The 115,343-nt window shown below is 52.3% G+C and carries 108 protein-coding genes, 5 tRNA genes and 1 pseudogene (2 of these 114 running past the window's edge); 61 read left to right on the top strand and 53 right to left on the bottom strand.

Annotated elements, in window-relative coordinates; genetic code table 11:
• Nucleotides 1-1,732, bottom strand: the 5' portion of a protein-coding gene (locus BB497_11875; GenBank protein AVI63343.1) for a thiol:disulfide interchange protein. It extends 122 nt beyond the left edge of the window; only the first 1,732 of its 1,854 coding nucleotides appear in the window; its start codon is at nt 1,730-1,732; its stop codon lies off the left edge, out of view.
• A 199-nt stretch (nt 1,733-1,931) separates the two neighbouring features.
• Nucleotides 1,932-2,462 (bottom strand): inorganic pyrophosphatase, encoded by a 531-nt coding sequence (locus BB497_11880; protein ID AVI63344.1) that lies wholly within the window; start codon nt 2,460-2,462, stop codon nt 1,932-1,934.
• A 260-nt stretch (nt 2,463-2,722) separates the two neighbouring features.
• On the opposite strand from BB497_11880, the gene BB497_11885 reads away from it, so the two are divergent.
• Nucleotides 2,723-4,438 carry a serine/threonine protein kinase gene (locus tag BB497_11885; protein AVI63345.1) on the top strand — a complete coding sequence of 572 codons (1,716 nt, stop codon included), beginning with the start codon at nt 2,723-2,725 and terminating at the stop codon, nt 4,436-4,438.
• A gap of 113 nt (nt 4,439-4,551) precedes the next feature.
• Here the strand turns inward: BB497_11885 and BB497_11890 are convergent, their stop codons facing one another.
• The gene (locus BB497_11890) at nt 4,552-5,811 is read right to left on the bottom strand and encodes a 6-phosphofructokinase (GenBank protein AVI63346.1); all 1,260 of its coding nucleotides are present in this window, start codon (nt 5,809-5,811) and stop codon (nt 4,552-4,554) included.
• A gap of 166 nt (nt 5,812-5,977) precedes the next feature.
• On the bottom strand, nt 5,978-6,646 hold the full coding sequence (locus BB497_11895) for a ribonuclease T (protein ID AVI63347.1): 669 nt from the start codon (nt 6,644-6,646) through the stop codon (nt 5,978-5,980).
• Between the two features lie 221 nt (nt 6,647-6,867).
• Here BB497_11895 and BB497_11900 point away from each other — a divergent pair, with 221 nt between their 5' ends.
• The 3 genes from BB497_11900 to BB497_11910 all read left to right on the top strand — a co-directional run bounded on the left by BB497_11900 (nt 6,868) and on the right by BB497_11910 (nt 9,672).
• Nucleotides 6,868-8,088 carry an argininosuccinate synthase gene (locus tag BB497_11900; protein AVI63348.1) on the top strand — a complete coding sequence of 407 codons (1,221 nt, stop codon included), beginning with the start codon at nt 6,868-6,870 and terminating at the stop codon, nt 8,086-8,088.
• 56 nt (nt 8,089-8,144) lie between these two features.
• A complete protein-coding gene (locus BB497_11905; GenBank protein AVI63349.1) occupies nt 8,145-8,471 on the top strand; it encodes a hypothetical protein in 327 nt (108 codons plus the stop codon).
• Nucleotides 8,472-8,535: 64 nt separating this feature from the next.
• Nucleotides 8,536-9,672, top strand: coding sequence for a signal transduction protein (locus BB497_11910; GenBank protein ID AVI63350.1), 1,137 nt, complete (start codon nt 8,536-8,538; stop codon nt 9,670-9,672).
• A 26-nt stretch (nt 9,673-9,698) separates the two neighbouring features.
• On the opposite strand, the gene BB497_11915 is transcribed toward BB497_11910, so the two are convergent.
• The 6 genes from BB497_11915 to BB497_11940 form a co-directional block, all read right to left on the bottom strand.
• Nucleotides 9,699-10,913, bottom strand: a complete 1,215-nt coding sequence (locus tag BB497_11915; GenBank protein ID AVI63351.1) for a diguanylate phosphodiesterase — start codon at nt 10,911-10,913, stop codon at nt 9,699-9,701.
• Nucleotides 10,914-11,022: 109 nt separating this feature from the next.
• On the bottom strand, nt 11,023-13,758 hold the full coding sequence (locus BB497_11920) for a histidine kinase (GenBank protein ID AVI63352.1): 2,736 nt from the start codon (nt 13,756-13,758) through the stop codon (nt 11,023-11,025).
• Between the two features lie 2 nt (nt 13,759-13,760).
• Nucleotides 13,761-13,970 (bottom strand): hypothetical protein, encoded by a 210-nt coding sequence (locus BB497_11925; protein ID AVI63353.1) that lies wholly within the window; start codon nt 13,968-13,970, stop codon nt 13,761-13,763.
• Nucleotides 13,967-16,030 carry a DNA polymerase III subunit epsilon gene (locus BB497_11930; GenBank protein ID AVI63354.1) on the bottom strand — a complete coding sequence of 688 codons (2,064 nt, stop codon included), beginning with the start codon at nt 16,028-16,030 and terminating at the stop codon, nt 13,967-13,969. Before BB497_11930 ends, BB497_11925 begins: the two co-directional genes overlap by 4 nt.
• Complete coding sequence (locus BB497_11935) at nt 16,027-16,401, bottom strand: two-component system response regulator (protein AVI63355.1); 375 nt, start codon at nt 16,399-16,401, stop codon at nt 16,027-16,029. The genes BB497_11930 and BB497_11935 overlap by 4 nt, the downstream gene beginning before the upstream one ends.
• Nucleotides 16,402-16,513: 112 nt before the next feature.
• Entirely contained in the window at nt 16,514-16,777 is a 264-nt protein-coding gene (locus BB497_11940; protein ID AVI63356.1) for a hypothetical protein, read from the bottom strand.
• Between the two features lie 248 nt (nt 16,778-17,025).
• On the opposite strand from BB497_11940, the gene BB497_11945 reads away from it, so the two are divergent.
• From BB497_11945 to BB497_11960, 4 genes are read left to right on the top strand one after another with little or no spacing between them, the layout of a single operon-like run.
• On the top strand, nt 17,026-18,702 hold the full coding sequence (locus BB497_11945) for a carbon starvation protein CstA (GenBank protein ID AVI63357.1): 1,677 nt from the start codon (nt 17,026-17,028) through the stop codon (nt 18,700-18,702).
• 44 nt (nt 18,703-18,746) lie between these two features.
• Nucleotides 18,747-19,049, top strand: coding sequence for a DNA helicase (locus BB497_11950; GenBank protein AVI63358.1), 303 nt, complete (start codon nt 18,747-18,749; stop codon nt 19,047-19,049).
• 52 nt (nt 19,050-19,101) lie between these two features.
• Nucleotides 19,102-20,109: an arsenic-transporting ATPase gene (locus BB497_11955; GenBank protein AVI63359.1), complete on the top strand. Its 1,008-nt coding sequence runs from the start codon at nt 19,102-19,104 to the stop codon at nt 20,107-20,109.
• The gene (locus BB497_11960; protein ID AVI63360.1) at nt 20,109-21,173 is read left to right on the top strand and encodes a glycosyl transferase family 1; all 1,065 of its coding nucleotides are present in this window, start codon (nt 20,109-20,111) and stop codon (nt 21,171-21,173) included. Before BB497_11955 ends, BB497_11960 begins: the two co-directional genes overlap by 1 nt.
• An 18-nt stretch (nt 21,174-21,191) precedes the next feature.
• Here the strand turns inward: BB497_11960 and BB497_11965 are convergent, their stop codons facing one another.
• The 13 genes from BB497_11965 to BB497_12025 form a co-directional block, all read right to left on the bottom strand.
• Entirely contained in the window at nt 21,192-22,262 is a 1,071-nt protein-coding gene (locus BB497_11965) for a hypothetical protein (protein AVI63361.1), read from the bottom strand.
• A 28-nt stretch (nt 22,263-22,290) separates the two neighbouring features.
• Entirely contained in the window at nt 22,291-22,929 is a 639-nt protein-coding gene (locus tag BB497_11970; GenBank protein ID AVI63362.1) for an endonuclease III, read from the bottom strand.
• 30 nt (nt 22,930-22,959) lie between these two features.
• Complete coding sequence (locus tag BB497_11975) at nt 22,960-23,661, bottom strand: electron transport complex subunit RsxE (protein ID AVI63363.1); 702 nt, start codon at nt 23,659-23,661, stop codon at nt 22,960-22,962.
• Entirely contained in the window at nt 23,658-24,293 is a 636-nt protein-coding gene (locus tag BB497_11980) for an electron transporter RnfG (protein AVI63364.1), read from the bottom strand. The genes BB497_11975 and BB497_11980 overlap by 4 nt, the downstream gene beginning before the upstream one ends.
• Complete coding sequence (locus BB497_11985) at nt 24,290-25,339, bottom strand: electron transport complex subunit RsxD (protein AVI63365.1); 1,050 nt, start codon at nt 25,337-25,339, stop codon at nt 24,290-24,292. The genes BB497_11980 and BB497_11985 overlap by 4 nt, the downstream gene beginning before the upstream one ends.
• The gene (locus BB497_11990) at nt 25,336-26,997 is read right to left on the bottom strand and encodes an electron transporter RnfC (protein ID AVI63366.1); all 1,662 of its coding nucleotides are present in this window, start codon (nt 26,995-26,997) and stop codon (nt 25,336-25,338) included. The genes BB497_11985 and BB497_11990 overlap by 4 nt, the downstream gene beginning before the upstream one ends.
• A complete protein-coding gene (locus tag BB497_11995; protein AVI63367.1) occupies nt 26,984-27,586 on the bottom strand; it encodes an electron transport complex subunit RsxB in 603 nt (200 codons plus the stop codon). Before BB497_11995 ends, BB497_11990 begins: the two co-directional genes overlap by 14 nt.
• Before the next feature lie 3 nt (nt 27,587-27,589).
• The gene (locus tag BB497_12000) at nt 27,590-28,171 is read right to left on the bottom strand and encodes an electron transport complex subunit RsxA (protein ID AVI63368.1); all 582 of its coding nucleotides are present in this window, start codon (nt 28,169-28,171) and stop codon (nt 27,590-27,592) included.
• The gene (locus BB497_12005; protein AVI63369.1) at nt 28,168-29,766 is read right to left on the bottom strand and encodes a response regulator; all 1,599 of its coding nucleotides are present in this window, start codon (nt 29,764-29,766) and stop codon (nt 28,168-28,170) included. Before BB497_12005 ends, BB497_12000 begins: the two co-directional genes overlap by 4 nt.
• Before the next feature lie 89 nt (nt 29,767-29,855).
• Nucleotides 29,856-31,892 carry a methionine--tRNA ligase gene (gene metG, locus BB497_12010; GenBank protein ID AVI63370.1) on the bottom strand — a complete coding sequence of 679 codons (2,037 nt, stop codon included), beginning with the start codon at nt 31,890-31,892 and terminating at the stop codon, nt 29,856-29,858.
• 138 nt (nt 31,893-32,030) lie between these two features.
• Nucleotides 32,031-32,312: a hypothetical protein gene (locus BB497_12015; protein AVI63371.1), complete on the bottom strand. Its 282-nt coding sequence runs from the start codon at nt 32,310-32,312 to the stop codon at nt 32,031-32,033.
• A gap of 127 nt (nt 32,313-32,439) precedes the next feature.
• The gene (locus BB497_12020; protein AVI63372.1) at nt 32,440-33,621 is read right to left on the bottom strand and encodes a glycerol acyltransferase; all 1,182 of its coding nucleotides are present in this window, start codon (nt 33,619-33,621) and stop codon (nt 32,440-32,442) included.
• Nucleotides 33,622-33,680: 59 nt separating this feature from the next.
• Complete coding sequence (locus BB497_12025; protein AVI63373.1) at nt 33,681-34,619, bottom strand: recombination-associated protein RdgC; 939 nt, start codon at nt 34,617-34,619, stop codon at nt 33,681-33,683.
• A 180-nt stretch (nt 34,620-34,799) separates the two neighbouring features.
• Between BB497_12025 and BB497_12030 the strand changes: the two genes are divergently transcribed.
• The 8 genes from BB497_12030 (at nt 34,800) to BB497_12065 (ending at nt 45,830) form a co-directional block, all read left to right on the top strand.
• Complete coding sequence (locus tag BB497_12030; protein ID AVI63374.1) at nt 34,800-35,237, top strand: thioesterase; 438 nt, start codon at nt 34,800-34,802, stop codon at nt 35,235-35,237.
• A gap of 165 nt (nt 35,238-35,402) precedes the next feature.
• On the top strand, nt 35,403-38,108 hold the full coding sequence (locus BB497_12035; protein ID AVI63375.1) for a DNA gyrase subunit A: 2,706 nt from the start codon (nt 35,403-35,405) through the stop codon (nt 38,106-38,108).
• Entirely contained in the window at nt 38,092-39,195 is a 1,104-nt protein-coding gene (locus BB497_12040; GenBank protein ID AVI63376.1) for a phosphoserine transaminase, read from the top strand. The genes BB497_12035 and BB497_12040 overlap by 17 nt, the downstream gene beginning before the upstream one ends.
• A gap of 5 nt (nt 39,196-39,200) precedes the next feature.
• Nucleotides 39,201-40,292 carry a chorismate mutase gene (locus BB497_12045; protein AVI63377.1) on the top strand — a complete coding sequence of 364 codons (1,092 nt, stop codon included), beginning with the start codon at nt 39,201-39,203 and terminating at the stop codon, nt 40,290-40,292.
• Between the two features lie 32 nt (nt 40,293-40,324).
• Nucleotides 40,325-42,580 carry a bifunctional prephenate dehydrogenase/3-phosphoshikimate 1-carboxyvinyltransferase gene (locus tag BB497_12050; GenBank protein ID AVI63378.1) on the top strand — a complete coding sequence of 752 codons (2,256 nt, stop codon included), beginning with the start codon at nt 40,325-40,327 and terminating at the stop codon, nt 42,578-42,580.
• Entirely contained in the window at nt 42,570-43,259 is a 690-nt protein-coding gene (locus BB497_12055) for a cytidylate kinase (protein ID AVI63379.1), read from the top strand. Before BB497_12050 ends, BB497_12055 begins: the two co-directional genes overlap by 11 nt.
• A gap of 195 nt (nt 43,260-43,454) precedes the next feature.
• Nucleotides 43,455-45,134: a 30S ribosomal protein S1 gene (locus BB497_12060; GenBank protein AVI63380.1), complete on the top strand. Its 1,680-nt coding sequence runs from the start codon at nt 43,455-43,457 to the stop codon at nt 45,132-45,134.
• A 324-nt stretch (nt 45,135-45,458) separates the two neighbouring features.
• Nucleotides 45,459-45,830, top strand: a complete 372-nt coding sequence (locus tag BB497_12065; GenBank protein AVI63381.1) for an H-NS histone — start codon at nt 45,459-45,461, stop codon at nt 45,828-45,830.
• Between the two features lie 91 nt (nt 45,831-45,921).
• On the opposite strand, the gene BB497_12070 is transcribed toward BB497_12065, so the two are convergent.
• On the bottom strand, nt 45,922-46,755 hold the full coding sequence (locus BB497_12070; protein ID AVI63382.1) for an AraC family transcriptional regulator: 834 nt from the start codon (nt 46,753-46,755) through the stop codon (nt 45,922-45,924).
• 304 nt (nt 46,756-47,059) lie between these two features.
• Here BB497_12070 and BB497_12075 point away from each other — a divergent pair, with 304 nt between their 5' ends.
• Nucleotides 47,060-47,395 (top strand): hypothetical protein, encoded by a 336-nt coding sequence (locus BB497_12075; protein AVI63383.1) that lies wholly within the window; start codon nt 47,060-47,062, stop codon nt 47,393-47,395.
• Here the strand turns inward: BB497_12075 and BB497_12080 are convergent.
• The 6 genes from BB497_12080 to BB497_12105 all read right to left on the bottom strand — a co-directional run bounded on the left by BB497_12080 (nt 47,392) and on the right by BB497_12105 (nt 53,169).
• Nucleotides 47,392-48,264 (bottom strand): DNA replication terminus site-binding protein, encoded by an 873-nt coding sequence (locus BB497_12080; GenBank protein AVI63384.1) that lies wholly within the window; start codon nt 48,262-48,264, stop codon nt 47,392-47,394. The genes BB497_12075 and BB497_12080 overlap by 4 nt on opposite strands.
• 16 nt (nt 48,265-48,280) lie before the next feature.
• A complete protein-coding gene (locus BB497_12085) occupies nt 48,281-48,514 on the bottom strand; it encodes a hypothetical protein (GenBank protein AVI63385.1) in 234 nt (77 codons plus the stop codon).
• 15 nt (nt 48,515-48,529) lie between these two features.
• Nucleotides 48,530-49,126 carry a dephospho-CoA kinase gene (locus BB497_12090; GenBank protein AVI63386.1) on the bottom strand — a complete coding sequence of 199 codons (597 nt, stop codon included), beginning with the start codon at nt 49,124-49,126 and terminating at the stop codon, nt 48,530-48,532.
• A 149-nt stretch (nt 49,127-49,275) separates the two neighbouring features.
• Complete coding sequence (locus BB497_12095; GenBank protein ID AVI63387.1) at nt 49,276-50,121, bottom strand: methyltransferase; 846 nt, start codon at nt 50,119-50,121, stop codon at nt 49,276-49,278.
• A gap of 52 nt (nt 50,122-50,173) precedes the next feature.
• Nucleotides 50,174-51,403 carry a type II secretion system protein F gene (locus tag BB497_12100; protein AVI63388.1) on the bottom strand — a complete coding sequence of 410 codons (1,230 nt, stop codon included), beginning with the start codon at nt 51,401-51,403 and terminating at the stop codon, nt 50,174-50,176.
• Nucleotides 51,404-51,411: 8 nt separating this feature from the next.
• Nucleotides 51,412-53,169, bottom strand: coding sequence for a type IV-A pilus assembly ATPase PilB (locus BB497_12105; protein AVI63389.1), 1,758 nt, complete (start codon nt 53,167-53,169; stop codon nt 51,412-51,414).
• Nucleotides 53,170-53,431: 262 nt separating this feature from the next.
• Between BB497_12105 and BB497_12110 the strand changes: the two genes are divergently transcribed.
• The 5 genes from BB497_12110 to BB497_12130 all read left to right on the top strand — a co-directional run bounded on the left by BB497_12110 (nt 53,432) and on the right by BB497_12130 (nt 55,977).
• Complete coding sequence (locus BB497_12110; GenBank protein AVI63390.1) at nt 53,432-53,875, top strand: hypothetical protein; 444 nt, start codon at nt 53,432-53,434, stop codon at nt 53,873-53,875.
• 61 nt (nt 53,876-53,936) lie between these two features.
• On the top strand, nt 53,937-54,326 hold the full coding sequence (locus BB497_12115; protein AVI63391.1) for a pilus assembly protein PilA: 390 nt from the start codon (nt 53,937-53,939) through the stop codon (nt 54,324-54,326).
• A 93-nt stretch (nt 54,327-54,419) separates the two neighbouring features.
• The gene (locus BB497_12120; protein ID AVI63392.1) at nt 54,420-54,881 is read left to right on the top strand and encodes a hypothetical protein; all 462 of its coding nucleotides are present in this window, start codon (nt 54,420-54,422) and stop codon (nt 54,879-54,881) included.
• Between the two features lie 86 nt (nt 54,882-54,967).
• Entirely contained in the window at nt 54,968-55,783 is an 816-nt protein-coding gene (locus BB497_12125; GenBank protein AVI63393.1) for an inositol monophosphatase, read from the top strand.
• A 117-nt stretch (nt 55,784-55,900) separates the two neighbouring features.
• A tRNA-Pro gene (locus BB497_12130) sits at nt 55,901-55,977 on the top strand.
• Between the two features lie 138 nt (nt 55,978-56,115).
• On the opposite strand, the gene BB497_12135 is transcribed toward BB497_12130, so the two are convergent.
• From BB497_12135 to BB497_12150, 4 genes are all read right to left on the bottom strand, one after another.
• Complete coding sequence (locus BB497_12135) at nt 56,116-57,513, bottom strand: hypothetical protein (protein ID AVI63394.1); 1,398 nt, start codon at nt 57,511-57,513, stop codon at nt 56,116-56,118.
• A gap of 342 nt (nt 57,514-57,855) precedes the next feature.
• Nucleotides 57,856-58,059, bottom strand: a complete 204-nt coding sequence (locus BB497_12140; protein AVI63395.1) for a hypothetical protein — start codon at nt 58,057-58,059, stop codon at nt 57,856-57,858.
• A gap of 116 nt (nt 58,060-58,175) precedes the next feature.
• A complete protein-coding gene (locus BB497_12145; GenBank protein AVI63396.1) occupies nt 58,176-58,901 on the bottom strand; it encodes a hypothetical protein in 726 nt (241 codons plus the stop codon).
• Nucleotides 58,902-58,989: 88 nt separating this feature from the next.
• Nucleotides 58,990-60,372 (bottom strand): LOG family protein, encoded by a 1,383-nt coding sequence (locus BB497_12150; protein ID AVI63397.1) that lies wholly within the window; start codon nt 60,370-60,372, stop codon nt 58,990-58,992.
• 160 nt (nt 60,373-60,532) lie between these two features.
• Between BB497_12150 and BB497_12155 the strand changes: the two genes are divergently transcribed.
• The gene (locus BB497_12155) at nt 60,533-61,435 is read left to right on the top strand and encodes a LysR family transcriptional regulator (protein ID AVI63398.1); all 903 of its coding nucleotides are present in this window, start codon (nt 60,533-60,535) and stop codon (nt 61,433-61,435) included.
• Between the two features lie 72 nt (nt 61,436-61,507).
• On the opposite strand, the gene BB497_12160 is transcribed toward BB497_12155, so the two are convergent.
• Entirely contained in the window at nt 61,508-64,402 is a 2,895-nt protein-coding gene (locus BB497_12160) for a glycine dehydrogenase (aminomethyl-transferring) (GenBank protein AVI63399.1), read from the bottom strand.
• A 101-nt stretch (nt 64,403-64,503) separates the two neighbouring features.
• A complete protein-coding gene (locus BB497_12165) occupies nt 64,504-64,893 on the bottom strand; it encodes a glycine cleavage system protein H (protein ID AVI63400.1) in 390 nt (129 codons plus the stop codon).
• A gap of 421 nt (nt 64,894-65,314) precedes the next feature.
• On the opposite strand from BB497_12165, the gene BB497_12170 reads away from it, so the two are divergent.
• The gene (locus BB497_12170; protein AVI63401.1) at nt 65,315-66,733 is read left to right on the top strand and encodes a sodium:alanine symporter; all 1,419 of its coding nucleotides are present in this window, start codon (nt 65,315-65,317) and stop codon (nt 66,731-66,733) included.
• A 109-nt stretch (nt 66,734-66,842) separates the two neighbouring features.
• On the top strand, nt 66,843-67,955 hold the full coding sequence (gene gcvT, locus BB497_12175; GenBank protein ID AVI63402.1) for a glycine cleavage system protein T: 1,113 nt from the start codon (nt 66,843-66,845) through the stop codon (nt 67,953-67,955).
• Nucleotides 67,956-68,035: 80 nt separating this feature from the next.
• Here the strand turns inward: gcvT and BB497_12180 are convergent, their stop codons facing one another.
• The 3 genes from BB497_12180 to BB497_12190 all read right to left on the bottom strand — a co-directional run bounded on the left by BB497_12180 (nt 68,036) and on the right by BB497_12190 (nt 70,858).
• A complete protein-coding gene (locus tag BB497_12180) occupies nt 68,036-68,803 on the bottom strand; it encodes a peptidase M23 (protein ID AVI64349.1) in 768 nt (255 codons plus the stop codon).
• Between the two features lie 116 nt (nt 68,804-68,919).
• Nucleotides 68,920-69,801: an acyltransferase gene (locus BB497_12185; protein AVI63403.1), complete on the bottom strand. Its 882-nt coding sequence runs from the start codon at nt 69,799-69,801 to the stop codon at nt 68,920-68,922.
• A 160-nt stretch (nt 69,802-69,961) separates the two neighbouring features.
• A complete protein-coding gene (locus tag BB497_12190; protein ID AVI63404.1) occupies nt 69,962-70,858 on the bottom strand; it encodes a LysR family transcriptional regulator in 897 nt (298 codons plus the stop codon).
• Between the two features lie 147 nt (nt 70,859-71,005).
• Between BB497_12190 and BB497_12195 the strand changes: the two genes are divergently transcribed.
• Nucleotides 71,006-71,704 (top strand): succinyl-CoA--3-ketoacid-CoA transferase, encoded by a 699-nt coding sequence (locus tag BB497_12195; GenBank protein ID AVI63405.1) that lies wholly within the window; start codon nt 71,006-71,008, stop codon nt 71,702-71,704.
• 86 nt (nt 71,705-71,790) lie between these two features.
• Nucleotides 71,791-72,453 carry a succinyl-CoA--3-ketoacid-CoA transferase gene (locus BB497_12200; GenBank protein AVI63406.1) on the top strand — a complete coding sequence of 221 codons (663 nt, stop codon included), beginning with the start codon at nt 71,791-71,793 and terminating at the stop codon, nt 72,451-72,453.
• A gap of 48 nt (nt 72,454-72,501) precedes the next feature.
• Here BB497_12200 and BB497_12205 read toward each other — a convergent pair whose 3' ends face one another.
• Nucleotides 72,502-73,269, bottom strand: a complete 768-nt coding sequence (locus BB497_12205; protein AVI63407.1) for a DUF1338 domain-containing protein — start codon at nt 73,267-73,269, stop codon at nt 72,502-72,504.
• A gap of 116 nt (nt 73,270-73,385) precedes the next feature.
• On the bottom strand, nt 73,386-73,649 hold the full coding sequence (locus BB497_12210) for a glutaredoxin (protein AVI64350.1): 264 nt from the start codon (nt 73,647-73,649) through the stop codon (nt 73,386-73,388).
• 140 nt (nt 73,650-73,789) lie between these two features.
• Between BB497_12210 and BB497_12215 the strand changes: the two genes are divergently transcribed.
• Both BB497_12215 and BB497_12220 read left to right on the top strand, forming a co-directional pair.
• On the top strand, nt 73,790-74,215 hold the full coding sequence (locus BB497_12215; protein AVI63408.1) for a hypothetical protein: 426 nt from the start codon (nt 73,790-73,792) through the stop codon (nt 74,213-74,215).
• 262 nt (nt 74,216-74,477) lie between these two features.
• A complete protein-coding gene (locus BB497_12220) occupies nt 74,478-75,251 on the top strand; it encodes a D-beta-hydroxybutyrate dehydrogenase (GenBank protein AVI63409.1) in 774 nt (257 codons plus the stop codon).
• A 113-nt stretch (nt 75,252-75,364) separates the two neighbouring features.
• On the opposite strand, the gene BB497_12225 is transcribed toward BB497_12220, so the two are convergent.
• From BB497_12225 to BB497_12235, 3 genes are read right to left on the bottom strand one after another with little or no spacing between them, the layout of a single operon-like run.
• Nucleotides 75,365-75,904 carry a two-component system response regulator gene (locus BB497_12225; protein ID AVI63410.1) on the bottom strand — a complete coding sequence of 180 codons (540 nt, stop codon included), beginning with the start codon at nt 75,902-75,904 and terminating at the stop codon, nt 75,365-75,367.
• 36 nt (nt 75,905-75,940) lie between these two features.
• Nucleotides 75,941-77,215: a two-component sensor histidine kinase gene (locus BB497_12230; protein AVI63411.1), complete on the bottom strand. Its 1,275-nt coding sequence runs from the start codon at nt 77,213-77,215 to the stop codon at nt 75,941-75,943.
• Nucleotides 77,216-77,222: 7 nt separating this feature from the next.
• Nucleotides 77,223-77,639, bottom strand: a complete 417-nt coding sequence (locus BB497_12235) for a hypothetical protein (protein ID AVI63412.1) — start codon at nt 77,637-77,639, stop codon at nt 77,223-77,225.
• A gap of 162 nt (nt 77,640-77,801) precedes the next feature.
• On the opposite strand from BB497_12235, the gene BB497_12240 reads away from it, so the two are divergent.
• Nucleotides 77,802-78,842 (top strand): dihydroorotase, encoded by a 1,041-nt coding sequence (locus BB497_12240; protein AVI63413.1) that lies wholly within the window; start codon nt 77,802-77,804, stop codon nt 78,840-78,842.
• 115 nt (nt 78,843-78,957) lie between these two features.
• Here BB497_12240 and BB497_12245 read toward each other — a convergent pair whose 3' ends face one another.
• The gene (locus BB497_12245) at nt 78,958-79,665 is read right to left on the bottom strand and encodes a 5'-methylthioadenosine/S-adenosylhomocysteine nucleosidase (GenBank protein AVI63414.1); all 708 of its coding nucleotides are present in this window, start codon (nt 79,663-79,665) and stop codon (nt 78,958-78,960) included.
• 56 nt (nt 79,666-79,721) lie between these two features.
• Nucleotides 79,722-80,582: a bifunctional methylenetetrahydrofolate dehydrogenase/methenyltetrahydrofolate cyclohydrolase gene (locus BB497_12250; protein ID AVI63415.1), complete on the bottom strand. Its 861-nt coding sequence runs from the start codon at nt 80,580-80,582 to the stop codon at nt 79,722-79,724.
• 212 nt (nt 80,583-80,794) lie between these two features.
• Here BB497_12250 and BB497_12255 point away from each other — a divergent pair.
• The 4 genes from BB497_12255 (at nt 80,795) to BB497_12270 (ending at nt 81,327) form a co-directional block, all read left to right on the top strand.
• A tRNA-Pro gene (locus BB497_12255) sits at nt 80,795-80,871 on the top strand.
• A gap of 92 nt (nt 80,872-80,963) precedes the next feature.
• Nucleotides 80,964-81,040, top strand: a tRNA-Arg gene (locus BB497_12260).
• 104 nt (nt 81,041-81,144) lie between these two features.
• Nucleotides 81,145-81,219: transfer RNA gene (locus tag BB497_12265), tRNA-His, on the top strand.
• A 33-nt stretch (nt 81,220-81,252) separates the two neighbouring features.
• Nucleotides 81,253-81,327: transfer RNA gene (locus BB497_12270), tRNA-His, on the top strand.
• Between the two features lie 132 nt (nt 81,328-81,459).
• On the opposite strand, the pseudogene BB497_12275 reads toward BB497_12270, so the two are convergent.
• Nucleotides 81,460-84,834 (bottom strand): annotated as a pseudogene (locus tag BB497_12275) (ammonia permease).
• A gap of 334 nt (nt 84,835-85,168) precedes the next feature.
• Between BB497_12275 and BB497_12280 the strand changes: the two are divergent.
• Together BB497_12280 and BB497_12285 are read left to right on the top strand one after the other, a co-directional pair.
• On the top strand, nt 85,169-86,410 hold the full coding sequence (locus BB497_12280) for an amino acid dehydrogenase (GenBank protein AVI63416.1): 1,242 nt from the start codon (nt 85,169-85,171) through the stop codon (nt 86,408-86,410).
• A 141-nt stretch (nt 86,411-86,551) separates the two neighbouring features.
• Nucleotides 86,552-86,761: a hypothetical protein gene (locus BB497_12285; GenBank protein ID AVI63417.1), complete on the top strand. Its 210-nt coding sequence runs from the start codon at nt 86,552-86,554 to the stop codon at nt 86,759-86,761.
• Between the two features lie 28 nt (nt 86,762-86,789).
• On the opposite strand, the gene BB497_12290 is transcribed toward BB497_12285, so the two are convergent.
• Complete coding sequence (locus BB497_12290) at nt 86,790-86,975, bottom strand: hypothetical protein (GenBank protein AVI63418.1); 186 nt, start codon at nt 86,973-86,975, stop codon at nt 86,790-86,792.
• 71 nt (nt 86,976-87,046) lie between these two features.
• Between BB497_12290 and BB497_12295 the strand changes: the two genes are divergently transcribed.
• Nucleotides 87,047-88,636: a peptide chain release factor 3 gene (locus BB497_12295; protein ID AVI63419.1), complete on the top strand. Its 1,590-nt coding sequence runs from the start codon at nt 87,047-87,049 to the stop codon at nt 88,634-88,636.
• 11 nt (nt 88,637-88,647) lie between these two features.
• Entirely contained in the window at nt 88,648-89,415 is a 768-nt protein-coding gene (locus tag BB497_12300) for a hydrolase TatD (protein AVI63420.1), read from the top strand.
• Between the two features lie 22 nt (nt 89,416-89,437).
• Here the strand turns inward: BB497_12300 and BB497_12305 are convergent, their stop codons facing one another.
• Nucleotides 89,438-90,397, bottom strand: coding sequence for an aminomethyltransferase (locus BB497_12305; protein ID AVI63421.1), 960 nt, complete (start codon nt 90,395-90,397; stop codon nt 89,438-89,440).
• Between the two features lie 295 nt (nt 90,398-90,692).
• On the opposite strand from BB497_12305, the gene BB497_12310 reads away from it, so the two are divergent.
• From BB497_12310 to BB497_12340, 7 genes are all read left to right on the top strand, one after another.
• Nucleotides 90,693-90,890, top strand: a complete 198-nt coding sequence (locus BB497_12310; protein ID AVI63422.1) for a hypothetical protein — start codon at nt 90,693-90,695, stop codon at nt 90,888-90,890.
• Nucleotides 90,890-91,297 carry a peroxiredoxin gene (locus BB497_12315; GenBank protein ID AVI63423.1) on the top strand — a complete coding sequence of 136 codons (408 nt, stop codon included), beginning with the start codon at nt 90,890-90,892 and terminating at the stop codon, nt 91,295-91,297. The genes BB497_12310 and BB497_12315 overlap by 1 nt, the downstream gene beginning before the upstream one ends.
• Nucleotides 91,298-91,338: 41 nt before the next feature.
• On the top strand, nt 91,339-93,363 hold the full coding sequence (locus BB497_12320) for an excinuclease ABC subunit B (protein AVI63424.1): 2,025 nt from the start codon (nt 91,339-91,341) through the stop codon (nt 93,361-93,363).
• A gap of 3 nt (nt 93,364-93,366) precedes the next feature.
• Nucleotides 93,367-94,194: a hypothetical protein gene (locus tag BB497_12325; GenBank protein AVI63425.1), complete on the top strand. Its 828-nt coding sequence runs from the start codon at nt 93,367-93,369 to the stop codon at nt 94,192-94,194.
• Nucleotides 94,195-94,405: 211 nt separating this feature from the next.
• Entirely contained in the window at nt 94,406-95,911 is a 1,506-nt protein-coding gene (locus BB497_12330; protein ID AVI63426.1) for a fumarate hydratase, read from the top strand.
• Between the two features lie 121 nt (nt 95,912-96,032).
• Nucleotides 96,033-97,451 carry a cardiolipin synthase gene (locus BB497_12335; protein ID AVI63427.1) on the top strand — a complete coding sequence of 473 codons (1,419 nt, stop codon included), beginning with the start codon at nt 96,033-96,035 and terminating at the stop codon, nt 97,449-97,451.
• Nucleotides 97,452-97,502: 51 nt separating this feature from the next.
• A complete protein-coding gene (locus tag BB497_12340; GenBank protein AVI63428.1) occupies nt 97,503-98,420 on the top strand; it encodes a LysR family transcriptional regulator in 918 nt (305 codons plus the stop codon).
• 35 nt (nt 98,421-98,455) lie between these two features.
• Here the strand turns inward: BB497_12340 and BB497_12345 are convergent, their stop codons facing one another.
• Nucleotides 98,456-99,550, bottom strand: coding sequence for an ADP-ribose pyrophosphatase (locus BB497_12345; protein AVI63429.1), 1,095 nt, complete (start codon nt 99,548-99,550; stop codon nt 98,456-98,458).
• A 166-nt stretch (nt 99,551-99,716) separates the two neighbouring features.
• Here BB497_12345 and BB497_12350 point away from each other — a divergent pair, with 166 nt between their 5' ends.
• Both BB497_12350 and BB497_12355 read left to right on the top strand, forming a co-directional pair.
• Nucleotides 99,717-100,616: a ribonuclease BN gene (locus BB497_12350; GenBank protein ID AVI63430.1), complete on the top strand. Its 900-nt coding sequence runs from the start codon at nt 99,717-99,719 to the stop codon at nt 100,614-100,616.
• Nucleotides 100,617-100,630: 14 nt separating this feature from the next.
• Nucleotides 100,631-100,906 carry an acylphosphatase gene (locus BB497_12355; protein AVI63431.1) on the top strand — a complete coding sequence of 92 codons (276 nt, stop codon included), beginning with the start codon at nt 100,631-100,633 and terminating at the stop codon, nt 100,904-100,906.
• A 7-nt stretch (nt 100,907-100,913) separates the two neighbouring features.
• On the opposite strand, the gene BB497_12360 is transcribed toward BB497_12355, so the two are convergent.
• Nucleotides 100,914-101,864 (bottom strand): glycerate dehydrogenase, encoded by a 951-nt coding sequence (locus tag BB497_12360; protein AVI63432.1) that lies wholly within the window; start codon nt 101,862-101,864, stop codon nt 100,914-100,916.
• 205 nt (nt 101,865-102,069) lie between these two features.
• Here BB497_12360 and BB497_12365 point away from each other — a divergent pair, with 205 nt between their 5' ends.
• The 13 genes from BB497_12365 to BB497_12425 all read left to right on the top strand — a co-directional run bounded on the left by BB497_12365 (nt 102,070) and on the right by BB497_12425 (nt 112,925).
• Entirely contained in the window at nt 102,070-102,354 is a 285-nt protein-coding gene (locus BB497_12365) for an FmdB family transcriptional regulator (GenBank protein ID AVI63433.1), read from the top strand.
• A 66-nt stretch (nt 102,355-102,420) separates the two neighbouring features.
• Nucleotides 102,421-104,199 (top strand): aspartate--tRNA ligase, encoded by a 1,779-nt coding sequence (locus tag BB497_12370; GenBank protein ID AVI63434.1) that lies wholly within the window; start codon nt 102,421-102,423, stop codon nt 104,197-104,199.
• A 108-nt stretch (nt 104,200-104,307) separates the two neighbouring features.
• Complete coding sequence (locus tag BB497_12375) at nt 104,308-104,862, top strand: crossover junction endodeoxyribonuclease RuvC (protein ID AVI63435.1); 555 nt, start codon at nt 104,308-104,310, stop codon at nt 104,860-104,862.
• Nucleotides 104,863-104,930: 68 nt separating this feature from the next.
• Nucleotides 104,931-105,539: a Holliday junction DNA helicase RuvA gene (locus BB497_12380; GenBank protein AVI63436.1), complete on the top strand. Its 609-nt coding sequence runs from the start codon at nt 104,931-104,933 to the stop codon at nt 105,537-105,539.
• A gap of 68 nt (nt 105,540-105,607) precedes the next feature.
• Nucleotides 105,608-106,645 (top strand): Holliday junction DNA helicase RuvB, encoded by a 1,038-nt coding sequence (locus tag BB497_12385; protein AVI63437.1) that lies wholly within the window; start codon nt 105,608-105,610, stop codon nt 106,643-106,645.
• Nucleotides 106,642-107,040, top strand: a complete 399-nt coding sequence (locus BB497_12390; GenBank protein AVI63438.1) for a tol-pal system-associated acyl-CoA thioesterase — start codon at nt 106,642-106,644, stop codon at nt 107,038-107,040. Before BB497_12385 ends, BB497_12390 begins: the two co-directional genes overlap by 4 nt.
• A 126-nt stretch (nt 107,041-107,166) precedes the next feature.
• Nucleotides 107,167-107,862, top strand: a complete 696-nt coding sequence (locus BB497_12395) for a protein TolQ (protein AVI63439.1) — start codon at nt 107,167-107,169, stop codon at nt 107,860-107,862.
• 11 nt (nt 107,863-107,873) lie between these two features.
• The gene (locus BB497_12400; GenBank protein AVI63440.1) at nt 107,874-108,311 is read left to right on the top strand and encodes a protein TolR; all 438 of its coding nucleotides are present in this window, start codon (nt 107,874-107,876) and stop codon (nt 108,309-108,311) included.
• A complete protein-coding gene (locus BB497_12405) occupies nt 108,304-109,407 on the top strand; it encodes a protein TolA (GenBank protein AVI63441.1) in 1,104 nt (367 codons plus the stop codon). The genes BB497_12400 and BB497_12405 overlap by 8 nt, the downstream gene beginning before the upstream one ends.
• A complete protein-coding gene (locus BB497_12410; GenBank protein ID AVI63442.1) occupies nt 109,407-110,693 on the top strand; it encodes a Tol-Pal system beta propeller repeat protein TolB in 1,287 nt (428 codons plus the stop codon). Before BB497_12405 ends, BB497_12410 begins: the two co-directional genes overlap by 1 nt.
• Before the next feature lie 46 nt (nt 110,694-110,739).
• A complete protein-coding gene (locus BB497_12415) occupies nt 110,740-111,282 on the top strand; it encodes a peptidoglycan-associated lipoprotein (GenBank protein ID AVI63443.1) in 543 nt (180 codons plus the stop codon).
• A 52-nt stretch (nt 111,283-111,334) separates the two neighbouring features.
• Nucleotides 111,335-112,129 carry a tol-pal system protein YbgF gene (locus BB497_12420; GenBank protein AVI63444.1) on the top strand — a complete coding sequence of 265 codons (795 nt, stop codon included), beginning with the start codon at nt 111,335-111,337 and terminating at the stop codon, nt 112,127-112,129.
• A gap of 34 nt (nt 112,130-112,163) precedes the next feature.
• A complete protein-coding gene (locus tag BB497_12425; GenBank protein ID AVI63445.1) occupies nt 112,164-112,925 on the top strand; it encodes a YciK family oxidoreductase in 762 nt (253 codons plus the stop codon).
• Between the two features lie 48 nt (nt 112,926-112,973).
• Here BB497_12425 and BB497_12430 read toward each other — a convergent pair whose 3' ends face one another.
• Both BB497_12430 and BB497_12435 read right to left on the bottom strand, forming a co-directional pair.
• Nucleotides 112,974-113,666 (bottom strand): phosphoglycolate phosphatase, encoded by a 693-nt coding sequence (locus tag BB497_12430; GenBank protein ID AVI63446.1) that lies wholly within the window; start codon nt 113,664-113,666, stop codon nt 112,974-112,976.
• A complete protein-coding gene (locus tag BB497_12435; protein AVI63447.1) occupies nt 113,667-114,410 on the bottom strand; it encodes a bifunctional 3-demethylubiquinol 3-O-methyltransferase/2-polyprenyl-6-hydroxyphenol methylase in 744 nt (247 codons plus the stop codon).
• 219 nt (nt 114,411-114,629) lie between these two features.
• Between BB497_12435 and BB497_12440 the strand changes: the two genes are divergently transcribed.
• Nucleotides 114,630-115,343: the 5' portion of a UDP-glucose 6-dehydrogenase gene (locus tag BB497_12440; GenBank protein AVI63448.1), read on the top strand. Its footprint extends 585 nt past the window's final position; only the first 714 of its 1,299 coding nucleotides appear in the window; the start codon lies at nt 114,630-114,632; its stop codon lies beyond the right edge, outside the window.

The raw sequence follows: 115,343 nt of genomic DNA on the forward strand, positions 1-115,343 counted from the left end.
GGCCAAAAAGGTTGAAGCTGTTAAGCAACTCTCGGCTTTGAGCATCCGTGTTGGTCACATCGACCGCTACAAGTTGAAAATCGTTCAATGCGGCGCTTACGTCTGGGTGGGGGTAAACCTCGCGCTCCATCAGTTTGCAGGATATACACCAGTCTGCAGTGAAGTGGACAAAGGCCGGGCGCTGGTTACGCTCTGCTTGGGCAACGGCCATCTCTAGGTCGCTCAGGGAGTCGACTGTTTGAAATGAGTGTGCCTGAGACGTGGCCTCAGATTGTCCGCCTGAAACCGTCAGTGGGCGAAGCGGGTTGCTGCCACCTTGGGCCGCGCCAAACACCAGCGCAACGCCCCAAGCAAGCAGCATAAGGCCTAAGGTTTGGCGTGCCCGAGACCAGCCAAGGGGTTGGTTAATGTTGAGTGCGCCCAGCGCTAGTGCGCTGCCAATGGCCAGCCCTGCCCAGAGTAGCAGTGCAACAGAGGGTGCCACTAACCGCTCAATCATCCAGATAGCGACACCCAGCATCAGCAGCCCAAAGGCGATTTTTACGCCGTTCATCCAGGCGCCGGTGCGGGGCAGCAAGGTGGTGCCAAAGGTGCCTACCAGCAGGAGAGGAACCCCCATGCCCATGCCAAGCGCAAATAAAACGGCGCCCCCCATCAGCGCATCGCCGGTAGTAGAAATAAACACCAGTGCGCCCGCTAAAGGTGCGGTTACACAGGGAGAAACCACCAGCACCGATAGTGCACCTGCCAACGCTAATCCCGCAGGCCCACTCTGTTGTGCGCGGGCTTGCCAAGCATCTACCCGGCTGGCTAAGCGGGGGGAAACGCGTAAATTAAAGGCACCAAACATAGCCAGTGCAAATAGCGTAAACAGCAGTGCGAACGTGATCAGTACGGGCGCGGACTGCAAGTGGGCTTGAAGATTAAGCCCCGCGCCGAATAACCCCATCAAGATGCCTACCACGGCATAGGTAGACGCCATGCCCAGTACATAGCTGGCGGACAGGGCGAAGGCACGGGGTTTAGTGGGATTTTGGCCCACCACAATGGATGACAAAATAGGGATCATTGGCAGGACGCAGGGAGTAAAGGTAAGCCCAATGCCGGCGAGGAAAAAGAGGCCAAGCGCAAGTGGTAGGCTAGCCTCGCTAATCAGAGCGCTAAAACGACTGTCCTGACTCTGTGGAGCACTGAAGCTGGTGTTGTCGTTAGCAGTGCGCTGCTCCCCGGAGGGGGTTGTTTGTGACGTGGGGTCTGTCTCCCAGTCAGCAAACCTAGGAGGTGGCGACGTTTCGTTCGCTCCAAGGGTTATGCGTTCAGGCGGGTAGCATAGGCCTGCGTCTGCACAGCCTTGAAAGGTAAGCTCAATATCAATGGGGCCGCTATAGGGCGCTGAAAACGGAGCCTCAAATACCAAGTTGTCGCGAAAGATATACACGTCACCCATGAACTCATCATTGGTAAAGGTGCCGTCGGGTATTAGGGGCTCTTCTAAGTCAACGCTACTATTTAGGCTGGTAACTGCCAGTTGGTGGCGATAGAGGTAGTACTCATCAGCAATATCTACGCCAATAAAAAGCGACTCACCGTCATGCCAGGCAGTGGGTTGAAATGCCTCTAAGACAGGTAAAAAGTCACTCTGGTTGCTGGAAGAGGAAAACCACTGCGCCTGAGCCAGCACAGGGAGCCAGCAGAGCAAAAAAAACAGGCTAAAACGTTTGATGGGTAACACGATATATCCTTGCGCAGTCTTTACGGGGTATCTGAGACGCAGCATATCGCACCTCTCAGCGCCAGCGTAGCCGCTGCGGTGTCGTGACGCGGTACTTCACACTGAGTTAATCCACGAATGCATTGTTTTAAATACAAAAAAGACCTAAACGCAAAAAGGCTGCCCCGAGGGCAGCCTTTTTGCGTAACTAACCCAACCGTTAGGCTTTGTGGTAGGCCGCTGCGGCTTTTTCAATCGCTTTGCGTGCAGCCTCAACGCCTTCCCAAGACTCAACTTTAACCCACTTGCCTTTTTCGAGGTCTTTGTAGTTCTCGAAGAAGTGTGCAATCTGCTGGCGCAGCAGCTCAGGAAGGTCTGTGACCTCTTGAACGTCATCGTACAGCGTGCTGAGTTTCGGGTGCGGTACACAGACGAGCTTGGCGTCTTCACCCGCTTCATCGGTCATGTTCAAGATGCCGATGGGGCGCGCACGAATAATGCTGCCAGGCGCAACTGGGTGAGGAGTGACGACCAGTGCATCCAGCGCGTCGCCATCGTCAGCCAAGGTGTGGGGAATAAAGCCGTAGTTGGCCGGGTAGAACATAGGGGTGGCCATGAAACGGTCAACGAGAAGGGCGCCCATGTCTTTATCAATTTCATATTTAATCGGCGCATGGTTGGCAGGAATTTCAATTGCCACGTAAATGTCGTTGGGCAGATCTTTTCCGGCGGGGATATTATCGAAGTTCATCGTTGGTTCCTTGGCTTATGTAGAGCAGTGACTAAGCAGTAAGTGCGTTGGTGCATTGCATTAATTGCGAAGAATTATACGAAGATGACTGCTGGATTACCAATGCGACATAGGTGTGTGCAATCGACTAATTTTATAAGCACCCTAAATGTGCCTGTTTTTATAGGGATAGCGACGTTTGGTGGGCATCGTTTCACGCCGCCAGCGTGTATCATAGGCCCTGGGTGTTTCCCATCAAGAGGCAAGCCTAGGAGGACGAGTTGGCGCACGCCCAGTTGCTAATCAGTTATGGACAAGCCTTTGTCGCTCCGGATGGGCGACAGCACCGCAGCTCTATGTCGGTACGTTTGCCTGAACAACCCCTCCTGAACGTTAAAGGCGGCTGCGCGGTGATTAGTGACTCAATCTCGCGTAACACCATGGCAAAGCAAGCCGGGGATCTCAGTGTACGTGGCTTTCTAGCCGACTATTACTCCACCCCAGACCATTGGGATACCAAAACCTCTGCTACGCGTGTGCTACGAGCGTTAAATGGCTGGTTCTACAGCCAAAGCCAGCATGTAAAAGAGGGCAGTTTTGTTTCTTCGCTATCTGCTATCGTGTTTCGAGGGCGCGAAGCGGAGCTATTTCACATGGGCGATACGCTGGTGTTCCGGCTGCGTGGCGCTGAGTTTGAGCAACTGACCCGTGACCACGTAACGGATATAGGCGGTTATCGCTACCCTTCACGGGCGCTGGGGATGGATGGCAGTGTAGATATTGATTACACCCAGCTGGCACTGAAGCAGGGGGACCTGTTTGTATTTACCACTCAAGGCGTTAGGGGGACGCTGCTGCCTTCTGACTATGTCCGCCTAATTCGCCAGGATGCGAGTGATTTAGACGCTGCCTGCGAACGTCTCGCCAGCGAAGCGAAACAGCGTGCTCAGGAGCGAGGGTATGGTGGAGATCAATTCTGCTTTCAGCTGCTACGGATTGATGAGTTGCCAGAGGAGGCTGATGATCACCCTAGCTTAATTTACGGTGATTTACCCATACCGCCGGAGCTATCGGTAGGCGAGCGGCTTGATGGTTTTGAAGTGCAAGCCGTGCTCTCGCGTAACGCCCAATCTAGAGTGTATCGTGTGCGTGATATTCAATCAGAGCGCGACATGGTGATGAAAGCGCCAAGTCCAGAGCTTTCCTTGCGCAATGCCTATCTGGAGCATTTTTTACTTCAACAATGGGTGGTTGAACGGGTCAAGTCACCCTTCGTGGTGAAGGTGGTTGAACCCTCTCGCCCACGCCGCTATCTCTACTATCTAATGCAGTATGTAGAAAGCGAAACGCTGCGCCAGTGGTCTGAGCGTCATCCTCAGGCGAGCCTAATACAGCGGTTAGATATCGCCAATCAGCTGGGGAAAGCAGTGCAGGCACTGCACCATCGGGACATTATTCATCAGCAAATCACCCCTGATAATATTTTGATCGATACCCACGGCAAACTGGTGTTGGCTGATTTTAGTGCTTGCCACATGCGCGAAGTCGATGGGCATCGCAATTCAGGTGAGCTACTGCGCCAAATTGGCTTTAATGAACACACGGCCCCGGAGTATGCTCTGGGTGATAGCGTAGGGCGGCGCAGCGACCAATATTCGTTGGCCTCCACCGTTTACTGGCTGTTAACTGGCGCGTTGCCTTATGTTTTGACACCCAACCGTCTGCGTAGCCATACGGATCTTGAAGAGCTGAGCTACCGTAGCGCGCGCACGACGAACCCTGAGATAACCCACGACCTTGACGAAGCCCTGCGCAGGGCATTGGATCCACAGCGATCACTGCGGTTTAGGCGAATGTCAGAGTTTCTTCATGCGTTACGCGTGCCGTTAGGGCGGCAACCAGCGAAACAGGAAGCGCGCCAAGAACCGCGGCGGTTTTGGCAAGGCGTGGCGGGTATTCTGCTGCTACTGCTCGTGCTGTCTTGGTTGCTAAGGTAAGTTACTTTAAAAAAGCGCTAAGCATACATAAGTATAAAAAAGGGGCGATGCTTTTACGGCACCGCCCCTTTTATATTGCTCGTCACAAATTGCTCGTCACAAACCAAAAGCGCTTAAAGAGTGAAAGGAGGCAGTTTTTGCTCGACCTTCGCAAGCTTCAACTTAGCGACTTTTGGTAGGCCATTTTCAAAGGGTGGGAAGTCTTCCCCTTGAATCAGTGGTGATAGGTAGTCGCGGCACGCTTTAGTGATCTCAAAGCCATTTTCGCTGATGTAGTCTCGCGGCATGAATTTCTCTTGATTGGCGATTTGCGCCAAGGGAGCAGAGATCACATCCCACTGGTAAGGCTCTTGGGAGATGCGACGAATGGCCGGCATCATAGAGTTTTTACCTGCTAGCGCCAGGGTGACGGCTTCGCGGCCCACCGCATACGCCTGCTCGACATCAGTCTTAGAGGCTAGGTGGCGCGCCGCACGCTGCAGGTAGTCGGCAACCGCCCAGTGGTATTTATAGCCCAAGTCCTGCTTGATCATACCGGCTAACGTTGGTGCAACACCGCCAAGTTGACGGTGGCCAAAGGCATCGGTATTGCCGGCATCGGCAAGGAAAGTGCCGTCTTCGTAACGAGCGCCTTCCGATACCACAATCACGCAGTAACCATACTTGGTGACACTCTCTTCTACCCGCGCCATAACAGCACTTCGGTTGAACGCAATCTCCGGGAAGATAATCAGGTGGGGCGGCTCGCCTTCACCTTCTCCCGCCAAGCCGCCAGCGGCAGCAATCCAGCCTGCGTGCCGCCCCATGACTTCCAGTACAAAAATTTTGGTGGACGTTGCACACATAGAAGCGACATCCAGTGATGCTTCCTGTGTAGAGGTGGCGATGTACTTAGCAACGCTACCAAAACCCGGGCTGTTATCAGTAATGGGCAGGTCGTTATCCACTGTTTTAGGAACGTGAATAGCGGTGAGGGGGTAACCCAGCTTTTCAGACAGCTGCGAAACTTTTAAGCACGTATCCGCGCTATCGCCACCGCCATTATAAAAAAAGTAACGAATATCGTGGGCTTTAAAGACTTCAATTAAGCGTTCGTACTGGGCGCGGTGTGTATCAATGTCTTTGAGTTTGTAGCGGCATGAACCAAAAGCACCGCCCGGCGTGTGGCGCAGAGCAGCAATAGCTTCATCGCTCTCCTGGGACACGTCGATGAGATCTTCCGTCAAGGCACCGATAATGCCGTTATGACCGGCGTACACCTTACCAATTTGCTCGGGGGCTTGCCGACATGCTTGGATAACGCCGCAGGCGCTGGCATTGATGACGGCGGTAACGCCACCGGATTGGGCGTAAAAGGCATTATGCTGAGCCATGGAAACGTCTCATCTCCTAAAAACAGATAGTTGGAACACGCTCTAGAACGTGCTTGATGACTAAAATAATTAAATATGCCCAGGAAAAATGCCGTGGCATTCCCTGGGAAATTTATAGCAAACGGCGAAAGTTTAGCGTAAAGCGGCAGGGGCTGCATTAGGCTGGCTACTCGCCGATGTCCAGCTCTTGCTCCTGTTGGGCGAGCTGCCAACCGCCTAAATCTTTATAGCGGTTAACCATCGCGCAAAAGAGCTCCGCGGTGCGTTCAGTATCGTAACGAGCAGAGTGAGCCGCTTTATTATCGAAATCGATACCCGCAGCGCGACATGCCCGGGCAAGCACGGTTTGGCCGTACACGAAGCCAGCGAGCGTTGCCGTATCAAAGCTTGAGAACGGATGAAACGGGTTTCGCTTTACATCACAGCGATTAGCCGCCGCATTTAAAAAGCTATGATCAAATGCCGCGTTATGCCCCACCAAGATGGCACGTGAACAGCCGTGGGCTTTAATGGCTTTGCGAATAGGGCGAAAAAGCTCCCCTAGCGCCTCTGACTCCGTGAGCGCCACTTGGCGTCGCAGTGGGTCGTCCAGGTTGATGCCGGTAAAATCTAACGCAGACTGTTCAACGTTCGCCCCTTCGAAAGGGTGAATATGATAAGCGTAGGTGGCATCGGGTAATAAGTTACCCTCTGGGTCCATGGTGAGCGTAACGGCTGCAATCTCAAGTACGGCGTCGTTTTGGGCATTAAAACCACCCGTTTCTAAATCAATGACAACCGGCAGGTAACTGCGAAAACGTTGGGCCATTAATTCGCGGGCAATTGCCTCGCTCATGCAGCTCTCCTTAGTAAAGCGAGTAATCGGTCAGGGTGTGCAGCAAGCCACCGCAATGAATGGTGTGATTCTAGCAGCTTTATCCCCAAGGCGTCGTTGACGGTATTCGCTGAGCATTGAGAGCGCTATACTAATAGAGTGTGGTAACAGGTTTTTGTTAGCACATGGCGTGCCGCGCTATATATTTTGGTGAACTGCTTTCCCTACACAAGGAGTAAAGAATGTCCGATGTCAAAAAGGTTGTGCTGGCGTATTCAGGCGGCCTGGACACATCCGTAATCGTTAAGTGGTTGCAAGAGACCTACAACTGCGAAGTAGTGACCTTTACAGCCGACATCGGTCAGGGCGAAGAAGTTGAACCCGCCCGTGCGAAAGCGGAAGCGCTGGGCGTTAAAGAGATCTACATAGAAGACCTTCGTGAAGAGTTCGTGCGGGACTATGTCTTCCCTATGTTCCGCGCTAATACTATTTATGAAGGTGAGTACCTGCTGGGTACCTCCATCGCCCGCCCGCTGATTGCCAAGCGCTTAATCGAAATTGCCAATGAAACCGGTGCCGATGCTATTTCCCATGGCGCGACGGGCAAAGGCAACGACCAAGTGCGTTTTGAGCTGGGCGGTTACGCGCTGAAACCGGGTGTTAAAGTTATTGCACCGTGGCGCGAGTGGGATCTCACTTCTCGCGAGAAGCTGATGGCCTACTGCGAAGAACGCAACATTCCGGTCGATTTTTCTAATAAAAAGAAAAAATCGCCGTACTCCATGGATGCCAACCTGCTGCACATCTCCTACGAGGGCGGCATTTTGGAAGATCCGTGGGCAGAAGCAGAAGAAGATATGTGGCGCTGGAGCGTTTCTCCAGAAGCCGCGCCGGAGCAGCCCACCTATGTGGAGCTTACCTTCGAGAAAGGTGACATTGTTGCCATCGATGGTGAGCCATTGAAAGCGCATGAAGTGCTCGAAAAACTTAACAAGCTTGGCGGTGACAACGGAATTGGCCGTTTAGACATTGTTGAAAACCGCTATGTGGGCATGAAGTCTCGCGGCTGCTACGAAACGCCAGGGGGCACGATTATGCTGCGCGCCCACCGTGCGATTGAGTCGCTGACTCTCGATCGCGAAGAAGCGCATCTGAAAGATCAACTGATGCCTAAATACGCAGAAGTCATCTACAACGGTTACTGGTGGAGCCCAGAGCGTCGCATGCTGCAAGCGGCTATCGACGAGACTCAGAAGAACGTTTGTGGCGTTGTGCGTATGAAGCTCTACAAAGGCAACGCCATTGTGGTGGGCCGTAAGTCCGAGCAGTCGCTGTTTGATGAGTCTATCGCGACGTTTGAAGATGATGCGGGTGCTTACAATCAAAAAGACGCGGAAGGCTTTATCAAGCTGAATGCGCTGCGTTTACGTATTGCCGCTGGTAAAGGGCGTCAGCAGAGTTAACAATGCGTTAAGCGGCCAGCGCCAAGCTGGCCGTTTTTATTGCAGGGGAACTACCTATGCTTAAAAAACTACTTTCAGGCCTTTTTGGGGGCGGTGGCCAAGGCGCTGAAGAGAGCAGCGCAAACGCTGCCGAGCCAGTAGAGTACAAAGAGTATTTAATTGTCTCCCAGCCTGATAACCAAAGCGGGCAATACCGGGTTAGTGGCTGGATTCGCAGGCTAGATAGCGCGGGCGTTACTCAAGAGCATCGATTTGAGCGTTCAGATATGCTTCCCGGTCGTGAAGCCTGCGACGCGATGATGATCACTAAAGCGCAGCGCTATATTGATGAAGTAGGCGAGGCAATGTTTGCCCCCGATCCTCGGCAAAAAGAGCAAAACTGATTAGCCAAGCCATACCCTCGCTTAAATAACCCATAGAGCCACTCATTAAACCAAGGAGCGGCGAATGCGTGTTGTATATCAAGCCTCGCCATGGCGCTCCTTAATAGATAAAGATGGCCAGCTAAACAGGTCGGCTATCACGGCGCCGTTAGACGACATTTTTTCCAGACTCTTTGCGCCACACCTTACGTTGGCGGATTCCCATGCCTGTCAACTGCCACTCGTTGAGGCGCTGGTGCGCTATGACATTCCCGCATGGCGCATTAGTCAGATTATTGGCGACCATAATGCGTGGCTTTACCGTCAGGCAATAGCGCTATCGCTCAATGAAATGCATGCCCAGGGGTGGGGAGAGCCTCCCGTTGATTACTGCGTGGTAATGTTAGGGTCAGCTGCCCGGTATGAAAGCCTCCTCAGCCCAGACCAGGATAATGCGTTAATCATTGATGACTATCCGGATGCCCGCCATGTGGAAATCGATGGCTACTTTCAAGCCCTGGGTGAGCGCTTCACCCAGCGTCTTGATGAGGCGGGGATACCTCTGTGTCGAGGGCATATAATGGCTCGCTGGCCGATGTGGCGAAAACGGATCAGCGAGTGGCGCTTGCAACTGGAGATATGGAGCGCTGATCGGCGTGTTAAACGCGTTCAGCAAACCAATATTTTGCTTGATTTTACGCCAGTGGCAGGCAACTCAGCCCTTGCTGAGCAGTTGGCGGAGAGTGTTGCTAAAACGCTTCCCCAAGCATCGCTGTTTATGGATGAAATGTCGGTATTGCTTGATGAGCTGCCGGTTGCTTTAGACCGTTTCGGACGCGTTGCGGCTAGCCCAAGCTCGGAGGCACCCCACCGTCATGCCATTAATCTTAAACGGCAGGGATTACTTCCATTGATCAGCGCTGTGCGCTTGCTCAGCGTAAGGCATCGGCGGCAGGAAATAGGCACCCGGGAGCGCTTGGTCGCGCTTAGCCATGCAACTGATACCTTGAGTTTAGAGCAATCAGACTTGCTGATAGCAGCTTTTGAGCGTTTTCAACAGTGCCTGCTGGATCAGCAGCGTTATGACATATCACGCGGCCAGGCTGCAGATGGCTGGGTTGATCTTCGCCGCTTACGTGAGGATGAGAAGTTGCTGTTGAAGTTTGATCTCCAGCAGGTCAAACGACTTGTTGCCTTAGCCAAAAATACTTCTTTTAGCTGATGGTGCGTTTCTTTATCGAGCCTGACCTAGCCAGTATGGCAATCTACTAACGCGCGTGCTTTTGCTGCTGCTTGAATCATGATGTTGTCTGGAAAGTCTAGCGGTGAGAGTTGTTTTTCTGCGGACTCTACATCATCAAGTAACTGACCCAATGAGCCAGAGCGCTTATTTATCGCTTCTTCTATAGTCTTACCTAGCTTTATTTCTCTTGAAACCACTTCTTCGCTTACGTCGAGAATAGTAGGCATCAGCGAAAACAGCCCGGTGATAAAGCCTTCTTGATCATCAATATTTCGGTGGTCGGCCATGATTTCACAAGCAAAAGCACGAGTTAGCCCCTTTATAAGATTTAACTTACTAGCAGGACTGTTAGCAGCAAGCATAACGATGGCAACGAGGGTGCGTAATTCTCGAAGCCCAATAATTTGTAGACAGTCAATTAGTTTTGTTTGAATCTGTCGCGTACCCTTAGCTGCCGAGTTAGCGCGCTTGAAAATTGCGTGTAGAAGATAAGGGTCTCTCGCTATTAAAGAGCTAATATCGGAGAGTTTTACATTGTCACGATATAAAATAGCCAGAAGTTGCAGCTGATTCGCCTGAGAAGCAGAACGTCGCGCCAAACTAGAGACTTGACTCTTTGGTCGTTCGTAAAAATAGCCTTGGAAGAGAGAAAAACCTAACAGCTTACAATAGTCAAAATCTTCCTGTGTTTCTACTCTCTCTGCCAGCAGTGTAAACCCATCCTCAATTAGCTTTTTAACCAGTTTCTCAGGAATTTTGTTGGAAATATCGAATTTGATAATATCGCAAAAGGGTAAAAAGGCTTGATTCTGGCTATCCAGGACAAAGTCATCTAAGGCAAGCTTGTAGCCCAGCTGTTTAAGATTTTTTAAAGCATATAGTACTTCTTTAGTGGCCGGTGTATTTTCCAAAATTTCAATTACGACACGCTGGCTAGGTAGGCCTGTAAGGTCTGGATTTATTAACCAGCCTTCTGAAGCGTTGATAAATAAGCTTCTTGGGCCGCATAAATCATCTAGTCCAATTTCGTAAACGGCTACAGCGCAGGCTCGAGCGGTAGCTTGTACATCGTCAATGACGGTGGCAGACTCAATGGAATTATTAGCACGGTAAAGGAGCTCATCGGCTATGTGATGGAGCTGTGCATCCACGATAGGCTGGATGGCGATCGTATATTTTGAAAGTGAGTCTGAATGGTTAGAAGTAAGATTTTTGCTCATTCACGGATCCATGGAATGCGTCTTTAGGCTACTGCGTAAGTCCAGAGCAAAGAATAACTTAATTTAAGTAAGTAAAGCCAGCAGAGATTAGTAATTTACTAGGCTATAGCTAGTCATTAACTGGGGCGGCGGGTAATTCCAGTGTTAAACAAGCACCGCCTAGCTGTTTAGCGTCCTCAACCCAGAGCCGCCCGCCAAGATGAGCGATAATACCTCGGCTAATGGGTAAGCCTAAGCCACTACCTTTGGGCCTACCTTTCGGGAGTTCGCCATCTCGTTGTATTTGGTGGAATTTCTCAAATACTCGCTCTCGCTCCTCGATGCCAATACCCGGGCCATTATCCTCAACGCTTAAGCGGAAATGTCGGCGGTGGTGGTAGAGTGCCAAGCGTACCTTGGGATGTTGGCGGTCGGCGAATTTACCCGCATTATCTAACAGGTTAATAATCACCTGTTCTAACCGGTCGTGGTCGCCAATCACTATTGCGGGGTCGGCCTCAATCGAAACGTCTAAAACGATGCCGTGCTCTTCATGCAGATGGGCAATTGCATTAATGCTGTGGCGGGCCAGCGCCGCTAAATCAAGAGGCTCTGGGTTCAGTGTTAAGCGACCGCTCTCAAGGCGAGCCAAGTCTAATATCTCTTCAATCAAGCGGGATAACCGCTGGCTCTCGTGAACGATAACACCAAGAAAATGCTTGCGCTTCTCGTCGGGCAGTTGGTCACTATCGCGTAAGATTTCAGCAAAAGCGCGGATAGACGTTAACGGTGTTCGCAGCTCGTGGCTGACCATGGCTACAAATTCATCTTTTAACCGGTCCAGTTCGCGCAGCCGCTCGTTAGCGCTGCGCAGCTCTTCGCCAATTTGCGCTAACTCTTGGGATTTCTGTTCCAGTCGCCGGTTGTACTCAATGGTTTGAGAAGTGGTGTCGAGAATCCTCAGAACAGATTCGATATCCAACGCTTCACCGCGTACCACTGAGTTGATCAAAACCCGTGCTGATGCACTGCCAAGAGCCCCTGCAAGGGCCTGCTCTGCCCGGGTAATTAACTCGGGCGGGGCAGTCTCATCAGGCGCAAAGAGGAGTTTGTTGCCGCTGTGGCGGAATACTCGCTGGGTGGTTTGCTCGCCTAAATAGCGAACCAGTAACTCTTTTAACGCCCCTTGAGTGGTTTGCCCACGCCACAGCGAGGTGGTTTGTAAATTGGGGTGCATCGCCTCAGTGAATAGCGCTGCTTGGGTCTGTTCTAAGGGGGAGGGGCGGGTAAATAGAGAAACACCCACCAGAAGCCCCACGTTGGCGAGCATGCTCCACAGCAACGAGTGGCTGTAAATATCCCAGTTTTCCAGCCCAAACAGGCTGTAAGGTATAAGCCAGGCAATGCCCCATGGCCCTTCGGTTAATAGCGTAGCGCTTAGCCAGCCTGACTGAGCAAAGCCTGGCAGCAAAAGGGTGTAACACCACACGAGAAAACCGGCGATTAAACCAAGAGTAGCCCCTTGGCGCGTGGCGCCACGCCAGTAAAGGCCTATCAATAACGCAGGGGCAAACTGAGCCGCACCTGCAAATGACACTAGACCAATAGTGACTAAGCTGTAGGAGTCGCCGATCAGTGCATGGTAGAGATACCCAAGCAGCAGAATAAGCACGATGGCGATACGTCGAATACCCAGTAGCCAGCCGGCAAGTTCCCCTTTGGTGCTCAAATGAAGTCGCTTGGAGCGCAAGAGCAACGGCATAACCAGCTGGTTGCTCACCATGGTTGAGAGCGCAATGGTTTCGACAATTACCATGCCTGTGGCTGCAGAAAGTCCGCCGATAAAAACAAGCAGTGGCAAGCCTTCTAACCCTGCTGAAAGGGGCAGGGTGAGTACAAAACTGTCAGGGTCCCCTGCGCTTACGCCCAGCAGAAGACCTGCGAGGGCGATGGGGATCACGAATAGGTTAATTAGCAGCATATAAAGCGGGAATAGCCAGCTTGCCCGGGCCAAGTGTTGCTCATCGACATTCTCTACTACCAATACCTGGAACTGGCGCGGCAGTGTTAAGAAAGCTAGAAAGGCGAGAGCTAGCATGCCGACCCAGCCGGTTGCTCCCCCCGGCACGCTATCTAAACTCATGCTGTTCATCAGGGCAGGGGTGGCAGCCACTTCAGCAAATAGTGCCGCCGGTCCTTCAAACATGACGAAAACCACAAATATCCCAACGGCCATAAACGCCACCAGTTTCACCAGGGACTCTAAAGCGATAGCGGCCACCATGCCTTCATGGCGCTCGCTGGCATCCAAGTGGCGGGTGCCGAATAGAATAATAAAAACGGCCAATACCAACGCGACCCAAAGAGATTTATCCATCCAAAACCGTTCATCGACCAGGGTGGTGTCGGCGGTGTGAGGATAGTTGATCAATACCGCATGGCTAACGGTGATGGCTTTTAACTGCAAGGCAATGTAAGGCGTAATGCTAATTAGCGCCATTAGCGCTACCAGGGCGCCGAGCGTGGTGTTTTTACCGTAGCGGGCGCTGATAAAGTCGGCAATGGAGGTGATTCGCTGCCGTGCCGCTATGCGAACCATTTTGCGAATGACCGAGGGGGCCAACAGCATTGCCAGGGTAGGGCCAAGGTAGATCAGTAAAAAGCTGGGGCCATGTTCCGCCGCTCGGCCTACGCTGCCGTAGAACGTCCAGGCCGTACAGTACACAGCAATAGAGAGCGCATAAACCGTGGGCGAGCCAATCAGTGAGCGGCCCTGTTCGGCGCGCCGATCGCCCCAGGCGGCTACCACAAACAGTAGCGCCAAATAGCCAAACGCGGTGCCGAGAATAATAGGGTCTGTACGCATGGTTAGCGTCCCGCGCGATGTTCCATTAGCCAAGCGGTTAAACCGATGACCACCGCCCAGGCGATAAACAGATAAAGCGGTAGCCAGCCCACGTTAAACGAGGGCAAGCGGTCCACTATGATGATGAGTGGTGGGCAGAACAGCAGCAGGGTAACGGCAACTAAAGCCATTAAACGCTCTACTTTACGCGAGTGGGCACCGGTAGGTTTCATGAGGCACTAGCATCCTGTCGGTCAAACGCATTGGCTTGCAGCGTTAGCAGCTGCTCCAGCGTATCAATGCCGCGGGCTTCCAAGCGTGGTAGCAGCGCTAGCCATAGCTCGGCGGTGACCCTGGCATCACCTAATGCAGTGTGGCGGGTACCGGGTGGGAAAGCTAGGTCGTAACGCTTGGCAAGGCTATCCAGGTCGTGCCCGTCTAGCGCTTCGTCTAGCGCCCGAGAGATGAGTAAAGTGTCGATCACCGGGTTATCAAACGCGACTCCTTTATGGCTAATGGCTAAAAGGTCAAAGGCAGCGTTATGGGCCAGTAGCACAGCCTCCCCGATGTAGTCGCGAAAATGGGTAAGTACAATATCCAGCGGCGGCGCGCCGGCGACATCGGCATCTGTGAGGCCGTGAATAGCGGTACTCGCTGGAGGAATAGGCCGTTTGGGATCCACCTTTTGGTCAAACACATCGCTGGCTAGCAGACGTGCGTTGACCACTCGGCAGGCCCCAAGGCTGATTACCGTATCGCCACGGCGTAGTTCAAGCCCGGTAGTTTCAGTATCAAAGGCAACCACGTCTAAGCTGCGAAGCGAGCGGTTGGCCAATGCTTCATCGGGAGGGGGCAGATCAGCGATACCAAAGTCGTGAAACTCAGGTCGCGGTGGGGCAGGCTCTCGTGGGGCACCTACCCGCTCAATGGCGGGGAGAGGCATCCGCAGCCGAGCATGTAAGCCATCATCATCGGCTAGGCTCCAGATATCGCTCGCGTGTTGGCGCAGTACATCGGCCACTTTGGGTGTTAGCGGTAGGCTGGCGATAGGTTGATGTTGCCATGCGGCGAGTTCATGTTCGGGTAACGCTTTGCCTTGCCAAATAAGGTCTAGATAGACCCGCTTATTGCCCAAGCATATTTCACCCTCAAAGCCGCTGTCGGGGAGGTGAGCACTTAGCTGCTTTACCAGTGAATCAAACAGGGCGATGAGTGCCGGGGCATCCCCTTTAAACCAGGCGGGCATGCCTACTGGCGTGATTAGTCGATGCTCTGGGTCTAAGCGTTCATCTAAGGCTTGCCAGAAGTCGTTCGACCACATCGGGGTTAATCGCTCGCCCTGATGCTGTAAATCATCCAGCAGTTGGCCAATTTTGGCCACGTTGTCACCTAGCGTAGTGCCCTCTTCGTGAATAACCCGCTCGAAGCGCTGGCGCAGCAGTGACGTATCTGTATCGTTTTGATGGCGTAGTTGAGTCAGGGCATCAGCGGCACTGGTGAGGCTGGCGGTGTGCTGGCGTAGCGGCGTTAGCATGCTGGCTAGCTCTGCGCGTACGCCCATTTCGCTGGACCACGACGCCGTGGCATCGCTAAAGGTCAGCAGAGTTTCACCGTCGCTACCGGGTACGCGTCGCAGAATTACTTTTAGCCAGCGATTATCACAGGGGGTGAGCAATTCTCTAGGCGAGCCATCGCTGGGCAACTGGCTAAGTGCATTCTGTAGGCTGCCTACGGGCAGCAGGGCTTCCAGCCGTTTGCCTAAGCCTAGTCCTGTGTTGCCTTCAAAAAAGTCTTCGGCTGCTTGGTTAAATAGCATCAGTCGACGATGGTGGTCACACAGTAGCAGCGGCGTTTCAAGAACCTGTAGAAGAGTTTCAAGTTCCTGGCGAATGCGCGCCGCGCTTCTTGCACCTTCAGCATGGGCAGTGGCAAGGCGGCTGCGGTCAATACGCCAACTTTCACGCACGCGGCGTAGGTCGGGGGCTAGCGCTTTAAGCCAACCTTCTGGCGGGTGCTCATCCCGGGCGTCGGGGTTGGCGACTAAGCGGGCCAGCTGCACTTGAAGGTGACGAAGTGGGGTAAATAGCATGCGTTCCAGGAGTAAACCCACCAGAAAAATCGTGGCGCCGCCGGAAAAGCTGCCCAGCCACAACGCCAGCCGTGTTAAGCCCGTCGGTGCAAGTTGAGCATCTAGCCAAGCGGCAAAAATAGCGCCGCCAAGCAGGCTAATGCCGCTGAGAATAAGCCATAAGCCAATCAGGCGTTGGCGTTTAGGCAGCCCGCCTTTTGTCATGGCTGCTCCTCAGTTAACAGGGCTTTAACTTTTTCAACTAAAGATTGAGTTGAGAAGGGTTTGGTAATGTAGTCGTCGGCGCCCAGGGCCATGCCCTTTTCGCGTTCTACATCACGCCCGTGGGCGGTAAGCATAATAATCGGCAATTGGGCAGTGGCTTCTTGACCACGCAGACGCTCCAGTACATCAAAGCCGCTCATGCCCGGCAGGCTAATGTCTAGTAGCAAGAGATCAGGTGAGGCGCTGTTTACCTGCTCCAACGCCTGTTCACCATCTTCGGCGGTGACGACTTCAAAACCTGCTTGCTCCATTAGAAACTCTAACGACAGCAAAATGTTGGGTTCGTCATCGACCACAAGCACTTTGGCCATGTATCTCTCCCTGATCATATTGTAGTGGGTTATCCAAGGAGTTTAGGTAGGCTCAGCGGCGGGGCCAAGACGACCTTCGACGTGTGCGCCCCAAAATGGGGCTAATCATGCTTTATCCAGCTTGACGCTTAGGGCCAAATGGACCAAGCCAAAGCCATACTTGAGAAACAACCAGCAGCGGTAAAAGCCATAGCGGTGCTCCTGTTGTTTTAACGAGTAGCTGAAAAATAATAAAACCAGTAACACCCCCTATAATACCGATATAAGCAAGCCCTGATGGGCGTGAAGTGGTGCCGCGTTTAGTAAAGCGAAACAGGTAGCCTGTGGCCGCCCCAAGGAGCAATGCGCACAATAACAACAGAAGTAGGGTCGGCATGTGATTCTCATGGGCTAGGTATTTTATCGTTTAGATTAGCCTTTATGAGCTGCTGGCGGCTCTACAACTTTGTATTTACAAAACGTTGTATTTACACAACTTTGTATTTGTACAACTTTGGGATTAATTAAAAGAAGAGATGGGCTTCTTCATAGACTTACACGTTTGATGATACCACTATAGTCAGGTGGCAATGAGCTAACGAATATTGTCAACAATAACGAGAAACTACCAAAGGAGCTGCGCCCATGAGTGCTATTGTCCTGCTGGTGGTAGGCCTTGCGGCAATGGCCTTAGGGTATTTTGTATACTCTAAGTTCATTGCAGAAAAGATCTACCAGTTAGATCCTGACTTTAAAACCCCTGCCCATGAGTTTGAAGATGGCGTTGATTACGTACCCACCAATCGGTTTGTGCTGTGGGGCCACCACTTTACATCGGTAGCCGGTGCGGCGCCTATTGTTGGGCCTGCTATTGCGGTTATCTGGGGCTGGGCACCCGCTTTTTTATGGGTGGTACTGGGTACCATTTTCTTTGCTGGGATACATGATTTTGGTGCCATTTGGGCCAGTGTTCGCAATAAAGCCAAGTCGGTGGGTGCGCTAACCGGCGACGTTGTAGGTAAGCGGGCACGAAGCATCTTTATGATCGTGATTTTCCTAGTACTGCTGATGGTCAACGCTGTGTTTGCCGTGGTCATCGCTGGATTAATGATGAACTTCTCTAGCGCAGTGGTGCCGGTGTGGGGAGCTATTATTGTTGCCCTGATTATTGGCCAATTGATTTATCGCCGCATTCTTAGCCTACCGGTGGTTTCCATTATTGGTGTGGCGGCGCTTTATCTATTAATCGGCATTGGGCCCTCGGTTCCTGTTCAGATGCCTGCAGAAGTTGCCGGCATGTCAGGTAATGCGGTGTGGATTCTGATTCTATTTGGCTACGCGGCTATTGCGTCGCTGCTGCCCGTGTGGATGCTTCTTCAGCCGCGAGATTACATCAATGGTCTGCAGCTGTTTATTGGCTTGATTATCCTTTACGGTGCGTTGGTACTGTTGAACCCAACGCTAGTAGCTCCCGCCTTTAACAGCGATGTTCCGGCAGGTACGCCATCGTTGATTCCCTTGCTATTCGTGACCATTGCCTGCGGCGCTATCTCTGGGTTCCATGGATTGGTTTCCTCGGGAACAACGTCTAAACAGCTTAATAGAGAGACCGATGCTCGCTTTGTCGGCTACTTCGGGGCGGTTGGTGAAGGCATGTTAGCGCTGGCGGCTATTCTTGCAGCCACGGCAGGTTTCGCCACATTAGGTGATTGGCAGGCGATGTACAGTGCCTTCGGCCAGGGCGGTGTAAATGCCTTTGTTGAAGGGGGTGCCTTTATCATTCATAACGGTATTGGCCTGCCTGAAGCAACGGCGGCGACGCTGTTAACCGTCATGGCTGCGCTGTTCGCAGGTACTACCATGGATACTGGCCTGCGCTTGCAGCGCTATATTTTCCAAGAGTGGGGCGATATTTATAATCAGCAGTGGATGAAAAAACCTGCCATTGCCACCGGTCTAGCAGTAGGTAGCTGTTTACTGCTAGCGTTTGGTGCTGGTGGCGCCGACGGCTCTGGCGGCCTGATCATTTGGCCTCTGTTTGGTACCACTAACCAGCTATTGGCGGGACTAACGCTGTTGGTTATCACCGTGATGCTGGTGCGTATGAGACGCCCAATGTGGTACACGCTGGCGCCGCTCTGCTTCCTGCTGGTAATGACCATTCTGGCACTGCTTATCCAGCTGCGTACCTTCTGGAATCAGGGCAATATGTTCCTACTGGTGCTGGATGTCGTGGTATTGATTGCAGCCATTATGGTGGCAATGGAGTGTGCGTCTGCACTGAAACGCTCGCGTGCGGACATGGCGGCGCAGAGTGACTAACCAAGTCGTAAATTGAGCTAATCAGTTAACAGAGAGGTAACGTTATGCACGATGACCCATCATCTGGGTCGTCGTCGCGTCGCGATAAATTACGGGCTTGGCTAGACCAAGCCCGTTTTTTTACCGAAGAGGTTTATAGCGCTCGCTATCGGGGTGCTATTGCTCGGGCACGGCGTGACGAAGATGACCTATTCATGCTGCTGGTATTCTCTGAAATGATGGGGCTTGAAAACCCCGCTGGCTACTACACCCTTGAGCTACAGCCGCTGCTGCTGGAACGCTTCCACGACTGGCACAAACGGATGGGGATGGAGCACTCGCCCTTGGATCATTTCCGCTGTTGTTGAGAGCGACCAGCTAAGCAACCAGTATACTGAGCTACCTATTTTGGGGATTACTATGCAAGCAGTACTGAACCGTCGCCTGCTCTGGGTAGGTGGCAAAGGCGGCGTGGGTAAAACCACCGTCGCCGCTTCCTTAGCAGTGCTTGCTGCTAGACGTGGAAAACGGGTACTAGTGGTATCCACCGATCCAGCGCATAGCCTGGGCGATGTGTTTGATCGCGCACTGTCGGATATACCGCGCCGTTTATTGCCCAATTTGGATGCCATGGAGATCGATCCTGACATCGAAGTAGAGGCGCATCTGGCCCGTGTGGTTAAACAAATGCGCCGTTATGCTGCGCCCGAAATGATGCAGGAGCTAGAGCGCCAAATGCGCCTTACCCGACAGTCGCCAGGCACCCAGGAGGCTGCTTTGCTTGAGCGGTTAGCGCGGCTGATGGTGGATGATAGTGCGCCTTATGACCTAATTATTTTCGATACCGCCCCCACTGGGCATACCCTTCGCCTGTTAACGCTGCCGGAGGCGATGGCAGCCTGGACAGACGGGCTGTTGGCGCATAACCGCAAGTCGGCAGAGCTGGGTAAGGTGCTTGAGCATTTAACGCCCAAGCGGGGCCGCGATGTTGCAACACCCTTTGACGACCCAACGGTAGACCCGTTAGACGATCTGGACGAGCGCACCCGGGATGTCGCCAAAACGCTAATTGATCGGCGGCGCCTATTCCATCAAGCCAGAAGGCGTATTGAAGATTCTAAGGCGTGTAGCTTTTTATTTGTGATGACACCTGAGCGGCTGCCGATTTTAGAAACTGATCGTGCCGTGAAAGCCCTTGAAGAGGTGCACATACCGGTTGCTGGCGTACTGATCAATCGCCTGATACCTATAGAAGCAGACGGTGACTTCCTTCAGGCGCGCCGGGAGCAGGAAGCCACCTACCTTACGCGTATTGATGAACTATTTGAGCGTTTACCACGCCCGACGTTGCCTTGGTTGCCTACCGATGTGCAAGGAATTGAAGTGTTAGAGATGTTGGCGCAAAAGCTTGAGCAACAGGGATTTTAATGCGGGTACTTTTATTATCGGCCTACGAGGCGGTGAGTCACCGCTATTGGGCACAAAGTTTAATGACTGCGCTTGATGAGTTTTCTTGGACGTTACTAACCCTGCCTCCCCGTCACTTTTCGTGGCGGATTCGCGGCAATCCGCTGAGCTGGTGGCTGAAGGAGCATGAAACCCTGAGCCAGTCCTATGATGTCGTGCTGGCAACCTCGATGGTGGACTTTGCTACGCTCGTAGGGTTGTTTCCCCAGTTAGGGCAGGCTAGAAAAATTGTGTATTTTCACGAAAACCAGTTTGCCTACCCAGTGTCCAGTGAGCAGATGCCTCAGGTAGAGGCCAAAATGGTCAACCTCTATGCGGCGCTGGCAGCGGATACGATAGTCTTTAACACAGCCTATAATCGGGATTCATTTTTTGATGGTGCGCGCCAGTTTCTAAAAAAGATGCCGGAGAATCTGCCTGCTGCCAAGCCATTGGAGCAGATGCGTCAGCGGTCAAAGGTGCTGCCGGTACCCATAGCCTCGGTAGATAATGCCCCCCAAGTGAATGCGAACCCGCGGCGTGTCATGTGGAATCATCGCTGGGAGTACGATAAAAATCCTGAGGATTTTTTTGGCGTTCTGTTCACGCTAAGCGAGCAGCAGGTGCCGTTTGAGCTAGCGGTGCTTGGTCAACGCTTCCGAGATGTGCCGCCCATTTTTGCAGAGGCTGAACAGCGCCTTGCCAAGCAAACGATTTGTTGGGGGCCGCAGCCAGAGCCAGAATACCGTGCACTCCTTAATGGCGGCGGCATCGTGGTCTCAACCACTTGGCATGAGTTCCAAGGATTGGCGATTATGGAAGCCGCCCAGCGAGGAGCGCTGCCCCTGGTGCCAAATAGGCTCTGCTTTCCCGCGCTTTACCCCGAAAAGTACCGCTATGACGGGACGACCGAAGGGCTCTATCACCGGCTATACGCTTGGCTAATGGAACCCGATAGCCAGCCGCCGTTGCTGGATACTTACCCGTGGCAATGGCCGCAGTGGCGGGGGGCTTATCGCAACCTCCTTATAGGTGAAAGCGAATAGCCAAAAGTGCTTAGTCGATTAATCCAGAGAGGCTAGTCGGCGGGTTGGCCAGTGTACCACCGCTGTATGGCGGCGCATTTTTTGGGCAAGTTTTGGGTGTTCCCGCTGTATCACACGTTCTGCGAAGTCTGACAGAAAGCGGGACTTCATTTCTGCTCGTGCGCGATCTACACCGCTGTGCTGGTAAGGGGTTGAGGCGAGCAGCATGAAACCGTCGTCGGGAATTCGTCCGGCGCGCATGTTAGCCTCAATGATCGCGGCGGCGATACCTATCGGTTCGGCTAGATCAGGCCCATAGGGGCCGATAATCAGTGCGGTGTTCGGTAGGTGAAGAAAGTCAAAGCCACGGCCTACACAAATCACCCATTCACGGTGCTCAATATCTAAATCTCGCTCTACGCCCTGTAGCTCGCTAACGTGGGCCACGTTGCCTGCTAGTAGGGGCAGTAAGTCTCGCTGTATCTCCCAGGGCATATCGGGACAGAGACTGGCAAGTTGAGTACTTAAGGCCTCTGGCGCTAGGCCGATCAAGTCACGACTGTCCAATACCTCGCCATGCTGGCCGTGGAGGATCAAAGCGTCGCTGTCGGTTTCAAACCCGCATACCAGTGGGTACACCTGCTGGTGATCATCACCAAATAACTGCCCGGCCTGCTTGGCTATGGCATAGGCATGTGCTTTGGCTGCTTCAGTGTCACAGTCAAATCCGGCGCAGCCACGTTCTTGATGCCCGCTGGAAAAGTGATAGGTAATCAACATCAATGTGGCATGCCCGGCTTTAGCAGCATCGAGTACTGAGTCGGTTAATAGCTCCCCTAAATACGGCCAGCCTAAATCAAAAATACCGCCTAAGTTTCTGAACGGGGTAATAATGCCCAGCGGTGTGCGGGTTGCATGGGGAATATGAATGCGTCCATCCATACACTTCATAACCACAATAGACGTGGGGTGCTGTGCCATATAGCGCTGCCGCGACAGCCAGGCGCCAGGGCTGCAGTAGTGCTCGGCATGCTGTTTGGAAAGGTTTAACAGCGCATCAATACGCTCAGCGATAGGCTGGTTATGGAGCAGTGTGGCAGGCGTGGGCATCAGCATCCTCATGTTGTTAGCCTGGTGTTTAACCAAGCTCGGTTTTTTCTTTATAGTCGCACAGATCTTCGATAATGCAGCTACCACAGCGCGGCTTACGCGCAATGCAGGTATAGCGGCCGTGGAGAATCAGCCAGTGATGGGCATCCTGTTTAAATGCCTTGGGTATGTGCCTTAGCAGTTTCTGCTCAACCTCTACGACATCTTTACCCTTGGCAATGCCCGTACGGTTGGATACTCGAAAAATATGCGTATCCACGGCAATGGTGGGCTGCCCAAAAGCCGTATTAAGAATCACGTTCGCCGTTTTTCGCCCAACGCCGGGTAAGGCCTCCAGTTCTTTGCGTGTTTTCGGTACCTCGCTACCGTGCTGATTAACCAGCAAGTGGCAGGTTTTCATCAGATTTTCGGCTTTGGTGTTAAAAAGCCCAATGGTTTTAATGTGGCGCTTTAGCTCATCAATGCCAAGGTCAATGATGGCTTGCGGGGTGTTGGCCACTGGGTAAAGTTTAGCGGTAGCTTTGTTCACCCCAACGTCTGTAGCCTGTGCGGAGAGCAGCACGGCGGCCAGCAGTTCAAAAGGCGTGCTCCAGTTTAGCTCGGTCGTGGGGTGTGGGTTTTCCGCCTGTAGGCGTGCAAAAATTTCATGACGCTTTTGGGCATTCATGGAGTCTTCTCTTGGTTATTAAAGGCTACTTTATTTGATTGTGCCGGTCACCCTTACCCGACGATCGCTACGTGGCGTAACCGTGGCTGGGCGTGCTCGCGTGGCGCTACGTTGATCGAGCGCATTTTTTAGCGCTATCAATAGGCCCGCAACAAAAAAAGCACCTGGCGGCAGGATGAAAAACAAAAACTGATAATTATCCACCAAGGTTAGCTGCCAATTAGTGGCAGCAGGGCCAAACAGTAACGCCATGCCGCTGAATAGCGTTCCTTGGCCAAGCAGTTCACGTATCGCCCCGAGCACGATCAGTACCGCGCCAAAGCCTAGCCCCATCATAAAGCCATCGACGAAGGCAGGCAGCACTGGCTGGCGCGAGGCGAAGGCGTCTGCGCGACCTAATATGGCGCAGTTGGTAACAATCAGCGGAATGAAAATCCCCAGCACTTGGTAAAGCGGGTACGCATAGGCGGCCATCAATAGCTCTGCACAGGTAACGAAAGCGGCAATAATCATAACAAACGCCGGTAGCCGTACCGCACTGGGTACCTGATGGCGGAGGAGTGAAATTGTCGTGCTAGCGCCGACCATCACCAGCAGCGTCGCAATGGCTAACCCGAGGGCATTGACCACGCTGCCGCTAACAGCCAGCAACGGGCAAAGCCCCAGCAGCTGAACCAGTGCAGGGTTATTAGACCACAGCCCTTCACGGGTGAGTTGGCGCCATTGGCTCATGGCGTTGGCTCCTCAAAGGTGATGGGGAGATTGGACTCTGTTGTATATAAAAGCGCCTGATGTACCGCATTAATCACGGCGCGGGGGGTAATGGTTGCACCGGTAAAAGCATCAAACTGTCCGCCATCTTTGTGTACCGCCCAGCTTCCCGGCGGCAGGCTGGTTAAGCTCAGCCCGTCAAAGTGAGTTATCCAGTCGCTGCGCTGGCGCTCGATATCATCGCCGAGCCCTGGCGTCTCCTGGTGCTGGGTAACCCGTACACCGGTTATTTTGCGCTGTTGGTCAATGCCGACTAGCAGCCTGATTTCACCGTTATAGCCTTGGCGCGTCACCACCGGCAGAATAAGTGCGCTTCCATCGCCGCTATGAATTTGCCAGCCTTGCGTCTCACTGCGATGCCCAAGCTGCGAAGGGTTGGGTAGCTCAAATACGCCATTTAAAACATCTTGAATAGGCGTGTCAGCCAGCGCAGGGGGCAGTACTTGCTGCAGCTGGCGGTGTTGATGGGCGAGCTGGTGGGTGGCAATTCTCTCGGCGGTTAGCGCGCGGGTAAGTGCGACACTGCCCGCGGTGACTAGTGCAAAGGCCCCTAGGGCAAAGGCGCCGCGTAGCATCGCTTGGCGAGGCGTCATAGTGGCTCCTTGGGCGCTGAGTGAGTTGCTGTATTGGCATGGCCGCTTGGACGCGGCACGGTGTAGATATCTAATAGCGGTACACAGAGATTCATTAGTAGTACCGCAAACGCCACTGCGTCGGGGTAGCCGCCGAAGGTGCGAATAATCATCACGAGGGCACCAATGCCCGCTCCATAAATCAGTTTGCCACGTTGGCTGGTGGCCGCTGAGACCGGGTCAGTGGCGATAAAAAACGCCCCAAATAGCGTGGCGCCCGTTAATAGGTGAAACAGCGGCGAGGCAAAGTGGCTTGGGTCGCTGGCATAAAACAGCGTCGCTAGCAGCATCATGCTACCCAGCATGGCGATGGGGATATGCCAGCTGATAATACGCTTGGCAATTAGCACTAGCCCGCCGATTAACCAAGCAAACGCCACGTTGCGCCAAGCGCTAAGCGTGCCTTCGGGAAGCGGCTGGCTGGCCCAGAACTCGCTGGCAAGCACCGCCTCACCTTTGTGCTTGAAGGCGTCAAGCGGCGTGGCTCCGCTCAACGCATCAAGCGTTGCTGGTGGCAGGGAGCCAATAATTTGCGCCCATAGCGTTTGGTTGAATAGCGACTCGGCCGTGAGTGCTTGGGGCGGCGACCACAGCGTCATGTAAGTAGGCAACGACACTAGTAGTAAGGCATAGCCCACCATGGCCGGATTGAATGGGTTGTGGCCCAAACCGCCATACAGCTGCTTAGCGACCACAACTGCGGCCATTACGCCCACCGCGATGAGCCACCAGGGGCTAGCGGGCGGTAGAGAAGCGCCTAACAGTACGCCGGTAAGCAGCGCACTGGAATCCCGCAGCGCTGGCCTTACTGGGCGCTGGCGTAGGGCTACTATCAGTGCTTCAGCACCAAGGGCAAATAACCCGGCTAGTAGCACGTTACTGATCACGCCCAGTCCGAAGTAGAACGTCATGGCCGCTATGCCCGGCAGGGTTGCCACGATGACCCACCGCATAAGGTGGGCGGTTGATGGGGCAGCGCCTACCTGGGCGGCGTGCATCATGCTCATGGGGTGTCCTTTTGGATGGCGTTCTCGCGCGCGCTGGCGAGGCGCGCTTCCGCCGCCTTGAGGTTTTCTTGGGCGGTTGCAAGCTGGGTTTCTAAATCATCAAAGCGCTGCTTAGGATCTTGTTCGGCGGCCCTGGCTAGCACTTTTTCAGCTTTTTTAACCGCAGCTTTGGCAGCGGTTTGGGCAATTCGCAGGCTACGTAGATCTACCTCTGGCGTGGCGTGATCACCTGCAGTGCTCGTCGAAGGCTTTTGCGTTTGAGCCAGCCTTGCCTGGCGGCGGGCCTGTTTTTCAGCATCTTCCCGGGCTAGGCGTGCTTGACGGAATTCAAAGCGATGCTTGGCGTGGTCGGACTTGGCTGTTTCTATCTGTTTCATGCGGATGCGCTGCTTTGCTAAACGATAATCCTTAACCAACGGAATAAAACTTGGGCACACAAAGCTGCAGGCGCCGCACTCAATACAGTCAAACAGGTTAAGTGTTTCCAGCGTGCTATCGTTTTCGGCCCGGGCATACCAGTGCAACTGCTGGGGGAGTAGTTGGGCGGGGCACACACTTTCGCAGGCACTGCAGCGAATGCAGGGCGACTCAATAGGCGCTGGTGGTAGCTCTGCCAGGGTAGCGGCAATCAGGCAGTTGGTGGTTTTCGTCACCGGCGTGTCTAACGTGGCAAGGGGGGTGCCCATCATAGGACCGCCAACAATAACCTGATGGAGTTGCCCGGGCATTAAACCAACGCCGTCGAGCAAACTGGCCACCGATGTACCTAGCCGTACCCAGTAATTCCCTGGGGTACTAACCGCTTCGCCGGTCAGGGTAACAATACGCTCAACCAATGGTTTGCCGTCGCGCACGGCGTGAAGTGCTGCCAGCAGGGTGCCAGGATTATGGCATAGCGTGCCCACATCGGCAGGTAAACCACCGCTGGGCACGTCACGATTAAGCACTTTTTTGATTAACTGGCGTTCACCTCCGCTGGGGTAGCGGGTCTCGATGACCTTCAGCACGATGGCTGCCGGATGCTGTGCCTGGGGGAGCGCGTGCTCTAAGGCACTAATGGCCTCGGGTTTGTTATCTTCAATCCCGATAACGATGGTTTGCACACCACAGAGTCTGGCAATTAGCTGGGCGCCTTCCAGTACATCCGCGGGGTAGCTGCGCAGGGTAAGGTCGTCAGCGGTGATATAGGGTTCGCACTCGGCGGCGTTAACCACCAGTGTGTCTATCGCGTGATGCTCTGCGACCTGGGCTTTAATGTAAGTGGGAAAGCCCGCCCCCCCTAGGCCGGTTAGCCCGCTGCTATCTAGCCTCTCGAGTAGTGTGGCCGGTGAGGCTGCCCGCCAATCAAGCGGTGGTAGCCTTTGCCAGTTGTCTAACCCATCCGACTCAATGGTAATCGCGGTGTTGCTAATCTGGGTGACGGTGCCGCTTACGCTGGCGTGAAGAGGGGCGGAAATCATACCATCGCGCTGGGCGATCAAGCTGCCCACCTTCACGCTGTCTCCCATCGCAACGCAGGGCGTCGCAGCGTTCCCTGCATGCTGTTTTAAAGGCAGCGTTACCTGGGCCGGCAGCGCTGCAACCTGCAACTTAGATTGATTCGAGCGGGCTTTACGCTCGGGCGGGTAAATGCCGCCTGGAAACTCAAAGGCGGGCATGCTCACTCCTGGCGTGGGGGCGGTCACTGGCAATGATTCCAGAAGCGCTTACTAACGGCTGCCACTGGGTGAGCGGTTTACTTCTGGGCAGCATATCAATGCAATCCACGGGGCAGGGGGCTACACATAAGTCGCAGCCGGTGCACTCATCTTCAATCACGGTATGCATCTGCTTGGCGGCCCCAATAATGGCATCAACCGGGCATGCCTGAATGCACTTAGTACAGCCAATGCACTCCGCTTCGCGTATAAACGCGACGGTATCGTCGGTGGCAGCGTCACCATCTAAAGGCGCTGGCTCTCGGCCCAATAGGTCAGCCAATGCGTGAATAGTGGCGTCGCCGCCGGGTGGGCACTTGTTGAGGGCATCGCCTTGGTTAATGGCTTCAGCGTAGGGGCGGCAGCCAGGGTAGCCGCACTGGCCGCATTGGGTTTGCGGAAGCAGCGCATTAATTTGCTCAACCAGCGGGTTCGCTTCGCTTTTAAAACGTTCGCTGGCCATGCCCAGCAGTGCTCCAAAGATAATACCTAGCCCTGTCAGCACGCCTATGGCGCTGACAATGCCCCACCATGAAAATGTATCGCCCATGGGTTACCCCTGCACCAAGCCAGAAAAACCAAGAAACGCTAGCGACATAAGGCTTGCGGTAATCATCGCGATGGCTGCCCCCTTAAAGGGCATGGGTACATCGGCGCTGGCCAAGCGCTCGCGCATCGCGGCAAACAGTACCAGGATCAGCGAGAACCCTAGCGCTGCGCCTAGGCCATAGAGTGTCGTGTGGAAAAAGCTCAGCTCGCGGTTAAGTGATAGTAGCGCTACCCCGAGTACGGCACAGTTGGTGGTAATTAGCGGCAGAAAAATCCCCAACACCTGATGCAACAGGGGGCTAAGCTGGCGCACCATTATTTCGGTGAACTGTACGACGGCAGCAATCACTACAATAAAGCTAATGGTACGCAGATAGGTAATATCAAAGGGCACCAGTAAACCGTGATACACCACGTAGCTGGCCGCGGAGGCAAGCGTAAGTACAAAGGTTGTGGCCAGAGACATGCCCATGGCTGATTCCAGCTTATTGGAAACGCCCATGAAAGGGCACAGCCCTAAAAACTGTACCAGTACGAAATTATTGACCAGCGCGGTGCTGACCAAAATGATAAAGAGTTCACTCATGGCGGGGTATTGTGCGTAGAAATAGTCTCTTTGACTAGCGGTGGTGCATAAAGTCGCACCTGATGTCGGCCCGCTTTTTTCGCCTCATAAAGGGCTTGGTCGGCGGTGCTCATAAGTGCCGTAGGTGTAAAGTGCTCATTGATCTCCAGCGCACTGATACCAATACTAAAGGTAAGGTGAGGGGCAACCGGTGAAAAGTTATGCGGGTAATTAAGCGCATCAATTTCCGCATTAATAGCGTTGGCTAACCGGTGCGCCTGGTCGGCGGGCATCTCTGCGAGAACAGAGAACTCTTCGCCGCCGGTTCGGGCAATCAAAACGTCATTATTCTCGGCAAACGCTTGAAGTGTTGCGCCCACGGTGGCAAGGCAGTGGTCGCCCTTGGGATGGCCGTAATGGTCGTTAAATAATTTAAAATGGTCAATATCGAGCATCATCACCGCAACCGGGGTGTGATGGGCTATTGCTTGCTCTACAGCGCGCTGTAACTCTTGATCAAAAAGGCGACGGTTAGGTAATCCCGTTAAAGGGTCGTGGGTGGAGAGAATACTTAATTTTTCATTGAGCTGCCGTTGGCGGGTGAACTGTTGCTCAAACGTACGTGCAAGTAGGCCTATTTCGTCATTGCGATTGGTAAGCTTATCGTGATTTATTTCTTGTGTTCCTACTTGCTGAGTGAATTGGGTTAATAACCTCAGTGGTTTAAGAACGATTTTCTCAAGCAGTAAAAGTACTATGACAATGACAGCTATCATCAAGCCTGCTGTCCATAGCAGTACGTAACGAAAGGTGGCTAAACTGGTTAAATAGCTAGTTCGGTCAAGCTCTACTCCAACAGCTAAGGAGGCGGGAGCAGTTGAGCCTGAAATGGGGAGGTAGCGTTCGGCAACTACAGTGTTACCTGAGAAGCTAAAAGTGTCATTTAGAGGCGCTGCCTGGTTACTGACGCTAAGATTGATTGATAACCCAGTATAATCCTCCAAAAATCTCAGCCATTCATTATTTAGCGTACGTGTCTTAAACAGCCATCCTGGCGATATGCCACTTTTATCGGTAAGCAAAATGGGGCTAGAGGCTACGGCGGCGAGAGGATTATCAGGATATATATTAGTTTGATCAGTTCTGTTTTCTTTGATGGCAGCTTGCATGCTGTTAACCCACGGAGCCATCCAGCTACAGATATCTGCGGGAGTATGGCATGTTTGATAGCTGCCTGTTGCCGGGTTTATTCCTGCAAGAAAATGAACATCGCCATTGCGAGTGAAAAACGCCATTAGCTGATAGCGCATATTCTCAAACATTTCTTGGCTAAAGTTGACGTCTGCGTAGCGCGGGTAATTGCCCTGGACAAACTGATAGGTATCATCCCAATGAGCCCAGTCTCGCACTTGGGCGTGTAGCTGCTGTTGATCCAGTTGAAAGCTACGCTCAACGCGATCAAGCTCCCTTTTTATCGTTGCACGCTCTTCTTCCTGCAGGGCTGGAAATATAAGCCATATGCTAATTGCTGCTAGCGCAGTGATTGCGCCGATCAATAATCCGCTAAGTGCAGCAAAGAAACGAAAACGCAATGAGCGCGGAGTACGCGGATTCATGAAGCAAACTCACTAAGGTTGATATATTAGTACGACAGCATAAAAAAGGGCTAAGATTATGAACTTAGCCCTTCTGTCTGGGTATCTAATTACGTTACACGTTGACCAGGCTCTGCGCCAGAGTCGGGAGAGAGCAGATAAATACCCTCGTTGTTAGCAGAAGCCAGTACCATGCCTTCTGAAACGCCAAAGCGCATTTTACGCGGCGCCAAGTTAGCCACCATCACCGTTAAGCGGCCCTCTAGCGCTTCTGGCGAGTAAGCTGATCGAATGCCTGAAAAGACATTGCGGGTTTCGCCGCCCAAATCCAGGGTTAGCTGCAAGAGTTTATCTGCACCTTCAACGTATTGCGCTTTAGCGATACGAGCAATGCGTAGGTCTACTTTCGCAAAGTCCTCAAAGCTGATTTCTGCAGCAATAGGGTCTTCTGCCAAGGGCCCTTTGGGGGTGTTCTTCAGCTTCTGCTCTTCCACTAAATCCTCCTTAGAGGCCTCAATCATGGCGTCGATTTTGTCACGCTCAACCCGCGTCATTAGGGGCTTGAACTTATTGATCGGATGATTAATCAACACATCACCACGGCTTTCCCAATCCAGGGAGTCAAGCTTGAGGAACTCGCGGGCTTGTTCAGCCATTACAGGTACTACCGGAGCGAGGTAGACCATTAACTGGCGGAACAGGTTGATGCCCACGGAGCAGATCTCTAGCACCTCGCTATCGCGGCCATCCTGTTTTGCCAGTGCCCAGGGTTCTTTTTCAGCAATATAGGTATTGGCCTCATCTGCCAATTCCATGATTTTGCGCATGGCTCGGCTAAATTCTCGGGCTTCGAAATCGCCCGCAATGTCTTCGCCGGCGGCAATAAAGCGCGCCACCATCTGGGGCTCGGCACAGTGTTCTGCTAGGGTACCGTTCCCAATTTTTTTCACAAAGCCTGCGCAGCGGCTGGCGATGTTAACGACCTTACCAACGAGATCAGAATTCACCCGTGCGGCGAAATCTTCCAGATTGAGGTCTAAATCGTCGACTTTGGAGGTTAGCTTCGCTGCAAAATAGTAGCGCAAGTATTCTGGGTTAAGGTGCTCGGCATAAGTAGCGGCTTTAATAAAAGTGCCGCGTGACTTGGACATCTTGGCGCCATCGACGGTTAAAAAGCCGTGGCAATTAACCGCCGTAGGGGTGCGCAGGTCGGCGCCATGGAGCATGGCGGGCCAGAACAGGGCATGGAAGTAGACAATGTCTTTACCAATAAAGTGATAGATCTCGGCGCTGGAGTCTTTTTGCCAGAAACTATCGAAATCAATTCCTTCGCGGTCGCAAAGGTTTTTAAAGCTAGCCAGGTAACCAATAGGGGCATCAAGCCACACGTAGAAGTATTTGCCTGGCGCGTCGGGGATTTCAAAGCCGAAATAAGGTGCATCTCGGGAGATATCCCACTCGTTAAACCCGGATTCGAACCACTCCATAAGCTTATTGCGAATTTGTGATTGAACGTGACCGTCGTTAATCCACGCCTGAAGAAACTCAGCAAAGTCAGGTAGCTTAAAAAAGTAGTGGGTAGAGCTGCGTACCTCTGGAGTCGCCCCTGAGATAGCTGAAACCGGGTTAATCAAGTCGGCGGGCGTGTAGGTTGCACCACACTTTTCGCAGTTATCTCCGTACTGGTCGTCGGCGCCGCACTTTGGGCAGGTGCCTTTAATAAAGCGGTCCGCTAGGAACAAGCCTTTTTGAGGGTCAAACATCTGCTCAATATCGCGAGTGGCAATATGGCCTTTATCGCGCAGGCGTGTGTAAATCAGTTCACTAAAATAACGGTTTTCGTTGGAATGGGTGGAGTGGTAGTTATCAAACCCAACACCAAAGCGGGAAAAGTCTTCTTGGTGATCTTGGGAGACGCGGGCGATCAATGCCTCTGGCGTGATGCCTTCCTGCTCAGCGCGCAGCATAATGGCGGTGCCATGGGCATCATCGGCGCAAACGTAGTAGCACTGCTGGCCACGACTTTTTTGAAAACGCACCCAAATATCCGTCTGGATGTACTCAAGCAGGTGACCGAGGTGAATCGCTCCATTCGCATAGGGGAGCGCGCTGGTCACCAGAATGTTGCGCGGGGCAGTGTTGGACATGGTGAATGATGCTTCCGGTTAGGCCATAACAAATAAAGACGGCGAAGGATAAATGCGCTTCGCCGGTAACGTAACTTCGTGCGTTAGAACTGTTGATCGTTAATAGCTGTTGCTAAAAACTAACAAGGTTTCTTAACGCTAATACAGCGCTTGCTCTTCTTGCACCACTTCGCGCAGCACGTTCAAAAACAGCTTGTCGGCGTCTGAGTGCTCTGCGGGGTCTTCAGGAATGTGTACGCTGGTGGTGTCGGATATCTCGTTAGCAATGCGAGCCATCGCTGAAGCGCTATTGCCTTCTGCCAGCTCCTTGCGAGCAATGGTCAGCGACTGTTCAAGAATTTTTGGGTCTTGTAGCAGTTTGCGTATAAAGCCATGCAGCTCGTTGATGATGCGTGTTTTTTGAATTTCTGATGCGGACATTAGGACTCTCCTTAAGACCGCGCTTGGTGAAACTGCCAAGCGGAACAATTATTGCCTTGACCATAGCACTTTTTCGGCGGCCGAGCATGTTCTGCTCGGCGCCAGCGTGGGAAAAATTCAACAGCGTTTAAAGGGTTAAACGGCCCGCTTTATGTTTAACAGGGTTGGCGTACTGTTCGAGCCAGTAGGGGCGTAGCGCTTCAGGTACACTGGCTAAACGCTCCTTAAAACGTTCTCTGTCCTGCCGTGAAATGGCTTTGCGGGCGACCAGTTCTGGCGCCTCACCCAGTGCTTCTAAGGCAAGGTAATGGCTTGGGAATAAGCGGTAGCCGCCAATCACCTGGCGGTCGATTTCTGCCGCCACTTCCCCAGGCGTGGCCATATCGGCGCTGACTGGACTGCCAAATTTGAGTTGGACACGCCCCTTGGAGCCGGTAATTCCCGCCACAATTGAGCGAATATCTTCAAATTCACTTTTAGCGTAGCTGCCCTGGGTGGCCACGTCATGTAGCTCTTGGGCTTTTTGCAGGTCGCAAGGGTCGTACTCATAGCTTATGGAGACCGGGACCAGCTTTAATTCCGCAATGGCTTCGCCAAATTCCATATCACGCTCGGCGTGGCGTCTGGCCATAATGAGCATTTTGATAATAGCGGCGTCGGTATGATCTATGCCGTTTTTGGCACGCCCTTCACGCTGAGCCATCCATATGGAGTGCTGGTCGACCGTAATGGAGTGGCGTATGTAGGCAGAAAGCTGCTGATAGGCCGCCAGCATGGCGCGCTTGCCACGGGCACTGCGCGGCACAATAAAGCTCTTATTTAGACGCATAAGGTCCGTGACATAAGGCTTTTTCAGCAGGTTGTCACCAATCGCGATACGCACGGTATCGCGATTGGCCTGATAGAGCGCGTAATTGACAAATGCAGGGTCCAGCGAAATATCACGGTGGTTGCCGATAAATAAATAGGCGCTGTGATCGTCGAGTTTATCAAGCCCAGCGACGTCAAACGCATCCGTGGTGGTGCGAATCATGCGCTCCATATAATGGGCAATACGCATTTGGAAGCCGCGCACGGTGGTAACGCCTTTCACCTCGCGGCGCACGGCATAGCTTGCCAGGCCGCGTGCGAGAGGAGGTGCCCATTTGGCTAGGCGCGGCAGCCGGAATTGCGTTAGCGCATCGAGTAGCTCGCTGTCGTGGGAGAGGCGCGCAAGAACGTCTTTCACCTCATGATCCATGTAGGGCCGAATGTCGGCCCAAGGGTCATTGGCGGGGTCAGCATTGGGTGCGTTATTGTGTTGAGTCATGCGATCCGTTGGGTGTTAAGCAGAAGTAAGTCGATGTTCAGCGCCAGCAAAAGTAGCCATTAGGCTTCTTGCTGCGCGGCAGGTTCCCGCTGTGTTTCACCTCCGAGCCACTCCAATAAACGGGTGACGTCGTCGGATAGCGCCTGTGCCATTAAAATAAAGTCGGTTTCCAGGCGTGCCAGGGCGTCGTCGCCATCATCGGCATGGTCAGCCTCCTCGATTAGCGCGTCGCCAAAACGCAGCGATTTAAGTGCTAAATCGTCGTGGAGTACAAAGCTTAAGCGACCCTCCAGGCTAATAGCGAGTTTACTTGCTTGGCGACCACTTTCGAGCAGTTGTTGAATCTCGTCGCTGTCTAAGTCTACTTGCCTTGCCCGCAAAACGCCGTCATCGCCTTTGGCTTTCAGCTCCACTTGATCGCCCAGCTTAAGATCCGATGGGCGGCTGGCAGGGTCGCCAAGCCATGTGGTCATGGCACGGATGGGCAGCGTTTGGGAGGAGATTGGCGTGGCCTTTAAACTGCCAAGGGTTTCACGGAGTAGGTCTAAGATATCTTCTGCGCGGGTACGTGAGCTGGCATTAATACCGATCAGGTGGCGGCGGGTATCCCACCACACGTCGACTTTCTGGCTGCGTACAAAAGCACGCGGCAGTAATGCTTCTGTAACTTGCTCTTTTAACGCGGTTTTTTCTTTGCGCGTGACTTTGCGACCTTCGCTGGCCTCAATATCCGCGACTTTTTCGTCGACTTCTTCTTTAACCACTGAAGCCGGCAGTAAACGCTCCTGACGCAGCGCTGAGATCAGCCGATGCCCCTGGATTTCATGCAGTAATTGTCCTCCGCTTAAGCGGCCTGCGGGCGCTGTCCAGCCAAGGCGCCGTGCATCGGCATTTCCAAGAGGCTTGGCTGCATGGGTATCGAGTGCGCTTGCTAATGCTGAACTGTCTAGCTCAGGGGCGCCATGAAGGCGATATAAATGCAGGTGCTTAAACCACATGTCACCAATCCTATTAAAAAGGTGGCACATTATGTCGAAAGCAGACCTTTCCTGCTAGCACCTCGGGGGAATGTCGTGTTGTTGCGTACGTTTTAAACTTGTGTTTGATTGATGATTGTTTTTACCAACTCGCTCAACCACACACAGTTATTGAAAAACAGTTATCGAAAAGGAGGCTCTATGTCAGGGGCAATTACACAGGTAGGTATGCGGGTCCGCGGCTATCACTTAGACGGCTATGGCCACGTAAATAACGCGCGCTACCTTGAGTTCATGGAAGAGGGGCGCTGGGCCTTTTTTGATGAGCACCCGCGACTGATCAAGCAACTTCACCAATCAGGATATGCATTTGTGGTGGTTAATTTAAATATTGATTACCGCGCGGCGGCGGTGCAGAACGATGATCTTCATGTTTTGACGGGTATTGTCGAGGTAGGTGAGCGCAGTGCGCTTTGCCACCACCACATCCTACGTAAAGATGGCGCGCTTGTCGCTCAAGCGGATCTCACCTTTGTGCTACTTGATATGAAAGCCAACAAAGCCGCGGCCATTAAAGGTGACGTGCGTGACGTGCTTGAAGGTCTCGTAGTGACAAAAGAAGCGTTTACAGCACAATAATCGAAGGCGATGCCCCTGACTGCCCTTGGTGCTTATGCAGTGGTATGATGGCAGAGTATCTGCGCGCCGCCCTGTTGTACTGCTTTTTTTGGCACTACCGGGGGCGGCATTTTTAAGCGCTTTCAACTCTCGCAGTGCCAATGCAGTGCAAAGGATCTGACTTTCATGGGTGACATCGCCAGAGAAATCTTGCCCGTCAATATTGAAGACGAGCTCAAACAGTCGTACCTCGACTATGCGATGAGTGTCATTATCGGTCGTGCGCTCCCCGACGTGCGCGACGGCCTCAAGCCTGTTCACCGGCGTGTGCTTTTTGCCATGCATGAACTGGGCAATGACTGGAATAAACCGTACAAGAAGTCGGCGCGTGTCGTCGGCGATGTCATCGGTAAATACCACCCGCACGGTGACAGTGCGGTATATGACACCATCGTACGTATGGCCCAGCACTTCTCCATGCGCCACGTGCTGGTCGATGGCCAAGGTAACTTTGGCTCCATCGATGGGGACAGCGCCGCCGCTATGCGTTACACCGAGGTGCGCATGGCGCGCCTCGCCCACGAGCTTTTGGCCGATCTGGAAAAAGATACGGTCGATTGGGTAGACAACTACGACGGCACCGAACGTATTCCCGCCGTCATGCCGACAAAAGTGCCCAATCTGCTGATTAATGGGTCATCGGGCATCGCGGTGGGCATGGCCACCAATATCCCGCCGCATAACATGCGGGAGGTGATTGATGGGTGCTTGGCGTTAATCGACGACTATACGCTCACCGTCGATGACCTAATGCAGTACATTCCTGGGCCGGATTTCCCCACCGGCGGCATTATTAATGGCCGTGCGGGCATTTTAGATGCTTACCGCACAGGGCGAGGGCGCATTTACGTGCGAGCCTGCCACACCATTGAGCATCATGATAAGAGTGGTCGTGACCACATCATTATTTCTGAGCTGCCGTATCAGGTGAATAAAGCGCGGTTGATTGAAAAAATCGCCGAGCTGGTGAAAGAGAAAAAGATTGAGGGTATTGCCGAGCTACGCGATGAGTCGGATAAAGATGGCCTGCGTGTGGTGATTGAAGTTAAGCGCGGCGAGTCTGGCGAGGTAGTGGTTAATAACCTGTTTGCTCAAACACAGCTGCAAAACGTGTTTGGTATCAATATGGTGGCGCTTGAAAACGGTCAGCCTCGCACGCTCAATCTTAAAGAGATGCTCGAAGCGTTCATTCGTCATCGCCGTGAAGTGGTTACCCGCCGCACGCTGTATGAGCTGAAGAAAGCCCGTGAGCGCGGCCATTTGTTAGAAGGCTTGGCCGTTGCCATCTCTAACATTGATGAAGTTATTGAACTGATCAAGGCGTCGCCCAACGCGGCAGAAGCTCGCGAAAAGCTGCTGGCTAAAATTTGGCAGCCAGGCCAAGTCACCGCCATGCTGGAACGTGCTGGTGCTACCTCTTGCAAGCCGGAAGACCTTGATGAAGGGTTTGGCCTTAACCCATCAGCAACCGAGTACCGCCTGTCGCATGCCCAGGCGCAGGCAATTCTTGAACTTCGTTTGCACCGCTTAACCGGCCTTGAAACTGAAAAGCTGCTCAGCGAATACCTGACGATTCTAGAGAAAATTGCTGAGTTCACGGCAATTTTGGCGTCACCTGACCGGCTAATGGAAGTTATTCGTGAAGAGCTGCACGCAGTGCGTGAGCAGTATGGTGATGACCGCCGCACGGAAATTCAGGCTAGCCACTTAGATCTCTCTATCGAAGATCTGATCGCCGAAGAGGATATGGTAGTAACCGTCTCTCGCTCTGGCTACGCCAAGACCCAGCCGTTGTCAGACTATCAAGCGCAGCGCCGGGGTGGTCGCGGTAAGTCAGCCACCTCCATGAAAGACGAAGATGTCATTGAGCATTTGCTGGTGGCGTCTACCCACGATACCGTGTTGCTATTCTCAAACCGTGGCAAAGTGTACTGGCTAAAAGTGTACGAAATGCCTAACGCTAGCCGTGGCTCGCGGGGCAAGCCACTGGTCAACATGCTGCCGCTGGAAGAGGGTGAGGCGGTTAACGCGATTCTGCCGGTGCGCGATTACGACCCTGAGCACTACATCTTCTTTGCCACGGCCAATGGCACCGTTAAACGTACCAGTCTTGAGCAATTCTCTCGTCCGCGTAGCGTCGGTTTGATTGCCATTGACCTAGAAGAGAGTGATCGCTTGGTAGGGGCCGCCATTACCTCCGGCGCCGACCACGCCATGCTGCTCTCCTCAAACGGCAAGGCAATACGCTTTGAGGAAGGCAACGTGCGGGCCATGGGCCGCACCGCACGCGGCGTTCGTGGTATGCGCTTAGCGAAGAATGCCGAAGTCATCAGCCTTATCATTCCCAAGAGTCAGCAGATCGACGCTGAAGCGGATGCAGAGGCCGATGTGGAGCAGCAGGTGGAGCCGCAGGAGCAGATCCAGTCGGAAGGTCAGATTTACATTATGACCGCTAGTGAGAACGGCTACGGCAAGCGCACACGCTTAGAAGAGTTCCCGCTGCGTGGCCGTGGGGGGCAAGGCGTTATCGCCATGCAAACCAGCGAACGTAATGGGTCGCTAGTGGCTGCTATGCAGGTGTACGACAGCGATGAAATGATGCTGATTACCGACCGTGGCACCTTGGTGCGTACCCGCGTCGAAGAAGTCTCCACGACCTCGCGCAACACCCAGGGCGTGATGCTGATTCGTTTAGGCAAAGAAGAGAAGCTGGTGAAAACCGTTCGTGTTGATGAGCCCGGGGAAAGCGACTTTGAAGCGCTTGAAGAGGGTGAGTCAAACATAGCTGAAGATGGCGCACAGGAACCGGGAACCGATGACACGTCATTATAACTTTTGTGCAGGGCCTGCGGCCCTGCCTGCTGCCGTACTTGAGCGTGCACGCAACGAACTGCTGGATTATCACGGGCGTGGCCTGTCGGTAATGGAAATGAGTCATCGTAGCGATGAATTTGTGGCCATTGCCGAGCGCGCAGAAGCCGATCTGCGAGAGTTGCTGAATATTCCCAGTAACTACAAAGTGCTGTTTCTGCAAGGCGGTGCCAGTATGCAATTTGCTATGCTGCCCATGAACTTGTTAAGCGCGGGCGGCAGTGCCAACTTTATCCAGACCGGTATTTGGGGTAAAAAAGCACTTAGCGAAGCAAAGCACTTAGGCTATCGCTGCCATTTAGCGGGTAGCAGCGAAGCGAATGGCAATACAGCAGTGCCTGCTTTAGATACGCTGTCTTTAAGCAGTGACGCGGCCTATCTGCACTATACGTCGAACGAAACAATTGGCGGGTTAGAGTTTGATTATACGCCGGTGGCACAGCGTGCCGATGGCACGGTGATACCGCTTGTGTGCGATATGTCGTCGAACATTCTTTCTGGCCCGATTAACGTGGCTGATTTTGGCGTTATCTATGCGGGTGCCCAAAAGAATATTGGCCCTGCGGGGTTAACGCTGGTTATCGTGCGCGATGATTTGCTAGGTAAAGCAGTGCCCGGCGCGCCTTCGTTATTTGATTATCAGCAGCTTGCAGAAGCGGGCTCTATGGTAAATACGCCGCCAACCTATGCTTGGTACTTGTCGGGGTTAGTATTCCAGTGGCTTAAAGATGAGATGGGTGGCCTTAACGCAATGGATACCCTTAATCAGCGTAAAGCGGACAAGCTTTACGCGGCGATTGATGCCAGCGCGTTTTATAGCAACCCTATTGCTCTTCGTAACCGCTCTCGCATGAACGTGCCCTTTGTGTTGGCAGATGCCGCATTGGATAAAGCGTTTCTAGAAGAAGCGGACGAAGCGGGGCTGTTGAATCTGAAAGGCCACCGCAGTGTAGGCGGTATGCGTGCCAGTTTATACAATGCCGTGCCTGAAGAAGCAGTTGATGCGTTAATCGCCTTTATGGCGGATTTTGAACAACGAAGGGGCTAACCATCATGTCCGATACGCCGATTGTTTTGGACGAATTACGTCAACGTATCGACCAGTTAGATGGCGATATATTGCGCTTGATTAGCGAGCGGGCGAGCTGTGCGCAGCAGGTAGCCCACGTTAAGCTAGCCGAAGATAAAGATGCCGTGTTTTATCGCCCTGAGCGAGAAGCGCAGGTATTACGCCGTATCATGGCGCTTAATTCAGGCCCGCTTGATGCTGAGGAAATGGCGCGGTTATTTCGTGAAATCATGTCGGCGTGTCTTGCCCTTGAGCAGCCTGTTAAAGTTGCCTACCTCGGCCCTGAGGGCACCTTTACGCAGCAAGCAGCGTTAAAGCACTTTGGCGAAAGTGCGGTTAGCCTGCCAATGGCGGCCATTGACGAAGTTTTCCGTGAAGTAGAAGCGGGCGCCGTCAACTACGGCGTGGTACCGGTTGAGAATTCAACCGAGGGTGTTGTAAACCATACCCTCGATACGTTTATGGATTCCTCGATCAAGATTTGCGGTGAAGTGGTGTTACGTATTCATCACCACTTATTGATCAGCGAGACGACCCGCAAGGATAAGGTCTCCAGAATTTACTCTCACCCGCAGTCGTTTGGTCAATGCCGTAAGTGGCTAGATGCCCACTATCCCCACGCTGAAAGGGTGCCGGTGTCATCAAATGCGGAAGCCGCTAAGCTGGTGAAAACCGAATGGCATAGCGCCGCGATTGCTGGTGATATGGCCGCTAAGCTCTATGGGCTTGAGCGTATTGCCGACAAGATAGAAGACCGTCCTGATAACTCGACACGCTTCTTGATCATTGGCAACCAAGATGTGCCGATGTCCGGTGAGGACAAAACGTCAATTGTTGTTGCCATGCGCAACCAGCCAGGGGCCTTGCACGATTTGTTAGAGCCCTTCCACCGCCACAAAATTGATTTAACGCGTATTGAGACGCGCCCTTCACGTACAGGCGCTTGGAACTACGTGTTCTTCATCGATTTCAAAGGCCATCGTGACGAACCTCAAGTGGCTGCGGTTCTGGAAGAAGTTAAGCTGCGCGCCTCTGAACTACGGGTGCTGGGCTCTTACCCCCAGGGCGTGCTGTGACAAAGCGGGTGTTAAAGAGTAGCCATCAGGTGATGTGTCATGAGCCTCGGCTACTGATTGTTGGGCTTGGTCTTATCGGTGGCTCTTTGGCGGCGGCGCTTCGCGCCTCAGGATTTAACGGCCAGATTGTAGCCTGTGACCCTAACGCAAGCGAAGTCGCTCTCGGGGTAGAGTTGGGGCTGATTGACGCCGGAGGCACGCAGCTTGCCAAGCTCCTTGAAGGCGTTTCCATGGTGGTGCTGGCCGTACCGGTGCTGGCCATGGAGAGTGTTATGCAGACGCTATCAGCAGGACTCTCTGCGGCGGCGGATAACGTGGCGATCACCGATGTTGGCAGCACTAAAGCAACCATTCGTGAATGTGCTGAGCGAGTATTTGGCGGTGTGCCGAGCAATATGGTGCTAGGGCACCCAATAGCGGGTTCTGAAAAAAGCGGTGTAGCAGCGGCTAACCCATCACTTTACGTTAACCATAAAGTGATTCTTACCCCTGAACCTGATGTTAATGCCGATGCATTGGCGCGGGTAGAAGCTTTATGGCAAGCCTGTGGCGCACAAGTCCTGCAGATGAGCGTTGAGCGACACGATCAGGTGCTGGCGCGCACCAGCCATTTGCCGCATTTGCTGGCATTTTCCTTGGTAGACACCTTGGCCCGCCAAGATGAGCGACTAGATATTTTTCGCTACGCAGCGGGTGGCTTTCGCGACTTTACCCGCATTGCTGGCAGCGATCCGGCCATGTGGCGGGACATATTTATTGCTAACCGTGACGCGGTGTTGTCCTCATTAGATGATTTTGAAGCGGGCTTGGCGCGGCTAAGGCAGGCCGTTGAACGTGGCGACAGCGATGCGCTGATTGCCACGTTTGATCGCGCTAGCCATGCGCGACACTATTTTGACACCTTACTTAATAAAACTAGTTATCAGGCGGAATATCACATGCAACCACAGGGTAAGGTTACCTATCGGGTGAGTCCCGGTGGCCAAGCGCAAGGCCGCTTGCGCGTGCCGGGCGATAAATCCATGTCTCACCGCTCTATTATGCTTGGTGCATTAGCCGAAGGTGTGACCGAAGTTAAGGGCTTTTTAGAAGGTGAAGATAGCTTGGCGACCCTTCAAGCGTTTCGTGAGATGGGCGTGGCTATCGAGGGACCGCACCAAGGGCGGGTTACCATTCACGGAGTAGGCTTGCATGGGCTTAAAGCCCCTTCAGGCCCGATTTACGTGGGTAACTCCGGTACGGCTATGCGCTTGTTCGCAGGCTTGCTGGCAGGCCAGGCATTTGATAGCGAACTAACAGGCGATGAGTCTCTAACCAAGCGCCCGATGGGGCGTGTGGCAGACCCGCTGCGCTTAATGGGCGCCACTATTGATACGGCAGAGGGTGGGCGCCCGCCGCTTAACATCAAAGGCGGTGCGCCGCTTAAAGGTATTTTCTACGATATGCCAATGGCCAGTGCCCAGGTGAAGTCCTGCCTGCTGTTGGCGGGTTTATACGCTGAAGGTGAAACCAAAGTGCGTGAGCCGGCACCCACCCGTGACCATACCGAGCGCATGCTTAATGGCTTTGGCTATACGGTTTCCCGCGAAGGAGATACCTGCTGGTTGCAGGGCGGTGGCAAGCTGACTGCCAGCCCCATTGATGTGCCATCGGATATCTCGTCAGCAACGTTCTTTTTGGTGGCGGCTGCGATTACTCCCGGGGCTGATATTACCCTTGAGCACGTAGGGATAAACCCAACGCGTGTTGGCGTGATTAATATTCTAACGCTGATGGGCGCTGATTTGACGCTTGAAAATGAGCGTGAAGTGGGTGGGGAGCCCGTGGCGGATATTCGCATTCGCTATACGCCTTTAAAAGGCATTGATATACCGGTTGATCAAGTGCCGTTAGCCATTGATGAGTTTCCGGCGCTGTTTATCGCTGCTGCTAACGCCCAGGGCACCACGCGCCTGCGGGGCGCTGAAGAGCTACGGGTTAAAGAATCGGATCGCATTCAGGCGATGGCCGATGGTCTGGCCGTTTTGGGTGTCGAGCACTACGTTGTAGAGGATGGCATCGACATCCTAGGCAACGGTAATGATCAAGTGCCCAGCTACGGCGGCGGACGGATCGACAGTTTGGGTGATCACCGTATCGCCATGTCGTTTGCCATCGCATCACTACGGGCTAGCGATGAGATCATCATCGATGATTGCGCCAACGTGGCGACGTCGTTCCCTGATTTTGTCGCATTAGCGCAGCGCATTGGTATGAATGTTAGTGTGGAGGGCAGTAATGACGCTTAATGTACCCGTGCTGACCATTGATGGCCCCGGTGGGGCGGGCAAGGGTACTATTAGCAGCCTAATGGCCGAACGCTTGGGATGGCACTTGCTCGACAGTGGTGCGCTTTACCGGCTCACTGCCCAGGCGGCAGTGAAACACGGCGTTGCCCTGGATGATGAGGCAGCGCTTGCCAAGCTTGCAGTGCAGTTAGATGTTGCTTTTCCTGTAGAAGAGGGCCAACCCCGCACGCTGCTGGAAGGAGAAGACGTTACCCGTGCTATTCGCACTGAGCAGGCGGGTGAGCGTGCCTCTCAAGTGGCGGTGTTGCCCTTAGTGCGTGAGGCGCTTTTCCAGCGCCAGCGCGACTTCTGTCAGTCGCCAGGGCTAGTCGCAGATGGCCGGGACATGGGAACCGTAGTGTTTCCAGAGGCGCCCCTAAAGATTTTTCTAACGGCAAGCGCGGAAGAGCGAGCCCATCGGCGGTATCAACAGTTGCAGGAAGCCGGGGTGGATGCTAGTCTTTCGAGTCTTTTAAAGGAGATTCAGGCACGCGATGCACGCGATACGCAGCGCAGTGTGGCCCCTCTCAAGCTGGCAGATGATGCCATTACGCTTGACACCACACGCCTGAGCATACCGGAAGTGGTTGAACGGTTGACCGTTTTGCTAGCCCAGCGTGGCATGGCAAACGGCATTTGATTCTCCCTTGCGGCGTTTTTGGATAGGTGTCACGACGTGGCAGGGCGGCAGTTCATATGATCGTTCATATCAGTGAGCCCGGTCAGGTCTAACCAGCGCTAACACCTCCAAAAGCTGAATGACATTAGGCCCGTACTCGCTGGTGGTGCGGAGAAGGCATTTATGCCTCAACAACGTTGATCACGTAGGAAAACCATGAGCGAAAGCTTTGCTGAACTGTTTGAACAGTCTCTTAACGACATCAATATGGAGCCAGGCGCTATTGTCGCGGCTCAAGTTGTCGACATCGATGGTGACTGGGTTACCGTCAACGCTGGTCTAAAATCTGAAGGTCAGATTCCGGCGTCACAATTCCGCGATGAAAACGGTGAACTGAACATCGCTATCGGCGACGACGTTCACGTTGCATTGGAAGCCGTTGAAGATGGCTTCGGTGAGACGCGTCTGTCCCGTGAGAAAGCCAAGCGCGCAGAAGCTTGGAAGGTTCTGGAAGCTGCCTTCGAGAAAGACGAAGTCATCAAAGGCGTGATCAACGGCAAAGTCAAAGGCGGCTTCACCGTCGAAGTTGATTCTATTCGTGCCTTCTTGCCGGGTTCTCTGGTTGACGTTCGCCCGGTTCGCGACACTGCGCACCTGGAAAACAAAGAGCTGGACTTTAAAGTCATCAAGCTTGATCCGAAGCGCAACAACGTCGTTGTATCGCGTCGTGCCGTGCTTGAAGCAGAGAACAGTGCCGAGCGCGAAGCGCTGCTGGCAACTCTGCAGGAAGGTCAGCAGATTAAAGGTATCGTTAAGAACCTGACTGACTACGGTGCCTTCGTTGACCTAGGCGGTGTTGATGGCCTGTTGCACATCACCGATATGGCGTGGAAGCGCATCAAGCATCCGTCTGAAATCGTTGCTGTTGGCGACGAGATCAACGTTAAAGTGCTGAAATTTGATCGTGAGCGTAACCGCGTTTCACTAGGTCTGAAGCAGCTTGGCGAAGATCCGTGGGTCAACATCAAGCAGCGCTATCCGGAGAACACCAAAGTTCAAGCCGTGGTCACTAACCTGACCGATTACGGCTGCTTTGCAGAGCTGGAAGAAGGCGTTGAAGGTCTGGTTCACGTTTCTGAAATGGACTGGACTAACAAAAACATCCATCCGTCTAAAGTTGTTCAAGTGGGCGACGATGTTGACGTTATGGTTCTGGATATCGATGAAGAGCGTCGTCGTATTTCTCTGGGTATTAAGCAGTGCACTGCTAACCCATGGGAAACCTTCAACGCTGAATACAACAAGGGCGACCGCGTTTCGGGTACCATCAAGTCAATCACCGACTTTGGTATCTTTATCGGCCTTGAAGGCGGTATCGATGGTCTGGTTCACCTGTCCGATATCTCCTGGACAGAAACTGGCGAAGAAGCAGTACGCAACTTCAAGAAAGGCGACGAAGCTGAAGCCGTCATCCTTTCTATCGATCCAGAGCGCGAGCGTATTTCTTTAGGTATTAAGCAAATGGATTCTGATCCGGTTGCTGAATATCTGTCTGTTAACGACAAGGGCAGCATTGTGACTGGCCGTATCGTTGAAGTTGACGCTAAAGAAGCTCACGTTGAACTGGCGACAGATGTTATCGCTATTTTGAAGGCGTCTGAGATCAGTGCTGATCGTGTGGAAGATGCGCGTAACGTATTGAACGAAGGCGACAGCGTTGAAGCGCGTATTGTTAACGTCGATCGTAAGAGTCGTCAGATCAATCTGTCGATTAAGGCGAAAGAGCAAGACGATACTCGTCAGAACCTGAAGAAACTGCGTGATCAAGAGCCCGAATCAGCAGGTGGTCCGACCACTATCGGTGACCTTATCAAGCAGCAGATGGGTCAAGACTAATTCATTAGTTCTTGCCTATGAAAGCGCCGCCCATTAGGGCGGCGCTTTTTTTATGGCTTATGCAGTGTTGAGTAACGGTAGTTCATTGCGCCTGTAGTAACTATTTTTTACTTGTTAATTTTAAAGTGCTGAACTTTTAAGCTTTACCTAAGTCTGTAAAATTGATTAGTAAATATCACAAAATCATCTAGACTAGTTGTCAATTAGCACTTTTACGGCAATAATGTGTCAGCATCCTGAATTAATGGGTATTGAGCTTGCCCGCTCTATGCCTCATGCGGTTAAATTTACGCTACGTTAAACCCTGGCTACAAAGGAACTCCTATGTCACTTTTAAATGAATATATCCAGAAAGAGCAGCAGCTGAAACAACTCCAGGAAGACCTTCAACGCCTGGAGGGTGATCAACGCTTAAAAAGCGAGCTGGAGTTTAAAGCTAAGCTTGAGGCATTGATGAATGAATTTGGTAAACGTCCTGCCGATGTGATTGCCCTATTAGATCCAGCATCAGATCAGCGCAGTGCTAAAGCGCCTACTGCGTCATCACGTCGTAAGCGTCGTCTGAAGATTTATAAAAACCCGCATAGCGGTGAAGTGATTGAGACCCGTGGCGGTAATCATAAAGGCCTGCGTAATTGGAAAAACGAGCATGGCGATGAAGCCGTTGAGTCTTGGCTGGTACGCATGGAAGACTAAGCAGTTTAATCCGGCATTTCTTAACAGAAGTGCCGGTTTTTTTTGAACGACGTTAAATTTAACGTCGTGTTTAATAGGTAGGCTGCGCTTGCTAGGATAATAGCGGAGTTTGCAGTTCTAAATGATTTGGATGCCACAGTACCCTAGGTGCTTCCCCACTGACATGAAACTGCTTTTGATCCCTCATTAGCTGTATCAGAGTTGATGTCATTGCTTGCGATAACTCTGAAAAATCCTCAAAACATGTTTTGGCATAGTAGTGGGATGGCATAGCGACTCGACGATAAGCGACGGGTAAAGCTAAGTGATTAGCTTGGGTGTTGCTCTCCAGATAAAGCCCAATATCGGTTCGTATCTGGTGGACGCTGGGTTTATCTTCAAGTGCCTCTACCTTCTCAGATAAAAGGTCTGGAAGCGAGATAGCCGGGGTGGCGGGCTCTAAATGAGCCTGGAAGCACTCCAGTTGATTAGCATGGTACTTGGTAACCCCTAGCCCGTGAATTAGCTCTGGCGTACTGTAAAGGCGCATGAGAACAGTTTGTTTGGGTTGGCTCCTCACGATAGTGGTTTTAAAATGTCGCTCAGGAAGAGACAAGTGACGAACGCCACTGAGTGCATAGCGATAGTTGCGCGGCGTGAGCTGGTAACGACGATGGAAGGCCCGCGAAAAAGAGGAGTGGTTGAGATAGCCGCAGCGTAATGCAATTTGCGCTATATTCTGTGGAGTGAGCGAGAGTAAAACAGCTGCGCGCTCAAGACGCCTTTTTTCCCGGTAAGCGCTAGGCGATACATCAAAGCATTGCCGGAACTGGCGGCGTATTTGAGAAGATGAGTAACCAAGGTGGTTAGCAAGGTCTTCGATACCCAGTGTTTTATCGAGTGTATCCTGCAGCCAGATCTCAGCTCGTGTCATTGCGTTGAACATTATCTGGCCTCCTTTGCGTGTAATTTACAGGTGAGATTTTGTTAGCCTGTAAAGCACCTTCTTGGTGCTAAGTGATCGTAATAAGCAGGCAAGCAATCAATAGAGCCAACTTCCTATGTGCTAGCGTTGCGAGTCTATGAAGAACCTTAAGTTAATGCTAATGCGGTAGCCCTCTCTTTATGCTTCTAAGAAGTGGCAAAGGCAAGTTTGCTCTATCGGTTTACGCGTTTGTGCACAGTTCTGTCATAAAAGTCTGCTGAATAGACGTATCGACCCTTTCATGTAAGGTGAAAATGAAATACTAATGAAATATCACAAGGTTGAAAAACAGCTGGACGAGCGTGAAAAGCTCCGTAAATTCCGCGAGCTAGATGATGCTTTTGCGCAAGCACTGCGTCAGTTGGATGATCCTAATAACAGTATGGATATCCCCACAGGGCCACCCGTGAGGTCGTTGGCAGATCTTGAGGCTGACGACCAAGCAGCACTCGCTGAAAACCGCGATCACGTGTTTAACGAACGCTTTAAGGCATTAATAAGTGAATATGGACTATCTGAGCGTGAGCTAAGCGAACTGATCCAGACGCTACTCACCTATGAACGGTGGGAGCTGCAAACAGTGCCTGCCCTGGAGAGTTAGCGGTAGCGGTAGATACGCAAGCTGGGTAAAAAGGCTTCATGCTCTAATTTTTCATCGCGTCGCTTAGCCCTGGTGCGCTGGGTGGGTGGCTCAAGCGGTGGCATTTTTATGTGCGGAAGTTGCTGATTATGGTTAGGTACAATAAGCGGTAGGGCGACGTTCATTGCACGCCTTGTGTGGCCATCTTCTAAAGGTTCGGTGAAAAATAGGTTGGCCCGCATCAAGGGGGCCTGAGACTGCACCTGGGCGAGTGGCTCGTCGCTGGGGATACCAGCCAACTTACGCAGCTGAATGCGGACATGAGCAGCGCCTGTATCCAACTGTAGGAGTTTTTGCTCAGCTTCTCGGACGGTTAATTTTTTTATTGAGCGCCCGCTGCTATACCAAGCAAAGCGCACCCGTGATACCGGTGCTGGGGCTATGGGAATGTGCCGCCAGCACTGCTTAAGGTGCAGCCGTGCTAAACCGCCCTTACGCAGCACCTTATCAACGTCAGGGTGGCGCTGGGGTAAGCGATGTTTTGCTTGGCTAAGGGTTTTCGGGTGTGCCTGTTTAATGCGTTGTAGCAGTTCGCTGATCTGCGCTTTAGCACGGTTAACCGCATTAAATTTTTCGAGTAAGGTGTCATCCGCAGCGATGAGCGCAATGTAATTACGTGTTTCGCGCCCATCTTGGCCTTGCTGATGCCACATATCGAGCAGCGCTTGGCGCAGCCAGGACGTGTTCTCATGGAATGGCTGAAAGTGCCATGTCGCCGCCTGCTGCTGCTCATAATACGTTGCTGCCTGATCAATAGTGACCATCAAGTCATCGAAACGAGCATCAAGCTCATGAAGTAAGTGATAAACAGGCAGGACATTATCGTTCATGGCAGCAAACTCTGAGCTAGGAGAGCGGGGCGTCTTTATCCGCTTGGGCGAGCAGTGTGTCTAGATCGGCTTCGTCCATGGCGGATTCGCCCGAAATACGGTGGGACTCTTCAGCCCAGGCGCCTAAGTCAAGCAACTGGCAGCGCTTGCTGCAAAAAGGGCGATAGGCGCTCTCGGGGCTCCAGGTGACACGCTTGCTGCACTGCGGGCAAGCGACCTCAAGCGGTGCATCGTTGGCGGGCGTTGGCATAAAGCTCTCCTTGAGCTACTGGTGTTCGTTTCGGTAACGCTGATCAAGCTGCTTTACTTGTTGCATCATCGAAGCATGATCCCCGCTGTTGTCAATAACGTCATCTGCCTTCGCGAGGCGCGCTTCACGGGGTAGCTGGGCGGCGAGAATAGCATGCACCTGAGCCTCACTCACGCCATCTCGTTCATGGGTTCGAGAAAGCTGTATGTCAACAGGCACATCCACCACAATGGTGCGGTTTACTAGCCTGTCTTGGCCTGACTCAAATAGTAGCGGCGAGACAAGCAAGACATAGGGCGAGTGGTGGTGCAAGCGCTCAAGGTGTACCAGGATACGCTCACGCACGCGAGGGTGGGTTACCGACTCCAGCCATTGGCGCTCGGCTGGGGCTTCAAACACAATACTGCGCAGGGCCGCCCGATTCAGCGTGCCGTCCGCTTGCAGCACGCTCTCTCCAAAACGTTCGGCAATCGAAGTAAGCGCTGGTTCGCCGGGCATCACTACTTCTCTTGCGACATCGTCGGCATCCACCCAGCCTATTCCCAGCGCGCCAAACGCCCGAGCAACGGTAGACTTACCCGAGCCGATACCGCCTGTTAATCCAACGATCATGGCTGCTCCTTAGTAGTGGCGCTGTAAATAATAATAATGCGCATAGATAATAAACTAGCCGCAGCCACCGTGACGAAATAGCGGTTTAACTAGTTCTTCAAGTAATTCTTCAAGTAGTGGTTCAAGTGGCTGTGCCAATAGCTTAAGCGCTAATAAAGCAACGATGTATAGAGCGCCATCAGCTCATTGCCCGCTAGCAGACAAATCCACCCCGCCAGGGCTAAAAAAGGGCCAAAAGGTAGTGGCTGGCCGCGTAAATGAGGGGAGCGTGCTTGTGCCGCTAAGCCAACAAGAGCGCCAATACCTGCTGATAACACCAACAGCAGCGGCAGCATGGGCCAGCCGACCCAGGCACCTAACGCCGCTAGCAGCTTGAAGTCGCCAAACCCCATGCCTTCTTTGCCGGTCATTAGTTTAAACAGCCAGTAAAAGCTCCACAGTATTAGGTAGCCCGCCATAGCGCCAATAACGGCACTGGGCAACATAATAGGCTGGAAGAGCAGTTGATAGAGCAAGCCAGCCCAAAGCAGCGGCAGGGTTAAAATATCTGGCAGCAGATACGTGCGAAAATCGATCACGGCTAAAGCAAGCAGCGTTAAACAGGCCGCATAAATAAACAGAGCGCTTGCCGTTGCACCGTAAAGCGCTACGACAGCAACTGCTAATAGCCCACCCATAAGCTCTACCAGCGGATACTGCGCACTAATGGGGGTCTGGCAGTGGGCACACTTGCCGCGTCGTTTTAACCAGCCGAGCAAAGGCAGGTTGTCGTGCCAGGCAATGGGGTGCTCGCAGCGTGGGCACATCGACCCCGGCGTTGCGAGATTAAACCGGGGTGAGGTTTCTGCGGGAAGCTCAAGCGCGGCCCGGGCTTCATTGCGCCAGCTACGCATCAGCATCACCGGCAGGCGAGTGATCACAACATTTAAAAAACTGCCAAAGCAAAGCCCGATAAGTAGCGCGAAGAGGTACAAGAGTGTTGGCGGAAAGCCCATAAAGCTCCTAATGATTTAACCGATAAATGGCGAATAAAAGCGAGGTGTGCACTTAAAGGGCGGTGCCGATCTCAAAAATTGGCAGGTACATGGATACGACTACGCCACCGACTAACGTACCCAGCACAACAATAATAACGGGCTCCATGAGCGAGGTTAGCGCATCCACTTTGTTTTCGACTTCTTCTTCGTAATAGTCAGCAACACGGTTAAGCATGGCATCTAAAGAGCCGGCTTCTTCCCCGATACTGACCATCTGAACCGCGAGGGCGGGGAATCGGTTGGTCATACGCATGGCAAAATGGAGCTGTTGGCCGGTAGTCACATCTTGGCGTACTTCGTTAATCGCTTTGCTATACACGCGGTTGTCTGCAGCCCCTGCGGCGGTTTCAAGCCCTTCCACCAGCGGCACGCCTGAGGCGAACGTCGTGGCCAGGGTGCGGGTGAACCGGGAAACGGCAGATTTGTTCATAATATCGCCTATCACAGGAAGTCTCAGCATCAAGCCATCTAGTCGATAGGCTAGGGCGTAAGAGCGCCTTGCGGCGGCTTTAAGAAGCATGACGCCACCCACTAGCATACCTAGTGCATAGAGCCAATATCGCTGCGCTAATTCGGATAAATTCACCGTGAACTGGGTAAGTGCGGGTAGCTCGGCGCCAAATCCCTGGAACATGCTTTCAAATTCTGGCACGACTTTAATCAGTAGCAGCATGGTAACAGCGACACCAATGGCCATGACGGCGGTGGGGTACCAAAGGGCTTTTTTAACCCGGTTTTTAAGTGATTCTACTTTCTCTTTATAGCTGGCAATACGCTCCAGCATTTGATCCAGTGCGCCCGCTTGTTCGCCAGCATCCACGAGGTTTACAAACAGCCGGTCAAACTGCTTAGGGTGTTTGGCCATTGCGCTTGAGAGGCTATCGCCCGAGGAAACGTCTTCCATGATTTGCTGGGTAAGCGCCACCATAGCAGGCTTTTTAAGGCTTTCAGACACTGCCTGGAGCGCTTGTAGAATGGGGATGCCTGCACGCACCATGGTGGCCATCTGTCGGGCAAAGACCATAATATCGACGTTGGTAACTTTGCCACGCCCACTAAAACTGCTGCGTTTTTGGATTTTAGTGGCGATAATACGTTGTTTAGCCAGTTGCTCAACAATATCAGTTTTTGTACGGCCAATGAGCTCCCCGCGCATCGGCCTATCCTGTGGGCCTGTGCCTGCCCATTTCCAGCGATAAAGTGGCGCCCGCTTTGTTTGGCGTGCTTTTACTTTAGCCATGTCGCTGCTTACTCCTTACTAATTCGGTTAACTTCTTCAAGACTGGTGCTGCCATCTAAAACCCGGCTTAAGCAGCTTTGGTGGAGGCTTGTATGACCCTCTTTGCGCGCTAATTGCTCGATCTCGATGGAGTTACCATCGCGCATAATAAGTTGGCGCATGTCATCAGACACCGGCAATACCTCATAAACACCGATCCGTCCTTTGTAGCCCTGAGTACATTGCTTACAGCCTTTGGCTTGGTAAATAGTGGCGTTGCGGATGTCAAGCTGGCTAAACCCTGCCTTACGTAGTGCCTCAGCGGGAATTTCCGCAGGGGTTTTACATAGATTACAAAGCCTGCGAGCTAAGCGCTGAGCGATAATTAAGCTCACCGAGCTGGCAATGTTGTAGGAGGCGACGCCCATATTAGCCAAACGAGTAAGGGTTTCTGCTGCCGAGTTAGTGTGAACGGTTGAGAGCACCAGGTGGCCGGTTTGCGCCGCTTTTACCGCTATTTCAGCGGTTTCGAGATCGCGTATTTCACCTACCATGACCACATCCGGGTCTTGACGTAAAAATGCCCGAAGGGCGCTGGCAAAGTTTAAGCCAATCTTGGGCAGCACGTTGACTTGGTTAATTCCCGATACCTTGATTTCCACCGGGTCTTCGGCGGTACAAATATTGCGCTCAATTTGGTTGAGCATATTAATGCCGGTATACAGCGTGACGGTTTTACCGCTGCCGGTGGGGCCGGTGACCAAAATCATCCCTTGGGGCTTTTTAAGTGCGCTTTCATACGCCGCCTGCTGCGCCGGGTTAAAGCCGAGCTGATCAATGCCAAGCTGAGCCGATGCCGGGTCTAGAATACGCAGCACCACCTTTTCACCGTAGACCGTGGGCAGTGAGTTCACCCTAAAATCAATTGAGCGGCTTCGCGACAGCTGTAATTTAATACCGCCATCTTGTGGCAAGCGGCGCTCCGAAATATCCAGTCGCGACATTATTTTTAGCCGCGCTGCAATGCGGTGGCGTAGTGCGAACGGTGGGCGGGCTATTTCAAGCAGCATGCCGTCTATACGAAAACGCACCCTATAGAGTGTTTCATAAGGCTCGAAGTGAATATCCGAAGCGCCGCGGCTAATCGCGTCCAGCAGTATTTTATTGACGAATTTTACGACCGGCGCGTCTTCACTATCTTGGTCGGGCGCATCGAGAGTGACCTCTTCACCATCAGCGTTGTGCACAACGTTCAGTGCGTTAATCGCGTCGTCAACGTTCTCTAGCTCATCGAGCATACTCCGCTCGTTTTGCGCTAGGTATTGAATGAGGGTAGTTTTTAGCTGGTCTGCCGGGGCTAGCACGCCATCCACACTTAAGCCGGTGGCAAACTGCAGCTCATCAAGCTGGGTCAAGGTCGCTGGATAAGGCACCGCAACGGTTAAGCGGTGACCGTGGCGTGCGAGAGGCAGAATATCCAGCTTTTCGAGAATTTTGACCGGGTAATCATTAGCCGGTGGCAACGCATTAATCCGGACTGAGTCAAGATCAATCACCGGTAGCCCGTACTCCCAGGCCGCGGCCAAGGCGGCGGCATCGGCATCCACCAGCCCGCTTTCCACTACGTGCTGTAATAGCGAAATATCCAGCTCTGCAGCGGTAGACTCAGCAACAGCCGCCTGGGCATCGGTTAATGAGCCGTGTTTCACCAGCCGTTCAGCAATACCACGCAGGCCGCCGTTTAAGGCTGCATGGCTAAGGGTAGATTCGGGGGCGGGTTGACGCATGGGCATCTCGACGGCGTGATAAATGTAGCGCCCTTTTTACCATAGATGCTTAATTCTAGGTACTTCTAGGCTTATATACGCAACTCTTGACTGTCATCAAAAAGGGTGACAAAACCGTCATTCGTGTATGATGTACCTAGTTGCCATGGCGACGGCGGTAAGCTAATGTAACGCAATACTTAGCTAGGCAATGTTAGTGGCAGTAAAGCTAACAAGTGGCCACCTATAAAATGATGATTCAATATCGCAAGGGAATTATATGATGCAAACAAACCAAATTAATCGACCTCGCAGCTTAAAACAGCAGGGTTTCACCCTCATCGAATTGCTGATCGTGGTGGCGATTATCGGTATTTTGGCGGCGGTGGGTGTACCGCAGTATGGTAATTATTTAAATCGCGCTGAAGCAAGTGCTTGTGCTGGAGAGCTAAACTCATTCCGCTCCCTTTCTGTTGCAGAGTCTTCCGCTGGCGCTGATTTCGAAGATGGTCCCGCGGATAACTTTTCTTTTGAGGCTTGTGAGATTGACGGAACGACACAAGAAAATCTATTCGAAAGTTTTGCTGGAACATTCGAAGAACCGGACGAAAACAACACTATTTTCCCATTAACAGTAACTACACAAAATCGTAACCAAAACGTCTTTGTGCTAGCGACTGGCTCCATTACAGTCAATGATCCTACAGTCAATGATCCAGATGCGTAATATCTAGTTTTTGCTCTTAGCAAGCCGCCCAGCAGGGCGGCTTTTGTATTAGGTGACGCGCATGAAAAAATATAAACACAAACATGCTGATGGTTTCACCCTTATCGAGCTTCTTATTGTGGTGGCCATTGTCGCTATCTTGGCAGGCGTTAGCCTACCCACTTTTCTTGCCTACCTCGACCGCTCTGCCTTTGGTGCCTGCCAGCAGGAGTTAAGCACCTTTAAAACTCAAGTGCTGGCAACAGATAACCTTGACGATGCCTTAAGGCCCTTTAATTTTGGCGCCTGCCAAGTGGGCGGTGCTGGCCAACCAGCGCAAGCAGCAGTGGCCGATGCCTTTCGGGGCGTGTTCGAAGAGGGCAGCGCCGCACTGACTTTAGATACTCAACGCCCAGGGGTTCAGGCGCAAATTACTGCCCAGGGTGTTATTGAGCGTATAACGTCGCCATAAGGCTTAAAGCATTCCTCCCCAAATACCCTACCTTCCATACTGCCTGCGCATTTGCGCTCTACACTCAAAGCTCCTGCCACCAAGGAGTAAGTTATGAAATCAATTAATATTGGCGCCAGTTTACTGGTAAGCGCACTGCTGTGGCACTCTGCGGTTGTGGCCCAGCCCGCCCATGCGCCTGCCCACGGCGCTCGAGACAACGCGTCCCAATCAGAGCGCCACCGTGGCAGCGATAGCGGCCGCCATGAAAGCCGCCAACGCCATTCTCATCAAGAGGGCTACGTTGACCTGCCGCGCATAAACGAGCGTGAGCTGTTGCGCTTGCTGCGCCGCCACGATGCCCCCCGTGCGGAACCATTGCCCCCTGGCATCAAGCGCAATTTAGAGCGAGGTAAACCGTTGCCACCCGGTATTGCCAAGCGCTTTGACGGCCCCATTGCCCATGAGCTGCCCCGTTACCCGGGTTACGAATGGGAGCGTGTAGGCGCTGATGTGGTATTAATCGAGGCCGCGACCCGGGTAGTGGTCGATGTGCTGGTGGATGCGCTGCGCTAAGCTGTTAATAGCGCTTTGTGGTGTCATGGTAATGCCATTGCCCACCGCTTATGCTGAGGGGTGACAAACAACCCTAAGGAGCGGACATGGCGGCTTACACCCTAGAGGCACGGCTGGCGCTGGCAATTGAGATTGCCCAAGAGGCCGGGAAGATGATACTGACTGCCCGTGAGCAGCAAGGCTTTAGCCAGCGGCTTAAAGCGGGCGTTGAGCTGGTGACCGACGTGGATGTCGCGGTGGATAAGCTGATTAGCCATCGTCTAGAGGAGCACTTCCCCGGCGAGGCGCGGCTAAGCGAAGAATTAAACCCGGAGCGTGCGCTGCAAACGCCTGCTGAGCATCTATGGGTGGTGGACCCGATTGATGGCACGGTTAACTTTGCCCAGGGCCTGCGCCACGTGGCGGTCTCTATTGGCTGGTTGGAGCAGGGGGTGGGTAAAGTAGGCGTTATACATGCGCCTTTCTTAGGTGAAACCTTTAGTGCTGCAGAGGGAATGGGCGCATTTTGTAATAAACAGCCGATTAAACCCAGCGGCGCTGAATCGCTTGACAGCACGTTAGTAGCCACCGGCTTCCCCTATCAAAAAGAAGCCCGTAAAAAACTCTTACCCCGCTTAGCGGCGGTGTTAGCTAGTTGCCAGGATGTTCGCCGCAATGGTGCTGCTGCGCTGGATTTATGCGATGTGGCGTGCGGGCGTTTAGATGCCTACTACGAAAGCGTATCGCCTTGGGATTTTGTGGCGGGGTGGGTTATTGCCCGTGAAGCAGGCGCGCGGGTAGGGCATTTAACAGAGGTGCCTGAGGGCGTGCCAGACGATCTTTACCCGGAGCAGCTGCTAGTCACAACACCCAAGGTTTACGAGGCCATGGCCGCCTTACTAAAAGCAGCTGACCAAGCTTAACGGCAAGCGATTGAAAAGAAAGCGCAAAAAGAGCTTTTCATTTGGCGTATAAAAAGCTAGTATACGCACCGTCTTGAGGCAAACGTAAGCAGTTACCAGCGTTGCTAATAAAGGCATCGGAGTGTGGCGCAGCTTGGTAGCGCGTTGCAATGGGGTTGCAAAGGTCGCAGGTTCGAATCCTGTCACTCCGACCAAAGAATTTATAAAACGGTCACTTAGCTTACGCGGTGGCCGTTTTTTTCGTGCCTAGGATGGGTGGATGTCTTTGAATTGGGCGTTTGCATTCTACTCCTCGCCTGTTGGGCGAGGAGTATGATTCGGTAAGACGTGCTTCAGCGTGTTTCCACTTGAAGTGAGAGCTGGCCAGGCAGCCCCAGTGGATCTTCAGCGTAGGTCTGTAAGTTGCTTTCAGCAGGCAGTGTGATGTTCAGCATAAGCTGGCTAGCACTGCCTTCAAGCAACTCGACCATACCCATCATGACGGATTGAGCTTCAGGGCCGAACATCATGCCAAAGCCTTTTGCCTGCGTCCGTGCTTGTTCAATAAGTTGCGCCTCTGAAATGCCTTCCATCGTCGCGCCTAATGTAACAAGTCTGCTGAGAAGGCCTTCATCATTCAGCGTTAATGCAAGATCACCCCCTAGCAGTGTAGCGGCATCGAGCAGGCGAGTATCCCGCAAAGCGTCCATAGGTGTGGCACTCTTGGGTAGCACGACAGGCAAGTCATAATTAAAGCTCAGGCCCATTGCATCGCGTATCGTTATACGGCTATCTCCGCCCAGCACGCTGTGGCTCTCTTGCTCGTCCCAGCGTCCTGCAAAGTGAGCATCAAGGACAAGTTTGCCACTGCCATCGGTCAATACATTACTGATCATGCGCATTTCGGTACGTTCAGAGGGAGGGGCAAGGGCAATCATACGATTAAGATCAAGTTCAAGTGCTTCTATCCAAACACCACCTTCACCGTCCTTAAAATCACCATCGACCCTTAGGCGGTCTAATGTGGCAACAAGAACGTCGCTCTCAATAGCCATGTTTTCCAGCAACATGGCACCCAAGTGCTCTTCTTGTTCACCTTGCATTCCGCGAAGGTCTTCGAAGCGCACTCGGTCAATAATGAATGAGCCACTGCCCAGGTCTCCTAAGTCCTCTCCCTGCATGGCAACACCGCTAAATTCGAGCATGCCTAGTGCATCCGCTGAGATTGCTTTGCCACGCACTTCAGCAATTTCTAGACGCCCGGGAGCCTGGTGAATGCCAAGGTCATATAGCATGTCGCTGGCCAGCTCAGAATCAAGATCCAGGGTAAAGTTATCAATGCTAAGGCTTGCTATATTCAATGGCGCTTGCTGCATTGCCTCATCATTGAAAACCGCCATGCCAGGCTCGCCAAAGACCGCGCTATCCATACTCAATAGCAGTAGCTCTGTGAGGCTATCTTCGACCCTTATGCCTTCCACGCGAACTTCGTCAGGGTTGTCGTAGTTACCGATGACGATATAGCGTTCGATCTTAAGACGCTCTCCTTCAGGAGAATCATACACAATGTCCTCAGCGGTAAAGCGATCACGCAGCATTGCTTTAGAAACATCACCAATACTCAGTTCGCCATCGGCGAATAGGGCGGTAAGTTCAGTCTCAAGGCGTTCGGTACTTGCGAAACTTGGGCCAGCAACCAGTAGGCTAAAAGTGGCCATACCGACACAGGTATGTTTAATAAGAAATGACATTTGACAGCCTCTTGATGGATAAAGCTGTAGGCTTAGCAATATTGCCGCATTAGGCTTACAGCGCGCTTATTGTGTTTAATACATTATCAGATAAACGCGCTATCATATTAGCAAAAATAAATTTTAATTAATTGTTATCTTGGTGTGGAGTAGGTCTTTGTTGCCATCGGTTAGCATGGCAGGCTGTGGAGCCAAGCAGCGCATAAGGCTTAAGAGTACTTCGAATGACGTTAGGGGAATAGGTTGGGAGAGTATTCTAAATACGTAGGTAGCTCGGTGGGCTGTGGCGAATGCAGAATAGAAAAAGCCCTGCTGATAGCAGGGCTCTGGGGGGGGCGTCTATCAACTGCTTTGGGCTTTATGATCGGCCAATGCGGTGGCAACCGCCTCTTCCCATTGGCCTTCGGTGATTCCCCAGTGCTCCATTTGTGCTTGGTCGGCAGGCCCTTCGGCGGCGGCATTAAGTTCTTCTGGGGTGTTGCTCTCAAAGCAGTGCTTGGCAAACGCCTTGGTTTTGCCGTCCCTTAGCTGGTCAATCATTTCCATGCTGGTTCTCCTTTTCCACGGTGAGCGCTCGGTGCTGCTCATGACGTCCATCAGTGTAGCGGGTTAACGGCGACTCTGCCTGGTGGGTTTCACCTCTGCCCATAGGCGGTTTTATCTTACAGCGTGGCATCAACGATGATTTTTAATGCGATGCCTGCCAATAGCAGCATAATTAAGTTATCGAATAGGTGATGAGGCAGGCGTTTACCAAGCTTAGCCCCTAAGGGCATCGCCACTAGTATGACCAGTAACGCAGCCAAGCTATATACGCTGCGTTCTAAGGTTAAAATACCCGCGCTTAATAGGGCGGGTATTTGCACGCAGGTGATTGCCACGAAGAAAACGGAAATAGAGCCGATGAACACTTGGCGCTCTAACCGCATGGCGTTGAGAAAGGTCACTGATGCAGGTGCTGACATGCCCGCAGCGCCTTGTAACACCCCGGCTAATAGGCCCACTGGCAAAACGATGCGCTTAGCCAGCGAAAAAGGCATTACCATTTTACGCCTAGCTAGCTTAATGGCCAGATACATTACAATAGCGCCTGCGACTCCAAGCGAGAGCAGGGTGGGCGAAAGCACTACTAGTCCCCAAGTGCCGATGATAATGCCCAGCCCACCGGCGATTGAAAACGCGGCTAAAAACCTTAGTGGTAAAAGATGACGTCGGTACTGCCATACCTGCAGCGCGTTACTGAACAGATTGGGCGCCACTAGTACCGCAATGGCCAGCTTTACATCATAGAGCATCGTCAGGACAGGAATGACGATGACAGGCACACCAGAACCAATAGCGCCTTTAATAACCCCTGCCGCGAGCAGCGTTAGCAGAGCAATAATCACGTGTGCATTCCTTTAAAGGCAGGCGGAGCGTTGGCGCAAGCCTGCCGGTGTTTATACGCTATACGTTGCGCTGTTTATTTGAGGAGGGCTATTTAAGTACATAGCAGGGCGTGTAGGGCTGGCCATCTAGCTTCATCCGGCCTTGGGCTACAAACGAGGTGAGTAGCTCGTCTAATCGCTGCATTAGTTCCGGTTCGGCGGTTAGCTCAAAGGGGCCGTGGGCCTCAATAGCACGAATGCCGTCTTCTTTAACATTGCCTGCCACAATGCCCGAGAACGCCCGCCGCAAATTGGCAGCTAGCTCATGAGTTGGCTGCTGGCGGTGCAGAGCTAGCGCGCGCATCGCTTCATGGGTGGGGGTAAAAGGTGCCTGAAACTCCCTGGCGATCGTCAAGCGCCAGTTGTAGTAAAACGCATCTTGATGCTTACGGCGGAAATCGGCAATTTCATCAATTCCGTCACGCATTTTACGTGCCACCGCCGTGGGGTCGCCGATAATAATGGTATAGTAGCGGCGGATATCTTCACCCAGGGTGTAAACCAAAAACTCGTCGATTTTCTGAAAGTAGGCCGCCGAATTGGCGGGACCGGTGAAAATAAGCGGGAAGGGGGTGTCCGCGTTGGTGGGGTGAAGCAAAATGCCCAGCAAATACAGAATCTCTTCTGCGGTGCCTACGCCGCCGGGAAAAACAATAATGCCATGACCAAGGCGTACGAAGGCTTCCAGCCGCTTCTCGATATCCGGCATCACAACGAGTTCATTAACGATGGGATTGGGTGCTTCCGCGGCGATAATACCCGGTTCTGAAATGCCCAAATAACGGCCATCTTTCCGACGCTGCTTAGCGTGAGCGACGTTAGCACCTTTCATAGGGCCCTTCATGGCGCCAGGGCCGCAGCCGGTGCAGATATCTAAATCGCGAAGCCCTAAGTGGTAGCCCACATCTTTAGAGTATTCGTACTCTTCCCTGGAAATGGAGTGGCCGCCCCAGCACACCACAAGGCTAGGGTCGCGGCCGGGCTTTAACGTGCCAGCCTTGCGCAAAATGTGAAACACCGCGTTGGTGGTGCCTTCGCCAGTATTAAGGTCAAAGCGATTGTGGTGCTGGATTTCATTATAGACGTAGACGATATCGCGAATAACGGACGATAAGTGTTCGCGAATACCGCGGATCATACGGCCATCTACAAAAGCTTCAGCGGGCGCGTTAGTTAATTTCAGCCGAATGCCTCGGTCTTGCTGTAGCACCTCAATATCGAAGTCTTTGTAAGCTTCTAAAATGGCTAAGCTATCGTCGGTGGGACTGCCGCAGTTAAGCACCGCCAGAGCGCAGCGCCGGAGCAAATCGTGCAAACCGCTTTTAGAGGTGCTTTTAAGACGATTGACTTCATGCTGAGAGAGAACTTCAAGACTCCCTTCAGGAGATATGATGCTGGAGATCGTGGCGCGGGGCACTGGCTGGTGCGTCATTATGATGGCTTTCCCTGATGTTGGTGATCACAATGTGCATACTATCACGCTGTTACAGACGGTTCAGTAGCGCTCGTGGTGCGCTCAGTAGGTAGCCGAGTTGTGCTACTCTATGGTCTCGTTAAGAGCAGACGATGACTCAATAAGATGGCGCTTCATTATGTTTAATGCCGTGTATTTTCGGACATTTATTACGTTGGTGGAAACCGGAAGTTTCACACGGACGGCGCGCCGTTTGGAAATGACTCAGCCAGGGGTTAGCCAGCATATTCGCAAGCTGGAAATTTACCTTAATAAAACACTGCTGGAACGAAAGGGCAGGAGTTTTACGCTCACTGAGACGGGCCGACGCGTCTACGACTATGCGCTAAAGCTGTTTGCTGAACATGAGCAGTTCCGCCACGGTCTAGATGACGACTCCTTAGATAGCGGTGATTGCCGTATTGCATCGCCTGGGAGTGTGGGGCTGATGTTTTACCCTTACATTCTCGGTCAGCAGCAGATGCATCCTAACTTGACCGTTAACTATAGCTTTGCGTTTAACCACGAAATTGTTAATGACCTGCTAGAAGGGCGCTACGATATTGGTATCGTTACTGAGCAGGTCAACCACCCGGATCTCACCTGCACCCTTTGGCATAAAGAGCCGCTTTGCTTAGTTGTGCCGGCTGATTTTGCGGGCAGCACCCTTTCTGATTTGATGGGGATAGGCTTTCTCAATTACTACGACGGCATTAACCACGCCAATGCGTTGCTGAAGGCTAATTACCCTGACGAGTTTCGCTCCATGACGCACTTCCGCCACCAGGGGTTTACCAATGAAGTCAGCATGGTGCTGGATGCTGTGGCGCGGGGGTTGGGCTTTACCGTTGTTTCCCGCTTAGTGCTAGAAACGTCCCCTTGGCAGCGTCAGGTGAAGGCATTAGCGTTGCCACATGCCATCAGCGAAGTGCTTTACCTGCTGCATCGCCAAGACTCGGTGCTACCCAAGCGGTATGAAAAATTGCTGAACGGTTTTCACGACCAGCGTATGCAAGAAAAAACGCCTCTGGCGCCGGATTAGCGGTGCCAGAGGCGTTAAGCTTACGTTTTGTCTCTCACGCTTTACATCTCACGTTTTAACATCGCCATGATATTACTGGCGATACTCATCAATGCTAGGGCACGAGCAAATTAACTGGCGGTCACCAAACACGTTGTCTACGCGGTTAACGGAGGGCCAGTATTTAGATGCGGCGACTGCCTGCGTGGGGAAGGCGCCTAGCTTTCGGTCGTAGGGTCGCTGCCAGTTACTATCCATCACGTCTGCCTGTGTGTGTGGAGCATTCACCAGCGGATTATTATCCAGCGGCCAGTCGCCTCGCTCTACTGCAGCGATCTCCTCACGAATCGCGATCATGGCATCGCAGAAACGATCTATTTCGTACAGTGACTCCGACTCTGTTGGCTCGATCATCAGCGTGCCCGGAACCGGGAACGACATGGTGGGCGCGTGGAAGCCGTAGTCCATTAGGCGTTTGGCGATATCCTCTTCGCTAATGCCTGAAGCGCTCTTGAGGGGGCGAATGTCGATAATGCATTCATGCGCCACCGTGCCATTTTGGCCGCGGTAGAGAATCGGGTAGGCCTCTTCCAGCCGCTTGGCAATATAGTTGGCATTTAAGATGGCAAGCTCAGTAGCTTCCCGCAAGCCACGGGCGCCCATCATTTTAATGTAGGCCCAAGAGATGGGTAGGATGGACGCACTGCCAAACGCCGCAGCAGAGACGGCGCCGCTTTCCGGGTTGACCCCATTAATAGGCGTCACCACGTGGTTAGATACAAAAGGCGCCAGGTGTGCTTTCACACCAATGGGACCCATGCCGGGGCCACCGCCGCCGTGGGGAATACAGAACGTTTTATGCAGGTTGAGATGCGATACATCACCACCAAAATCACCGGGGCGAGTAAGGCCAACCTGGGCGTTCATGTTGGCGCCGTCAACGTATACCTGGCCGCCGTGTTTGTGGACTACCTCGCATACGCTGCGCACGTGAGATTCAAACACCCCATGAGTCGAGGGGTAAGTAATCATCACCGCAGAGAGGCGTTCGCTGTACTGCTCGGCTTTGTTGGTTAAGTCGGCGAGATCGATGTTGCCGTTTTGATCGCACTCGACCACGACAACTTCCATGCTAAGCATGGCCGCAGAGGCAGGGTTAGTACCGTGGGCGGAGCTTGGAATCAAACACACATCGCGGTGAGCTTCGCCTTGGGCAGCTTGATAGCGACGGATGGCGAGCAGGCCAGCGTATTCGCCTTGTGCGCCTGAGTTTGGTTGCATGGAGATGTGGTCGTAACCGGTCACTTCTACCAGGAAAGCGGCAAGTTCATCAATCATTTGATGATAGCCCGCGACCTGGTCACGGGGGGCAAATGGGTGAAGATGCGCAAACGCAGGCCAGGATACAGGTATCATCTCGCTGGTAGCATTGAGTTTCATAGTGCATGAACCCAGCGGGATCATGGCGTGAGCCAGCGAGAGGTCCTTGTTCTCAAGACGTTTTAGGTAGCGCAGCATCTCAGTTTCACTGCGATAACGTTTGAACGTCGGGTGCTCTAAAAAGTTGCTTTGGCGCTGGTACGCGGCCGGAATGCCGCTGATGCCATCCTTCACCACCTTCTCGTCTAGCGCGGCCACGGAAAGGCTATGCTCGTCGCCGAGCAACACATCAAACAGGGCTGCTACATCGTGGGCAGTCGTCGTCTCATCCAGACTAATGCCGACATCGCCGTTAGCGAAATAGTGCAGGTTGATGTCGTGGGTCATGGCACGGCCATGAATTTTGCCCGCATCCACTTGGGTCAAGCGCAGCGTATCGAACCAGCTGTCGTGAGCTAGCATAACGCCTGCCTGCTTGAGACCTTCTGCTAGCAGGGTGGTTAAGCGATTTACGCGGCCCGCAATTTTGCGTAACCCTTCTGCACCGTGATAGGTCGCGTAGAAGCCCGCGATGTTGGCCAGCAGCGCTTGGGCGGTACAAATGTTGGATGTCGCTTTCTCGCGACGGATGTGCTGTTCGCGGGTTTGCATCGCCATGCGCAGCGCTGTGTTGCCCCGGCTATCTTTCGATACGCCGATAATTCGACCAGGAATCGAGCGTTTTAGCTTGTCTGATGTCGCAAAAAAAGCGGCGTGGGGGCCACCAAAGCCCATGGGAACGCCAAAGCGCTGGGAGCTACCCACCACAATATCGGCACCCATGGCACCCGGCTCTTTAAGCAGTACTAGGCTCAATAGGTCAGTAGCTACACAGGTCATAATGCCGCGCGCTTGGGCAGCTTCTAGCATGGGGCCCAGGTCGGTAACCTCTCCGCTGGCCGAGGGATATTGAACTAGCGCACCAAAAACGTCGTGTTCGGCTAGTGAGGCGGCTGGCCCACTGATGAGTTCAAAGCCAAAGAATTCGGCACGGGTTTTAACGACGTCCAGCGTTTGTGGAAAGAGGTCGTCTGCCACAAAAAAGGCGTTGGACTTGCTCTTTTTGTTGCTGCGTTTACAAAGCGCCATGGCTTCGGCGGCGGCAGTCGCTTCATCCAGCAGGGATGCGTTAGCAAGCTCCATGCCGGTTAAATCCATAATAACTTGCTGGAAGTTAAGCAGACCTTCTAAACGGCCTTGGGAAATTTCCGGCTGATAGGGGGTGTAGGCGGTATACCAGCCTGGGTTTTCCAACACATTACGCTGAATAACCGCGGGCATGTGCGTGCCATAGTAGCCTTGGCCAATATAGCTTTTAGCCACCCGATTTTGGCGTGCTAGCTGGCTTAGATAGTCAAGGGCTTCTGCTTCACTGCGAGGGTCATCCAGTGCAAGTTCGCGACCAAGGCGAATATCGCTGGGCACGGTTTGCTCAATAAGGTCTTCCATGCGCTGCATATTAAGCGCTTCTAACATGCTAGCGACATCGTCGGGGCTGGGCCCGTTATGACGTTTGATAAAAGCATCGTGGTCGGCCAGTTCGGCCAAGCGGCGTGATTCAAAAGACATGGGTAGCTTCCGGACGTTATGAGAAAACCGAGCAGGGGTATTCAACCAAGGCTATTCGGTAATAAGCCTGCCCCAGCCTTAATGAGCAGGCTTAATGGTGATTAATCGTCTGCGTTAATTGTCGCTTGGTAGGCGTTTGCGTCTAACAAGTCGTCAAGGGCTTGACCAGTTACGCGCACCTTCATCATCCAGCCGCCTTCATAGGGCGCATCGTTGACTGTTTCAGGCGCATCTTCAAGGGCGTCGTTGATCTCGATAACTTCGCCATCGACCGGTGAGTAAAGGTCGGAGGCGGCTTTAACCGACTCAATAACCCCAAACTCTTTGCCTTTGCTGAGTTCTTGGCCTACCTCGGGTAGCTCCACAAAAACCACATCACCCAGCGCTTCTTGAGCGTGGTCAGTGATGCCGATTGTCACGGTGCCGTCTTGGTGATCAAGCACCCATTCGTGACTTTTAGCGTAACGAAGATTAGCAGGAAGATTGCTCATGGTGATTCCCTATACGAAACGGTTGTCTGGACGAGAGCATACTAGCGTTTGTGAGCCGCCTTGGCGACCGTAGGCCGTGCTAGCAGAGGTCAATTTTTGCTTATGGTACCGTGTTTCTTATCGGAAACAAATTTCTTGAGAAGGACATGGTTAAGCTGCGGGAAAACGAGCGGCGGCGCAAGGTTAGGAAGGGAATGCACACTGGCTATAATTGCTGATGGAGATACTTTCTCTGCCTAAAGACGATATCACCATGGATATTTCCTGGGTAAATGGTGTAAAACATGCAGATCATGCGCTCTATACGGCCAACGCCGTGCAATAACAAAGCGTTTGATGACTGACATCCGGTTCATAAGACGGGCAGACAGTTGCCTGACACCCATAATAATTGAGCTAACGACAGGGTAAGGAGATACGCGTGGAGACATTAACTAGCCTCCTAGGGGCAATTAACGGTGTAGTTTGGGGGCCGTTAATGCTGATTTTGCTGTTAGGGGTAGGTATTTACCTACAGATTGGTTTGAAACTCATGCCGATTCGTAAGCTAGGCGTTGGCTTCAAGCTGATGTGGCAAGGGCGGGACCCTAAGCCTAAAAAAGCCGCGCCTGGTGAGAAAGCGCCTGAAAAAGCCAGCGATCATGGCGAAATTTCACCTTTCAATGCGCTAATGACGGCGCTATCCGCCACTATTGGCACGGGTAATATTGCAGGGGTGGCCACGGCCATTGCCTTAGGTGGCCCGGGCGCTGTGTTTTGGATGTGGATTACGGCGTTAGTCGGTATGGCGACAAAGTTTGCCGAAGCTGTACTGGCGGTTCGCTACCGTGAAACCGACAGTACCGGCCACCATGTGGGCGGCCCCATGTTCTATATCAAGAACGGCCTGGGTAAAAAGTGGCTTTGGCTAGGTGGGTTATTCGCCTTTTTTGGTGCGGTTGCGGCGTTTGGTATCGGCAATACCGTACAGTCTAACTCTGTGGCTGACGCCATGGATGCAAGCTTTGGTGTGCCGCACTGGCTTACGGGCATCATCATTATGGTGCTTGCCGGGGCGGTTATCCTGGGGGGCATCAAGCGCATTGCAAAAGTGGCCGGCAAGCTTGTGCCGATCATGGGTATTGCATACGTGATTGCGGGTTTGCTGGTGCTAATGGTTAACGCTAGCCAAATTGGTGATGCGTTTGGGCTGATTTTCTACTATGCCTTCAATCCTATTGCCGCTGCTGGTGGTTTTGCAGGGGCAGCCGTCATGGCCGCTATCCGCTTTGGTGTGGCACGGGGTATTTTCTCTAACGAAGCGGGCCTGGGTAGCGCACCTATAGCTCACGCGGCGGCTAAGACCAAAAACCCAGTGCGCCAAGGTTTGATCGCAATGCTGGGTACGTTTATCGATACCATTATTGTTTGTACGATCACGGCCCTGGTCATCTTGACGTCTACCGTGTGGATTGAGGGGGAAGCAGGTGCATCGCTGACCGCGCTTTCATTTGATGCGGCGCTACCAGGTTTTGGTAACCAGATTGTCGCGGTGGCGTTGGCTGTCTTTGCGTTTACCACTATTCTTGGCTGGTCTTTCTATGGCGAGAAGTGCTGCCAGTTCCTGTTCGGTACACGTTCTATTATGCTATACCGCGTGTTATTCGTATTAGCCATTCCGCTGGGCGCTATCGCGCAGTTGGGCTTTATCTGGCTAATGGCCGATACATTTAATGCCTTGATGGCTATCCCGAACTTGATCGCCCTGGCACTGCTATCGCCTGTGGTCTTTAAGCTCACCAAGGATTACTTTGCCGGTAAAGAAGTGCTGCCTGGTGAAGCGCTGGATCATGATAAATAGCGTTTAGCGCGTCATACGGATGTAATGACTCGCTATGCTGTATAAACAGCTATAGAGCCGGGAAGCCAACTACTGGCTTCCCGTTTCTTTTTTCGACCGAGGAAACCCCATGACTAACCTTAACCATACGCCGCTCCATGCGTTGCACACCAAGCTTGGCGCTAAAATGGCGCCCTTTGCTGGCTATGATATGCCGGTGCAGTATCCGTTAGGCGTTAAGAAAGAGCATGAGCATACTCGCCAGCGGTGTGGCTTGTTTGATGTTTCTCACATGGGGCAGATTCTGGTATCCGGTAAAGATGTTGCGAAAGCGTTAGAGACGTTAATACCGGCGGATTTGGTAGGGTTGAAGAAAGGCGAGCAGCGCTATGGGCTTTTCACCAGCACTGACGGCGGCATTATTGATGACTTGATGGCGGTCAATGCAGGAGACCACTTTTATCTTGTGGTTAACGCCGCCTGTAAAGACCAGGACATTGCCCATTTGCGTACCAATTTAGGCGCCACCCATGAGATCGAAGTGCTCGATCGGGGGCTGTTGGCGTTACAAGGGCCAGAAGCTCGCGATGTGATGGCGCGTCTCTGCCCAGAAGCCTGTGAGCTGACATTTATGCAGCATGGCCGGTTCACCTTGGCGGGGCAGGACGTATGGATCAGCCGCAGTGGTTATACCGGTGAAGATGGCTTTGAAATTTCCGTCTCCCGTGAGGGGTGTGAAGCACTTGCCGAACAGTTGCTTGCAGAGCCTGAGGTTGAAGCCATTGGTTTAGGCGCGCGTGATTCACTGCGTTTAGAAGCGGGATTGTGCCTCTATGGGCATGATATGGGTCTTGAGACGACCCCAGTAGAAGCCGGGCTTATTTGGGCCATTGGCAAGCCGCGGCGTCACGGAGGCGAGCGTTCTGCTGGCTTCCCGGGCGCCGATTTAATTCTCCATCAGGTGGATGCTAAAGACCATGTGCGTAAGCGGGTCGGTTTGGTGGCAGAAGGGCGCGCGCCGGTGCGTGAAGGAAGCGTGTTAGTAGATGAAGCGGGTAACGAGATTGGCGTGGTCACGTCGGGAGGCTTTGGGCCAAGCGTAGGCAAGCCAGTGGCACTTGGATACGTAAAGCGTGAATGGGAAGCGGCTGAAAGCGTTGTTTATGCGCTGGTGCGCGGCAAGCAGCTCCCCATGGTGGTGACTGCGCCCCCCTTTATTAAGCCTGGTTACTATCGCGGATAAAGTAAGCGGTTAGCTGCTAATATAGCGTAAAAAAGCCCCTGACATTCAGGGGCTTTTTCGTCACAGCGACTATTGTAGGGCTACCTTAATACTTGGCGCGGGTCGATAGGTTTGCCACCTTGGCGGAGGTCGAACAGTAGGTCATAGCGCTGGGTCGAGCTGCTTTGTCCGATTTCACAAAGTGGATCACCCGTGCTGACCTGTTGTCCGACTCGGACAAGAATGCGTGCGCATAAGGCATAGACCGTTTGAAGATTATCCGCATGGTGAACGATCACCACGTCACCGAGTTGCCGCATGCCGTCGGCGAAGCGTACCTCGCCCGGGGCCACTGCTTTAGCGTTTGCGCCTTCTTGGGTGGCTAGCAGCATCGGTTGTAGCGTGCCACGGCTATCTGCACCAAAGCGCCGAACGATACGGTAGTCCTCTAATGGCCATGGCCAGCGGCGTGCCGAGGCGGGCAAGCTGGCGCTTGGCGCTGGTGTCGATGGAGCAGCTGCTGGGCGGCTAGCACTGCTGCTTCCGCTGCTTGCACTACTACCAAGGGGCACGCTGACGATTTGACCAACCCGCAGCGCCGTTGCCGGGGTGCTGGGGTTGGCGCTCTGTAAGCGCCCAGAGGTAGTACCAAAATGACGTGCGATACTGGAGTAGGTATCGCCTGCTCGGATTTGGTAGCGGTAGGGGCCGCCTGAAGGAGCGCGCTCTTGCTGAGTAGGTATCAGCAGGCGCTGCCCCGCGCTTAAATTCTGTGCAGACACACCGGGGTTAAAACGTTCAAGACGTTCCAGTGGGACGCTGGCCCTTGCGGCTAGCTGTCCTAACGTATCGCCACGCTGTACTTCAATCCAATTGCCACTGATTTGGCTCGAGCTGCTGGGCGTAGGAACACGCTCGGTAGACGTGCCAGACCCGGCACAGCCCGCTAGCCCAGTGGCAAGTAAACAAATCACCATCCAGTGAGTTAATCGTGATCGGTTTGGTTGCCAAGCAAGGTATCTTTTTCCTGCCAGAGTGAATTGATCCATGCGTGGAAGCGTTCCTTGTGCTGCGGTTCTTGGTGATAGTTGGCATCAAGCATCCAATGGGGAACAGCCAGTTGCCTTGCTTCAAGGGTAATGGGGGCTTCTTTACCGCATAGAAACCCCCAAAAAGTGGGTGATGGGTTTTGGTAGCTAATAGTTACATCAAGAATACCATCCAATTGGTCGCCTAGCAGACTAATCACCTGGGCAATGCCGCCCGCTTTCGGCCTTAACAAATGCCGGAAAGGGCTGTTTTGGGCATCCCGTTTAGCCACTGTGAAACGCGTGCCCTCAACAAAATTAAGTATTGTAATAGGTGCGTTACGCGCCTGCTGACATATACGCTCTGTTGCTTCACGGTCGATAGTGGCGAGCTTAGGGTCTTTGGCAATCTGTTCGCGGCTGAAGCGACGCATAAAAGGAAACTCCAGCGCCCAAAATGCTAGCCCGACGATTGGGATCCATATTAATTGATGTTTTAAGAAGAAGCGTGGCAACGGTATTCGGCGGTGCAGCGCCATAAAAAGGATAAAAATATCGGTCCAGCTTCGATGGTTTGAAACTACCAGCCACCATTGATCGGTACTCAGGGTTTCAGGCGTATTAATAGTCAGGTTGGGTTTTAGCCAGCGCCGCATCCACCAGAGGTTAAGGCCTATCCAGTTTTGAGCGACAGCACAGAGCTTATTAAGTAGCCACTGTTTGCGATGACGGCCAGGCGTGATTACCTTGGCAAGCGTCAGCAGAATAAGAGGCACACCCCAAAAAAGCGTGCTAACTATCAGCAGTAAGACGCTGACAACTCCTTTCACAATAGGCATACCGCATTTCCTCGATACAAATTCTTCTGTTCAGCGCTCTGCACGTGAGTACGCCTTTAGACTGAATGCTAAAGGATCAAAGCGATGCTGCCCAGCTTAGCTGTTCACTATTGCACGGTTAGGGTGTTTTTATGGGACGTGCTAATGCTAGCAGCGTGCTTTAAAACGTTTCAGCTAGGCAAGGTGCTTTTACACTTTCGACAAGCACATTACGCAAAGCGTAAGCGGCGACTGATAACTCCTGCTGGGTGATTATACCTACCCGGCAAGCAATGCTTGGGCTATTTAAAGGAACGCAGCGGGCGCCTAGCGCCTGCATCTGTCTAATGCACATAGAGGGGACGGCACTAACCCCCAAGCCTTCGGCTACCATTCTACCTACCGTTGAGAGTTGGTGGCTTTCAAACGCTACGGGTAAATCAATTTTACGTTTGCCCAGTTCTAGTTCCAGCAAGCGACGAACCATCGACGGGCGCTGAAGGGTGATGAAGTCATCCTGTAAAAGCGTTGCCCATGAAAGGCTGCTAGCGTGTAAGGGAAATGTCGGCGGCACCACCGCCACAAACTCATCTTCAAATAGGGGTGTAAACGTTAGGCTGCCTGTTCCCTCTGGTGAGAAAGCTATGCCTATTTCGACTTGGCGGGAGCGCACCATGTCGATCACCTCTTCGTTAATCACATCGTGAACGGTGATGTTGATTTTGGGGTATTGTTGACGAAATTTAACCAGCGCGCCGGGCAGTAAGTTGCAGGCAAAAGATGGCATGGCGGCAACACTCAAACGGCCCAATTGAAGTGTAAATCGCTGGCGCAAGCGCTCCTCGGTGTTATCCCACTGCGCTAGCAGGTGTTTAGCAAGGGGGAGTAACGACTCTCCTTCAGGGGTCAGCCGCACGCTACGGGTGCTTCGGATGAGTAATTTACCGCCAAGCGAATCCTCTAACCCTTTGATAGCGAGGCTCAATGCTGGTTGTGAAAGGTGCAGGCGCTCACATGCATGGGTAAAGCTCAGGGTTTGGGCGACCGCGAGAAAGGCGCGCAGTTGTTTGGCAGTCATGTAGACTCTTTTATAAGTTTTTAAAATAAATTGATAAGAAAAACAAACTTAACAAATATATCATCAAGTACAACACTGGCACTATCCCGTAAGCAGCATCGTTAGGATCTGCTCAACGCACCACCGACAATAATGAGAGGCATAACAATGGCAGGATTCGATAAGCGAGTGTCTTCCTACGAGGAAGCAATGGAAGGTATCAAAGATGGGATGACGGTGATTGCAGGTGGCTTCGGCCTGTGTGGCATCCCCGAAAACCTGATTGCTGAGATTAAGCGCCGGGGGGTTAAAGACCTTTCTGTTGTGTCCAACAACTGTGGGGTTGATGGCTTTGGCCTGGGTCTGCTGCTTGAAGATCGCCAGATCAGTAAGATTTTTGCCTCTTATGTGGGTGAGAACGCAATGTTTGAGCAGCAGATGCTCAATAATGAAATCGATGTAGTACTTACGCCCCAAGGTACCCTGGCAGAAAAAATGCGTGCAGGCGGTGCCGGTATTCCCGCTTTCTATACCGCGACAGGTTACGGTACGCCGATTGGTGACGGTAAAGAGGTACGCGAGTTCAACGGTCGTCACTACATTTTAGAAGAGGCGATCACGGGAGACTTCGCAATTGTAAAAGGGTGGAAAGCCGACCGATATGGCAACGTGATGTATCGCCATACTGCGCAGAACTTCAACCCAATGGCTGCGACTGCCGGAAAAATCACCGTAGTGGAAGTTGAGGAAATTGTTGAGCCGGGTGAGCTGGAGCCAAGCCAAATCCACACGCCGGGTATTTATGTGGATCGCATTATTCAAGGCTCTTTCGAGAAGCGTATTGAGAAGCGTACGGTGCGCAGTTAATCGCGACACGCTTTTTAATTGCGACATAGCTTAATGCAATTACTCAACTCGATGACTCTCACGTTATTCACTACGAGGTAAGTACCATGGCTTTAACACGTGAACAGATGGCCCAACGCGTTGCTCGCGAGCTTGAAGATGGCTTCTACGTTAATTTAGGTATCGGCATTCCCACTCTGGTTGCCAACTACGTACCTGAAGGTATTGATGTCATGCTGCAGTCTGAAAATGGCTTGCTGGGCATGGGACGCTTTCCGACGGAGGAAGAAGTAGACTCGGATATGATTAATGCCGGTAAGCAGACGGTAACCGCTAGACCCGGTGCGGCAATTTTTTCTTCGGCTGAATCGTTTGCCATGATCCGCGGTGGTCATGTCGATTTAACGGTGCTTGGCGCCTTTGAAGTCGACCAGGAAGGCAACATTGCCTCTTGGATGGTGCCTGGTAAATTGATCAAAGGCATGGGTGGCGCTATGGATTTGGTCGCAGGCGCCGAAAATATTATCTGTACAATGACCCATGCGTCTAAACATGGCGAATCTAAACTGCTGGAGAAGTGTACGCTGCCATTAACCGGTGCAGGTTGTATCAATCGCGTTCTGACAGATCTCGCCTATCTTGAAATTAAAGACGGTGCATTCATTTTGAAAGAGCGTGCGCCGGGTGTAAGCGTTGAAGAGATCATTGAGAAAACCGCTGGAAAGCTCATTGTTCCAGATAACGTTCCTGAAATGACCTTTGATGAGTAATTTTGCTTACGTTGGCTGATTAAATTGGCGTGGGCACGCTTGTCGGGCTCACGCCATTTCACAGCGAGTATGAAAAGGCAGCAATATCTCAGCAATTCGCTCGTGGTCATCGTCCAGATGCTTTTGAATTAAGGCGAGGCCGCCAAGACTAAGCCGGTGTTCATCGCCGTTGTCAAACGCAATTTTCTGAGGCATAGCGGGATAAAAGCGATGTTGCAGCATTGATGAGACGGGGAATACGCCATTTTGCTGACTTTCGATACTTGGCATGCCAGCCGTTGCGAGTTGGGCATCGAGTGCTTCAAGTGGATTACCCAGAGCTATGCAATCAAAGCCTGCATGATGAAGTCGTGGGCCCATGACCGCTAGCCATGCTGCAAGTGGGTGGGCAGCTTGAAGCTGTTGATACAGTGTCCAGGACGGCATTGGCCAGGGACGCCCACGACAAAACAAGTTATGGCCTTTGCAATCTTCGGGATGGCTTTTTGCTACTAGGCCAGTGAGTGCTTCCCTGGGCGCTTTGCAAAGTGTGCCTAACTGCAGTTCTGCCAATAATAGCCAACTACCATTGTCATTAGGGGCGAGAAGGTGAATGAGCATCCCTTTATCTGCCATGGCGTAATGACCTACTGAACGGTACCCCATATGCGCTAGCTTGCCCGCCAGTATGTTCGCAGCAAAAGGCCCGTGGTTGAGAGTTACCAGCGTCAGGTATTCAGCTGGGGTGTTTAACGGCCACAGCCTAAGTGCCCCTAAATCGGGATGGGTATGAATATAGTCAAGCCACAGCTGTTGAATAAACTCCTCTCGCTGCATGGGGTAACCTCGCCGCCTATAGTTGACCCGTATGGGTTAAGTTCTTGGGCATTCAGTATAGGCAAGCAAGGGTACATTGGGTTCAACGGGTATTAACGGCATTTTTAACGCCAAGTTTAAGAGGCGAGTAGCTGTTTATTGCGCACATAGTGGTCGAATTCCGTAAAACCGCCAATGTGCTGTTGGTCGACAAATATTTGCGGAACTGTGTGAATTGGTTTGCCCGCAGTTTTTGCAATATCTTCTTTGGTAACACCCTCTGTAGGCATATCTACATAGCGATAGCCTTCAATTTTTCCTGTGCTTTCCAGGTGGTCAGCTAACTGCTTTGCGCGGACGCAAAAAGGGCAAGACATGCGACCAAAAATAACCACAAACATGGGTAACGCTCCTTTAAAATAGTAGGCTTTCAGTAAAAAATTACGGCCATTGTGGCGTAGCTGAGACGCTTTCGCCAATAGCACCAAACTACGTCCATCATTGAGGCGCGTTATCGGTGCCATTTGTTCAAGGAGAAGTGATGCAACGGTTGGCTCACCAGGAGTATCAGCACCTAGCGGCACTGGCGCTGGCGTATCGAGATGCGCACCTGCGCTCTATCAAAGAACATAGCCACTATAACCCTCGGTTAGGCGTAGACGCTTTATGCTTTGAACACCTCAACGAGACAGTTCATGGGGCTTCGCTGATGGTGGGAGCCTTGATGACACCTTGTGAGCTTTGGCTGATGGCGGTGCCCGAGCAGTCCATGCTGACGTCGCCGCTACCTGAGACGCTGTTGCTTGACTTACCTTCAGGGCGTTACTTGTTAGACCTGGAGCGGTTGCCTACTGGCTATGAAATCTACAAGCGCAGTGTCTTAGAGGATTTAAGCGATCTCGAAAGTATGCAGGATGCCGCTCGGTTAGCGCAGCAAATGATGTCGCGCTTAATGGCTCAGAGCTAAGTGCCAGAAGGGCAGAGTATGCAGACAGCCTAATGGGCTTCTATACTCGTAACCGTTACATCTAGACGCTTCGGTTGTCGTTATGAATAACCCCGATATCATCAACGTGTTCCGGCTTTTGATGTTCCTCTCTGATTTCTTGTAAATGGCCTAGTGTGACACGAGAGTGTCGACGAGTGCCGAGCGTTAAATTGACTATTTTTATGTCGCGTTTTTCAAGACCTGCTTTTCAACATCTAATTTAACCCAAAAGGAAATGCTAATGAGTTCTCCAGTAGCCGCAACCCCCCGCGTTGCTGTGGTAACCGGTACCACCACAGGCATTGGTGCCGCTGTTGTGAAACATTTTTGTGAGCTGGGCCATCAGGTTCTCGCCGTGGATTTCAATCCAAAAGGCAAGGAAGTGGCCGATGCGGCTGGCGCGGCGTTTTACCAGGCTGACCTAACTGATCCTGATGCGTGTCGTGCTGCTATCGCGGATGCGGTAAAGCGCTTTGGTGGCGTGGATATTTTGGTGAATAATGCGGGTATTCAGCACGTTGCGTCGATTGAAACCTTTCCTGAAGAGAAGTGGCGTCAAATTATTGATCTAATGCTCACGGCGCCTTTCATCCTCACTCAAGCGGCTTGGCCATCAATGCGTGAAAAAGGCTGGGGGCGAATTATTAATATTGCCTCGATTCATGCCCAAGTCGCCTCGCCCGGCAAGTCTGCGTACGTAAGTGCTAAGCATGGCATGATGGGGTTGACCAAAACGGCTGCGCTGGAAGGCGGCGAGCAGGGGATTACTGCCAACGCTATTTGCCCTGCCTATGTGAGAACACCGCTGGTGGATAACCAAATCGCCGATCAAGCCAAGCTGCACGGTATGGGCGAGCAAGAGGTGATTGAAAACATCATGCTAAAAAATGCCGCGGTTAAGCGTTTAATCGAACCAATCGAAGTGGCACAGATGGTAGCGTATCTCGCTTCTGACGCTGCTGGTGCGGTAACCGGTTCAAGCTGGAATATTGACCTAGGCTGGACAGCCCACTAACGCGATTATTTCCCCTGTTAGGGCGCGCCACTTATGCTGAAGCGTTTATAAGAGGGTGGTAACAGGGGAATTTGCTGATGCATAGATGTTTATTGACTGAACTTTAACGTGAGTTAACGGCGAACTGGGCGTTTTTGTAACTTGCGTTGTAAGGTTCGCCGGTGCATGCCCAGCGCGCGGGCAGTCGCTGAAATATTGCCATCGTGCTCTTGAAGCACTTTTTGGATATGTTCCCAGGTAATGCGATTGATAGAGGGCGGGTTATCGGCAAGCTCGATGTTGGGGTCGCCTTCCTGCTGTTCAAACGCATGAATAACGTCGTCCGCGTCAGCGGGTTTACACAAGTAGTTCACTGCGCCTAGCTTGATTGCTTCTACTGCGGTGGCAATGCTCGAATAGCCGGTAAGCACCACAATGCGGCAATGGGGCACGGTGATGAGCAGCTCAGGTAGTAGTTTAAGGCCCGAGCTGTGTTCGAGTTTAAGATCCAATGTTGCCATGGTTGGCACAAATTGCGCCGCTACCGTTAGTGCTTGGTCGGCATCGTGGGCAACCATTACCTCGTAGCCACGTCGGCTGAGCGCTCGGCTCAATACATGGCAAAACATTTCATCGTCATCAATAATTAGAAGGCGTTGCTCGTGCGTCTGCATGATGTCCTCGGTGTTGCTGCGGCTGCCATGCCGCTATTACCTATCTGGGGCGGAGCAGCGTGGAAGCGTTACTTCCGTTAACGTGCCACCTTCAGGGTGATTGTACAGTCTAACGCCGCCGCCAAAGCGGTTAATCGTGGCATGGGTTAAAAACAAGCCAATTCCCATCCCTTTGCTTTTTGTAGAGACGAAGGTATCGCCAAGCTGGTCAGCGATGGACATAGCAATCCCGGGGCCATGATCGCGTATATCGATAATGACGCTCTCTTCCTGCCAATCTAACCGAATGGCAATCTGCTCTGGATTTGCATCGGCGGCATTGTTTAATAAGTTAGTGAGTGCTTGGTCAAGGGTAGCATCCACGGCAAGCCAAGGGCGGCCACGCTTCTCGTTAACATCGAAGTGGTGGCTAACATCGGGCCTGATAACCAGCCAGCGCTGCACTACGCCTGCCAACCACACTTCTGCATCAAGCACTTCAGGTTCAGCCATACGCCGCCGATCCGCATTGGTAACTAAGTGCTGCAAACGCGACTTGCACACATCGACCTGCTGGCGCAACAGCGCAATGTCTTGCTGAAGCACGCTGTCCCTAAGTGCTTCATCTTGCATCTCTTTAAGAAGCACCGCCATGGTGGAGAGTGGGGTGCCTAGTTCGTGTGCAGTGCCTGCGGCTTGGGTAGCCACTGCTAATACCTGCTCGTTGCGCAGAGCAGATTCCCGAGTGAGCGACAAGGCTTTATCCCGGTTGCGAAGCGCATGCGCCATTTTATAAATAAAAAAAGTGACCAGCCCCGCCGATAAGCCAAAGTTGAGCCACATGCCCAGCACGTGAAGGCTGAGTGGGCCATCGCTATTGATGTGGCCTAGCTGCGGAATAGGGTGATAGTAAAACATCAAAAACGTATAACCCGCCATAGAGCAGGCGGCCACTGTCCAGGCATGCCGCCAGGGTAGCGTGGCGGCTGCAATGGTCACTGGCACTAGGTAATAGGTAATAAACGGGTTGGTAGAGCCACCGGAAAAATAAAATAGCAGTGTTAAACCGGCCACATCGGCTAATAAGTGGGAAAGGTATTCAATATGTTTTACCGCCCGGGGCCTGCCAAGACGCCACCAAGTCGCAATATTAAGCACGCCCATAGCAATGACCACGCCGACCACTGCTGTAACGGGTAAATCAAACGCTAAGAATTCGATGCCGACAATAATCGCCAGTAAAAAGCCTGTCCATGTAATGCCTCGGACAATGGTCAATCGAACCAGATTGCGGTTTGGCGTTGACAGTGGCAGGGGAAGGGCGGTGGGCATAACGAGATTATCTACCTGATATTTTAACACTATGAATGACAAATTTGATAAATAGGGTCATGACAAAGGTCATCCACCCGGCTGAAGCTAAAAAGTTAAACAGCAGCATTTTGGGTGGAAGCCAGGCGCTACCTACGATGGCTTCAAGCATAATGTGGAAAAACATTGCCAACAGTAGTGGCAATGCAAGGGTATGAATCCACATATCTGTTCGCCGCTTACGGATATGGTAGCGCCCCAATAAATAGCGCATGGGGCGGTGAGCCCAGCTAATAAGTACCAAGGCGCCAACCACAAACAGCATTGCCACAGTGGGTTCGGTACTGCCTTTGTACATTGAAATAGAGATCGACCAGGCAAGCCCAAGCCACATTAACCCTTCAATGCTGGCGATAATGTCTGCATAGCGACGCACGTTCTGCATAAACAACGAGATCCTTGATCCTACAAAGTGCCGCCATGATACGACACTTGATGAGGGCTGTGGGGCACAACGGTAGATTTATACCCCGCAGTATTGGGTATACTGTGCACTCTCTAATGCTCTGCCCGATTACTCTACAACCAGATAAGCACAGGACTTGCCGTGGACGCTATTACGTTAACCCGCCCTGATGATTGGCACCTTCATTTACGTGATGATGAGGCGCTAAACGCCGTGGTAGGCCATACCGCCGCCCAAATGGGTCGAGCGATTATCATGCCAAACCTCAAGCCCCCCGTGACCACCACCGAGCAGGCCATTGCTTACCGCGAGCGCATCTTGGCAGCGCTACCCCCTGGGAGTCGCTTTGAGCCGCTAATGACGCTCTACTTAACCGATACAACGCCTGTCAGTGAAATTGAAAAAGCGGTTGAAAGTTGTGTAGTGAAAGCCGTTAAGCTCTATCCAGCGGGGGCAACGACTAATTCGGCCTCTGGCGTTACCGATATTGCCCACTGCGATGAGGCAATTGCGATGATGGCCAAGTTGGGTATGCCATTATTGGTTCATGGTGAAGTCACCGATAGTGATATCGATATTTTCGACCGTGAAGCAGCGTTTATAGAGCGGGTAATGAAGCCCCTGCTAGCGAGGCATCCTAGCCTTAAAGTGGTTTTTGAGCACATTACGACCCAGCAGGCTGCGGAGTTTGTTGCCGCTGCGCCCGGCAATATTGCAGCTACCATTACTGCTCACCATTTGCTATTTAACCGTAACAAGATGCTGGCGGGTGGCATTCGCCCCCATTACTACTGCTTGCCGATTTTAAAACGCGAACAGCATCGTCTGGCGTTACTAAAAGCTGCGACCAGTGGAAGCGCTAAGTTTTTCCTGGGTACCGATAGTGCTCCCCATGCCCAAGGTGATAAGGAGTCGAGCTGTGGTTGTGCAGGTGCGTATACGGCGCCTGCCGCGATTGAACTGTATGCAGTCGCGTTTGAAGAGATGCAGGCGCTGGATAAGCTTGAAGCCTTTGCCAGCTTAAATGGTCCGCGTTTTTACGGACTTTCCCCCAATACTGACACCATCACGCTGGAACGCCGTGAATGGCGTTTGCCTGAACGCTTCCCCTACGCCGCAGGGCAGGACATCATTCCGCTTATGGCAGGTGAAACCTTGCCGTGGGCACTTAAAGACGCCTAAAAGCGGCGCCTGGCAAAGCGCGCTATCGAGCAGATGTAGCCCTCTATCTAGCGCTAGCTAGCAACATAAAACGGAGCCATTGGGCTCCGTTTTATGTTGTGTTTTGCGTTGTCGACTAGGTGTTGCCGAGCGTTATAAGCATTTGATCAACCATGCGGGACGAGTGGTCTGCGGCGATATCTAAGAACTGTTCAAAAGAGAGATGGTTGTCGCCGCTGCCAGGTATGTCCGACAGCGCGCGGATAACCACAAACGGGCATCCGTAGAGATGGCAGGTTTGTGCAATCGCGGCACCTTCCATTTCAACCGCCAGCATCGTAGGGAACTGAGCGCGCGTTGTGGCTACGCGTTCCGGATCGGCCATAAAGGCGTCCCCTGTGGCGATTAACCCTTCACGAACGTTTACTTCCCCCAGCGCTGCAATGGCGCCACGTGCTAGATCGCGTAACTGCTTATCAGCCTGATAAGCGGCGGGCATGCCTGGAACTTGTCCTAATTCATAGCCGAACACGACGGCGTCCACATCATGGTGACGAACTTCATCAGAGATGATGACATCGCCGATATTTAGATCGGTAGCGAAGCCGCCTGCCGAGCCGGTGTTAATAACAGCGTCAGGCTGATGACGCTCAAGCAGGATAGCGGTGCCTACGGCTGCGTTGACCTTACCGATGCCTGACTGCAACACCACCACCTCTAACCCATAGCGCGTACCGGTATAGAATACAAAACCGGCGTGTTCATAACGCGCAGCATTTTCAAGCTGGCTGGCTAAAAGGTTAACTTCTTGCGCCATGGCGCCAATAATTCCAATCCGTCGCACGTTAAGGTGCTCCTTGGTTGCTCAGTATCGTCTTAAGGCGGCGTTTCTTTAAGCCCTTATAGAGCTTTGTCGTGGCGCTCAGCGGCTTCTAGGGTGTTTTCAAGCAGGGTAGCAACCGTCATTGGCCCTACGCCGCCGGGCACCGGTGTGATAAAGCTGGCGCGTTCAGCGGCGATGGTAAAGTCGACATCTCCCATCAGTGAGCCATCTTCTTGTCGGTTAATACCTACATCGATAACAATAGCGCCAGGCTTAATCCATTCGCTATTAACGATGCCAGGCTTGCCAACAGCAACCACCAATAGGTCAGCACGACTAACATGCGTTTGCAGGTTCTGAGTAAAACGATGGCAAACCGTCGTGGTGCAGCCCGCGAGCATAAGCTCTAGTGCCATTGGGCGGCCTACAATGTTAGAGGCGCCTACAACGGTGGCATCTAAGCCACGCACCGCAATCCCGCTTTGCGCCAGCATGGTCATAATGCCTTTAGGCGTACAGGGCCGCAGCGACGGCATTCGCTGGGCTAAGCGGCCAATGTTGTAAGGGTGAAAGCCATCAACATCCTTATCAGGACGGATGCGCTCTAAAATGGGTCGTGCATCCATATGGTCTGGCAGAGGTAGTTGAACCAGAATGCCATCAACCGCAGGGTCATCGTTTAGCTGATCGACTAGGGTTTCCAGCGTTTCCTGCGTGGTGTTGGCGGGCAGGGCGTGTTGAAAAGAGAGAATGCCCGCTTGCTCGCAGGCACGGTGCTTGTTGCTGACGTACACGTGAGACGCTGGGTCTTCTCCGACCACTACAACGGCTAGTCCGGGTACTCGAGCGCCGGCTTGCTGGCGTGCGCTGACTTTTTCGGCAACGGCGTGACGGACATTAGCGGCGATGGCTTTGCCATCGATGAGTTGGGCGACCATGTAATGAGATCCCTATGCGAGGTTGAAGAGCAAAGCAGACTGCTAAATACGTGCAGCAACGCGCTTTCTATTAAGGAGCAATTTTCGCATGCTAGGGCGGGAAGGCAAAGCATCTATCGAATCAATCACTTTAGGTGTTGACTTTAAAATTAGAAGTAGTAATATATGCCTCGCTTGAGACGAGATACGCAGCAGCGTCTAAGGTAAGAAATCGGGATGTAGCGCAGTCTGGTAGCGCGCCTGCTTTGGGAGCAGGATGTCGGGGGTTCGAATCCCTCCATCCCGACCACATGCCTAGCGCGGAAGACGGCAGCTTGCTTTTCCAGACTTTGGTTGTGGTCAAGTGCTCATCAGTATTCAGCTAGATAGAATGCTTCATGTGCGCCTATAGCTCAACCGGATAGAGCAACGGCCTTCTAAGCCGTAGGTTGCGGGTTCAAGTCCTGCTGGGCGCGCCATTAATGATATAGATAATTACTTTTAACAAGGTAATTAGATCTAGATTAAAAAATGGTGTACGTGAGCAGTGATCAAAAGTAGTCCTTAAAGTACTTCATCTATGGTGGATGTAGCTCAGTGGTAGAGCCCCGGATTGTGACTCCGGTGGTCGTGGGTTCAATCCCCATCATCCACCCCATTGATGTAACGTACTACTCAGTTTTAGGTTGTGGTGGATGTAGCTCAGTGGTAGAGCCCCGGATTGTGGCTCCGGTGGTCGTGGGTTCGATCCCCATCATCCACCCCATTAACCTATCAACACATTTGCAACTCTTTCATAAATGGCTGAATTCTTTTTGAGCCAACCTTCCCTATAGATCTTAATCCCTTAGCTTAATTACCTTTGTTTTGCATTGTCGCCTTATCCCCCAGCGTCATTCTATCTTGGCATTACCCTTATGCTATTGTCAGTTGTTTCTGTAATAGCCTCTGGCCTGCCCAGCAGATAACCTTGTGCGTACTCAATTCCTAATGATCTTAGCGTGTCCAGTGTTTCCTGAGTTTCGACATGCTCGGCAATAGTATCGATTTCTAATGCTTTTCCCACCGCGTGAATTGCTTGTACCATAGCCTTGTCAATGGGGTCGTGGTGAATGTTGCGTATAAAGCTGCCATCAATTTTTATATAATTCACGGGTAGTTGCTTAAGATAGCTAAACGAAGAAAGCCCTGTACCAAAATCGTCTAATGCGAACTTGCAACCGAGCGCTTTTAGCGATTGGATTAATTCGCTGACTTTTGAAAGCTGCGCAATGGCAGTGCTCTCGGTAATTTCAAAGCATAAGCTTCCTGCTGGTAGGCCCGCTTTACGTACTTGTTGAATCAGTTCATGGCAAAAAGCACTATCTGAAAGTGATTCTCCAGACAAGTTAATGCCCCAGTAGCCGATTTCGTTATCATCTGAGCCGCGGTGTCGATCCGTTAGCCATGCAAGCGTATTGCGAATTACCCAGCGATCAATCCGTGTCATAAAGTGGTAACGTTCGGCGGCAGGTAGAAAACTGCCGGGCGAAATAAGTATGCCGTTTTCCTCGAGACGTAACAGTATTTCTTGGTAGCCAGGTTTTGTCCCACAAACGGCGCTGACTGGCTGAGCAAAAAGTCGGAAGGTGTCATTATCAAGAGCGTTTTGTAACCGTTGAATCCATTGCAGCTCGCCATGGCGCTCTAATAAATGGCGGTCACTGGGTTGATGGCTATGAATGCGGTTTCTTCCGGCTTCTTTGGCGATGTGGCAGGCGGCATCAGCGGCATGAAGGGCATCTGATAAGTGCATAGGGTGTGCAGGTGTGATCGGCACCAGGCCAATGCTAACGCCAATGCCAAACGTGTGGTTTTGCCAAACAAACCTATAGCATTCGATGTCAGTACGCACTGCTTCACAAATATGTGCGGCTTTGTCTAATGGGCAGTCTGGAAGAATAAGCGCAAACTCATCACCGCCAAGGCGAGCAACCGTGTCACTGTTGCGCACGTGGGTTTTTAGTTTTACCGCTACTTGCCTTAACAGTTCGTCGCCCGCTAGGTGGCCGCAGGTGTCATTAACAATCTTGAACTGGTCTAGATCTAAGTAACAGAGAACATGCGAGTGCTCTGGGTGTTCGAGCAGCTTGGTTAACACGGTTTCAAATGCACGGCGGTTGACTAATCCGGTTAGATTATCGTGAGTTGCTTGGTAGTTAAGCTGTTCAGAGAGTTTTTGTGTCAAGCTTACGTCTTGGAAAACAACCACGGCGCCTAATGTGATGCCCCGCCGAGAGCGAATCGGTGCTGCACTGTGTTGGATTGGGTGGCGCTTGCTGTATCGGTGTAATAATTGGCAGTGTTCGCTGTATTGAACGGCTTCGTGCTGGGTGAGCACCTGGCGGGCAGGGTTGTTAATCAGCTGCTCGTTAACGTCATCATATAATTGATAAACTATTTGTATCGGCTGATTAATGGCATCCTCCAATGTCCAGCCGGTGAGCCGTTGTGCTTCTGTATTCATAAAGGTGATGTTGCCGCTTACGTCACAGGTAATCACTCCGTCGCCGATGGATGCCAGTGTTATGCGAGCAAGGTCCCTTTCTCGATTCAGTTGTTCCTGAAGCTGTTTGCGTTCGGTGATATCTCGCACCATGCCTGAACACTCCGAGGCCGAGCCAATGGCGCCTTCGCTTACCTGAATCTCTAAGTAGCGCACCTGCTGCTCTTTTGTGCGTAGTTTAACTTCATGACGTGCGCCGGGGTGGAGGGTGTTATTGGGAAATAGTTTGCTGACGGGTTGGCCAACTAGCTGTTGAGCGTTTACCCCAAATAAAGCTTCTGCGCCGGGGTTTAGGCCGGTTAGAGTGCCGTCAGACTGCCATGTGATCACACCATCGCGTAATTTGCGGAGCATCACTTGCGTATGGCCTACGGCGCGCTCAAGGGCGGCGGAAACCCGGTTGTAGCCAGCGGCAATCTCGCCTACTTCAGTAAATGGGTCGGCGTCTATGCGTTGGTGCATATCACCCTGCCGCTCGTGTTGTCGCATATGCTCAAGGAGCTGGTGAAGCTCATTTTTTGCGCCATGCTCTGCCAAGTTAAGACCCATTTTTTCAGCGTCTTCAGAGACACGCAGGGGTAAAAAGCGCTGTGTTACGCTGAAGAGCAGCCAGGCGATGCCAAAGCTCTATGCACCACAAACCATCACGCCGATCAATTGGATTCCAAATTGGTCTGTTCGGCTTAGCGCGGTGCCTAAAGTACTCATATCGGCAAACCAGGGAAGTGCTAATGTTCCCCAAACGCCCGCCACTAGGTGGGCAGGTATTGCGCCCACTGCATCGTCAATGCGGCGCTTTAGCAGCCACTCGCTCGAAAGAACCATAAGAACGCCGCTGACACTGCCAAGTAAAAATGCGGCTGATAGTGAAAGGACGTGTGCCCCTGCAGTTACTGCCACTAGCCCTGCTATTGCGCCGTTAATCGCGTACATCACATCGGCATAGCGTCGTATGCGCCAGCCCACTAGCATGGCTGATAAGACTCCGCCTACAGCACCCAGTAGGGTATTGGCGAGAATGCCGGGTACTGCACTGCTAAGCGTTAAAGTGCTTCCTCCATTAAAGCCAAACCAGCCTAAAATCATGAACAGGGCACCAAGCATCGCGAGCGGCAGATTTCCTGCAGGAAACGTGGCGGGCGGTTTATCAGGCTGGAAGCGCCCATGCCTTGGGCCAATAACTAATACGGCGGCTAGCGCCACCCACCCACCGACACTGTGAACTACTGTTGCACCTGCGAAATCGACGAAGCCTAGTGCTGCTAGCCATCCAGGTGATCCGCCTAGTAGGCCGCCCCATGCCCAGTGGCCAAATATGGGATAGATAAGCAGAGCGATCCAAAAGGCCGTCCATAGGTAGCCGATAAATGTCATTCGCTCAGCCACAGCCCCCGCCACGATAGTCGCTGCCGTGGCACAAAACATGGCTTGAAAAATAAAGACCGTTATCAGCCAGCTGTTTGCCGATTCAAGATCCCAGCCAAACAATGATGTGCCAATCCAGCCTGAGTGGGAGGCTCCAAACATCATCCCAAAACCAGCAAGCCAAAACACACTGACGGCGATGGCAAAGTCCGCTAAGTTTTTCATGGCGACGTTGATGGCATTTTTAGTTCGTGTTGTGCCAGCTTCAAGGCACAAAAACCCCGCTTGCATAACGAAAACTAATGCGGCTGCCCACAACACCCAAAGCGTATCGATTAACGTAGTGTCAAAACCGTAAGACATTGGCAAACCCTTGTGCAGTATTGGTGCGTATTCAGCACTGCTATGGTGCTACTAGCTGTCAGGCCCGCTTCATCAAGCCCTGATAGACCTTTTCGTTACGCACACTGATAGATGGGTAACCGTGGTGCTGATAGATATTAAGCAATTGTTGTGCCGCGTTTAGTGAAGTCATCCGTATTTGTGTTTTTTGCGACATGAATATCTAAAAATACACTAAAAAACAGTTTTTATGACTGTGTTAAAGCTTGTCAGATAGTGATATTTTTCAACAAGTTACTTGCGCAGCTACCTGGGCTTATATGCGCAATCATTGTTAAGAAAGGAGTGCATCAAAATGGCGCGTCAATCGGTGGTGTTAGGGGCAGGAATGGTAGGCGTCAGCATTGCATGGCACTTACAGCAGCGTGGTCACCAGGTGACACTCGTCGATCGCAGCCAGCCTGGCCGTGAAACCTCCTTTGGTAATGCGGGCATTATTCAGCGGGAAGCAGTTAGGCCTTACCCCTTTCCTCGGGACATGAAGACTATTCTCAGCGTATTGCCGAATAACCGTGTGGATATTCGTTATCGCCCGGCGGGCATGTTTAATGCAGCATCACCTTTGCTTAGCTACTGGCACCACTCATCTTCGCGGCTTTATAAGAAAATTATTCCTGAGTGGGCTTCATTGATTGAGCTCTGCTTAGAGACCCATGGGCCAATGATTGAAGCCGCTGGCGCGGATCATTTAGTTCGCCGTGAAGGGTGGTTGGAAATTTATCGTACGCCTGAAAAGCTTGCCAAACGTGTGAAAGAGGCAGAAGAGGCGCGAGCGCTATATAACGTGCAGTTTGCGGTGTTAGATCGTGCTGCTCTGACTGCGAAAGAGCCGGATTTAAGCAGTGATATTATCGGGGCTATTCATTGGCTCGATCCATGGACAGTTGCCGATCCGGGTGGGCTAGTAGCTGCATACGCTGCTTCGTTTGTTGAGCAAGGCGGACGAATCTTGCAAACCGATATTAATGGTTTCCAGCAAGAAGGAGAGGGTTGGAAAGTCGATACTGCTGCTGAAACGTTAGAAGCCGATGAGGTTGTCGTGGCGCTTGGGCCGTGGGCAGGTGAGTGGATGAAAAAATTGGGTTACCACTTCCCGACCTTTGTTAAGCGTGGTTACCACATGCACTATGCAACGCAAACCAATGCTAAGCTTAATTACTGGCTGATGGACGCAGAGGTGGGCTATTTGCTGGCGCCTATGAACGCGGGCGTGAGGCTGACGACAGGCGCAGAGCTTGATCGACTTGAGTCGCCGGCTCATGAGCAGCAGTTGGGTGCCGCCGAAAAAGTGGCTCGCACCGTTTTTCCGCTTGGCGAGCGGTGCGACGCAGCTGCTTGGAAAGGCGCACGCCCATGCTTGCCGGATATGAAGCCGGTGATTGGCCCAGCACCGCGTCACCCAGGGCTGTGGTTGGCATTTGGCCATGGCCACCAAGGGTTTACGTTGGGGCCAGCCACAGGACAGTTGCTTGCCGATATGATGGAAAATAAGCCAACGGCTATCGATATGGCGCCGTTCCGCGCAGACCGTTTTTAATTAGCACGGCAGAGGGTATTAAAGCTGCCCTAGAAAGCGACCTATCTGATGAGATGTCTGAACCTAGGTGATGAGAAATTTGGTGTGAAGGTCCCGGATTTGCTACGCTTGAAGCGTATTTTTTGAAATGTGAGGTGAAATATGGATGTTGCCGCAAGCAATGCAGTAAGCACCGCTCTGTACATGAACCAAGCGCAAACCGCTGAGCAAGCTCAAATGCAAGTTTTTAGAGAGGCACTTGAGGATCAGGCTAACCAAGTAACAGAGGTTCTGGCATCATCAACTGCGGGTGCTGAGCCGGATCTTGCGCAAGAGGGTAGCCTAGGTACTCAGGTCAATACATTCGCATAGATGTTTTGCAAAGAGCTATCACAAAGAGCTATTGCAAAAAGCTATCGTAAAAAGCCATCAAAAAACTGTCAAAGAGGCCTCGCGTAAGCAGTCGCTTTTCTGGAATGTACCATTTCAAACGTCGGTTATCCGGCGTTTTTTTGTGCATTGTTTTTGCTTGAGATACATGGTCGTCACCTCGTGGTATGCCGTTATGGCCTAGTTGCGTTACCATATACCCACTCAAGCGCCGCTGTTGTACGCGCTTCCCCGGATTGAATATTGCACCATCTTTCAGAGAGCCTAATGTCTGACGCTAACATAGCGCGCGAAGCTGAACTGCGCCGTACCTTTGCTATCATTTCACACCCTGACGCGGGTAAAACAACTATCACTGAAAAGCTGCTGCTGTTTGGGAACGCTATCCAGATGGCTGGCTCGGTGAAGAGTAAGCGCAATGACCGTCATGCTACTTCTGACTGGATGAAGATGGAGCAGGAGCGGGGTATCTCGGTAACCACCTCGGTGATGCAGTTCCCCTATGGTGGGCGTATTGTAAACCTGCTAGATACGCCAGGGCATGAAGACTTCTCCGAAGATACTTACCGCACGCTGACAGCGGTCGATTCAGCGTTAATGGTGATTGATGGCGCAAAAGGGGTTGAGGATCGCACCATCAAGCTGATGGAGGTGTGTCGTCTGCGCACTACGCCTATCCTGACTTTCATCAATAAGATGGATCGTGATATCCGCGACCCCATTGAGGTGATGGATGAAGTAGAAACCGTATTAAACATTCAGTGTGCGCCGATGACCTGGCCGATTGGCATGGGACGGCACTTCAAAGGGGTGTATCACCTCTATAACGACGTTGTTCATCTGTATACCCAAGGTCAGGGTAGTCGCATTCCTGACGATAAGCGTATTGAAGGGTTAGATAACCCTGAAGTGGATGCTGTGTTGGGTGAAGAGCAAGCAGAAGAACTGCGTATGGAGGTTGAGTTAGTACGCGGTGCGTCCCATGAGTTTGACCTTGAGGCTTACCGCCGCGGCGAGTTATCACCCGTTTATTTTGGTACTGCCATGGGGAACTTTGGCGTACGCGAAATGTTGGATGGCTTTGTAGAGCATGCCCCGGCGCCCCAACCCCGCAATACCGATACGCGTGAAGTGACCGCTCACGATGAGCGCTTTACCGGTTTTGTCTTTAAAATTCAGGCCAACATGGACCCGAATCATCGAGACCGCATTGCCTTCTTGCGCGTATGTTCGGGAAAGTATGAAAAAAACATGAAAATGCGCCATGTGCGTATTGGTAAGGATGTGAAAATTGCCGATGCGTTGACCTTTATGGCCTCGGATCGCTCGCAGGTAGAAGAGGCGTGGCCGGGCGATATTATTGGTTTACACAACCATGGCACTATTCAGATCGGCGATACCTTTACGGTGGGTGAAGATATGCGCTTTACCGGCATTCCTCACTTTGCCCCGGAGCTGTTTAAGCGTGTGCGCTTAAAAGACCCATTGAAAATGAAGGCACTGCAGAAGGGACTTCAGCAGCTTTCAGAAGAGGGGGCTACTCAAGTATTTATGCCGATGGACAATAATGACTTAATTTTAGGTGCGGTAGGTACGCTCCAGTTTGACGTGGTCGCCCACCGGTTGAAGGAAGAGTACAAAGTTGACTGCCTGTATGAAGGCGTCAACGTGCAAACGGCGCGCTGGGTATATTGTGAAGATGCCAAGATGCTGGAGGAGTTCAAGCGCAAGGCCAGTACCAATTTGGCAATCGATGGGGGAGGGTATCTTACCTACATTGCGCCAACCCGGGTTAACTTGCAGATGACCCAGGAGCGTTGGCCCGACATCCGCTTCCAGCCGACTCGCGAGCATTAAGCTCACTGCCTATGTTGATAGATGCCCACTGCCACCTCGATTTTGCCGCGTTTGATGATGATCGCCTCGATGTTATCAATGCGGCCAAAGCGGTGGGTGTGGGCCATTTTGTGGTGCCGGGTACCACACGAACTCGCTGGCCCAATGTGCTTAAGCTAGGGGAGCGCTCGGATGTCAGCCTGTGTCTAGGCTTACATCCCTATTTTATCGCCGAGCACCAGGAGCAGGATCTTGATGCTCTGGAGCAACAGATTGCGGAAAATAAGCATTTCGTCGCTGTCGGTGAGTGCGGCATCGACGGGCGTTTTACAAATACCTTAGATGAGCAGTGGCGCTATTTTGATGCCCAGTTGCGGCTCGCCAAACAGTATGCACTGCCGGTGGTAGTACACTGTGTCAAAGCGAACGACACCGTCAGCAAACGGTTGCGCGAGCTTGCGTTGCCTAGGGGTGGTTTGATTCATGCATTTGCGGGGTCTTACCAACAGGCTGATAGGTTTTTGCAGCTTGGCTATACGCTAGGCTTGGGGGGCAGCGTTACCTTTGAGCGTGCCCAGCGACTGCGTCGCGTGGTTAGTCAGTTACCAGACGATGGCTTTGTGCTGGAAACGGATAGCCCTGATATGCCCCTTAGCGGGTATCAGGGCCAACGTAATGAACCTTGTCGAGTGGCAGGCGTTTGTAAAGCCGTCGCATCGCTACGCAACCAAACGGCGGAGGAGGTCGCGGCACTAAGTAGCGCGAATGCAGCGCGACTGTTTGGGCTTGTTAATTATTAAGGCTTAAGTGATTATCAGGCTGTTATGCATTCACGTTAACGGCTAATTGTTCAGGATCTAAGCGCTCAAGAGCATAAGGTAGCGAACAGAGCGTTACAGATTTATCTTGCCAAAAAATAGCAGGCGTATCTTCGATAACTTTAGTGCTCACAACCGCTAACAGCTCCACGTGCTGCTCTTCACTGAACGCGCTGCTCACCACTTCTCCAGCGCGTTTACCGTCAGCATCTATCAAAGCATCACCTGTGCTAGGCAATGTGGTCGCGGGAACTGAGGCGCGCACCATGCGTTTTTTTACCTGGCCACGAAAATGAGCCCGCGCGACGACTTCCTGGCCGGTATAACAGCCCTTTTTAAAGCTGATCCCTCCTAAGGCTTCCCAGTTAAGCATCTGTGGCAAGAAATGATCCTGCTGTGCGTCGGTAAGCCATGCTATGCCATTGCGGATGTCTTCAAGATGCCACGCATTGCGCGATTGGTCGTCATCGCTCAGTTCATGGTGCGAACTATCTTTGAGGCAAAATAGCCAGCGTGCTTGGCCTGGTATACGCAGCACAAGCGTTTCGCCGTTGCTGTTCTGGGTGTCGGGTAGGTCAGGTAGCGTCATACCCGTTGCCTTGGCTAACGGCAGGGCGTCTGCGCTGGCGCCAACAAAGGTAAGCGTAGGCTGGGTGACTAACTCTGTACGGTAAAAAGCGGCGAATTTTTTTAAGTGTGTTGCCAGTATGTCGACTAGCGAAGCGCTCATTATCAAGCGGAAGTGCTCTTCACTTAAGCGTAGTATCTGAGCATTAGCCAGCATTCTACCTTTTGGGGTGCAAAAGCAGGTTAGCGGTGCAAAGTGGCCATTCGCTAAACTGACTTGGGCGCTGGTCTGACCCTGCAGAAATTTCTCTGCATCCGCACCTATCACATCCAGAGCGCCAAGGTGGGTAAGACGTACATTGCGATTTAGCTGGGTCTGGAAAGTGGCGGCCGCCATAAAAACTCCTGATTGCAGGTGGTTGCTAGTATCTGGCTATTAGCTAGCTATGCCTAAGCGGCAATAGTTTCGTGTAGAGCGCATAATGGATGCAGAGTGCTAATGTATGTAGAGCATACAAACTGTATTTTAAGAATGAAACTGAAACGCGACTTAGTTAGGTGAGGGCGCCGTGAGCCAATTGCAAGACAGCTATGGCATACTAGACATTCTTACTGCACCGGTACTGTGCAGCATATTTGTATAGGTTTCGGCAATCGCCTGACCATAGATTCATTTTTCAAAAGGGTGGCGGATGGCTTATCAATCACTAACGTTTAAGGGCGTAACCACCCCTGAACAGGTCAATAAAATCACCACTGCATTAATGATATTAGATGGCGTCGATAGCGCTGAGGTGGGCCGTTATGGCGCTGAGGTAGAAGGACGTGCTAAGCGGGAGACGCTTATTAAAGCCGTTGAAAAACTTAACCTAGGAGTAAAGGTATCGTAATGCATAAGCCCATCACTATTATTAGCGAGCGCAATCGCGTTTTTCGTCAACGGGTTGAGGTCGACGGTTTGGAGGCGCTGTACTCGGATGTGCCACCGGTCGTTGGTGGTGATGGTAGTGCCCCCGACCCCCATGATTACTTCGATATCGCGCTGGGTACCTGTAAAGCGATTACCGTGCAAATGTACGCGAAGCGTAAGCAGTGGCCTCTAGAGGGAATCACCGTGAAGGTGCAGCGCGATGATAGCCAAGAAAGAAAAGGTGTCTACAGCCTGGCCGTCACGTTGATGCTGCACGGGATTGAAGACCCTGAGCAGCGCACCAAGCTGGAAGAGATCAGCCATCGCTGCCCTATCCAGCGACTGATGACCCAGGCGACAGTAGAAATTACGACGCACACCGAGTAACGCTGCATACTGAGTGTTTCACCCTCAGAACGGGAGTAATGATGAGCAAGGAGTTCAGGCTACAGTCAAAATTTAAGCCTGCCGGTGATCAGCCAACGGCAATCCGTAGTTTAATCAGCGGGCTGGAATCGGGACTTGCCCATCAAACCCTGCTGGGGGTAACCGGTTCAGGTAAGACGTTTACCATGGCAAATGTGGTACAGCAGCTGCAGCGGCCTACCATCGTCATGGCGCCTAATAAAACACTTGCTGCCCAGCTCTACGGGGAATTTAAGTCGTTTTTCCCAGACAACGCGGTTGAGTATTTTGTCTCTTATTACGATTACTATCAGCCGGAAGCATACGTTCCCTCTTCCGATACGTTTATCGAGAAAGATGCTTCGATTAATGACCATATCGAACAAATGCGTCTGTCAGCTACTAAAGCCCTGCTGGAGCGTCGTGATGCGTTAATCGTCGTATCGGTTTCAGCTATCTATGGCCTGGGTGACCCCAACCAGTACCTGAAAATGCGCCTGCATTTTTCCCGTGGTGAGCTGATTGATCAGCGGGCTTTTCTGCGCCGCCTAGCTGAGCTGCAATATACCCGCAACGATATGGATTTTCGTCGGGGTACTTACCGAGTACGCGGCGATGTGATTGATATCTTCCCGGCAGACTCAGATGAAGAGGCGGTACGGGTTGAACTATTTGACAGCGAGATTGACACCATTCGCCTGTTTGATCCGTTGACCGGTGCTGTCCGTGGGGAGGTGCCGCGTATGACCATCTACCCAAAATCGCACTACGTTACGCCGCGGGAAACTATTTTGGGGGCCATTGATGCCATCAAGGGCGAGCTCAAAGAACGCCTGGAATGGATGCGCAAGCACGAGCGGCTGGTGGAAGCGCAACGTCTTGAGCAGCGCACCCTTTACGATATTGAGATGATGCTGGAGCTGGGTTATTGCAACGGCATTGAGAACTACTCGCGCTATCTCTCGGGGCGTGCCCCAGGTGAGCCGCCACCGACTTTCTTCGATTACTTGCCCGATGACGCACTGCTGTTTATAGATGAGTCCCACGTTAGCGTGCCCCAGGTAGGCGGTATGTATAAGGGCGACCGTTCACGCAAAGAGACGCTAGTCGAGTATGGCTTCCGGCTCCCCTCAGCGCTGGACAACCGGCCGATGAAGTTTGAGGAGTGGGAAGCGATAAGCCCGCAGACGATTTTTGTCTCAGCCACGCCGGGGAAATATGAAGCAGAGCACGCCAGCCAGATAGTTGAACAGGTGGTGCGGCCAACCGGGCTGTTAGACCCTGAGATAGAAGTTCGCCCGGCAAGCACCCAAGTAGACGACCTGCTTTCTGAAATCGGCTTACGTACCGCCGTTGGCGAGCGTGTGCTTGTGACCACCTTGACCAAGCGTATGTCTGAAGACCTAACCGAATACCTGGATGAGCACGGTATTCGTGTGCGCTATTTGCACTCCGATATCGATACGGTGGAGCGGGTTGAGATTATTCGTGACCTGCGGCTGGGTAAATTTGATGTATTAGTAGGGATTAACCTGCTTCGCGAAGGGTTGGATATACCCGAAGTGTCGCTGGTGGCTATTCTGGATGCGGATAAAGAGGGCTTTTTACGCGCCGAGCGCTCGCTGATTCAAACCATTGGCCGCGCTGCCCGTAACGCCAACGGTAAAGCGATACTCTATGGCGACAGAATCACTGACTCAATGCGCAAAGCGATTGATGAGACCGATCGGCGCCGCGCCAAACAGGTCGAGCACAATGAAAAACATGGCATTACTCCCACTACGGTCACGCGATCGGTAGCCGATATTCTTGAAGCTGCCCAAGCGCCCGGTAAAAAGAGCAGTCGTCGCCGTGGTTCAGAGCGCAAAGTGGCGGAAAATGCCGCCGAGTACGATGTAACCACCATGAGCAAACAAGACCTGCTAGGCGCTATTAGTAAGCTTGAGGACGCCATGTTTGAAGCAGCACAGAACCTCGAGTTTGAAGAGGCGGCGCGTCTACGTGATCAGCTTCATCAAATGAAAGAAAAGCAGCTGGCGCTGGGGTAAACAATGCCGGAAGGTCCTGAAATTCGCCGTGCTGCTGATAAAATTGAAAAGCAGCTGCGTGGTAAAACCTTGGATGATGTGTGGTTTGCATTCCCCGAGCTTGCTAAACAGGCTAGTTCGTTAATCGGCATTCAAGTAAACGCAGTGGATACCTGGGGAAAGGCGATGCTGATTCGCTTTGCAGATCAGCGGGTGCTGTACTCTCATAATCAGCTGTATGGGGTATGGAAGCTCCATTCAGAAGATAAGCCGCCCCCGACCAAACGCTCTCTTCGCGTTCGTTTAACAGCAGAGGGCAGGGCGGCGAGCCTTTATAGCGCATCGGATGTGTCGCTATGGCATGAAAATGCGCTAGATTCACACCCATTTTTAGCGCGTTTAGGTCCTGACCTGTTGAGCCAGCAGGTAACATCAGGTGATGTACAAAAGCGCTTAAATGACCCCCAGTTCCGGCGGAGAAGCTTGGGGGCGCTGTTGTTAGATCAGCGGCTGGTGGCAGGCTTGGGTAATTACCTGCGAACAGAAATTCTATTTTTTTCTAAGCTTCACCCTAAAATGCGACCTGTGGATTTAACGGCTGTTCAGCTCTCGCTACTAGCCGACTCTATTATTGATATCACTCATCGGGCATACCGCCAGGCAGGAGTTACTAACCTTGACGCGTGGGTTGAGCAGGCAATTGCTGCGAAGGAGCCACGCAGGCAGTGGCGTTTTAGCGCCTTTGAGCGTGCAGGGTTATCGTGCCACCGCTGCGGCAGCATTATTGAGCGAATGATGGTTGGGTCACGTCGGCTGTATTTATGCCCCTGCTGTCAGTTGCTTTCCCCTTAAAGTATTTTATACCGTTATCCTGCTGTTTTCTTAAAGCTTAGATCAAAACATTAGCATTTATGGCTCGGAAGCAGCGTTGAGCGGCTGCCGCTCTCTAGGCAATACGGTATACTCCTCCCACACCCAGACGGCCACGTTTGACGCATTAGTCCATAGCAGTAGTGACGACTAACGGCCGCGGAAAAGACGATAACCGAGGAGCTGTTTGACCATGACCGTGATCCGCCAGGACGACGTGATACAAAGCGTTGCCGATGCTCTGCAGTACATCTCTTACTATCATCCGAAAGACTTTATTGATGCCATGGCAGCCGCCTACGAGCGCGAAGAAAATCCCGCTGCTAAAGATGCTATAGCGCAAATTCTGATCAATTCGCGTATGTGTGCCACTGGCCACCGCCCGATTTGCCAAGATACCGGCATTGTAACGGTCTTTGTACATGTTGGTATGAACGTCACTTGGGATGCGGAGCTTAGCCTTGATGATATGATCAATGAGGGCGTTCGTCGCGCCTATAAGCTGCCGGATAACGTTCTGCGTGCCTCAGTGCTAGCCGACCCCGATGGCAAGCGTGAAAATACTAAAGACAACACGCCGGCAATTATCCATTACAAGATCGTACCTGGCGATAAAGTCGATATTCATGTGGCTGCTAAAGGTGGTGGCAGTGAAGCAAAATCTAAATTTGCCATGCTCAATCCTTCCGATAGCGTAGTGGATTGGGTAATGGAACAGCTGCCAAAAATGGGGGCAGGCTGGTGCCCACCGGGTATGCTGGGTATTGGCATCGGTGGTACCGCTGAAAAGGCCATGGAAATTGCCAAGGAAGCGCTGCTGGATCCTATTGATATTCAAGACTTACAAGCCCGTGGCCCAAGTAACCGTGCTGAAGAGTTGCGTCTTGAATTGTTCGATAAAGTGAACAAAAGCGGCATCGGTGCCCAGGGGTTAGGTGGCTTGACCACCGTGCTGGATATTAAAGTCAAAGATTATCCGACCCACGCCGCTAATAAGCCGGTGGCGATAATCCCCAACTGTGCAGCCACCCGTCATGCTCACTTTACGCTAGATGGTTCAGGCCCTGTTGCACTGCCTGCCCCTAAGCTTGAAGACTGGCCGCAAATTACCCGAGAAGCAGGGGATAACGTTAAACGCGTTAACCTAGATACCGTAACGCCTGAAGAAGTTAAAACCTGGCAGCCGGGTGATACGCTTCTTTTAAATGGCAAGTTATTGACTGGGCGTGATGCGGCACATAAGCGCATGGTTGATATGATTGCAAAAGGGGAGCCGCTGCCTGTTGATATGAAAGGCCGGTTTATCTACTACGTAGGCCCCGTTGATCCCATTGGCGATGAAGTGGTTGGCCCAGCAGGCCCTACTACTGCGACGCGAATGGATAAATTTACCAGGACTATGCTGGAAGAGACGGGCTTATTAGGCATGGTAGGTAAAGCTGAACGTGGCCAAATAGCCATTGACGCAATTCGTGACAACGAAGCGGTTTATTTAATGGCGGTGGGCGGCTCGGCTTACTTGGTAGCCCAAGCAATTAAAAAATCTCGTGTGGTCGGCTTTGAAGATCTGGGCATGGAAGCAATCTACGAATTTGAAGTGGAAGACATGCCGGTAACCGTTGCGGTAGACAGTCTTGGTACTTCTGTCCATCAAACCGGGCCAGCCAAATGGAAGGAAATTATTGCTCAGTCGGCTTAATTGCTTGATATCTTTATAAGCAATACGTGAAATAAAGAAGCCCCGTCCTACGCGGGGCTTTTGTGCATTGGCAGTAAATCGATCAAACAAAGGATCCCTACCGGATGGCGAGGAATAGTCAATGACCTCATGGTTATTAGGGACAGGTATTATGCTGATACACCTTTTGGGGATTGTGTCAGCCATCATGGCGTTAATGTCGAGCCGTACCTCTCAAGGTGCTGTTGCGTGGATTATTTCATTGCTTACGTTTCCTTACGTGGCATTACCAGCGTACTGGTTTTTTGGGCGGCCACGGTTTTATGGCTATGTTTCGGCGAGAGGCGCCCGAGATAACGTTCTAAGGCGAGTGTTGGCACGCTACAGGAACAACGTTAAACCCCACGTTGCACAGCCTAAAAATGCCGATATTCAGGCTGTGGAGCAGCTGGCGATGATGCCTTTAACGAGGGGCAACAGTGCAGAACTACTCATTGATGGTGAAGCGACCTTTAAAAGTCTTTTCGATGGCATAGACGATGCTAAAGATTATCTGTTGCTTCAGTTTTTTATCGTTCGTGACGATGAGCTAGGGCGTCGATTGCAGCGGCACTTGACTCAAGCTGCACAGCGGGGTGTACGTGTTTACTTTCTTTATGATGAAGTAGGCAGCCGAAAGCTTAATCAAAGCTATTTTCGAGAGCTCACCAAAGAGGGCATTGACGTAAAAGCCTTTCGTTCTTCGCGAGGTTTCAAGCATCGGTTTCAGCTTAATTTTCGTAACCACCGCAAAATTATGGTGACCGATGGCAAGAAGGGCTGGGTTGGTGGTTTTAATGTTGGGGTAGAGTATTTGGGGCAGGGTGCTCGTCATGGCCCATGGCGGGATACCCACTTAGCCTTGCAAGGGCCGAGTGTTTTGGGCCTGCAAGAAGCTTTTTGGGAAGATTGGCACTGGGCGACCAATGAGGTCATCACGCTTAATTGGCATGCAGAAACCCATCCGCAAGAAGACCACCAAGTTGTTATCGTACCTTCCGGCCCTGCGGATAAACAGGACACTGCAAGCCTGTTAATTCAACAGTTAATTCATAGTGCGAATGAAAGGCTGTGGGTGACTAGCCCCTATTTTGTGCCTGATCAAGGAGTACAAGATGCGCTTCGTTTAGCGGCGATGCGGGGGCTTGATGTCCGTGTGATGATTCCTGAGCGGCCAGATCATCTGCTGGTATTCTTGTCAGCATTCTCATTTCTACCCGATATGTTAAGAGCAGGCGTTAAAATATACCGTTATCTTCCTGGGTTTTTACATCAAAAAGTGATCTTGATTGATGATGAAGCAGCAAGTGTAGGTACCGTGAATCTGGATAACCGCTCATTTCGACTCAATTTTGAAATTACTGCTTTTATCCCCAGTTCAGCATTTGCTGCGGAAGTAAGTAAGATGCTGGAAGAGGACTTTGCTCACTGCCGACGCGTTACCATGGATGAAATAAACCAGCGTCCTATGTGGAAAAAAGTCGTATCAAGGGCTGCTTATTTGACTGCGCCAATTCAGTGATCAACGGAGCGCCGAAAACAGCTGCGAATGGTTGGGCACAAGGAGTTTTGGGTGAATTTAGAAACAAAATGGCTAGAAGACTTTGTCGCGTTGGCAAATACACGTAGTTTTTCTGCATCGGCAAAACAGCGACATGTAACACAGCCAGCTTTTAGCCGCCGTATCCGGGCTTTAGAGCAAGCAATCGGCGTGACGCTGGTTGACCGCACCACAACCCCGATAGGTTTGACGTCGGAGGGTCAACTTTTTTTAATTACCGCCCGAAACTTGGTTGAACAGTTAAATGAGTCACTAGGGCATCTTCGAGGTTTATCTATTGCTAACGAAGCGCTGGATATCGTTGCTGCTCACTCACTAGCGCTGAGCTTTTATCCGCCATGGATATCGCGGTTACAAAAAGGATTAGGCGAGTTGCCTACCCGCTTGGTTGCTATGAATGTGGGGGAGGCCATTCATGTGCTGCGAGAGGGTAATTGTGACCTGATGTTGGCTTACTATGACCCGTTTGCCACCATGCAGTTAGATGCAGAAGTATTCCCCTCGTTTTCAATCGGGAAAGTGAAAATGTTACCCGTCACCCTTCCTGACGAGAATGGCGAGCCGCTTTTTTCGCTGCAGCGTGATAGCTCCATTCCTTATTTAGCCTACACTCAGGGGGCATTTTTAGGCCGCAGTGTCCGAATGCTGCTGAAGAATGACCCGCTGCGTATGAAGCTTCGCACGGTTTACGAAACCGCCATGGCCGAAGGTTTAAAGGGTATGGTGTTACAAGGTGTTGGCACCGCGTGGATCCCGGATTTTTGTATCCGTGAGGAATTAAAAAGTGGTCGACTGGTAAGGGCAGGAGATGAAAGCTGGGATATTCCTCTCGAGATTCGTCTTTACCGCTGCTCATTAGTGCATAAACCAGGCGTTGAGCGGCTATGGCGTCAGATGATGAAGTTGCCAAGGGATTTTCTACAGGCATAGTTAAGCGGCGTCGATGTCTTCTGACGCCGCTAAGCCTAAAAACTACTAAAGTCGGCGGGGAGCCCTAAAAAATTTTGAATAATAAAAAAGTGGTCTTCAAACAAGCTCTCCGGCCTTAAATCCGCCAATGCCACCCAGCGCGCATGGTCCCCCCCGCGAACCGGTTTAAGGCGTGGTAGCTGCTGGTCAGGACGAAGAGCGAAGTAAAATGCTTCTGCTAGCGTGCGTCCCCGCCAACTACGATGCGGCTCGTCAAATAAGCGCTGCCCGCGAAGGGAACCTTTTAAAACGGGTTCGGGCACTTTGAGACGCAGCCGTTCGCGCAACTCCCTTAAGCAAGCATCTAACAGTCGCTCATGGGGGTTAATAAAGCCCCCCGGTAGAGCAAACAAACCTTTACCGGGAGCCGCCGTACGTTTAACCAATAACACGTGCCCCGACTGGACGACCACCGCGTTAACGGTAACAAAAATAGGTGGGTAGGGCGCGTGTGCCCACGCCTGCCGGTATTGGTCGAGTAATTGCTGCTCTTCTAACAGCTGATGGTAGGCGTCGCCTTGGCAAAAGCTGCCCACACGTTTTACCACTCCAGGCGGCAAGTCGTGATATGCACCGGTGCTAAGGTAGTCATCGGTAGAGCCCAGCGAGCGAAACAGACGCTCGCGTATTTGGCTCGCCGAAATGCCTTCTACTAAGGGTACGCTCACTGACTCCCACTGGGGGAAAAGCGATAAATAATAACTAGACTGCCCACGGCTTGCGCCTATTAACCCAATGCGTGGCAAGCGGGCGTTGGCAGGTGCAGCGAGGTCACGAACTTTCCGTTGAACGTCTCTTACCCATACATCGTCATTATAAAGAGCGTCCAGCAGCGGCGTAATTTCTAGGCGCTGGTTATCATCATCATCAAAGCCAGAACGAATCATGGCTTGGCGTTCATCAAAATGCCATGGGTTGCGTAACGAACGAGCCTGCCAAGCGGACCCCACCAACACAATGACCTGTCTCGCCTGTTTAAGCGCTTCTCGGATGATCGCTAAATGCCCCAGGTGGGGAGGCTGGAAGCGTCCGATAAATACCAAGCAATCAAAGTCGTAAGCCATAGCAGATTCAACAGCATCCGAGTTCATAGGGCTTCCTTGATCGTTGATAAATGAGCGCCATTATGGAGTGGGCTGCGAAGTGACGCAATGTGGTCATACCTGCACCCAGCGCTAGGGTTAGGTATGCTTACTATCTCGAGCAGGCGTTAATGATTGACACGGACGCCCCATAAAGTCGTTTAAGGGAATGGATATGTTCAAGCGCACACTTATTTTTTGGTGGAAGGTAGTACAAGACGCAACTTCCTTATGGTTAGAGCGCAACGCATTTAGTTATGCAGGTTCGTTGGCGTTTTACACGCTATTTTCATTAGCGCCCACTGTCATCATTGCGGTAACTGTTATTGGGGTGGTGCTGGGTGAAGACGCTGCCCAAGGGCAAATCGTTGCTCAATTACAGGGAACGTTAGGCGTAGATGCTGCTTCTGCGATTGAGCAGGCGGTGGCGCAGTCGCGCATTGAAGAGTCTGGTTTGCTGCCCACGTTGCTTGGGTTTGCTGCACTAATCGTTGGCGCGACCACCGTCTTTGCGCAAATGCAGTTTTCGCTCAATACCATTTGGGGCGTAACGGCTAAACCCACCTCAAATAGCATGTTTATATTTATCAAAAACCGTTTGCTGTCGCTGACAGTGGTGCTCTCAATTGGCTTCATTCTGCTTGTCTCTTTGGTGCTTGGGGTAGTAATAAGGGGAATGCTGCAAGCGACCGATCACCTCCTTCCTTATGCCAGCTTATTTACCACATCGCTTGAGTCGTTAATTTCATTGGCAGTCGTTGTGCTGCTTTTTGCGACGATTTTTAAGGTATTGCCGGATGTGGTTTTGAGTTGGCAAGATGTGTTTATTGGGGCAGTAGTGACAGCTGTGCTCTTTACAATAGGGCGCAACATCATCGCCGTGTATCTAGCCTACACGGCTACTGCGTCTACGTATGGCGCCGCAGGCTCAGTGGTGATGATATTGCTATGGGTCTACTACAGCTCGTTAATTCTACTGTTTGGTGCTGCCTTTACACGCTCGCTGCTATTGCGTCGTGGCCGCCCATTGGTTCCTCGTAACAGCGCAGTTCTGGTTAAACGCGAGTTAATTTAAACAGGAGCTACATCATGGAAAAACGTTGTGTTCGTGCTTATGTGACAGGAAAGGTTCAGGGCGTGTGGTATCGAAATAGCACGCAAGCGCAGGCGCTTAAGCTGGGCATTACAGGCTACGCTAAAAACTTGCCAGATGGTCGTGTGGAGGTGGCAATGTGTGGAGAAACCGACGCTGTGACTGCGCTTGGCGAGTGGCTATGGCAAGGGCCAGATGGAGCGCGGGTCACCCATGTTACGTTTGAAGTGTTGGATGACTACCACGCTCCTGATCATTTCTCGACGTATTAATGGGCGCTTACTTTGCGCTTGTTTGCCACGCCGTAATGTTGTCTGCCGTTAACGCCACAATGTTTTGACGGGCTTCAGGGGTAATCCAAGCGTTATGGGGCGTAACAATCAGGTTCAGCGGCTCCGCATTCGCCAGCGCTTCTAACAGCGCATGGCCCTCGCGAGGCGGTTCTGTAGGCAATACATCCACTGCCAGCCCACCAATCTGGCCATTGCGTAACGCTTCTAGGGCGGCGGCTTCATCGATAACGCCACCTCGCGCGCAGTTGATAAGCAGTAGCGAAGACTTCGCTTTTGCCAGCCGCTCTTGATTGATGAGATGGTGGGTAGCCTCATTGAGGGGGCAGTGTAGGCTTATGATATCTGCCCTGGGTAACAGTTCATCGAGAGACGGTCGCTGGTCGGCAGCCTCGTTTCCCGGCCGTGCGGAAAACGTCACCTGCATACCAAATGCTTCTGCTAAGCGTGCTACTTCCGAGCCAAGTTCACCTTGACCAACCATCACTAACTGCTTGCCTGCTAGCTGTAGGGTTGAGTGCTCTTGTAAACAAAAAAAGTCACTTTGTTGCCACTTCCCGGCAGCAATATCCGCCTGGTAGCGTGGCAGACGATTTGCCAATGTCAGCATTAGCATTAGCGTATGCTGTGAAACGCTGGCGGTTCCATAAGCGGTAACATTTTTAACGTCAATATTTTGTGCTTTAGCTGTTTCTAGATCGATATTGTTAAGCCCGGTTGCTAGCACGCAAATAAGCCGTAATTTGGGCAGCTGTGTTAACGTCTGCGCATCTAATTTCACCTTGTTGACGATAGCAACTTCGGCGTCTGCAAGACGTTCAAGCGCTTGTTCTGAGGTGCTTTTACCGTACACTTCAAGATGGCTAACAACTGTTTGAATTGCGGTTAAATCAATATCGGGCCCTAAGCTTTGGGCATCCAGCATGACCGCATGGGGCATTTTATTTTCTCCATTAACTGCCAGTAGGCGCTTGGCCTTGCCCGGCAGGGGGCACAAAAGGGTATAATGTGTCGCTCTATCAACCGCAGTCTTGGAATTTATCCCGACAGGCCACATATTTACAGCCTGTTAACGTCATTTTTATCAAAACGTTAGCCTGTGAAAAACCAGTCTGTTGGAGTTGAGCTTTTCAGGAGTCATCAACATGCCCATCTATGAGTACGAGTGCAAGGCCTGCGGCCATCGCATGGAAAAATTACAGAAAATCAGTGCGGACCCACTCAAAGAGTGTCCTGCCTGCCAGCGCAACGGACTTGAACGCTTAGTTTCAGCGGCAGGTTTTCGCTTAGCGGGCGGCGGTTGGTACGAAACTGATTTTAAGACAGGCAGTAAGAAGAATTTGGTCGCTGATGGCCAAACCGCTTCCAGCGCTACGGGTTCAAAAACTGAATCCCCCAGCGCACCAACGAATAAAGGCGCCGCTGCTTAGCTGCGGCTGTCAGGGGCGTAACGCCCCGCGACAATCTCATTGCCACGTAACAGAACAGGATTAGACATGCGCAGCCATTATTGCGGCCAGCTTAACGAAACTTTGGTGGATCAAACGGTCACCGTATGTGGTTGGGTGCACCGTCGCCGTGATCACGGTGGGGTCATTTTTCTCGACATGCGCGATCGCGATGGCATCGCTCAGTTCGTTGTAGACCCTGATACCGCCGAGGCGTTTGCCCATGCCGACCGCGTCCGCAGCGAATACGTCTTGCGTATTACCGGGCGTGTCCGGCTGCGTCCAGAAGGTACTCAAAACCCCAATATGCCCACGGGTATGATTGAGGTACTGGCCAAAGAAGTAGAAGTGCTCAATACCGCTGCTACACCACCTTTCCAGCTTGATGAGCATGGCAAGGTAGGCGAAGAAGTGCGTCTTAAGCATCGCTATATTGACCTTCGTCGCCCTGACATGATCGAGAAACTGCGTCTGCGTTCGCGTATTTCCCATAACGTTCGCGCGTATCTTGAGAATCAAGGCTTTCTTGATATTGAAACCCCAGTACTCACTCGCGCTACGCCAGAGGGTGCTCGCGACTACCTGGTGCCCAGCCGTACTCACGCCGGCAGCTTCTTTGCGCTACCGCAGTCGCCACAGCTGTTTAAGCAGCTGTTAATGGTGGCCGGATTTGATCGCTACTATCAGATCGCCAAATGCTTCCGCGACGAAGATCTGCGTGCTGACCGTCAGCCTGAGTTCACTCAGATTGATATCGAGGCGTCCTTCGTCGAAGAAAATGACATCATGAACATTACTGAAGTCATGATTCGTCAATTATTCCAAGAAGTGCTAAGCGTGGAGTTGCCAGCGTTCCCGCGCATGACGTGGCAAGAAGCCATGAACCGTTTTGGTTCGGACAAGCCTGACCTGCGTATCCCCCTTGAGCTGACCGACGTTGATGACTTGATGCAACAGGTCGACTTTAAGGTGTTCTCAGGCCCGGCCAGTGCTGAAGATGGTCGCGTAGCAGCACTTAAAGTACCTGGCGGCGCCAAACTTTCCCGTAAAGAGATCGATGAATACACTAACTTTGTCGGCATCTACGGTGCAAAAGGCCTTGCTTGGATTAAGGTTAACGAGCGCGCCAAAGGCCTTGAAGGTCTGCAGTCGCCCATCGTTAAGTTTATGGAAAATGTGGTCGAAGCGTTATTAGACCGTGTGGGTGCAGAGGATGGCGATATCATCTTCTTCGGTGCTGACAAAGCGCGTATTGTTAATGAAGCGATTGGCGCACTGCGTGTCAAACTAGGCGCTGATCTTGAACTTTATACCCAAGCCTGGGCACCGCTGTGGGTCGTTGACTTCCCGATGTTTGAAGCCGACGATAATGGCCGCCTGAGCCCGCTTCACCACCCCTTCACGGCGCCATCTTGCTCGCCGGAAGCGCTGAAGGAAGACCCAGCAAAAGCGCTTTCCCGTGCTTATGATATGGTGCTCAATGGCACTGAGTTGGGTGGTGGTTCAATCCGTATTCACGACCAGGCTATGCAGAGCACTGTGTTCGAGATTCTTGGCATTGGTAAAGAAGAAGCACAAGAGAAATTTGGCTTCTTGCTGGATGCTCTGCAGTATGGCGCTCCGCCCCATGGCGGCTTAGCCTTCGGTTTAGATCGTCTGGTAATGCTCATGGCGGGTGCTAAGACAATCCGTGAAGTGATAGCCTTCCCGAAAACGCAAAGCGCAGGCTGCTTAATGACTGATGCGCCGGGCGAAGTTAGCCTCGACCAGTTAAAAGAGCTGAATATTCGCCTGCGCCAAAAGGCCAAAGCTGACGCTACTGAATAGCATTCCAGTACGCTAAGCTTTATCCAACACCGACGCCCTGCGTCGGTGTTTTTGTTAGCGACGTTTTTGTGAGCGATATTTTATTGCCAGCACAGTTGAGCACGTTAAATGAATGGAATCGAAGCAGCCCCCACTATTAGGATTTTAGGTATTGATCCCGGTTCGCGCATCACCGGCTATGGGGTGATTGACCTTGTTGGTGTCACGCCAAAATACGTCGCAAGTGGCTGTATCCGTACCGCAGAAGGGGCCTTAGAGCAGCGTTTGGCGCAAATTTATGCAGGCGTAGCCGAGGTCATTGGCTTGCATCGTCCTAATGCGGTGGCCGTTGAGCGTGTTTTTATGGCTAAAAATGCCGATTCAGCGCTTAAATTAGGGCAGGCCCGAGGCGCGGCGTTGGTGTGTATCGCCAACCACGGTTTAAGTATCGGCGAGTACGCTGCACGACAAATTAAACAGGCGGTTACCGGACAAGGTGGGGCTGATAAAGGCCAAGTGCAACACATGGTAACCGCCATACTTAAACTCTCCGCCACGCCACAAGCCGACGCAGCGGATGGGTTAGCTATTGCGCTCACCCATGCCTATGCAGGCAGTGGGCTGAGCACAACGCGCTCGTCACGAGGGCGCAGCAGGTCCTCCTCAGGACGCTGGCGACTCTAACCGCTGCTGGTCATCTGTACAGGGTGGCTTTATAGTAAACAGCTGTTTTGAATGTTGCGAGTAACCTTATGATTGGTCGTTTGAGCGGTTCTCTGCTGGAAAAGCAACCCCCGTGGATTGTGGTCGACGTTCACGGTGTTGGCTATGAGTTAGAGACCTCAATGAATACCCTAGTAGCACTGCCTGCTCCCGGGGAGAGCGTTTCACTCTATACCCACCTTACTATTCGCGATGATGCTCATCTTCTTTACGGCTTTGCCCGAGAACACGAGCGCGCCCTGTTTCGCGCCCTGATCAAGGTTAATGGCGTTGGCCCTAAGCTAGCGTTAGCTATCCTCTCTGGGATGGACGAAGAGGCTTTTATGCGCTGTGTTAGAGACGATGATAGTAAAGCGCTGACCAAACTCCCTGGGGTGGGCAAAAAAACCGCAGAACGCTTGATCATTGAAATGCGCGACCGCTTCCCCGAATGGGAAAATGGCAGTCATGCACCTCTAGCGCTGGAAGCGACAAGTGGCCGCCCAGCCCCTCGGGATAGCTTTGCAGATGCTGAAGCTGCGCTGGTTAGCCTGGGTTATAAGCTAACAGAGGCATCTAAAATGTTGGCTGATATTAATCCTAATCAATCAACAGAAGCGCTGATCAAAGCGGCTCTAACGAATCGTATGAACGGGTAAGTGTCCTTGTTCATTTATGGTTAACGACACTGCGTGCGGTTAAGCAAGCCATCAAAAAAAGAGCCTCTATGTTAGAACACGACCGGTTAATCGCTGCTGAACCCGAACAGGGGGAAGTGCGAATTGACCACGCTATTCGCCCCAAGCGACTTAAAGAGTACATCGGCCAGCCTCGGGTGCGAGAGCAGCTAGAGATATTTATTGGCGCGGCCAGGCTTCGCGAGGAAAGCCTGGATCACACGCTGGTATTTGGCCCTCCTGGGCTTGGCAAAACGACGCTTGCCAATATCATTGCCACGGAAATGGGGGTGGGGCTTAAATCAACCTCTGGTCCAGTGCTTGAACGGGCAGGTGACCTAGCGGCGATGTTAACCAACCTTGAGCCAGGCGATGTGCTGTTCATTGATGAGATCCACCGCTTATCGCCTGTGGTTGAGGAAGTGCTTTATCCCGCAATGGAAGACTTTCAACTCGACATCATGATTGGTGAAGGGCCTGCAGCTCGCTCTATTAAGCTCGACCTGCCCCCTTTTACGCTAGTGGGCGCAACAACACGTGCGGGGCTATTAACGTCACCGCTGCGTGACCGCTTTGGTATCGTCCAGCGCCTTGAGTTTTATAATTTAGAAGAGCTCACTGAAATTGTTTCTCGGTCGGCACGCCTTCTTCGGGTAGAAACTAGCCAGGAAGGCGCCGTGGAAATTGCCCGCCGGTCACGGGGGACGCCGCGTATCGCCAATCGCCTTCTACGGCGTGTGCGGGATTACGCGGACATCAAAGGTAACGGGGTAGTGGATGCTAGCTTGGCGGATGCTGCGCTGAACATGCTTAATGTCGACCATCATGGGCTTGATCACATGGATCGTCGCTTGTTACTGGCAATGATCGACAAATTTGATGGCGGCCCTGTGGGGGTGGATTCACTATCCGCAGCGATAGGGGAAGAGCGCGATACCATCGAAGACGTTATAGAGCCTTACCTCATTCAGCAGGGCCTTATGATGCGAACACCAAGAGGGCGTATGGTGACCCGCCAAGCGTGGCTGCATTTTGATAGGGTTCCCCATGAACACTCTGTCAACGTGGAAGGAGAGCGACGTCCATGAGCCATGGCTTTACTATGCCAATACGCGTTTACATGGAAGATACTGACGCTGGCGGGATTGTCTACTACGTTAACTATCTGAAGTTTATGGAGCGTGCGCGTAGTGACTGGCTGAGAGAATTAGGAATAAATCAGCAAATGCTGCTAGACGAAGGAACACAGCTAGTGGTATACCGCTTGGCCTGTCACTATGCCAAGCCAGCTCGCTTAGATGACCAGCTGGTGGTAAGTGCCTCAGTGGAAACTATCGGGCGATGCCGTATGACGTTTGAACAGCAGGTTCGACGTAATGAGGAACTCTTGTGCGCTGCGACAGTCGAGATAGCCTGCTTGAGTGCTAAGACGTTGAAGCCTAAGAAATGGCCCGCCACGCTTAGTCTGCTAGGCGAGGCCTAACGATTTTAAGCGCTTGATTTATAGTGCGGCTAACGAATGCTGAGTTCTTTGCAACGCTTGGCGGATATCACCGCGAATATCACCACAGTCGGATAAGCCGACGCTAATTGATTGATGAGGGCAACTGTGAACGATAACACCATGTCCATTCCCCACTTGATAATGAGTGCCAGTACGGTTGTTCAACTGGTGATGCTGCTACTAGTAGTGGGGTCAATCCTCTCGTGGGTGGTGATTTTCCAGCGCAGCATTGCGCTGCGTAAAGCAAAGCAAGAGTACAACCAATTTGAAGAGTCGTTCTGGTCTGGTGTCGACCTGAACGAGCTTTACCGAGAAATTCCAGCCGACGATCCGCGCCATGGTGCTGAGCATGTCTTTCAAGCAGGGTTTCGCGAGTTCAATCGGCTAATGCCTAAAACCCGCAATGCTGACTCAGTATTGGATGGTGTTCAGCGTAGCATGCGCGTTGCATGGTCCCGTGAAGAAGACCGCTTAACCCAACATTTGGTTTTCCTGGCCACCGTCGCTTCAGCTAGCCCCTATATTGGCCTATTTGGCACCGTGTGGGGCATCATGGGTTCCTTCCAAGCGCTCTCCATGACACAGCAAGCCACCTTAGCAACGGTTGCGCCATGGATTGCAGAGGCCTTGATTGCGACAGCCATGGGGCTTTTTGCTGCTATCCCGGCGGTAATTTTTTATAACCGCCTGTCAAATGATGCGGCTCGTTTACTGGGCAAATATGAAGACTTTGCCGAAGAGTTTCACGCTATCTTGCACCGTAATCTGCAAGGCCGTGACGGCAAGCCTAACGCCAGTTAAGGGAGTCTGCCATGCAAGGTCCATTCAACCGTAGCGGCAAAAGCAAGCCGATGGGGGAAATCAACGTCGTCCCCTTTATCGACGTTATGTTGGTATTGCTGGTGATATTTATGATCACCACCCCGTTGCTCACCCAAGGGGTAGACGTAGACTTGCCGCAAGTCACTTCTGAGCCAATCGAAACCCAAGAGGATAGCGACCCGATCATCATCTCTGTTGATCGTGAGGGTAACTATTTTGTTACCTTGGGCGAAGACACATCCGTCGTCTCTCTTGATCAAATGGCTGAGCGGATTATCGCTATTTTAGAACGCCGTCCTGGCACACCGGTCATGGTGCGCGGTGACCGTAACGTTCCTTATGGCCAAATTGTTCTGCTCATGAGTACGTTACAGCGCTCTGGCGTCGCTAATGTGGGGCTGCTTTCCGAGCCACCACAAGATGGGTAAAGGTAACGCACAGATGGCTGCCGATACTCATCGAGACCCCCAAGACGTTGGCTACACGCTACCGGTCATTTTGGCTATTGCGGTGCATTTGATGGTAGTCGTATTTAGCTTGATCAGTTTGCCAACATCGACAGCAGAGCCCGACTCTTCTTCTATTGTGCAGGCGACGCTTGTCAGTACAGAAACATTCACGGATCAGGCACAGCAGATTACGGAGCAGCAGGCGGCGCTGAGCAGAGCCGCAGCAGAGGCAGAGGCAGAGGAGGCTGAGCCAGAACCGGAGCCGGAACCTTCAACGGAACCCTCCCAAGAGGCTGCTCAACAGCAAGCAGCTGAGGAGGCAGCCCAGCGCGAGGCTCGGCAAGCCGAAGAGCAGCGTGCACTAGAAGAGGCCCAAGCCCAGGCTGAAGAAGAGGCTCAGCGGCGTGCTGAAGAGGCTCAACGTTTAGCACAAGAGCAGGAAGCCGAGGCGCAAGCGCGTGAGGAGGCTCAGCGCCAACGAGAAGCAGATGAGCAGCGTGTGCGTGAAGAGGCTGAGGCACAGCGCCAACGTGAAGCTGAAGAGCAGCGCGCCCGTGAAGAGGCTGAGGCACAGCGCCAACGTGAAGCTGAAGAGCAGCGCGCTCGTGAAGAGGCTGAGGCACAACGCCAGCGCGAAGCCGAGGCTCAGCGGGCTCGCGAAGAGGAGGCCCGGCGTGAACGTGAAGCCGAAGAGCGCCGTGCGGCAGAAGCAGCCGAAGCTGCTATGCAGCGTCAATTAGCCGGTGAAGCAGAGGCCGCAGCCAATGCTCAGCAAGCTCAGCAGGCTGCTAATAGCTTCATCAACATTGTTAGGCGTGCGGTAGAGCAGGCTTGGATAATACCGCCAGGTGCAAGTAATGCGATGAGTGCTACGATTCAAGTAAGGCTTGGGCCATCAGGTGAACTGTTGGCAACTTCTATTGTTACTTCAAGTGGCGATAGCACGTTTGACAGGTCTGCGATGCAGGCCGTCGAACAAGCTGCACCTTTCGGCGAGTTACGAGAATTGCCCGCCGATCAGCAGCGTAATTTACGCCAATTTAATCTGCGATTTACCCCGGGGGATGTTCGCTGATGCAAACCTTTAGCAAAGTGTGGCTGTTTTGCGTATTGCTGTTTGTCAGCAGTGCAGTACATGCAAATCTTACGATCGAAATAACGCGTGGGAGTGATCAAGCGCTCCCCATTGGCGTGGTGCCTTTTGCTGGCGGTGACGATATGCCAGAAGACATTGCCCAAATTATTCACGATAACCTAGAACGAAGCGGGTTCTTCTCACCGCTTGAGCGTAGCGCAATGTTTGACCGCCCAAGCCAAGCCAGCGAGGTTGAATTCGGCACATGGCGTTCGCTGGATGTACGCTACCTGGTGGTTGGGCGCGCCCAGCAAACCGGTAGCGGCTACCAGCTACAGTTCGATTTAATGGATATCAGTGGTCAACGCCGCATAATTAGTGAAACGGTTACCGCCGACGCAAACGACCTACGCGGTGCAGCTCACTACATTAGCGACCAGATTTTCGAGGCAATCACCGATATCCGAGGCGCTTTCTCAACGCGCATTGCTTATGTTACGGCTCAGGGGCTTGGTGACAATATGCAGTTCGGCCTTTATGTGGCTGATGCTGATGGTCGTAATAGCAAACAAGTGCTTACCTCTGATCAGCCGATCATGTCACCTTCATGGTCGCCAGATGGCAGAAAGCTTGCCTATGTATCTTTTGAAACCGAGCGCCCTGCTATATATATCCAAGATGTAGCCACCGGGCAGCGGGTGCAAGCCACCTCATTTGAGGGCATCAACGGAGCACCTACCTGGTCGCCCGATGGCCGACGTATAGCCATGTCGCTCTCTAAAGATGGCCAGCCAGAAATTTATATTCTGGACGTTGCTAATCGCTCTGTTGAGCGTATTACCCAAAGCAGCAGCATTGATACTGAGCCTGCTTGGGCGCCCGATGGCCGCAGCCTTATCTTCACTTCTGACCGCAGTGGCGGCCCGCAGATCTATCGCCACGTATTAGGCAGCGGAGAAACAAATCGCGTTACGTTTACGGGCAATTACAACGCCCGTGCTCGTTACTCGCCAGACGGTGAACAGATATTTTTAATTCACCGCTCAAGCCGTGGTTACCAAGTCGCACGCCAGGAACTCGATGGAGGTCGCTTAGTTGTATTAAGTGAATCTACAAGAGATGAATCTCCTAGTGTTGCTCCGAACGGGACCATGGTAATCTTCGCTACCCAACAGGGTAACAATGGGGTGCTGAGTGCTGTATCGGCCGATGGTCGCTCGTCATTTAGATTACCCGCAGCACAAGGTGATGTCCGCGATCCCGCGTGGTCACCTTTCTTAAATTGATCTTGAACCGCATTTGTTTTCTGTTTTTCAGGCAAGGAGTCTGATTATGCAACTTAAACCGTTGGCTCGCTCATTGGCAGTAGCGTTATCTATCGTAGTTATCGCTGGCTGTTCCAGCACCGGCGGGACTCAAGATGGTGACTCATACGGCAGCCAAGATGGCAGCAGCATGGGCTCTACCACGGGTGTTGGCACTAGTGGCCAATACGGCTCCACGTCAGGCTCTGGTGCAGGTGCCGGTCAGCAAGCTGACTCGCGTATCCCTGAGGTACGCACCATTTACTTCGACTTCGACCGCGATACCATCAAGGGCGAATACGAGTCAGTGGTAATGGCGCATGCTCGCTACCTGCGCGCTAATCCAAATGCACAAGTTGTACTACACGGCCATACTGATGAGCGTGGCACGCGTGAATACAACATGGCACTGGGTGAGCGTCGCGCAGGAGCCGTTCAGCGCTTCCTGAATATTCAAGGTGTATCACCTTCACAAATGAGCGTGGTTAGCTATGGTGAAGAGCGCCCAGCTGCAAGCGGACAAACTGAAAGCGCGTACTCACAGAATCGCCGCGTTGTGTTCAATTATTGATGGCGTTGGCGTGCTAAAGACACGCCAATAGCGTACTACCTACGGAGTCATCATGAATCACAGTCTCAAACGCTATTTTGAGAGGCTGTGCGGTGCGGGAGCCTTAGTGCTCCCGCTGTCCGTATTGCCCCTGATCGCTGTTGCTCAGCAGCCGCTTGTTCAAGATCTCTCCTCGGGCTCTTCCAGCGGTTTTTATCATCAGACCCAACGCCAAGAAGCCTCAGGCGGAAACTTGGTGCTTTTTAACCAAGTTCAAGAGCACCAGCAGGAAATTCAACAGCTGCGTGGCCAAATTGAAGAACTGCGCCATCAGCTGGAACAGTTACGTCGCCAATCTCAGCAGCAGTATTTAGATATTGAAGACCGCTTAATGAGTAGTGGCCCCAGTCAAATTGAGCAATCTACTCCGCAGGTCGAGCCTGAAGCAGCGGAGCAGGTGGTTAACGCGCCTTCGGCACGCAACGTCAGTGAAGATGTCCAGGCGGACTACCAAGCGGCATTTGCTCATGTGCAAGCAAGACGCTTTAGCGACGCCATTGCTGCTTTTGAAGCATTTGTGGCTGACCATCCCGACAGTAGCCTGACCGCCAATGGCCACTATTGGCTGGGTGAGCTTTATGCCGCTGAAGGCGAACTAAGTTCAGCGGATGAAGCCTTTAGCCGTGTAATAGAGCAGTACAGCAGTAGCAGCAAAGTACCCGATGCACTTTACAAACTGGGGCTTGTAAAAGCACGCCAGGGCGAGGCTGAACGCAGCAGAGAACTGCTTGAGCAAGTGCGCGATGACTATCCGCAAAGTAGTGCTGCCGGTCTCGCGAATGATTTTCTCCGTCAGTCTGCTGGATAACCCTGTTTAATTTTTTTCGCTTCAAGGAAACCTCATGAGCTGCAAAATCGACTATCAACCAACGGCCAACCTGTTAGAAAATCGCGTCGTGTTGGTAACCGGTGCGGGTGACGGTATTGGCCGCGCTGCGGCGCTAAGCTATGCCCGCCATGGGGCAACGGTTGTGCTATTAGGGCGTACCATCGCAAAACTTGAAAGCGTTTACGATGAAATTGAAGCTGCAGGAGGGCCACAACCAGCCATTTTTCCGCTGAACTTTGAGGGCGCGACGCTCAAAGACTTCCATGACATGGCTGAAACGCTGGATAAGGAGTTTGGACGCTTAGATGGGCTGCTTCACAACGCCGGGTTGCTGGGAAGGATTACGCCCTTTGAGCAGTATAATCCCGAGCTGTGGGAGCAGGTGATGCAGGTAAATATCAATGGGCCTATTTGGATGACGCAAGCCCTATTACCATTGCTGCAACAATCCAAAGATGCATCGGTTATCTTCACTTCATCAAGCGTAGGTCGTAAAGGGCGTGCTTATTGGGGAGCGTATTCGGTTTCTAAGTTCGCCACTGAGGGATTTGCTGAAGTGTTGGCCGATGAGCTGGAAAATCAGGCAAATGTACGCGTTAATACCCTTAATCCGGGTGCAACGCGCACTCAAATGCGCCGCTCCGCGTTTCCGGGTGAAGATGCCACGACGCTGCGTACACCAGAAGAAATCATGCCAACTTACCTTTGGTTAATGGGCCCAGATAGCACCGGCGTTAGTGGCCAAAAACTAGATGCCCAACCGCCTCGCGTTTAACAACATCAGAGGCGGGGTTAGCAAGGTGCTCTAAACGTTATTGCTTACTTATTGATTAGCAGTGTGATGAAACGCGTTTAGAGCATCAACCAAATCTTCACACGTTTCAAACCAGATATCAGCGGGCCACTGTTGATAGTTATCCTCCTCACTAATGTAGCCATAGCCAACCGCGACGGCCGTCATTCCCGCCGCTTTAGCTGCGTCTATATCACGCACGTGGTCACCGACATACCAGCACGCTTGTGGGGCTACGCCAAGACGGTGCGCTGCTTCCCAAAGTGGTTCAGGGGCGGGCTTCTTCACGCTAAGGTCATCAGCGCAGAGTAGTGCGCCTGGCTTTAATGCTAGAGCATCAAGTAAGGGCAGGGTATAGCGTCTAGGTTTATTAGTAACAATTCCCCATAAACGCGCTTGTGCGTGCCAGCGGGTTAGCCACTGATCCAGCGGTTTGAAGACCTGACTATGCACCGCCACGGCTTGTTCGTAGGCATCCAGTAGATACTCTCGCGCTGTATCGTGCGCCTGGCTACCACTTTCAAGACCAATCGCCAGTGTCACCAGCGCACTCCCGCCATTGGATACCTGCCCACGAATTTGTTCATATGCCAGCGGCGCTAGCCCATGGTGCTGCCTTAAGGCATTCGTTGCTTGTGCTAAATCTGGCGCCGTATCCACTAACGTGCCATCCAAATCGAACAGCACGGCCTCAGGCACTGCAGTTGGAAGTGTCGATGGCATTTATTGGCTCACTTTGCGGCAATACATCATGTAGTTAACTGATACATCATTGGCTACTAGTCGATAACGCCGGGTTAATGGGTTGTAGGTAAGCCCTGTTTGTTCCCGTACCTCAAGCCCTGATATCCGTGACCAAGCGGCCATTTCAGAGGGGCGAATAAATTTTGCGTAATCATGGGTACCGCGAGGTAATAATCTCAGCAGATACTCAGCGCCCAGAATCGCAAAGGCATAAGATTTAGGGGTACGGTTTAAGGTGGAGAAGAATACGTACCCCCCAGGGCGTACTAATTGGCTACAAGCACGAATGACAGAAGCGGGGTCTGGAACGTGTTCTAGCATTTCCATGCAGGTAATGATGTCAAATTGGCCTGGCTGTTCATCAGCTAAGGCTTCAACGCTAATGTTGCGGTAGTCAATTTCCACGCCGCTTGCCTCAGCATGTAAACGTGCGACGCCTAACGGGGCTTCACCTAGATCGATTCCGGTAACCTTGGCGCCACGATGCGCCATTGACTCGCTTAATATGCCGCCGCCGCAGCCGACATCGAGCACACGTTTTCCAGCCAGGCCAGAACGGGCATCAATAAAATCAAGTCGTAAGGGATTAATGTCGTGCAGAGGCTTGAATTCGCTCTGCGGATCCCACCAACGGCTCGCGAGCGCTTCAAATTTAGCAACTTCCGCTGCATCGACGTTGCCTTGATAGCGATGAGCAGTGCTATCCTGAGGTGACGCTTGCATATTTTGCACTCCTTAGCCTAAAGGGGATTTGTCTGTCAGCATATGCCAGGATGCTATCGCCTTCGCTTGTTGGCATATCAAGTAGCAAGGTGGCATCCGGCCATTCGTTCAGTATTATGTCATTCTAACCACTCCGGGGGCGGAACGCATGAAAAGGAACTTTGCATGATCCATAACAGCCTATTTTCCCGAATATTATCCTGTCGGGGAGCGTGAGCGATGCGTGTATTACTCCATGGTAGTGAACTAAGTGCTGCAACAGCCGCCGCCGCGTTAGCCTGGGTTGGCCATCACGTCGACTGGCTGCTGCATGAAGAGGCTCAGTGGGCCGCGCTTTCAAAAGAAGACTGGTTGCGTCGCGAACCCGAGCTTATGACACATATTGAGCAAGCTTTCTCCAGCGGCACGCTGCGAATTATCGAAACGCTTGAACAAGCCAACACTCCCGATGTGATATGGCTTGCGTTATCGCCTGGGCAGCGTCAATCAGCTAATACGTTACTTCAGCACCCCATGTTTGAGTCGCATAGTGGCGCTGTATTAATTAATAACTCGACCTTCCCGGTCGGTGAAACCGAGCGACTCCATGCCGTCATGGGCGCTCAGCACAGCAGCGTTGCGCTGCCTGACACCCTTGAAGAGGGCCGAGCTTGGGCATCATTTACCCGCCCAGTACGATGGCTGTTGGGCTGTGATGACGCCATGGGGGAACAAGTAGCCCGGGAGTTACTGCGTGCTTTTAATCGACGCAGCGAAGTATTTCAGAGGATGCCTTGCCGGGCAGCCGAACTAACCAAGCTTGCTATTAATGGCATGTTAGCGACACGCATAAGCTATATGAATGAAATTGCGGGCCTAGCAGATACGCTTGGCGTTGATGTGGAGCACGTTCGTCAAGGAATGGGCGCAGATACCCGCATCGGGTTTGAGTAT

The sequence above is a fragment of the Halomonas sp. GFAJ-1 genome (genome assembly GCA_002966495.1).
In the GTDB taxonomy this organism is placed as follows: Bacteria; Pseudomonadota; Gammaproteobacteria; order Pseudomonadales; family Halomonadaceae; genus Vreelandella.

Coding starts and splice junctions, on each gene's coding strand:
- BB497_12360 (AVI63432.1), bottom strand. CDS start 101,864: ATGCCCCATGCGGTCATGCTGGATGCCCAAAGCTTAGGGCCCGATATT.
- BB497_12320 (AVI63424.1), top strand. CDS start 91,339: ATGAGCAAGGAGTTCAGGCTACAGTCAAAATTTAAGCCTGCCGGTGAT.
- BB497_12285 (AVI63417.1), top strand. CDS start 86,552: ATGGATGTTGCCGCAAGCAATGCAGTAAGCACCGCTCTGTACATGAAC.
- BB497_11960 (AVI63360.1), top strand. CDS start 20,109: ATGCGGGTACTTTTATTATCGGCCTACGAGGCGGTGAGTCACCGCTAT.
- BB497_12070 (AVI63382.1), bottom strand. CDS start 46,755: ATGTTCAACGCAATGACACGAGCTGAGATCTGGCTGCAGGATACACTC.
- BB497_12290 (AVI63418.1), bottom strand. CDS start 86,975: ATGGTAACGCAACTAGGCCATAACGGCATACCACGAGGTGACGACCAT.
- BB497_12230 (AVI63411.1), bottom strand. CDS start 77,215: ATGCCCACCGCCCTTCCCCTGCCACTGTCAACGCCAAACCGCAATCTG.
- BB497_12330 (AVI63426.1), top strand. CDS start 94,406: ATGACCGTGATCCGCCAGGACGACGTGATACAAAGCGTTGCCGATGCT.
- BB497_12055 (AVI63379.1), top strand. CDS start 42,570: ATGACGCTTAATGTACCCGTGCTGACCATTGATGGCCCCGGTGGGGCG.
- BB497_11980 (AVI63364.1), bottom strand. CDS start 24,293: ATGACGCCTCGCCAAGCGATGCTACGCGGCGCCTTTGCCCTAGGGGCC.
- BB497_12380 (AVI63436.1), top strand. CDS start 104,931: ATGATTGGTCGTTTGAGCGGTTCTCTGCTGGAAAAGCAACCCCCGTGG.
- BB497_11930 (AVI63354.1), bottom strand. CDS start 16,030: ATGACAAAAGGCGGGCTGCCTAAACGCCAACGCCTGATTGGCTTATGG.
- BB497_12250 (AVI63415.1), bottom strand. CDS start 80,582: ATGGTCGCCCAACTCATCGATGGCAAAGCCATCGCCGCTAATGTCCGT.
- BB497_12075 (AVI63383.1), top strand. CDS start 47,060: ATGAAATATCACAAGGTTGAAAAACAGCTGGACGAGCGTGAAAAGCTC.
- BB497_12160 (AVI63399.1), bottom strand. CDS start 64,402: ATGTCTTTTGAATCACGCCGCTTGGCCGAACTGGCCGACCACGATGCT.
- BB497_11910 (AVI63350.1), top strand. CDS start 8,536: ATGCGTGTTGTATATCAAGCCTCGCCATGGCGCTCCTTAATAGATAAA.
- BB497_12200 (AVI63406.1), top strand. CDS start 71,791: ATGGCTTTAACACGTGAACAGATGGCCCAACGCGTTGCTCGCGAGCTT.
- BB497_12150 (AVI63397.1), bottom strand. CDS start 60,372: ATGACGCACCAGCCAGTGCCCCGCGCCACGATCTCCAGCATCATATCT.
- BB497_12350 (AVI63430.1), top strand. CDS start 99,717: ATGTTCAAGCGCACACTTATTTTTTGGTGGAAGGTAGTACAAGACGCA.
- BB497_11905 (AVI63349.1), top strand. CDS start 8,145: ATGCTTAAAAAACTACTTTCAGGCCTTTTTGGGGGCGGTGGCCAAGGC.
- BB497_12235 (AVI63412.1), bottom strand. CDS start 77,639: ATGCAGAACGTGCGTCGCTATGCAGACATTATCGCCAGCATTGAAGGG.
- BB497_11955 (AVI63359.1), top strand. CDS start 19,102: ATGCAAGCAGTACTGAACCGTCGCCTGCTCTGGGTAGGTGGCAAAGGC.
- BB497_11940 (AVI63356.1), bottom strand. CDS start 16,777: ATGCCGACCCTACTTCTGTTGTTATTGTGCGCATTGCTCCTTGGGGCG.
- BB497_11975 (AVI63363.1), bottom strand. CDS start 23,661: ATGAGCCAATGGCGCCAACTCACCCGTGAAGGGCTGTGGTCTAATAAC.
- BB497_12185 (AVI63403.1), bottom strand. CDS start 69,801: ATGCCTATTGTGAAAGGAGTTGTCAGCGTCTTACTGCTGATAGTTAGC.
- BB497_12305 (AVI63421.1), bottom strand. CDS start 90,397: ATGGCGGCCGCCACTTTCCAGACCCAGCTAAATCGCAATGTACGTCTT.
- BB497_12015 (AVI63371.1), bottom strand. CDS start 32,312: ATGTCCGCATCAGAAATTCAAAAAACACGCATCATCAACGAGCTGCAT.
- BB497_12050 (AVI63378.1), top strand. CDS start 40,325: ATGTGTCATGAGCCTCGGCTACTGATTGTTGGGCTTGGTCTTATCGGT.
- BB497_12020 (AVI63372.1), bottom strand. CDS start 33,621: ATGACTCAACACAATAACGCACCCAATGCTGACCCCGCCAATGACCCT.
- BB497_12280 (AVI63416.1), top strand. CDS start 85,169: ATGGCGCGTCAATCGGTGGTGTTAGGGGCAGGAATGGTAGGCGTCAGC.
- BB497_12385 (AVI63437.1), top strand. CDS start 105,608: ATGTTAGAACACGACCGGTTAATCGCTGCTGAACCCGAACAGGGGGAA.
- BB497_12110 (AVI63390.1), top strand. CDS start 53,432: ATGCAAACAAACCAAATTAATCGACCTCGCAGCTTAAAACAGCAGGGT.
- BB497_12365 (AVI63433.1), top strand. CDS start 102,070: ATGCCCATCTATGAGTACGAGTGCAAGGCCTGCGGCCATCGCATGGAA.
- BB497_11990 (AVI63366.1), bottom strand. CDS start 26,997: ATGCCCGCCTTTGAGTTTCCAGGCGGCATTTACCCGCCCGAGCGTAAA.
- BB497_12085 (AVI63385.1), bottom strand. CDS start 48,514: ATGCCAACGCCCGCCAACGATGCACCGCTTGAGGTCGCTTGCCCGCAG.
- BB497_12060 (AVI63380.1), top strand. CDS start 43,455: ATGAGCGAAAGCTTTGCTGAACTGTTTGAACAGTCTCTTAACGACATC.
- BB497_12040 (AVI63376.1), top strand. CDS start 38,092: ATGACACGTCATTATAACTTTTGTGCAGGGCCTGCGGCCCTGCCTGCT.
- BB497_11880 (AVI63344.1), bottom strand. CDS start 2,462: ATGAACTTCGATAATATCCCCGCCGGAAAAGATCTGCCCAACGACATT.
- BB497_11895 (AVI63347.1), bottom strand. CDS start 6,646: ATGAGCGAGGCAATTGCCCGCGAATTAATGGCCCAACGTTTTCGCAGT.
- BB497_12205 (AVI63407.1), bottom strand. CDS start 73,269: ATGCAGCGAGAGGAGTTTATTCAACAGCTGTGGCTTGACTATATTCAT.
- BB497_11945 (AVI63357.1), top strand. CDS start 17,026: ATGAGTGCTATTGTCCTGCTGGTGGTAGGCCTTGCGGCAATGGCCTTA.
- BB497_12410 (AVI63442.1), top strand. CDS start 109,407: ATGCAAACCTTTAGCAAAGTGTGGCTGTTTTGCGTATTGCTGTTTGTC.
- BB497_12430 (AVI63446.1), bottom strand. CDS start 113,666: ATGCCATCGACACTTCCAACTGCAGTGCCTGAGGCCGTGCTGTTCGAT.
- BB497_12425 (AVI63445.1), top strand. CDS start 112,164: ATGAGCTGCAAAATCGACTATCAACCAACGGCCAACCTGTTAGAAAAT.
- BB497_12035 (AVI63375.1), top strand. CDS start 35,403: ATGGGTGACATCGCCAGAGAAATCTTGCCCGTCAATATTGAAGACGAG.
- BB497_12100 (AVI63388.1), bottom strand. CDS start 51,403: ATGGCTAAAGTAAAAGCACGCCAAACAAAGCGGGCGCCACTTTATCGC.
- BB497_12190 (AVI63404.1), bottom strand. CDS start 70,858: ATGACTGCCAAACAACTGCGCGCCTTTCTCGCGGTCGCCCAAACCCTG.
- BB497_12400 (AVI63440.1), top strand. CDS start 107,874: ATGCAAGGTCCATTCAACCGTAGCGGCAAAAGCAAGCCGATGGGGGAA.
- gcvT (AVI63402.1), top strand. CDS start 66,843: ATGACTAACCTTAACCATACGCCGCTCCATGCGTTGCACACCAAGCTT.
- BB497_12165 (AVI63400.1), bottom strand. CDS start 64,893: ATGAGCAATCTTCCTGCTAATCTTCGTTACGCTAAAAGTCACGAATGG.
- BB497_11900 (AVI63348.1), top strand. CDS start 6,868: ATGTCCGATGTCAAAAAGGTTGTGCTGGCGTATTCAGGCGGCCTGGAC.
- BB497_12345 (AVI63429.1), bottom strand. CDS start 99,550: ATGAACTCGGATGCTGTTGAATCTGCTATGGCTTACGACTTTGATTGC.
- BB497_12105 (AVI63389.1), bottom strand. CDS start 53,169: ATGCGTCAACCCGCCCCCGAATCTACCCTTAGCCATGCAGCCTTAAAC.
- BB497_12225 (AVI63410.1), bottom strand. CDS start 75,904: ATGCAGACGCACGAGCAACGCCTTCTAATTATTGATGACGATGAAATG.
- metG (AVI63370.1), bottom strand. CDS start 31,892: ATGTCCAACACTGCCCCGCGCAACATTCTGGTGACCAGCGCGCTCCCC.
- BB497_11995 (AVI63367.1), bottom strand. CDS start 27,586: ATGGGCGATACATTTTCATGGTGGGGCATTGTCAGCGCCATAGGCGTG.
- BB497_12125 (AVI63393.1), top strand. CDS start 54,968: ATGGCGGCTTACACCCTAGAGGCACGGCTGGCGCTGGCAATTGAGATT.
- BB497_12005 (AVI63369.1), bottom strand. CDS start 29,766: ATGAATCCGCGTACTCCGCGCTCATTGCGTTTTCGTTTCTTTGCTGCA.
- BB497_12435 (AVI63447.1), bottom strand. CDS start 114,410: ATGCAAGCGTCACCTCAGGATAGCACTGCTCATCGCTATCAAGGCAAC.
- BB497_12355 (AVI63431.1), top strand. CDS start 100,631: ATGGAAAAACGTTGTGTTCGTGCTTATGTGACAGGAAAGGTTCAGGGC.
- BB497_12370 (AVI63434.1), top strand. CDS start 102,421: ATGCGCAGCCATTATTGCGGCCAGCTTAACGAAACTTTGGTGGATCAA.
- BB497_12135 (AVI63394.1), bottom strand. CDS start 57,513: ATGTCATTTCTTATTAAACATACCTGTGTCGGTATGGCCACTTTTAGC.
- BB497_12120 (AVI63392.1), top strand. CDS start 54,420: ATGAAATCAATTAATATTGGCGCCAGTTTACTGGTAAGCGCACTGCTG.
- BB497_12220 (AVI63409.1), top strand. CDS start 74,478: ATGAGTTCTCCAGTAGCCGCAACCCCCCGCGTTGCTGTGGTAACCGGT.
- BB497_11965 (AVI63361.1), bottom strand. CDS start 22,262: ATGCCCACGCCTGCCACACTGCTCCATAACCAGCCTATCGCTGAGCGT.
- BB497_12045 (AVI63377.1), top strand. CDS start 39,201: ATGTCCGATACGCCGATTGTTTTGGACGAATTACGTCAACGTATCGAC.
- BB497_12375 (AVI63435.1), top strand. CDS start 104,308: ATGAATGGAATCGAAGCAGCCCCCACTATTAGGATTTTAGGTATTGAT.
- BB497_11985 (AVI63365.1), bottom strand. CDS start 25,339: ATGAGCATGATGCACGCCGCCCAGGTAGGCGCTGCCCCATCAACCGCC.
- BB497_12215 (AVI63408.1), top strand. CDS start 73,790: ATGCAACGGTTGGCTCACCAGGAGTATCAGCACCTAGCGGCACTGGCG.
- BB497_12310 (AVI63422.1), top strand. CDS start 90,693: ATGGCTTATCAATCACTAACGTTTAAGGGCGTAACCACCCCTGAACAG.
- BB497_12315 (AVI63423.1), top strand. CDS start 90,890: ATGCATAAGCCCATCACTATTATTAGCGAGCGCAATCGCGTTTTTCGT.
- BB497_12300 (AVI63420.1), top strand. CDS start 88,648: ATGTTGATAGATGCCCACTGCCACCTCGATTTTGCCGCGTTTGATGAT.
- BB497_12090 (AVI63386.1), bottom strand. CDS start 49,126: ATGATCGTTGGATTAACAGGCGGTATCGGCTCGGGTAAGTCTACCGTT.
- BB497_12025 (AVI63373.1), bottom strand. CDS start 34,619: ATGTGGTTTAAGCACCTGCATTTATATCGCCTTCATGGCGCCCCTGAG.
- BB497_11920 (AVI63352.1), bottom strand. CDS start 13,758: ATGCGTACAGACCCTATTATTCTCGGCACCGCGTTTGGCTATTTGGCG.
- BB497_12115 (AVI63391.1), top strand. CDS start 53,937: ATGAAAAAATATAAACACAAACATGCTGATGGTTTCACCCTTATCGAG.
- BB497_12030 (AVI63374.1), top strand. CDS start 34,800: ATGTCAGGGGCAATTACACAGGTAGGTATGCGGGTCCGCGGCTATCAC.
- BB497_12415 (AVI63443.1), top strand. CDS start 110,740: ATGCAACTTAAACCGTTGGCTCGCTCATTGGCAGTAGCGTTATCTATC.
- BB497_12065 (AVI63381.1), top strand. CDS start 45,459: ATGTCACTTTTAAATGAATATATCCAGAAAGAGCAGCAGCTGAAACAA.
- BB497_12195 (AVI63405.1), top strand. CDS start 71,006: ATGGCAGGATTCGATAAGCGAGTGTCTTCCTACGAGGAAGCAATGGAA.
- BB497_12155 (AVI63398.1), top strand. CDS start 60,533: ATGTTTAATGCCGTGTATTTTCGGACATTTATTACGTTGGTGGAAACC.
- BB497_11935 (AVI63355.1), bottom strand. CDS start 16,401: ATGGCCAAAGTGCTTGTGGTCGATGACGAACCCAACATTTTGCTGTCG.
- BB497_12095 (AVI63387.1), bottom strand. CDS start 50,121: ATGGGCTTTCCGCCAACACTCTTGTACCTCTTCGCGCTACTTATCGGG.
- BB497_12420 (AVI63444.1), top strand. CDS start 111,335: ATGAATCACAGTCTCAAACGCTATTTTGAGAGGCTGTGCGGTGCGGGA.
- BB497_12140 (AVI63395.1), bottom strand. CDS start 58,059: ATGGAAATGATTGACCAGCTAAGGGACGGCAAAACCAAGGCGTTTGCC.
- BB497_12295 (AVI63419.1), top strand. CDS start 87,047: ATGTCTGACGCTAACATAGCGCGCGAAGCTGAACTGCGCCGTACCTTT.
- BB497_11890 (AVI63346.1), bottom strand. CDS start 5,811: ATGGCTCAGCATAATGCCTTTTACGCCCAATCCGGTGGCGTTACCGCC.
- BB497_12335 (AVI63427.1), top strand. CDS start 96,033: ATGACCTCATGGTTATTAGGGACAGGTATTATGCTGATACACCTTTTG.
- BB497_12080 (AVI63384.1), bottom strand. CDS start 48,264: ATGAACGATAATGTCCTGCCTGTTTATCACTTACTTCATGAGCTTGAT.
- BB497_12000 (AVI63368.1), bottom strand. CDS start 28,171: ATGAGTGAACTCTTTATCATTTTGGTCAGCACCGCGCTGGTCAATAAT.
- BB497_12390 (AVI63438.1), top strand. CDS start 106,642: ATGAGCCATGGCTTTACTATGCCAATACGCGTTTACATGGAAGATACT.
- BB497_12405 (AVI63441.1), top strand. CDS start 108,304: ATGGGTAAAGGTAACGCACAGATGGCTGCCGATACTCATCGAGACCCC.
- BB497_11915 (AVI63351.1), bottom strand. CDS start 10,913: ATGAGCAAAAATCTTACTTCTAACCATTCAGACTCACTTTCAAAATAT.
- BB497_12210 (AVI64350.1), bottom strand. CDS start 73,649: ATGTTTGTGGTTATTTTTGGTCGCATGTCTTGCCCTTTTTGCGTCCGC.
- BB497_11950 (AVI63358.1), top strand. CDS start 18,747: ATGCACGATGACCCATCATCTGGGTCGTCGTCGCGTCGCGATAAATTA.
- BB497_11925 (AVI63353.1), bottom strand. CDS start 13,970: ATGAAACCTACCGGTGCCCACTCGCGTAAAGTAGAGCGTTTAATGGCT.
- BB497_12325 (AVI63425.1), top strand. CDS start 93,367: ATGCCGGAAGGTCCTGAAATTCGCCGTGCTGCTGATAAAATTGAAAAG.
- BB497_11970 (AVI63362.1), bottom strand. CDS start 22,929: ATGAATGCCCAAAAGCGTCATGAAATTTTTGCACGCCTACAGGCGGAA.